A 115343-nucleotide genomic window follows, 5' to 3' on the forward strand; every position below is an offset into this window, starting at 1 on the left:
CAGGGGCAGATTGTACAAAAGAATGATTACTCGCTTTGCGCATTCATTTCTGCAAAAAGTGCTTCTGATGGTTCTCCGCCTATAGCGGGTTTTATGCTCATCCGATCATCAATTGTTTCTTCCCTTCTTAGTTCAGTGATTCTCACCTTGTTATCTTCGCTGATGGTCAACACATATCGGCCATCGGCACTGAAGACGGCTGAGGTGACTTCACTCTTGTGTTGAATGGTGGTTTTTTCTACCCATGATCCATCAATCCAAAGACCATAAATTTTTGCCGTGTGATCTCTGCTGGCGGTTACCACAAGGCTACCATCGGGACTGAAGGTAGCTGATATGAGCTGATCCTGATGGGCGATGGTGGCCTTTTTTACCCATGATCCATCGCCCTTCCTGGTATAGATAATCGCCGTTTTATCATAACTGGCGCTCACCAAATGGCGGCCATCGGCGCTGAACTTGGCTGAGATGACCGCCCCATCGTGTTGAATGATGGCTTCTCTTACCCATGATCCACCGTCCTCCAGGCCATAGATTTTCGCCGTGTTATCTCGACTGGCGGTCACCAAACGGCGGCCATCGGCACTGAATTTGGCTGAGTAGACGAAATCATCATGGGAAATGGTGACCATTTCTTGCCATGATCCATCGTCCTGCAGGTCACATATTTTCACTGTATTATCAGCACTCATGGTTACCAGATGTCGGCAATCGGGGCTGAAGGTGGCTGATCTGACATGATTATCATGGGTAATAGTGCCTTTCACTGCCCATGACCCATCGTCCTCCTGACCACAGAATTTCACAGAGTTATTTCCTCCGGTGATCACCACATGACGGCCATCGAAGCTGAAGTTGGCCCAAATGACCGCACTCTCGTGGGTAATGGCGGCTTCTACTCCCCATGGTCCATTGTCCCTCTGACCATAGATTTTTGTGGTGTTATCAACATCGGCGACTAACACTCGACGGCCATGGGGGCTGAGCCTGGCGAACCAGATCTGCCCATTGTGCTTAATAGTGGTTTTTTCTTCCCATGATCCATGGGTCAGCAGGCCATAGATTTTCACACTGTTATCGAAACTGGCGGTCATCACAGTACGACCATCAGCATTGAAGGTGGCTGATTTAACCAAACTAGCATGGATAATGGTGGTTTTTTCTTTCCACGACCCATCGTCCTCCTGACCATAGATTTTTGCTGTATTGCTGCTATCTCCACCGACGATCAAGAAATGACGGCCATCGAAGCTGAGGTCGGTCGAACCGATGAGACCATGATGTTTAATAGTGGTTTTTACTTGCCATGATCCATCGGTCCTCTCGCCACAGATTTTCACCGTATTATCGAAACTGAGGGTCATCAGGTGCCGGCTATCGGTGCTTAAAATGGTGCTCCCGATGATTTCAGGATGGGGAATTTCGACTTTTGTCTCTAACTTAAATCTTTCACATTGAGACATCAGTTTACTTTTGGTGAAAAAGGACAGAGCAGGAAAAAAAGCATTATTTCGTTTTTTTACCAGTGACTTGGCAGTGTCCGCATTGGCAAACGACCTCAACCAATCACTGAGTTGTTGATCATCTTTTGCCGTAAAAATGGTCTTTAGTTGATATTGGTGTGGTGAAGGAAACCGGCGATACCATGCTCTTTCCAGCGTTTTATCTTTTTTTACAAGCTCGTGCAGATGTTTGCACACCTTTGCTAAAGCGGTAATCTCCCGAAAGCTCAGACAGCGAATAATCATGGACTGTGTTAAGTCGGGCAAATGGAGGAATGAAGGTTTATTTTTTTTATGTACAGTAACCTCCCTGCCAGCAATGACACTCGTTGATGTCTCATCATCCAATCGAGGTCGCTTAGGTGTTGGCGGGAGTGAAGTGTCAATGCTGCCATTGCTGTTACAAGAGTTCATGTCTGTTCCTTCAAAACTCAATAGTCAGTATTTATGCCTGTTAGAAAGAGCATTTAAAATGGATTGAAGCTTAGAACCGATTTCAGAATAAAAGTTCATAAATTTGCGGTCAGTCAAACAAAGAAAAAAAGTCCTGATCCGAAAAAATAACAGGAAGAAACTTTTTCATTGACAGCCCACTGCAAAAGTTGCCATCAGGTTCTCAATATAAGGTTGTTTTTAAATCGGTTATCATCAAAAACACGCTTAATTACAGGTCGTTTCAGGGACAGATTGTACAAAAGAATGATTACTCGCTTTGCGCATTCATTTCTGCAAAAAGTGCTTCTGATGGTTCTCCGCCTGTAGCGGGTTTTATGCTCATCCGATCATCAATCGTTTCTTCCCTTCTTAATTCAGTGATTCTCGCTTTGTTATCTGCGCTGATGGTCAACACATATCGGCCATCAGCGCTGAAAACGGCTGAGATGAGTTTACTCTCGTGTTGAATGGTGGCTTTTTCTACCCATGACCCATCGTCCCACAGACCATAAATTTTCGCCGTTTTGTCTACACTTGCGGTCACCACAAGGCAACTATCGGGACTGAAGGTGGCTGATTGGATGGAATCCTGGTGGGTGATGGTGGCCTTTGTTACCCATGCTCCATCGCCCTTCCGGGTATAGATAGTCGCCTTTTTATCACGACTGACGGTCAAGAAATGGCGGCCATCGGCACTGAAGTTGGCTGAGATGACCGCTCCATCGTGTTGAAGGCTGGCTTTTCTTACCCATGATCCACCGTCCTCCAGACCATAGATTTTCATCGTGCAATCTTTACTGGTGGTCACCAAACGGCGGCCATCGGCACTGAATTTGGCTGACTGGACGAAATCATCATGGGAAATGGTGACCATTTCTTGCCATGATCCATCGTCCTGCAGGTCACATATTTTCACTGTATTATCAACACTCATGGTTACCAGATGGTGGCAATCGCCGCTGAAGGTGGCTGATCTGACATAATTATCATGGGTGATAGTGCCTTTTACTGCCCATGACCCATCGTCCTCCTGACCACAGAATTTCACAGAGTTATTTCCTCCGGTGATCACCACATGACGGCCATCGAAGCTGAAGTTGGCCCAAATGACCGAACTCTCATGGATAATGGCGGCTTCTACTTCCCATGATCCATTGTCCCTCTGAACGAAGATATTTATGGTGTTAGCAACATCGGCGATCACCACACGACGGCCACTGGGGCTTAGGCTGGCCAAGCAGATCTTCGCATTGTGGTTAATAGTGACTTTTTCTTCCCATGATCCATTGGTCTGCAGGCCATAGATTTTCACACTGTTATCGTAACTGGCGGTCATCACAGTGCGGCCATCAGCATTGAAAGTGGCTGATTTAACGAATTTAGCATGGATAATGGTGGTTTTTTCTTTCCATGATCCATCGTCCTCCTGACCATAGATTCTTGTAGTCTTACCGTCACTTCCACCGGCGATCAAGCAATGACGGCCATCGAAGCTGAGGTTGACCGACCAGACGCGACCACCCTGTTCGATAGTGGCTTTTTCTTTCCATGATCCATCGATCTCCTCGTCACAGATTTTCACCGTATTATCGCAACTGACGGTCATCAGGTGCCGACCATCGGAGCTTAAAATGGTTTTCCAGATGGTTTCAGGATGGGTAATTTCAACTTTTGTCTCTAACTTAAATCTTTCACATTGAGACATCAGTTTACTTTTGGTGAAAAAGGACAGAGCAGGAAAAAAAACGTTATTTCGTTTTTTTACCAGTGACCTGGCAGTGTCCGCATTGGCGAACGACCTCAACCAATCACTGAGTTGTTGATTATCTTTTGCCGTAAAGATGGTCTTTAGTTGATATTGGTGTGGTGAAGGAAACCGGCGATACCATGCTTTTTCCAGCGTTTTATCATTTTTTACAAGCTCGTGTAGATGTTTGCATACCTTTGCTAAAGCGGTAATCTCTCGAAAACTCAAACAGCGAATAACCATGGACTGTGCTACGTAGGGCAAATTGAGGAATGAAGGTTTATTTTTTTCATGTACAGCAACCTCCCTGCCTGCACTAACACCCGTCGGTGCCTCTTCCAATTGAGGTCGCTTAGGTGTTGGCAAGGGTGAAGCGTTAATGTCGCCAGTGCTGCCAATGCTTTTTGTAGAGTGCATACCTGTTTCTCCATGGCTCCGAGTCAGAATTTATCCTTGTTTTGAGGGGGCATTTAAAATGCGTTGAAAGGTTAGAGCCGGATTTAGTATGAAAGTTCAAAATTCAGGTCAGGCTCCCGGGCAACAGGGCCCTGCATCAATCTTTCCTCCGTAGTTCAGTGATTTTCAGCTCGTTAAATTGATCGACGGTCAACACCTGTCGGCCATCGGCGCTGATGGTGGCTAATTCGATGTCATGCTCGCGCCGAATAACGGCTTTTTTTACCCATGACCCATCGGGCCCAAGGCCATAAATTTTCACCGTTTTGTCGAGACCGACGGTCAACACGTGGCAACCATCGACACTGAAGGTGGCTGAACGGACCCAACCTTTGTGGGTAATGGTGGCTTTTTTTACCCATAGTCCGGGGGCCTTCTGGCCATAGATTTTCGCCTTGTTATCTCTGCTGGCGGTCACCACATGGCGACCATCGGCGCTAAAGTGGGCTGAGTTGACTATCTCCTTGTGTGCAATGGTGGCTTCTTTTACCCATGATCCAGGGGCCTTCTGTCCATAGATTTTTGCCATGTTACTGCTACTGGCGGTCACCACACGGAGGCTATCGGCGCTGAATTCGGCTGAGTTGACCGGATCACCATGAGAAATCGTGGCTATTTCTTTCCATGATTCATCGTCCTGCAGATCGCAGATTTTTACCGTACCATCTTTACTGGCGGTGACCAGATGGCGGCCATCGTTGCTGAAAGTGGCAGAGGTGATAGTATCCCCATGGGTAAAGGTGTCTTTTACTGTCCATGATCCATCGTCCTCCTGAACGTAGATGGTCGCAGTGTCATTTCGATCGATGACCAACAGATGACGACCGCCGGAGCTTAAGCTGGCCGAGTAGACCGAACAATCATGGTGAACAGTGGCTTTTTCTTCCCATGATCCACCGGTCTCATGGCCATAGATTTTCACCCCATCGTCACTGGCGGTCACAACATGGTCGCCATCAGCACTGAAATTAGCCGACCTGAGCAAATAACGATGGGAAATGGCGGTTTTTACTTCCCATGATCCATCGTCCCCCAGCTCACAAATTTTCGCTTTGCCAGCATAACAGGCCGTCAATACATGACGGTTATCGGGACTGAAGGTGGCTGATGAGATGTATTTGTCATGGGAAATAGTGGTTTTTTCTTCCCATGATCCACCGGTCTTCTGGCCATAGATTTTCACTTCTCGACCCATATTGCGGGTCAGTACGTGGCAGCTATCGGTGCTGAAGGTGGCTTTGGTGATGTGGCGCTTTTGAGACATTCTGGCTTTTTTCACTAACTTGAATGTTTCACATTGAGACATCAGCTTACTGTTGGTGAAAAGGAGCAGGGCTGGAAAATAATTACATTTTCGTTGTTCCAGGAGTGACTCGACAGTATCCCTACTCGCAAACGGCTTCAACCAACCACGGAGTTGTTGCCTGTTTTTTGTCATAGCGATGGTCTTTAGTTGATATTGGCATGGTGAAGGAAACCGGCGATACCATGCTCTTTCCCGAGCGTTATTGTTTTTGACAAGATCGCGAAGATATTTGCAGACCCTGGCTAAACGGGTAACCTCTCGAAAATCCAGATTGCGAATAATTTTGGCATGTATTTCTTCGGGCAAATGTAAGAATGCAGGTTTAATTTTGTTCTGTATAGTAACGTCCATGCCCACACTGACACCTGTTGAAGCTTCCTCCAATCGTGGTTTCTTACGTGTACCCGTGAGTGGACCGTCAATTCTGGAATTGCTGTTTGTAGTTTGCATGTCTGTTCCCTCAGAGCTGCAAAGTCAGTATTTACCTTCAGTCAGAAAGCACGTTCGAAATTTAGAACTGGTTTAAAAATGAAAGTTCATAACAATAAGGTCAGTAAAACTAAGCAAAAACAGGGCTGATCCGGGGAAATAACAGAAAGAACTTTTTCATTGAGAGCTCGCTGCAAAAGTTGTAGTCAGGTTCTCAACATAAGGCTGTTTTTAAATCGGCTATCATCAAAACACGCTTAATTGCAGGTTGTTTTAGTCGGTTATACGCTCATCTGATCATCAATCTTACTTCCATAGTTCAGTGATTCTTGCCGTCTTATCCTCACTGCCGGTCATCACGAATCGGCTATCGGCGCTGAAAGTGGCTGCTCGGACTGCTTTCTTGTGTCGAATGGTGGCTTTTTCCAGCCATGATCCATTGGCCCCCAGACCATAAATTTTTGCCGTTTTGTCGCGACTGGCGGTCACCACAAGGCAACCATCGGTGCTGAAGGTGGCTGATCGGATCAAATCTTTGTGAGCAATAGTGGCTTTTTCTACCCATGATCCATCGGTCAGCAGGCCGTAGATTTTCGCCGTTTTGTCAACGCTGACGGTCACCACATGGCGGCCATCGTCGCTGAAGGTGGCTGATAGAACCCAGCCCTCATGGTTAATGGTGGCTTTTTCTTCCCATGACCCATTGGTCTCCTCATGGATCTTTGCCGTGTTATCTTCACTGGCGGTCACCAGATGACGGCCATCGGCACTGAAGTTGGCTGAGTAGACCACATCATCATGGGAAATCGTCGCTATTTCTCTCCATGATTCATCAGCCTGCAGGTCATAGATTTTCGCCGTGCTGTCTTCACTGGCGGTTACCACGAATCGGCTATCGGCGCTGAAGGTGGCTGATAAGACCCTACCCTCATGGTTAATGGTGGCTTTTTCTTCCCATGAACCATCGCTCATAAGGCTATAGATTTTTGCCGTCTTATCATCACTGGCAGTCACCACATGACGGCTATCGGCGCTAAAGATGGCTGACCTGACCCCATTACTGTGTTGAATAGTGGCCTTTACCTCCCATAATCCATTGTCCCCCTGACTACAGATTTTCGCTGTGTAGTCATGGCTGGCGGTCGCCACATGGCGGTCATCGGCGCTGAAGATGGCTGAGTTGACAAAACAAGTATGAAAAATGGTGGCTTTTTCTTCCCATGTTCCATCGTCCTGCAGACTACAGATTTTCGCTGTGTGATCACGGCTGGCTGTCACCAGCTGGCGGCTATCGGCACTAAAGGTGGCCGATCTGAGCCAGCCAGCATGGGTGATGATGCCTTTTGTTTCCCACGATCCATTGGCTTTCTGACCACAGATTTTCACCGTATTACCCAGACTGGTAGTCACCACATGGCGGCTATCGGCGCTAAAGGTGGCTGTATTGACTTCTTCACGATGGGTGATTTTGGCTTTTGTCTCCAGTTTAAATAGTTCACACTGAGACATCATTTTGCTTTTGGTGAAAAGGATCAGAGCAGGAAAATATGCATTATCACGTTTTTTTATGAGTGACTCGACAGTGTCCGTATTGGCAAACGGTGTCAACCAATCACGGAGTTGTTGATCATCTTTTGAAGTAATGATGGTCTTTAGTTGATATTGGTGTGGTGAAGGAAACCGACGAAACCATGCTCTTTCCAGAGCTTTATCATTTTTAACAAGATCGTGAAGATATTTGCAGACCTTTGCTAAACGGGTAACCTCTCGAAAATCCAAAAGGTGAATAATCCTGGCATGTATCTCTTCGGGCAAATGGAAGAATGCAGGTTCAATATTGTCCTGTACACTCACCTCCCTGCCTGCACTGACACCCGATGCGGTTTCATTCAATCGAGGCTGCTTGAGTGTTGGTGAGAGTGAACCATCATTGTTGTAATTGATGTTCGGAGGGTTCATGCCTGGTTCCTGCAGTGGGCGAAAGTCACTATTAATCCTCGGTCAGAAAGGACATTCGAAATTGATTCGGTCTGTTAGAGTCGTTTTTTTAATGAAAGTTCAAAACATTGAGTTCGGTGACACTATGAAAAAGAAGAGTTCTGTTCGACCCTCAATCGCCGCTCCATAGTTCAGTGATTCTCGCCGTTTCATCCTCACTGGTGGTCACCACGAATTGGCCATCGGCGCTGAAGTTGGCTGACCGGACTGCTTTCTTGTGTTGAATGGTGGCTTTTTCCAGCCATGATCCATCGGCCCCCAGACCATAAATTTTTGCCATACTGTCGTAACTGGCGGTCACCACAAGGCAACCATCGGCGCTGAAGGTGACTGACTCGATCAAATCTTTGTGAGAAATGGTGGCTTTTTCTACCCATGATCCATCGGCCAGCAGGCCATAGATTTTCGCAGTGTTGTCATGGCTGGCGGTCACCACATGGCGGCTATCGGCACAGAAGGTGGCTGATCTGACCGCCCCATCGTGTTGAATGGTGGTTTTGTGTTGCCATGACCCATTGGTCTGCTGGTCATGGATTTTTGCTGTCTTATCTTCACTGGCGGTCACCAGATGACGGCCATCGGCGCTGAAGATGGTTGATTTGACTCAACAGCTACTTCCTGCCGTACGCTGTGCAGGTACAGCTTCCTGATATCGTCCTGTGAGTTTTTGACACTGACCTCTATGCGGCTGATGGCATTCCAGGTATCGTCTTTGTCTTTATCGTGGTTCATGCGTTCACCCTATGATTATTTCTTGTGCGTTAATCCAGACAGTGACGGCACAGAGACACCTAACCCTTTAAGTCAGTGGTTGCCGACAGGCAATCCACTGGATTTTATTATTAGGTGGCGTGTTAGTTGTTGGGGAGGCGTTGACGGATGAGTAATTCTAGCTGGTCTATTTTTTCGTCGCTACGTTTAAAGCCTGCATGGGTGGCTTCAGTAAGCGCAGCAATCGTAGCTTTAATTTCTGAGAGTTCACGGTCACGCTGTGCAAAGCGCAACCGATTTTCCTTCTGGTACTCTCGCATTTCCCGTCTTGTTGCCAGTATCTCTTGGTGTGTATCACCAGTGATTTTAACAAGACTACGCACTGCGCTATCCAGTGAGTCAAAATGTGACTCAAGTTGCTCTACCCTAACCTCTAACGACATCGGGACTACTCACGTTATGTATGGAGTAACCAGCATAGCAGAGAATGGTACAGAGACACCTAACACCATATTTAATCGCCACCATAGGGTGGCCATCGAGGCTAAAGGCGGCTGAGACGAACTGGCTACTATGGTTGACAGTGTATTTTACTTTCCATGACTCATCATTGGGCTCATTGAAACCAAGAAAAAGAAGAGTTCTGTTCGATCATCAATCGCCCCTCCATAATTCTGTGATTCTCACCGCAGCATCTACACCGACGGTCATCACATTTCGGCCATCGGGACTGAAGTCGGCTGAGATGACTCCTCCCTCGTGTTCAATGGTGGCTTTTTCCAGCCATGACCCATTGGCCTCCAGACCCCATATTCTCGCAGTACCATCTCTACTGGCGGTTACCATATGACAACCATCGACACTGAAGGTGGCTGAAAGGACTTCGTCTTCATGGGTAATGTTGGCTTCTTCTTGCCATGAGCCATCGGCCTGCAGGCCATTGATTTTTGCCGTGTTATCCAAACTGGCGGTCACCACATGACGGCAATCGCCACTGAAGCTGGCTGAGGTGACCTTCCAATTGTGGGAAATGCAGGCTGTTTCTTGCCATGATGCAGCGGCGCTATAGATTCTCACTGTGTTATCATGATGGGCGAACATCAGATGACGGCAATCAGCGCTGAAGTCGGCTGAAGTGACCACACCACGATGATGAAGCGTGGTTATTTCTTTACATGATCCATCAGCTTGCAGGTCACAGATTTTCGACGTGCCATCTAAACTGGCGGATAACAGAAGGCAGCCATCGGCGCTAAAGTTGGCTAAGGTGATTAGTTTCTCATGCTGAATGGTGGCTTTTTCTACCCACCCTCCAGCGGCTCCCTGACCGTAGATTGTTACCGTGTCATCTATACCGAAGATTGCCAAATGAAGACCATTGGGGCTAAACCTGGCCGAAACGACCGGACTGATATGGTAGATGGTATCTTCTAATTCCCATGATCCATCGTCCCCCCGACCAAAGATTTTCACCGTTTGATCCTGACTGGCAGTCAGCACACGTCGACCATCATTACTGAAGGTGGCTGAATTGACAGAATCAGTATGGGTAATAATAGTTTTTACTGTCCATGATCCATCGTCTTCCTGACCACAGATTTTCACTTTATGGCCATAACTGGCGGTCAACACATGACGGCCATCGGCGCTGAAGCTGGCCGACCTGACTGAGGCATTGTGGTTGAAAGTGGTTTTTTCTTCCCATGTTCCTCCAGTCTCCTGCCCATAGATTTTCACCGTCATATCCAAACTGGCAGTCACCACATGGCGGCTATCGGCGCTGAAGGTGGCTGTGCTGACAGTGTGAAAATGTGGGATTTCGACTTTTTCCACTAACTTGAATGTTTTGCATTGAGACATCAGTTTGCTGTTGGTGAAAAGGAGCTGGACAGGAAAATAAATACTTTTTTGTTGTTCTGGAAGTGACTCGACAGTGTCTTCATTAACAAACGGCTTCAACCAATCACGGAGTTGTTGCTGATCTTTTGTCGTAACGATAGTCTTTAATTGGTATTGGTGTGGTGAAGGAAACCGGCGATACCATGCTCTCTCCAAAGCATGATCTTTTTTAACAAGATCGCGAAGATATCTGCACACCTTTGCTAAACAGGCAACATCTCGAAAACCCAAATAGCGAATAATCATGGATTCTGTTTCATCGGGCAAATCGAGTAATAAACATGGATTGTTGTTGCAGACACTCACGTCTCTACCTGCAATGACACCCGTCGGTGCTTCCTCCATTTGAGCTGGCTCAGGTGTTGGCAGGAGTATACCGTCACTGCCGCAATTGCTTTTCACAGGTTGCATGCCAGATGCCTCCCTATCTCCAAAGTCATTATTTATCTTCGCTTGGAAAGGACATTAAAAGTGAGTCCGGTCTGTTAGAGTGGTTTTTACAATAGAAGTTCAAAACATTGAGTTCTTTGGAACCAGAGAAAAGAAGTCATCTATCGCCCCTCCACAGTTCAGTGATTCTCACCGTGTGATCTGCACATTCGGTCAACACATTTCGGCCATCGGGGCTGAATTTGGCAAAGGAGATCATCAGCCCGTGAGAAATGATGGCTTTTTTTATCCATGATCCATTGGTTCTGAGGCCATAAATTCTCGCCGTTCCGTCTCCACCGGCGGTCACCACGTGGCAGCTATCGGGACTGAAGCTGGCTGAGAGGACTTTGCCCTTATGGGTAATGTTGGCTGTTTCTTTCCATGATCCATCCGCTTGCAGGCTGTAGATTTTTGCCGTGTGACCTTGACTGGTGGTCACTATATGGTGACCATCGGCGCTGAACCTGGCCGAAAAGACCGGAGCATTTTGGCAAAAGGTGTATTTTTTTTCCCATGATCCATTGGTTTGCCGTTCGTGGATTTTCACCGTTCTGTCTTCGCTGGCGGTCACTACAAGGCGGTCATTGGGACTGAAGGAAGCTGATTCGACAGGACCATCGTGGGTAATGGTGGTTATTTCTCCCCATGATCCGGCCTGCAGGCCGTAGATTTTCGCCGTCTTATCTCTACTGGCGGTGATCACAAAGCTGCCATCGGCGCTGAAGGTGGCTGATTCGACAACATCGCTATGGGTAATGGTGGTTTTTACTTCCCATGTGTCATCGTCTTCCTGACCATAGATTGTCGAAGTCTTACCATAACTTAAGATCATCAAATGATTGCCATCGGCGCTAAAGCTGGCCGAATAGACAGCAGAATTATGGTGAGTAGTGTATTTTGCTTGCCATGATCCATCGGTCTCCTGACCATAGATTTTCAATACCCCATACCCAGAGCTGGTCAACAGGTGACGGTCATTAGTACTAAAGATGGCTAATTGGATCGGAAGCTCCTGATAAATGTTGGCTTTTACTCTCCATGATCCATCGTCCTCCTGACCACAGATTTTCAACGTGTTGTCGCAACAGGCGGTCACCATTTGACGGCCATCGGTAGTGAAGGTGGCAGATAAGACAATACTGACGTGGCCAATGTTGGCTTTTGTTACCCATGACCCATCGGTTTTCTGGCCTGTAATTATCGCTGTTCCATCAAAACTGGTGGTCACCACATGGAGGCTATCAGCGCTGAAGTGGGTTCTAAAGATTGCACCTGAATGGGTAATTTCTGCTTTTGGCACTAACTTGAATGTTTCACAGTCAGACATCAGTTTACTGTAGGTGAAAAGCAGCTGAGCGGGAAAATGAGTGGTTGCTCTTTGTTTTATGAGTGACTCAATGGTGCCTGTACTCGCAAACGGCTTCAACCAATCACGGATTTGTTGCTCATCTTTTGTCTTAATGCTGGTCTTTAATTGATATTTCTGTGGTGAAGGAAACCGGCGAATCCATGCTCTTTCCAGAGCTTTATCTTCTTTAATAAAATCGCGAAGATATCTGCATACCTTGGCTAAACGGGTAATCTCTCGAAAACCCAAATAGCGAATAAGCATAGATTCTACTTCGACGGGCAAATCGAGTAATAAACATTGATTGTTGTTGTAGACACTCACGTATCTACCTGCAATGACACCCGTTGATGCTTCCTCCATTTGAGGTGGCTCAGGTGTTGGAAGGAGTATACCATCACTGCCGCAATTGCTTTTCACAGGCTCCATGCCAGATGCCTCCCTATCTCCAAAGTTATTATTTATCCTCGCTAAGAAAGGACATTCAAAATTGATTCGGCCTTTTAGACTCGTTTTTAAAATGGAAGTTCAATACATCAAGCTCAGTGAAACAAGAGAAAAGAAGTCATCAATCGCCCCTCCACAGTTCAGTGATTCTCGCCGTGTAATCTTTACAGACGGCCACGACATTTCGCCCATCGGGGCTGAATTTGGCATATCTGATCACCGGCCCGTGATAAATGATGGCTTTTTTTATCCACGACCCATCGGGCCTAAGGCCATAAATTTTCGCCGTTTTGTCTTCACCGGCGGTCACCACGAGGCAGCTATCGGGACCGAAGTTGGCTGAGAGTACTCTGCCCTTATGGGTAATGCTGCCTGCCTCTTCCCATGATCGATCCGCTTGCAGGCTGTAGATTTTTGCCGTGTTATCGTCACTGGTGGTCACTATGTGGCGGCCATCGGCGCTGAACCTGGCCGACCTGGCCGGAGCATTTTGGTAAAAGGTGTATTTTGTTTCCCATGATCCATTGGTTTGCCGTTCGTGGATTTTCACCGTTTTGTCCAGACTGACGGTCACCACAAGGCGGTCATCGGGACTGAAGGAGGCTGATCTGACAGCATCATCGTGGGTAATGACGGTCATTTCTCCCCATGATCCATCGGCCTGCAGGCCATAGATTTTCGCGGTCATATCTCTACTGGCGGTGACCAAAGAGCGGCTATCGGCGCTGAAGGTGGCTGAGTCAACAAAATGGTTATGGGTAATAGTGGTTTTTACTTCCCATGTGCCATCGTGTTCCTGACCATAGATTGTCAAAGTCTTATCGGGATTTTTGATAAACAAATGACTGCTATCGGAGTTAATTCTGAACGACATGATCAGACAATGATGGTTAATAGTGTATTTTGCTTCCCATGATCCATCGGTCTCCCGACCATAGATTTTCAATGTCCTATCATTGGCGGTCAATAGTTGGTTGCCATCAGCACTGAAGGTGGCTAAGGTGCCCTCCATTTTTTGGTGAATAATGGCTTTTACTTTCCATGATCCATCGTCCTCCTGACCACAGATTTGCACCATGAAATCGGTACCGGAGGTCACCAATTGACGGCCATCGATATTGAAGACGGCTGAAAAGAGAAGACTGTCATGGCGAATGGTGGCTTTTAATTCCCATGATCCATCGGTCTTCTGGCCAGTGATTTTTGCTGTTTCATCGAAGCCGGCGGTCACCACATGGAGGCTATCGGCGGTGAAGTCGGCTATGCCGATTCGGTCTAAATGGGTAATTTTTGCTTTTGGCACTAACTTGAATGTTTCACATTCAGACATCAGTTTACTGCAGGTGAAAAGGAGCTGAGCAGGAAAATGAGTGGTTGCTCTTTGTTTAATGAGTGACTCAATGGTGCCTGTACTCGCAAACGGCTTCAGCCAATCACGGATTTGTTGCTCATCTTTTGTCTTAATGCTGGTCTTTAATTGATATTTCTGTGGTGAAGGAAACCGGCGAATCCATGCTCTTTCCAGAGCTTTATCTTCTTTAATAAAATCGCGAAGATATCTGCATACCTTGGCTAAACGGGTAATCTCTCGAAAACCCAAATAGCGAATAAGCACAGATTCTACTTCGACGGGCAAATCGAGTAATAAACATTGATTGTTGTTGTAGACACTCACGTATCTACCTGCAATGACACCCGTTGATGCTTCCTCCATTTGAGGTGGCTCAGGTGTTGGCAGGAGTAAACCGTCACTGCCGCAATTGCTTTTCACAGGTTGCATGCCAGATGCCTCCCTGTCTCTAAAGTCATTATTTATCCTCGCTTGGAAAGGACATTAAAAGTAAGTCAGGTCTGTTAGAGTGGTTTTTACAATAGAAGTTCAAAACATTGAGTTCATGGAACCAGAGAAAAGAAGTCATCTATCGCCCCTCCACAGTTCAGTGATTCTCGCCGTGTGATCTGCACAGACGGCCAAGACATTTCGCCCATCGGGGCTGAATTTGGCCGATCTGATCACCGGCCCGTGATAAATGATGGCTTTTTTTATCCACGACCCATCGGGCCTAAGGCCATAAATTTTCGCCGTTTTGTCTTCACCGGCGGCCACCACGAGGCAGCTATCGGGACTGAAGTTGGCTGAGAGTACTCTGCCATTATGAGTAATGCTGCCCGCCTCTTCCCATGATCGATCCACTTGCAGGCTGTAGATTTTTGCCGTGTTATCGTCACTGGTGGTCAATATATGGTGGCCATCCGCGCTGAACCTGGCCGACCTGACCGGAGCATTATGGCAAAAGGTGTAATTTGTTTCCCATGATCCATTGGTCTGCCGTTTGTGGATTTTCACTGTTTTGTCCTCACTGGTGGTCACCACAAGGCGGTCATCAGGACTGAACAAGGCTGATCTGACCCGATGTTTATGGGTAATGATGGTCATTTCTTCCCATAATCCATCGTGCAGGGCATAGATTTTCGCTGTTTTATCGTGACTGGCGGTTAATAGATGGCGGCCATCGTCGCTGAAGGTGGCTGATACGACAAAATCATTATGGATAATAGTGGTTTTCACTTTCCATGAGCCATCGCGCTCCTGACCATAGATTGTCACAGTTCTATCAAGACGCGCGACCACCAGATGACTGCCATCGGCACTAAAGTTGGCCGATAGGATCCGAGAATGATGGTAAACAGTATATTTTGCCTCCCATGATCCATCGGTCTCCCGACCATAGATTTTCAATGTCCTGAAAATAGCGCTCAATAGTTGGTGGCCATCAGCGCTGAAGGAGGCTGAGCTGTTGATCCATTCATGGTAAATAGTAGCTTTTACTTTCCATGATCCATCGTCCTCATGACCATAGATTTCTGCTACATTGTCGATACCGGCGGTCATCATTTGACGGCCATCGGTACTGAAGATGGCTGATGCGACACTACCTGCATGCCAAATGGTGGCTTTTGTTTCCCATGATCCATCGGTCTTCTGGCCTGTGATTATCGCTGTTTCATCAAAGCTGGCGGTCATCACATGGAGGCTATCAGCGCTGAAGTGGGTTCTAAAGATTGCACCTGAATGGGTAATTTTTGCTTTTGGCACTAACTTGAATGTTTCACATTCAGACATCAGTTTACTGCAGGTGAAAAGGAGCTGAGGAGGAAAATGAGTGGTTGCTCTTTGTTTTATGAGTGACTCAATGGTGCCTGTACTCGCAAACGGCTGCAACCAATCACGGATTTGTTGCTCATCTTTTGTCTTAATGCTGGTCTTTAATTGATATTTCTGTGGTGAAGGAAACCGGCGAATCCATGCTCTTTCCAGAGCTTTATCTTCTTTAATAAAATCGCGAAGATATCTGCATACCTTGGCTAAACGGGTAATCTCTCGAAAACCCAAATAGCGAATAAGCGTAGATTCCAGTTCAACGGGCAAATCGATTAATAAACATGGATTGTTGTTATATACAGTAACGTCTCTGCCTGCACTGACACCCGTTGGTGCTTCCTCCAATCGAGGCTGCTCCGGTGTTGGCAAGGGTAAGCTGTCAATGCTGGAATTGTTTTTCAAAGGGCCCATACCTGCTTCTCTCAAGGCTCCAAAGTCATTATTTATCCACGGTTTGAAAGGACATTTAAAATTGATTCAAACGGTTAGAACCGGTTTTAGAGTAAAAGTTCATAAAAATAACACTGTTTTTTAATCACTCCTCCATAGTTCGGTGATTCTCACCGTTTTATCTTCACTGACGGTCATTACATTTTGGCTATCGGTGCTGAAGTTGGCTGAGGTGACTGCTTTCTTGTGTTGAATGGTGGCTTTTTCCAGCCATGACTCATTGGCCTGCAAACCATAGATTTTCGCAGTGTTATCTTGACTGGCAGTCACCAGATTTTGGCTATCGGTGCTGAAGTTGGCTGAGGTGACCGCCCCCTTGTGGCAAATGCAGGCTTTTTCTTCCCATAATGCAGTGCCCTTCTGGCTGTAGATTTTCACTGTGTTATCTTCACTGGCGCTCACCACATGGCGGCAATCGGCGCTGAAGTTGGCTGAGTAAACTCGATTATCATGCCGAATAGTGGTCATTTCTTTCCATGATCCATCGTCTTGCAGGTCAGAGATTTTCGCCGTGTGATCCTTACTGGCGGTGACCAGATGGCGGCTATCGGCGCTGAAGTGAATTGAGGTAAGTGTGCGCTGGTGTTTGATGGTGTCTTTTTCTACCCATGGTCCAGCAGCCTCCTGCCCATAGATTTTTACTGCGTAATCTGCACCACATAGCGCCAGATGTCGGTTATCGGGGCTGAGCCTGGCCGAAACGATAAAACCTGCATGAATAGTGTGCTCTTCTCGCCATGATCCATCATCCTCCTGACTACGAATTTTCACTATGCTATCCCCACTGATGGTCACCACATGGCGACCATCGGGACTGAAAGTGGCGGCAGTGACGAATCTGTCATGGGAAATGGTGGCTTTTACTTCCCACGATCCATCGTCCTCCTGACCATAGATTCTCACTCTTTTATCGTGACTGGCGGTGACCAGATGACGGCCATCGGCGCTGAAGGTGGCTGAAATGACCCAGTTATTATGGGTAATGGTGGTTACTGATTCCCATGATCCATCGTCCTTCTGACCGTAGATGCTCGCTGTTTTATCGTGGCTGGCGGTGACCAGATGGCGGCCATCGGCGCTGAAGGTGGCTGATCTGATCCAATCATTATGGGTGATCGTGGCTTTTGATTGCCATGATCCATCTTCCTCCTGACCATAGATTCTCACTTTTTTATCGTGACTGACGGTGGCCAGATCACGGCTACCGGCACTGAAGGTGGCAACACTGATAGTTTGACTATGGATAATTTCGGCTTTTTCCACTAGCTTGAATTTTTGACATTGAAACATCAGTTTTCTGTGGTTGAAGAGCAGCAGAGCAGGAAAATAAGCACAATTTTGATCTTTTATGAGTGACTCGACAGTGTCCTTATTTGCAAATGGCCTCAACCAATAGCGGAGTTGTTGTTTATCTTTTGCCGTAACGATGGTCTTTAGTTGATATTGGTATGGTGATGGAAACTGGCGATACCACGCTCTTTCCAGCGCTTTATCGCTTTTAACAAGATCACGAAGATATATGCATACCTCTGCCAGCCGGGTAATCTCTCGAAAACCCAAGCAGCGAATAATCATAGATTTTGGTACATAGGGCAAATCGAGTAATAAAGATTTATTGTTCTCATTGACAGTAACCTCCCTGCCAACACTGACCCCCGTCAGTGCTTCCTCCGGTCGAGGCCGCTCAGATGTTGGCAAGTGTGAGTCGACAATGCTGTCATTGTTTTTCAAAGGGTTCATGCCTGATTTCTTCAAAGCTTCAAAGTCACTATTTATCCTCGGTTTGAAAGGACATTTAGCATTAATTCAACGTTTAGAACCGGTTTTGGACTGAAAGTTCAGAAAATTGAGATCAATGGAACTAAGCAACAGCAACACCCTGATCCGGGAAAATAATGATAGAAGGAAACTTTTTCACTGAAAGCTCACTGCAAACATTGCCATCGGGCTTTCGATATAACGCTGTTTTTCAACGGGTTTTTAGCAAAAATACGCTCATTCGATCATCAATAACCCCTCCACAGTTCAGTGATTCTCACCGTGTAATCTGTACAAACGGTCAAGACATTTCGGCCATCGGGGCTGAATTTGGCCGAGGTGATCACAAGCCCGTGAGAAATGATGGCTTTTTTTATCCATGACCCATTGGACCTGAGGCCATAAATTTTCGCCGTTTCATCTTCACCGGCGGTCACCACGTGGCAGCTATCGGGACTGAAGTCGGCTGAGAGGACTTTGCCCTTATGGGTAATGTTGGCTGTTTCTTTCCATGATCCATCACTTTGCAGGCTATAGATTTTTATCGCGTTACCGTCACTGGTGGTGACTATATGGTGGCCATCGGCGCTGAAGCTGGCCGACAAGACCGGAGCATTTTGGCAAAAGGTGTATTTTGTTTCCCATGATCCATTGGTTTGCCGTTCGTGGATTTTCACCGTTCTGTCATCACTGGCGGTCACCACAAGGCGGTCATCGGGACTGAACGAGGCTGATCTGACCCAATGTTTATGGGTAATGGTGATCATTTCTCCCCATAATCCATCGTGTAGGCCATAGATTTTCGCTGTTTTATCGTGACTGGCGGTTAATAGATGACGGCCATCGGCACTGAAGGCGGCTGATATGACAAAACAATTATGGGTAATGGTGGTTTTCACTTCCCATGAGCCATGGTGTTCCTGATGATAGATGGTCGCAGTCTTATCATAACTTGTGATCACCAAATGACTACCATCGGCGCTGACACTGGCCGATATGATTGGAGCATGATGGTTAATAGTGTATTTTGCTTCCCATGACCCATCGGTCTCCTGACCGTAGATTTTCAATGTCCCATCATAAGGTTTGGTCAATAGGTGGCGGTCATTAGCACTGAAGGTGGCTAATTGGATCGGAAGTTCTTTGTCAATGATGGCTTTTACTTTCCATGATCCATCGTCCTCCTGACCACAGATTGTCGCCGTGATATCGGAACAGGCGGTCAGCATTTGACGGCCATCGGTATTGAAGGTAATTGCTGAGACAAGACTTTTATGGCGAATAGTGGCTATTTCTACCCATGATCCATCGGTCTTCTGGCCAGTGATTTTCGCTGTTTTATCAGAGCTGGTGGTCGCTACATGGAGGCTATCAGCGCTGAAGGCGGTATTATCAATTCGACCTGAATGGGTAATTTCTGCTTTTGGCACTAACTTGATGTTTCACATTCAGACATCAGTTTACTGTTGGTGAAAAGGAGCTGAGCAGGAAAATGAGTGGTTGCTCGTTGTTTTATGAGTGACTCAATGGTGTCCGTGTTAGCAAACGGCTGTAACCAATCACGGATTTGTTGCTCATCTTTTGTCTTAATGGTGGTCCTTAATTGATATTTGTGTGGTGAAGGAAACCGACGAATCCATGCTCTTTCCAGAGCTTTATCTTCTTTAATAAAGTCGCGAAGATATCTGCATACCTTGGCTAAACAGACAACCTCTCGAAAACCCAAATAGCGAATAAGCGTAGATTCTAATTCAACGGGAAAATCGAGTAATAAACATGGATTGTTGTATACACTCACCTCTCTACCTGCAATGACACCTGTTGGTGCCTCCTCCATTTGAAGTTGCTCAGGTGTTGATGAAAGTAATCCATCACTGCTGGAATTGTTTTTCACAGACTCCATGCCAGATGCCTTTCTATCTCCAAAGTCATTATTTATCCTCGCTTGAAAGGACATTCAAAATTGATTCGATCTGTTAGAGTCGTTTTTACAATGGAAGTTCAAAACATTGAGGTCAGTGGAAACAGGGAAAAGAAGAGTTCTGAACCGTGAAGATGATAGAAAGAAGCTTTTTAATAGAGACCACTGTAAAAAATATCATCGGACTTTCGATATATATCCTTTAAATTCGTTGGTGTACTGGAGAGTTTTTTCCCGGTTTTATAAGCAGGCACATGGCCACCGTTTCAGTTGGATTTGTGTGTCCACTAAAACGGGTGAGGTTCACAATCCACTCATTTTTTTGTTGGGTGGTGTTTTAGTTGCTGGGGAGACGTTGACGGATGAGTAGCTCTAGTTGTCTTACTTGTTCCCGGGTTTCTGCATGTTGTTCGTCAGAACGCTTGAAACCTGCAAGCATGGCTTCCGCCAGGGCAGAGACATCGGCTTTAACGCCTGCAATTTTTTGATCCTGCTCAGCGAATTGTGTACGCATTTTTTGATCCTGCTCAGCGAATTGTGTACGCATTTTTTGATCCTGCTGAGTGAATCGTGTACGCATTTCCTGCCGTGTTGCCAATATTTCCTGGTGTGTATCACCGGTGATTTTGATGAGGCTACGCACTGCGCTATCCAGAGAATCAAAATGTGATTCCAATCGCTCTACTCTTGCTTCTAATAACATTGGGACTACTCACGTTGTATTTATGGAGTAACCAGCATAGCAGAGACTGACACAAAGACACCAAACACTGTTTTTTTAATGGGTTCTTGGCAAAACCAGGCTCATTCGATCATCAATCGCCCCTCCACAGTTCAGTGATTCTCGCCGTGTAATCTGCACAGACGGCCACGACATTTCGCCCATCGGGGCTGAATTTGGCTGAGGTGATCACCGGCCCGTGAGAAATGATGGCTTTTTTTATCCACGACCCATCGGGCCCAAGGCCATAAATTTTCGCCGCTTTGTCATCACCGGCGGTCACCACGAGGCAGCTATCGGGACTGAAGTTGGCTGAGAGGACATAACGCTCATGGGTAATGCTGGCTGTTTCTTCCCATGATCCATCCGCCTGCAGGCTGTAGATTTTTATCGTGTCAAGGCAATCGGTGGTGACTATATGGTGGCCATCGGCGCTGAAGGTGGCTGACAAGACCCAAGCATTTTGGCAAAAGGTGTATTTTGTTTCCCATAATCCATTGGTTTGCCGTTCGTGGATTTTCACAGTTTTGTCCAGACTGGCAGTCACCACAAGGCGGTCATCGGGACTGAAAGAGGCTGATTTGACCGCATTTTTATGGGTAATGGTGGTCATTTCTCCCCATGATCCATCGGCCTGCGGGCCATAGATTTTCGCCGTGCCATCCAAACTTGCGGTCACCAAAGAGCGGCCATCGGCGCTGAAGGTGGCTGAGCTGACAGAATCATTATGGTAAATAGTGGTTTTTACTCCCCATGTGCCATCGTGTTCCAGACCATAAATTGTTGCATTCTTATCATGCTTATCATCAGTTAAGACAAACAAATGATTGGCATCGGCGCTGAAGCCGACCGACGTGACCAGAGCATTGTGGTGAATAGTGTATTTTGCTTCCCATGATCCATCAGTCTCCTGTTCATAGATTTTCAATGTTCCATATACACAGGCGGTCAATAGTTGCTGGTCATTTGCACTGAAGGTGGCTGAGATGACCGGCGATTTATGGTAAATAATGGCTTTTACTTTCCATGATCCATCGTCGTCCTGACCACAGATTTTCACCATGGGATCGGAACAGACGGTCGCCATTTGACGGCCATCGGTAGTGAAGGTGGCTGATAAGAAACAAGTTTTATGGTCAATGGTAGCTTTTGTTTCCCATGATCCATCGGTCTTCTGGCCTGTGATGATCGCTCTTTTATCAAAGCTGGTAGTCACCACATGGAGGTTATCAGCACTGAAGTCGGCATCATAGATTTGGCATGAATGGGTAATTTTTGCTTTTGGCACTAATTTGAATGTTTCACATTCAGACATCAGTTTACTGTAGGTGAAAAGCAGCTGAGCAGGAAAATGAGTGGTTTCTCGTTGCTTTATGAGTGACTCAATGGTGTCCGTGTTAGCAAACGGCTGTAACCAATCACGGATTTGTTGCTCATCTTTTGTCTTAATGGTGGTCCTTAATTGATATTTCTGTGGAGAAGGAAACCGGCGAATCCAGGCTCTTTCCAGAGCTTTATCTTCTTTAATAAAATCGCGAAGATATCTGCACACCTTGGCTAAACGGGTAATCTCTCGAAAACCCAAATAGCGAATAAGCACAGATTCTAGTTCAACGGGCAAATCGAGTAATAAACATTGATTGTTGTTATAGACACTCACTTCTCTACCTGCATTGATACCCGTTGGCGCTTGCTCTATTTGAAGCGACTCAGGTGTTGACGGGAGTAGCCCGTCAACGCTGGGATGGTTGTCCATAACATTCATGCCTTATTTCTCCATAGCTAGTAGTTATCCTCTCTAAGAAAGGACATTCAAAATGAATTCGATAGGTTGGATTCGGTTTTTTGATGAAAGTTCACACGATTGAGGTCAGTGAAAGCAGGAAAAAAACAGAGCCCTGATCCGGAAAAATTCTTCAAGCTCATGGATCACAATAGGATGCACCAAACCTGAGACGGAGGGTAGATTACACCCCTTCGATCAACATCGTCCTTCCGTAGTTCAGTGATTCTCGCACTGAAATCATTACTGATGGTCACTACATATCGGTCATCGGGACTGAAGTGGGCTGAGTTGATGGGTTCCTCGTGTTGGATGGTGGCTTTTCCCAGCCATGACCCATCGGCCCGTTGACCACAAATTTTCGCCGTGCCATCCAAACTGGCGGTTACCACATGACAACCATCGGCACTGAAGGTGGCTGTGAAGACTCTGTGCCCATGGGTAATGCAGGCTTCTTCCAGCCATGACCCGTCGGTCTGGAGACCACTGATTTTTGCCGTCTTATCATAACTGGCGGTCACCACATGCTGACAATCGGCACTGAAGGTAGCTGAGGTGACCTCTCCGTTGTGGGAAATGCAGGCTTTTTCTTGCCATGATGAAGCACCCTTCAGGCTATAGATTTTCACCTTGCCATCCCAGCTGGCGGTCACCACATGGCAGCTATCAGCACTGAAGGTGGCTGCGGTGAGAGAATCATCATGATCAATCGTGGCTGCTTTTCTCCATGATCCATCGGCCTGCTGGTCATAGATACTTGCCGCGCGAGGTGAATTGAAGGTTAACAGGTGGCAGCTGTCGGCGCTGAAATGGACGATTTTGCTCTGGTTTCGAATGGTGGCTTTTTCCATCCATGATCCATTGACTCTCTTGTCATAGATTTTAACAGTGCAACGTTCATCCCGGATCGCCAGAAGACTCTCATCGACACTGAGCTTGGCATTAGCGACCGGACAGGTATGGTAAATAGTGCCCTCTAATTCCCATGATCCATTGTCCCCCTCAGCAAAGATTTTCACCGTGTGATCTGGATTGGCAGTCACCAGACGGCTGCCGTCAATACTGAAGGTAACTGAATTGACTTTGGGAACATGGGGAACGGTGGCTTTTACTCCCCATGTTCCATTGTCTGACTGACTATAGATATTGAATGTCTTATCATAAAAGGTGGCTAACACATAACAGCCATCAGAGCTAAAGCTGGCCGACCTGACTGAACGACTATGGATAATAGTGTCTTTTTCTGCCCAGTTTCCACCACTCTCCTGTTCATAGATTTTCAACGCCCTATCTAAACTGGCGGTCACTACACGACGGCTGTCGGCACTGAAGCTGGCTGTGTTGACACCGAAATTATGGATGATTTCGGCTTTTTTTGTCAGCTTGAATGTTTTACATTGAGACATCAGTTTACTGTTGGTGAACAGGAGCTGAGGATGAAAAAAAGTACTTTGTTGTTGTTTTAAAAGTGACTCGATAGTGTCCTTATTTGCAAACGGCTTCAACCAATCACAGAGTTGTTGTGTATCTTTAGTCGTAATCATCGCCTGTAGTTGATATTGGTGTGGTGAAGGAAACCGGCGATACCATGCTCTTTCCATCGCTTTATCATTTTTAACAAAATCGCGAAGATACCTGCATACCTTTGCTAAACGGGTAATCTCGCGAAAACCCAAATAGCGAATAATTATTGATTTTGTTTCGTCGGGCAAACAGAGGAATGGAGATTGATTTTGGTGATATACAATAACGTCCCTGCCTGCACAGACACCCGTTGCTGCTTCCTCCATTCGAGGTTGCTTCGTTGGCAGGGGTGAACCGTCATCGCTGGAATGGTTGTTCAGAGGGTTCATGCCTGGCTCCTCCAGAGCTTCAAAGTCAGTGTTTATCCTCGCTCAGAGAGGACATTCAAAATTGATTCGAGTGATTAGACTGGGTTTTATGATGAAAGTTCATAAAATTGAGGTCAGCTTCCCAGGCAACAAAAGAGCCCCGATCCATACGCTCATTCAACCATCAACTCCTCTTGCGTAGTTCAGTGATTCTCACCTTGTTATCTTGACTGACGGTCACCACATTTCGGCTATCGGCGCTGAAGCTGGCTGCGGTGAATCCTGTCTTTTGTTGAATGGCGGCTTTTTGCAGCCATGAGCCATTGGCCTCCAGGCCATAAATGTTTACGACACCATCAACACTGGCGGTCACCACATGGCAAGCATCGGCACTGAAGCTGGCCGAGATAACCTTATCCTGGTGGACAATGTTGGCTTTTAGTTTCCATGAGCCATCGGTCTGCAGGCTACTGATTTTCGCTGTGCCGTCATCACTGGCGGTCACCACATGCTGGCAATCGGCACTGAAGTTTGCTGAGGTGACCATTTTATCGTGTTCAATGCAGGCTTTTTCTTCCCATGATCCAGCATTCTGGCTATGGATTTTCGCCTTATGATCTTCGCTGGCGGTCACCACATGGAGGCAGTCGGCGCTGAAATTGGCTGATTTGATCAAGGCATCATGTTTAATTACGCCCATTTTTTTCCATGATCCATCAGCCTGCAGATCACAGATTATCGCTCTGTGAGCAAAAGTGGTGATGACCAGATGGCAGCTATCGGCACTGAAGTGAGACGGGCCGACTCCGGACCCTGTTTGAATGGAAGATGTTACTGCCCATAATCCAGCTGCTGACTGGCCAAGGATTTCAATAAAGAACTTCGCACCATAGATAATTATCATGTGATGGCCATCAGGGCTAAGCCGGCTCGACCAGATCGTATTATTATGAAAAGCGTCCTTTGGTTCCCATGATCCATTGTTCCCCCGACCAGTGATTTTCACCGAATCACCAAAACCGACAGTCACCACGCGGCGACCATCACCAATGAAAGTGGCTGAAACGACGTAATTATTATGGGTAATGATGGCTTTTTCTTCCCATGAGCCATCGTCCTCCAGACCATAGATTTTCGCTGTACCATCAAGACTGGCGGTTATCAGATAGCGGCCATCGGGACTAAAAACGGCTAATCTGACCCAATTATAATGGATAATGATGGCTTTTTGTTTCCACGAGCCATCGTCCTCCAGACCATAGATTTTCGCTGTATTATCGCGACTGGCGGTTACCAGATGTTGGCCATCGGGGCTGAAATTGGCTTCATAGACTCTATCACCATGGGTAATTTCGAGTTTTTCTACTAACTCAAATTCTTTACACAGAGACATCAACTTACTGTTGGTGAAAAGTAACTGAACAGGGAAATGAATATTCTTTTGTTGTTTTATGAGTGACTCGATAGTGCCCGCATCAGCAAACGGCTTCAACCAAGCACGGAGTTGGTGCTCGTTTTTAGTCTTAATGGTGTTCTTTAGTTGATATTGGTGTGGTGAAGGAAACGGAGGAAACCGGCGACTCCATGCTCTTTCCAAAGCTTTTTCTGCTTTAACAAAATCGCGAAGATATTTGCATACCTTGGCTAAACAAATAATCTCCCGAAAACCCAAATAGCGGATGATCCTGAGTTTTGGTACGTCGGTCAAACAGAGGAATAAAGATTCATTGTTGTTATGTAAAGTAACGTCCCTGCCTGCACTGACACCCGTTGGTGCTTGCTCCAGTTGAGGTTGCGCAGGTCTTGTCGAGACGGGTTCGTCAATGCTCGAACCGCTTTTCATAGAGTCCATACTCGATTCCTTTATAGCTCCAAATTCAGTATTCACCCTCACTTAGAAAGGACATTAAAAATTAATTAGATCTGTTGGAGTCGGTTTTATAACAGAAGTTCAAAAAATATTGAGGTCAGTGAAACTAAGCAACCGCAGAGCCCTGATCCATTCGCTCATTCAACCATCAATTCTTCTTGCGTAGTTCAGTGATTCTCACCTTGTTATCTTGACTGACGATCACCACATTTCGGCTATCGGCGCTGAAGCTGGCTGAGGTGAATCCGGTCTTTTTTTGAATGGCTGCTTTTTGCAGCCATGAGCCATTGGCCTCCAGGCCATAAATGTTTACGACACCATCAACACTGGCGGTCACCAGATGGCAAGCATCAGCACTGAAGCTGGCCGAGAGAACCTTATCCTGGTGGACAATGTTGGCTTTTAGTTTCCATGAGCCATCGGTCTGCAGGCTACTGATTTTCGCCGTGTTATCATCGCTGGCGGTCACCACATGCTGGCAATCGGCACTGAAGTTTGCTGAGGTGACCACTTTATCGTGTTCAACGCAGGCTTTTTCTTCCCATGATCCAGCATTCTGGCTATGGATTTTCGCCTTATGATCTTCACTGGCGGTCACCACATGGAGGCAGTCGGCGCTAAAATTGGCTGATTTGATCCAGAAACCATGTTTAATTGTGCCCATTTTTTTCCACGATCCATCAGCCAGCAGGTCACAGATTATCGCTGTACTAGCAAAAGTGATGATGACCAGATGGCAGCTATCGGCACTGAACCGGGCCGAGCGGGCTCCGGACTCGGTTTGAATGGTAGATGTTACTGCCCATAATCCAGCAGCTGACTGACCATGGATTTCAATAACGAAATTTACAGCATAGAAAATTATCATGTGATGGCCATCAGGGCTAAGCCGGGTCGAGCAGATCGTATTTTTATGAAAAGCGTCCTCTAGTTCCCATGATTCATTGTTCCCCCGACCAGTGATTTTCACCGAATCACCAAAACTGGCAGTCACCACGCGGCGACCATCACCAATGAAGGTGGCTGAAACGAGGTAATTATTATGGGTAATGATGGTTTTTTCTTCCCATGAGCCATCGTCCTCCAGACCATATATTTTCGCTGTAGCATCGTGACCGGCGGTTATCAGATAGCGGCCATCGGGGCTAAAAATGGCTGTTCTGACCCATTCATCATGGGTAATGATGGCTTTTCGTTTCCACGAGCCATCATCCTCCAGACCATAGATTTTCGCTGTTTTATCGCGACTGGCGGTTACCAGATGTTGGCCATCGGGGCTGAAATTGGCTTCGTAGACTCTATCACCATGGGTAATTTCGAGTTTTTCCACTAACTCGAATTTTTTACATAGAGTCATCAGTTTACTGTTGGTGAAAAGTAACTGCGCAGGAAAATGAATATTCTCTTGTTGTTTTATGAGCAACTCAATAGTCTCCTTATTTGCAAACGGCTTCAACCAAGCACGGAGTTGGTGCTCATCTTTTGTATTAATGGTGGTCTTCAGTTGATATTGGTGTGGTGAAGGAAACGAAGGAAAACGGCGATTCCATGCTCTTTCCAGAGCTATATTTTGTTTAACAAGATCGCGAAAATATTTGCATACCTTTGCTAACCGGGTAACCTCTCGCAAACCCAGACAGCGAATAATTTTTGAATGTATTAATTCGGGCAACTCTAAGAATGGGGAGTTATTGTTGTGATACAGAGTAACGTCCCTGCTTTCACTGACACCCGTTGCTGCTTCGTCCAGCTGAGTTTGTTCAAATGTTCGCGAGAGCGGTTCGTGTATGCTGAAATTGCTCTTAATAGGGTTCATCCCTGATTTCTCCGTAGCTCCAAATTCAGTATTTATGCTCGCTTGGAAAGGACATTTAAAATGGATTCGATCTGTTGGAGTCGGTTTTATAGTATAAGTTCAAAAATATTGAGGTCAGTGGAACTCAGTTAAAGAAGAGCACTGATACGGGAAAATAACAGAGAGAAACTTTTTTATTGAGAGCCCGCTGCAAAAGTTGTAGTCAGGTACTCAACATAATGCTGTTTTTAAATCGGTTATCATCAAAAAGACGCTTAATTGCAGGTTGTTTTAGTGGCTTAAACGTCCATCGGATCATCAATCTTTCCTTTGAGTTCAGTGATTCTCGCCTTGTTATCGTGAGTGACGGTGACCACATTTCGGCTATCGGCACTGAAGTTGGCTGAGGTGACTGAACTCTCGTGTCGAATGACGGCTTTTTCTACCCATGTGCCATCAGCCCACAGGCCATAAATTTTCGCCGTGGAATCTAAACTGGCGGTCGCCACAAGGCAACTATCGGGACTGAAGGTGGCTCCATGGATGCAATCTTCGTGGATGATGGCGGCTTTTTTTACCCAGGATCCATCGGCCTGCAGGCCATAGATTTCTGCAGTTCCGCCAACAAAACCGGTGATCAGCAGATGTCGGCTATCGGCGCTGAAGTTGGCTGAGTACAGCCCATAATCATGATCAATTCTGGTTATTTCTTTCCATGATCCATCGTCATGCAGCTTACAGATTTTCGCTGTGCAATCTAAGCTGGTACTTACAAGGTGGCGGCTGTTGGCGCTGAAGTTGATGGAGCTGATGGTGAGCTGGTGTTGAAGGGTTATTTTTTTTACCCATGATCCATCGTCCCCCTGACCATAGATTTTCAGAGCTAAACCTGCACTACAGATCGCCAGATGACGGCCATCGGAGCTGAGCTTGGCCTCGTTGATAACTGTTTCATGAATAATGTCCTCTGCTCTCCATGATCCATCGTCCCCCTGACTACGGATTTTTACCTCATTTTGATTGACGGTCACCACACGGCGGCCATCATCACTAAAGGTGGGTCGAAGGACCAATACATCATGGGAAATGGTGGCTTTTTCTTCCAATGATCCATCATCTTCCTTCAGACCATAGATTTTCACTGTGTCATTGGCGCTGGTGACTACCAGATGGCGACCATCGTTGCTGAAGGTGGCTGAGCTGAACCAAAGTCCAAAAATAATGTTAATGGTGGCTTTTACTCCCAATGAGCCAACGTCCTGAAGATCATGGATTTTAGCTGTGTTATCGCGACTGACGGTCACCAGATAGCGGCCATCGGGGCTGAAGTTGGCAAAGTCGACGCTTTCCTCGTGGGAAATGATGTCTTTTAGTTCCCATAATCCATCGGTCCCCCGGCCGCAGATTTTCGCTGTGTTATCGTGACTGGCGGTTGCCAGATAGCGGCCATCGGGACTGAGTGTGGCAGCGATGATTTTTGCATCATGGGTAATGACAGTTTTTTCCACTAACTTAAATTTTTCACATAGAGACATCAGTTTACTGTTGGTGAAAAGTAATTGAGCAGGAAAATGAACATTCTTTCGTTGTTCTATGAGCGACTTGATGGCGTCCTCATTCGCAAACGGCTTCAACCAAGCACGGAGTTGGTGATCATCTTTTGTCTTAAAGAGGGTCTTTAGTTGATATTGCTGTGGTGAAGGAAACCGGCGACTCCATGCTCTTTCCAGAGCTTTATCATTTTTAACAAGATCGTGAAAATATCTGCATACTTTTGCAAATTGGGTAATCTCTCGAAAACTCAAACAGCGAATAATCTTTAAATGTATTAATTCGGGCAAGCCGGGCAATAAAGGTCCATTTTTGTCATGTACAGTAACGTCTCTGCCTGCAATGACACCCGTTGGTGCTTCCTCCACTTGAGGTGGCTCAGGTGTTGGCGAGAGTAAATTACCAATGCTGGAATTGTTGTTCATTGGGCCCATGTCTGATTCCTTTATGGCTGCAAAGTCAGTATTTATCCTCGCTTAGAAAGGACATTAAAAATTGATCAGGTCTGTTAGACTCGGCTTTAAAGCGGAAGTTCAAAATATTGAGGTCAGTGGAACCCGGGAAAAGAAGAGTTCTGATCCGTGAAAATGATAGAAAAAAGCTTTCTCATTGAGAGACCACTGTAAAATCGTCATCGGGTTCTCGACATAACCCTTGGTTCACAGTCCTTTGGAACCGTTTGTACATGCGGCGGTTAGCTGGGAAGTCTGGACAGAATGAGCTTTAAGGCTCCTTTGATTTCCACATTGTCAGCTTTCAACTCTACGATGTCTGCTTTCAACTCTGCGTTATCTGCTTTCAGTGCAGCAATCGCTTTGTCTTGATGATCAAAACGCTTATCTCGCTCATCAAAACGTTTTTCTTGCTGATCGAACCTTCGGTGCATTTCACCACGGGTTTTACTGGCGTAGCTGACAATACCCGTTAAGGTGTCCCGAATATGGTCAAGCTCTGTTTCGGGCGGTTGTTCAGCGTTTAAGCTCATGCTTTACTCCTGACAAGTGAGTGAGAGCAACAGTCAAATAAAATTGCAACAATCGCAAAGTCAATTACGCTAGACACAAGATAAATCATTAGAAGGTGAATTTATCTTGTGGGTTTCAGCTACAAAGCTCGCCAAGATTGAAGGCGTAACCAGCCAAACTATAAGGCGCAAGATTGAAAGCGGTCACTACGAAAAAGTGAAGCAAACCAGTGGTGGTCACTTCCGCGTATTCATTAACCAGCAAAGGAATATATGCTATGCAAGAGTTAGTTCTGGAAAGCAAAAATCCAGCATTAACACGCAAAAGCGTATCCTGCTCCAAAAGCACCCTGATGCAGAATTTATCAACGACATTGCCAGCGCTTTCAACTTTAAGCGAAAAGGACTGCAAACCATTCTGGAATCAGCGGTGTGCGGAAATCCAACCCATATTGTGGTTACCAAAGATCACCTTGCCCGATCAGGATTTGAACTTATCAAGTGTTTTGTTGAATTATCGGGAGGACACATCGAAGTTTTGGATGACCCGGATAACGCCAGTGAGTCAATCGACACCCAAGAGCTTATCGGTTTCATTACCTCATTCTGCAATAGCCACTACGGGAAGCGATCTGCTAAAAGACGCAAAGATAGTCGCGTCAAAAAAGATCAGGTTTTACCCAGAGAATGAGCAAGCCTATCACGATGCCCTGATGCTCTATCGCAGGTCGTACAACCTTGCTGTTGAGCGTTTCCGGAACGATGACTATAAAGATGCCAGCGGAAAATTCATCAACATGCGACCTGCCATTAAAGCTCAAGTGGAGCAAGAGCAAAAAGAAAGTGGCAGGGCTTATAACTCGCTTGTTTCTGATAATGGAACACTGGCGGCAGCGACTACATTCAAAGCGGTCTGCAAGCACAACAAGAAGCTCAGGGGAGCTAAAGAGGGCTTTGCAGAAATCAGTTTCAAAAGCCGCAAAGGTAGCAGGCACTCATTCTCTATTGACCGTTTGCCAGAGGGATTAAATCCCTGCGTACAGGCTCTTGGCAAGATTCACCTGACAGAAAATGTGCCAGCAGAAGCGATTGGTAAATCTTGTGTCGTAACCTACGACAAAGGTCGCTGGTTCATTCAGGTTCAACAACATATTGAGCTAAATCCCGAAATCCAAGGGAAGGTTAGATGCGTTGGAGTTGACCCCGGAGTTCGCACCTTTGCCACTTGCTACAGCGAAAAAGAGGCGTTGATAGCGGGTGGCAAGAGATCGGATTATTCATTTCAACAGGGAAATTGACCGTCTGAAATGCAAAAAGGATGACATTGTTCTTGATCTGCATAACCGGCTGGCGTTCGAGCTGGTGTCGAACTACGACGTTGTATTTTTGCCAACCTTTGAGACAAGAGGTATGGTCACACGCAAAGATAAGAAGGTTCGCACCATTCGCCGTAACACCTGCCGCCAGATGCTTGACCTCAATCACTACCCATTCAAAAAGCGGCTTAAGTGGTACGCAAAAAAGTATGGAAAGCATGTCGTTGATTGCAACGAAGCCTATACATCCAAGACTCAATCATGGAACGGGACCATTGACGAAAAATTAGGTTCTTCCAAAATGATTAAGGGTGAGGGCTTCACCGTGGATCGTGACATCAACGGTGCCAGAAATATCTTTCTTAAGTGTTTGACAAGGTAGCTTGAACCTTAGCCATAACAGCGAGTTTTGCGCTCGTTGCGGATTTAATCAAGAGCAGATCTCTGAATTACTGCTATTCTCAACCCTTCAGTTTTGCACAGGCATTCCATTTCGGTCTGCCGCAACAATAAAAACAAAAGTACAGAAAGAAGGGAGTGTTTATGCTGCGGTTAGCTGTTGTTCAAACCCGCGCCAAAACCGGGCTGGATGCACCTGCCGTATCGGTTGAAGTTCATTTGTCGGCAGGTCTGCCAGCCCTGAATATGGTGGGTCTGCCGGAAGCCGCTGTTCGCGAGAGCAAAGACAGGGTAAGGAGCGCAATCCTCAACAGTGGTTTTGAGTTTCCTGTTTCCCGTATTACTGTCAATCTGGCACCTGCGGACCTTCCTAAAGAAGGCGGTCGTTTTGATCTGCCCATCGCCCTGGGCATCCTTGCGGCATCAGGTCAACTCAAGCCTGAGTCGCTGGCAGGTTATGAGTTTCTTGGTGAACTGGCCCTGTCTGGCGAACTGAGACCGATCACAGGCTCATTGCCAGCATCTATAGCCTGCAGTCAATCGTCTCACACACTGATGCTTCCCCAGCTGAATGCACAGGCGGCAGCCCTTTGCCCTGATGCAAAAGTGTTGGGTGCAGACAACCTGCTCAGAGTCTACGCTCATCTCACCGGTAATGAACATCTGTCAGAAGCCACCTGCAACAGGAATGAATGCCCTGTTGATTACCCCGACCTGCTGGATGTAAAAGGCCAGCAACAGGCTAAACGAGGGTTAATGACAGCAGCCGCTGGTGCTCACCATCTGATTTTCTACGGTCCTCCGGGTACCGGTAAAACCATGTTGGCCAGTCGCTTGCCGGGGATTCTTCCCGAGATGAATGATCATGAGGCTCTGGAAGTAGCCGCCATACATACTTTGTCTTCCTACAACCAGCCGCCGTCATGGAAACAGCGCCCCTTTCGCAACCCTCACCATACGGCCTCTGCCGTCGCTCTGGTGGGTGGCGGCAGCCAACCCCGACCGGGAGAGATTTCCTTTGCACACAACGGTGTCCTGTTTCTGGATGAACTGCCGGAATTTCAAAAAGTGGCCCTGGAAGTGCTGAGAGAACCCCTGGAAACAAGGGAAGTGGTTATTTCCCGCGCCAAAGGTCAGGCCAGTTTCCCGGCAGGCTTTCAGTTAATTGCCGCCATGAACCCCTGCCCCTGCGGATACCTTGGAGACCCACAGAAAGCCTGCCAATGTTCTGCTGAGCAAGTCAGACGCTATAAACGAAAACTGTCAGGCCCATTACTGGATCGCATAGACTTGCAAATAGAGGTCTCCAGTCAGAAAACGGAGCGACTTTTTGAAAGCCGGTCCGAAGATGAAAACCTCTCAACTGAAAAAATCCGTCAGCAGGTGATTGAGGCAAGATCTATCCAGCAATGCAGGCAGGGGAAACCCAACGCACGGCTGTCTGCCAGTGAGATGAATGAATACTGTTCGCTGAATAAAAAAGAACAGAATTTCATGACCCGACTTTGTGACAAATTGGGTTACTCGGCCAGAGCCGTACACCGAATATTGAGAGTGGCCAGAACTCTGGCCGATATCGATAAGGAAAAAGATATTCAACAAAAACATCTTGCTGAAGCAGTGCATTACAGAAAGCTGGATCGTGAGTCAGGTTAGCCTCCCGGTTTTAGAGCAGGTCCATCATCTTCAAGAAACTTGATGGTGTCGAGCTATGTAAAAAGTGGCCCTGAAGGTCAGTACGGCCTGATTTTCCAGGTCGTACTGCTTCAGCATTTTACCCTCTGGTTCAGAGAACTTGTTGACACCTCAGCGACATCAATGCCCCTGCCAGTACATGCTTTCTGAAACCGCTTTAATTAATTGACTGATGTCTTCTGGATAGACTTCCCCGATGTTGCCGATTCTAAAACAGTCGGCATCAGACACTTTACCGGGATAAATGACAAAACCTTTCCCTTTCAGCTGCTCATAAAAGCGGAGGAATTCATAATCGGGATGCTCTGGAGAGTAAAAAGAAGTAATAAACGGAGAGTGTAGCTTATTGTCTAACAGGCATCTGAAGCCCAGTTCATTCATACCCTGGACGAGCAAACGCTGATTGGTGGAGTAACGCTTGTGACGGGCAGCAATCCCGCCCTCTTCATTCAGCTCAGCCAGAGCTTGATGAAAAGCCCTCACGGTGTGAGTGGGAGAAGTAAAGCGCCACTTGCCATGATTTTTTTCCATGCACTGCCACTGATCATAGAGATCCAGAGACAGGGAGCGGGCCAGCCCTTTGCATTGGGATAAAAGAGTGCGACGGGCTATGACAAAGCCAAAACCGGGAACACCCTGAATACACTTGTTGGCAGAGCTGATCAGAAAATCAATGCCCAGCCCGGCAAGATCAATCGGGACACCGCCAAAACTGCTCATGGCATCCACAATCAGAATGCATTCATGTTTCTTCACCACAGGTGCTATGACTTCAATAGGATTCAACATGCCTGTTGTGGTTTCACAATGAACAATGGCGACATGGGTGATGGCTTTATCTTCAAACAGTATCTGTTCGATTTTTTCAGGTGTCGGAGGACTGATCTCGCCACAATTCAGAACGCTATGAGGAATCTTGAGATACTCGGCAATCTCGGCGATGCGGGCACCGTAAGCCCCGTTATTAATAACCAGTAGCTTGCCTTCATCAGAGATCACTGACCCGATCGTTGCTTCTACCGAAGCAGTGCCACTGCCCTGCATGAGGACGGCAGTATAATCCTCAGTACCCGAGGCCAGCTTTATCAGTTGACTGCGGATCTCTTCCACCACGCCAAGGTTGTAATCATCATCCCAGGTGCACCAGTCTCGCAGCATCGCTTCACGAACACTGGCCGAGGTAGAGAGAGGCCCGGGAGTCAGCAGAAGATAGGGGTTTTCCAGACTCTTTTCTTTCACAGTTGACACTTCTTTTGTAGGCATGGCTTTCATGAGACACCTGTAGAAACATAAACTTCAATCTTCTGGTATATACCAATTTGCATAAAATCATGACGGGGTCACTTTTTTCTGTAAATAGCCAATGGACATTCTTCACAAAAACTTCACATTCCAGTCTGAAAACCCCGGATAAAGAAGACCCAGACCTCAGTGAAACGAATATTTAATTGTCATAACAGCGATCATTTAATTGTCATAAATACGGCTTAGTATGGTATATACCAGTTGAGAATCCATTGACCCTGAGAGAACAGTATTTATGGGACAGGGAAAAAATCAGTATCAAATCATCCGTACAGCCCTGCATGAGCAGATTGAAAGTGGTGCATTGAAACCTGGAAGCAAGCTGCCCTCGGAGCGACTGCTGAGTGAAAAATTCAGCACCACCCGCATTACACTCAGAGAGTCATTGTCATCACTTGAAGCCGACGGACTGGTCTATCGCGAAGATCGCAGAGGCTGGTTTGTTTCACCAGAAAGAGTGACCTACGACCCCACAGTGAATGCTAACTTTCACACCATCGTCACACATCAGGGCAGAGTGCCTGGTACCCGGATGCTCCATGCCGATTTGGTGCCAGCCCCCACCAGAGTTCAGAAGCTGCTTCAGATTCCAGCTCTGACCCCGGTGTATCGACTGCAACGCCTTCGTTCAGTGGATGGGCGGAATGTCCTGTATGTAGAAAATTACATGAACCCTGCCTACTTCCCGGATCTGCTTCAGCACGACCTGTCCCGATCACTGTCTGATATCTATCAGGAACATTACAACCGACGTTATGCCCGTGTCAGCTTCAGGTTGTATCCTGTCGGTCTGAATGCCGAGGCTTCTTCTCATCTCAAGGTCACCACTGGCAGTTCTGGCTTACTGGTTGAGCGTACAAACTACGATCAGTCGAATCTATTGATTGACTGTGACTTCGAGTATTGGCGACAGGATGCAGTGGTTATTGCAGCCAACACCACTATAAACCCTATGGCTTGAGAGCTACAAATACCATCTGGTGTCCACGGCACGAGCAATCTATTAATGAGCGTTCATAAACTTTTAATTTCCAGATCTAACCACTGAAAAGAGGTCACAATGAGCAAAATTCAACTCGCCGTTTTTGATATGGCCGGTACCACGGTCAATGAGGACAACGTCGTTTACAAAACGGTTCATAAGAGTCTTGTCGACGCTGGCTACGACTTCACCCTGGATGAAGTCCTTGAGCACGGTGCAGGCAAAGAAAAACATCAGGCCATAAAAGATACTCTGTCGTCCAAAGGCTTCGACCACTCGGACTCGGAAAAAATCTTCCAGTCCTTTAAAAAACAACTGACACAAGCTTATGCGGAACTGGCAGTGACCTCATTCGACGGCGTGCCCGAGCTTTTGAAGGAGCTGCGGGCAAGAGGCATCAGGGTTGCACTTAATACCGGCTATAGCCATCAGGTAGCAACAGGCCTGCTGAAAAAGATGAACTGGATGCCCGGAGTCGAATTCGATGCTCTGGTTACAGCGGATGATGTTACAAACGGCAGACCTGCACCCGACATGATTGAACTGGCCATGGAGAAAACCGGCGTTCACGACAGTTCACAAGTGCTTAAAGCGGGTGATTCTGCCATTGATATTGAGGAAGGAAAAAATGCCCACTGTGGTATCACCGTTGGTGTGACCACCGGAGCCCAGAGCCGGGAGCAACTGGCAAGAGCCGCGCCAACGCTAGTGCTCGATAGCTTAACCGAGATTCTCAAACACATTTAAACGCTCGTCACCCACCTGCTATCCCCGGCTGGGTGACTCCATAGTCTCGCCTCTCCAATTAAAAATGTCACAGAGACGCAAAAGATCTGTAATATTTTAGTCACCTCCTTCTCGTAGAATTCTGTCATCCCTTCTGGTATTGACCAGAATAAAATGATTGTCTGACTGGAGAGACCCATGAAAAAGCATCTGACAGCCCTGACCCTTGCAGTCACTTCGATTTTCAGCGCCTCATCTTTTGCCGCATCTCCTGTGGAGTTGACGGTTTATACTGCTTTTGAGACTGACCTTCTGAATCGCTACAAAAAAGCCTTTGAGCAGGAAAACCCGGATGTCAGCATCAAATGGGTACGGGACTCTACCGGCATCATGACGGCTAAACTGCTGGCAGAAAAAAATAACAGCAGGGCAGACGTCGTATGGGGTCTGGCCGGTTCCAGCATGGCACTGCTGAAGGATGCAGGCGTGCTGGACACATACACGCCTAAAGGTCTGGATGAAATCAAGGCACAGCTGGTTGATCCTGAAGCCGCCAAAGCCTGGTTTGGCAATCAGGCTTACTTCAACGTGATTTGCTACAACGAAGCAGTAGCCAAAGCCAAAAATCTGCCCAAACCTCAATCCTGGCAAGACCTGCTTGATCCGGTCTATCAGGGTCAGATTGCCATGCCTAATCCGGCCTCTTCCGGTACTGGCTATATGCAGGTTTCCGCCTGGCTACAAAGCATGGGCCAAGACAAGGGCTGGGCCTATATGGATAAGCTCAACAACAACATGGCCCAATACACTCACTCAGGCTCCAAGCCCTGCGTTCAGGCTGCCATGGGTGAAGTGGCTATTGGTATTTCCATGGCCGTTCGTGGCGCCCAACTGAAAAGTCAGGGCGCACCACTGGACCTGATTCTTCCCAAAGGCGGCATTGGCTGGGATGTGGAGTCAGTTGGTTTGGTGGCAGGCACCGACCAGGCTGCAGCTGCGAAAAAACTGATCGACTGGTCTCTCAGCCAGCAGGCCAATGAACAATATGTTGAGGCTTACCCCGTTGTGGGCCACAAAGACGTCAGTAAAAAAGTGCCCAACTATCCAGATGTTGAAAGCGCCATGGTGGATATGGACTTTGGTGAAATGGCCAGTGAGCGTGAGACTGTGCTCGCTGAGTGGTCCAAGCGTTTCGACCATATGTCTGAACCCAAATCTTGATGTCTCACCGGCAATAATGCAGAAAGCGCCGTTTATTCCCCAATGGGAATAAGCGGCTTTTCAGGTTTAGAGCTTTAGGAAGTTAACGCTATGCAACCCTTTCTCACCATCGAAAGCCTGGGGAAAAGCTTTGGCGATTTCACCGCCCTCAAAGAAATTTCCCTGTCCGTAAACAAAGGTGAATTCATCTGTTTTCTCGGCCCTTCTGGCTGCGGAAAGACGACACTACTGAGAATGATTGCCGGACTGGAAGCCTGTCACCAGGGAGAGATCTGGCAGGATGGCACCCGCATAACATCACTTCCACCTGAACAAAGAGACTTTGGCATTGTCTTTCAATCCTATGCCCTGTTCCCCAACCTGAGTGTCGCAGAGAATATTGGTTTCGGTTTGAAAAACCAGGGTCAATCCAAACGAGAAGTCGAAAAGCGTGTTAACGAATGGCTAGACATTATCGGTCTGCCGGATTCCGGCCCCAAATTTCCTTCTCAGCTATCTGGCGGCCAACAACAGCGTGTAGCACTGGCCAGAGCTCTGGCACTCTCCCCGGGACTGTTACTGCTTGATGAGCCTCTCTCTGCCCTGGATGCCAAAGTCAGAATCAGATTGCGGGAAACAATCTGTAAGCTGCAAAGAAAACTGGGCATTACCACCATCATGGTGACTCATGACCAGGAAGAAGCCATGGCCATGGCTGATCGCATTGTGGTGATGAATCACGGACACATTGAACAGACAGGCACGCCTGAAGATATTTATAAACACCCGGCTTCTCGCTTCGTTGCTGAATTTGTCGGTGCCATGAACTTTCTGGAAGGTGATACCAACAGCAACAACCAGATCCAGCTGGCCAATCAAACGCTCTCTTTGCCAGTGGCTGAATCAACAGCGAGAAAAGTCATTCTTGGAATACGTCCGGAAGACCTGAGCTTCAGTGAAGGCCAGTCTGCACTGCCAGTCAGTGTCGAAAATCTGGAGTTTCAGGGTTCCTTCGTTCGTGCAGAATGCAGTCCTGTGGGCTGGGGCACTGAGCGGCTGATTAAAGTCGATGTACCTATCCACCAGCTGGCCGCTCTGGAGCTTGAACCGGGGAGCCTGAACCAATTGTCCCTGAGTGAAAAACATATCCATGTCTTCCCCGCAGTATGATGAGTCCGCTTTGACTATGAGTATCTCTACACACACCCCGGCGGACGCAGACTCTCCAGCACTGAGCCGGAAATCTCTGCTGCCAGCCATCGGCAAGGATCAATGGGTTCTTGGATTGGTCATCGCAGCGGTTGTTCTATATCTGATCATTACACTGTTACTGCCACTTCTGTCGATGCTGGCAAGAAGTGTTCAGGACAGCGATGGGGCTTTTATTGGTCTGAATTACTTTGCTGAGTATCTTGGCAACCCGGCTCTCAGCCAGTCCATTGGCAATACGCTGAAAGCGGGTGCCATTGTTACGACAATAGTTGTTAGCTTGTCATTCCTGTTTGCCTACGGACTGACACGGACGCAGATGCCTCTCAAACCACTTTTCAAGGTATTGGGCATGTTACCCATACTGGCGCCCTCCCTGCTGCCTGCCATTAGTATGATTTATCTGTTTGGCAATCAGGGGGTAGCTGTAGACCTGCTATTCGGTCATTCTATTTACGGCCTGCCCGGTATTGTTATGGGTCTGGCTTTCTGGACCTTTCCCCATGCCCTGTTGATTCTTACGACCGCGCTTTCGACCTCCGACGCCAGACTCTATGAAGCAGCACGTTCCATGGGGACTTCTCCGTTCAGAACCTTCACAACGATCACTCTTCCAGCGGCCAAATTTGGTTTGATCAGCACAGTCACTGTCGTTTTCACTCTGGTCGTCACCGACTTTGGTGTCCCGAAAGTGATTGGCGGCCAATATAACGTACTGGCCACCGATATCTACAAACAGGTCGCCGGTCAGCAGAACTTTGCCATGGGTGCCGTCATCAGTGTGCTTTTGCTGATACCGGCGCTATTAGCGTTTGTCATTGATCACAGAGTTCAGAAAAAACAGAAAGAATTGTTTGGCGCTCGTTCTGTCAATTTTGAGCCTGAGCGAAACCCTGTGAAGGATGGCCTTTTTTTCCTGCTTTGCAGCCTGATCTCTCTGGCCATTCTGGCCGTGGTGGGCATGGCGATTTATGGCTCACTGGTCACTTTCTGGCCCTGGAACATGGCGCTGTCCTGGAACAATTATCACTTTGAAAAGTTCAGTGCCAATGGCTGGGAGCCCTACCTCAACTCTCTGGAAATGGCGTTCTACACGGCTATTGCCGGAACCCTGATTATTTTCATTACGGCTTACAATGTGGAAAAAAGTAAGTTGCCACCCATTCTGAAACACTTTATCCACATTATGGCCATGTTACCGATGGCAGTACCCGGTATGGTGCTGGGTCTGGGTTATATTTTCTTCTTTAACCAAGCCGGTAATCCATTGGGAATACTCTACGGAACCATGGCGATTCTGGTCATCAATACCACAGCCCACTACTTCACCGTGGGGCACCTGACGGCATTGACCGCCCTGAAGAAGTTACCCGCTGAGATCGAACAGGTAGCCGCATCGCTCAAAATTCCTCAGTACAAAGCCTTCCTTAAAGTATCCCTGCCGGTCTGCACACCTGCTCTGCTGGATATAGCGATCTACCTTTTCGTCAATGCCCTGACCACCACATCGGCTGTCGTTTTCCTATATTCCACCGATACGATGTTGGCTTCCGTTTCTGTAATGAATATGGAAGATGCCGGACAAACAGGCCCGGCCGCAGCCATGGCCGTTTTGATTTTGGCGACCGCAGCCTGCGTTAAAATAGGTCATATGACTTTGGGTAAGCTGCTATTGAACAGAACCCAGAAATGGAAACGCTCCTGAAGCAATGTCAAGTAAGCTTAAGCCCCTTCAAGTCCGGCCAGATTTCTGGTCGGCTATTTATCCCGGAACATTCATCAAGCCGCTTTGGTTACTCCAAAACCGGTGATTCAGTTTGCAACGCTTCCTGCATCATACCTATATCCTCAGCAACATCATTATCAGGTTCGGAAAAAAAAGCGATATGAAACACAGCCTCACCTTCCTGAACAAGAGGAATGTTCTGTTTACCAATAATGATGCCTGCCTGTGCGGCTTTGACCAGAGCAATGATTTCACCAAACGGGCTTCCAATAGTAGCTAACGGGGTTCCTTTATCAACTTGATCGCCCAGTTTTTTAAGTGAGTTGAAAATACCGCTGGCATTAGCTCTGACCCATGAACTTTTGTTAGCTATATAAGGTGTGAAGGATTTTACCTTGCGCCTCAATCTGACCATCCCCAGCTTAGCCAGAACATTGATAACGCCGTTAACTCCCGCACGTATACTGACTTCATCAAACCTTAAGGCTTCTCCAGCTTCATATAGCAGTATACGTGTATTATGCTCTTCAGCTGACTGCCGAAGGGACTGGTCGCGAATATTGGCATTCAATAAAACGGGTACCCCGAACGCTTTTGCCAGGCTCAGAGTTTCTGTGTCCATTAAATTGGCACGAATCTGAGGCAGATTTGAGCGATGTATAGCCCCTGTGTGAAGGTCTATACCGCATTCACAAAGGCTGACTATTTCTGTCAGGAACATGTGCGCTAACCGGCTCGCAAGTGAGCCTTTCGGGGAACCGGGAAAGCTTCTGTTTAAGTCTCGACGATCCGGGAGATACCGGCTTTGATAAAGCACCCCATAAACATTAACCATGGGCACAAGAATTAACGTACCCGCAGTCACTTTAAATGTCTTCAAATTGATGAGCCGGCGAATAATCTCAATACCGTTCAGCTCATCGCCGTGAATGGCTGCGGACACAAAGACCTTTGGACCAGGTTTTCTAGTGTGTATGACATGTACAGGCACCGAAAAATCCGTATCGGTATATAGCTTTGCAACCTCCAGACGAACTTGCCTGGTCTGCCCGGCCTTAATCACACAACCACCAATACTGATATCTGGTACTAACATCGTTGCTACCTTTAGCCTTTTCCACGAGTTCGGGTTGATTTCGTTGTTTTGCTTTCAATAAATTCGTAGATCATGCCAGCAACATTTTTTCCAGTTGCTTTTTCAATACCTTCCAAACCCGGAGAGGAGTTAACTTCCATAACCACTGGGCCATTGTCAGATTGTAAAAGGTCGACACCGCAGACGTTCAGTCCCATGACTTTTGCGGCATTAGCTGCAGTTGCTCTCTCCTCTTTTGACAAACGGACGAGTGTGGCTGTTCCGCCGCGATGCAGGTTTGAGCGAAACTCTCCATCTGCTGCTTGTCGCTTTATAGCTGCTACAACTTTGCTACCAATCACAAAACAACGGAGATCTGCACCGCCTGCTTCTTTAATAAACTCCTGTACTAATATATTCGCTTTTAACCCCATAAAAGCTTCAATGATTGCTTCTGCCTCTCTCTGAGTAGATGCCAGAACTACACCGATACCATGAGTACCCTCCAGTAATTTTACTACGACTGGTGCTCCGCCTACGTTCTTGATGAGATCCTTTACATTTTCGGGCTTACTGGCAAAACCTGTTCTTGGTAATCCAATATCTTTTCGTGACAACAGTTGTAAAGAACGTAATTTATCGCGTGAGCGGGTAATGGCAACAGATTCATTCACACAGAAAGTGCCCATCATTTCAAACTGCCTGACGATGGCCGTGCCATAAAATGTAATGGAAGCTCCAATTCTTGGTATGACAGCATCGTAGTAAGGAAGCGACTCACCGCCACAACGAACAGTGGGGCGACTGCGTGTTACATCCATATAGCAATGGAGTGTGTCAATAACATCAACTTCATGACCTCGTTCTTCACCCGCTTCTTTCAGGCGACGAGTTGAGTACAATTTGGGGTTACGAGACAGTACTGCAATTTTCATATTGACTCCAGTCCACTTCAAGAGAGAAGCCCGAAGGAATAAGAACCCTTAATCTAGTCCAAATATGCATGAGCACTTACGTATGGTTTTTACCTTAATCGCTGAGTGTTTCAAAGATGCCGGACAAACAGGCCGGGGCAGCAGCCATGACCGTTTTGATTCTGGCAACAGTGCTGCATCAAGACAGATCCTATGACTTTGGGTAATCTGAGACTCAGCAAAACCCGGAAATAAAAATACTCCTGAAGCACACTTAAACCCTCCAAATCCGGTCGAATTTCTGGCCGGCCATTCAGACACTTACGGAGTCATAATATACGCAGACTTGGACAACTGAAAACTTCATGTCTATAAATGACGCAGGTTTTTTGAAAATTGTATTTGAGAGCTTTAATGACCATTAAGCTTTTGTGGGTAGCTTTCTTCATTTTAATTTCAAATATATGTCTTGCCGGTGTTGAGCAAGATCTTGAAGAAATCAAGAAAAACATGAAAATAGCTAATGAAAAAATAGAAGAGACTAAACATAAGTTAAGAAGGCCAGACCTTGTAGTGTCTGACCCTATAGCAGCTTCAGGAGGCTTTGAGTTCAGAATGTGTGGTTTCTCAAGAAATGCTCCGGAAGCAAGAGACGCTTTGCTTACAGCTCTAACCCATTTAACGGAAGTTTTAAGCCAAATAAAATTTTTTGCAGAAAGCTATCCTGAGCTTGAACAAGCTGAAACACTATTAAATCTTCACTCCGCTGCGCAGCATCCACTAGAACATGCTTTATCAGTGAGTCATGTGCTAATTGGATTACCTTACGCTCCTGAAATAACGAATCAGCTTCAGGAAGTTGAAAATTTAGCAGAAAAAATCAACTCGGAACTGAGCAGAATTTAGCTTCAGAGGCTCTGTGGGGGACAATTTCGAGACAAAGCTTGATATGAAAGGGTGAATCAGCCTTTCACCACCCCTGTCAGGAATACATAGACTCGTAAAAAATGCCCATCTCGCCGTTGGGTTCTGGCGGGAATTTTTTCTGGTCTGGAAATAAACGACTCTGCTTTTTCAGTTCCTGCCTGATTCTGTGCCGGATAGCAGCATAGACCATCAGACGTTGATGTACCTGAATGTCTGTTTATTTCTTTGACAACAGATTTCAGGTAAATATCAACCGGGGTGGTGAAAGGCAGATAAAGGCTCTGCCTTAAACCGCAATCACTCCACCGTCACAGACTTGGCCAGGTTACGAGGCTGATCAACATCCGTTCCCTTGATAATGGCCACGTAGTAGGACAACAGTTGCAGAGGGATGGTGTAGAGAATGGGGGCGACGACTTCCGGCGCTGTTTCTACAGGTAATACCTTAATGCCGTCGCCGGCCACCAGACGGGCGTATCGGTCTGCAAAGACAAACAGCTGTCCGCCTCTGGCGCGAACTTCTTCCATATTGGATTTCAGCTTTTCTAAAAGATCGTTGTTGGGTGCCACCACAATCACGGGCATATCGCTATCAATCAGAGCCAATGGACCGTGTTTCAATTCACCTGCCGCGTAGGCTTCGGCGTGAATGTAGGAGATTTCCTTCAGCTTTAGCGCACCTTCCATGGCAATTGGGTATTGGGTACCGCGACCTAAGAAAAGGCTATGATGCTTGTCAGCAAAATCTTCAGCGACTGCTTCAATCTCATTGCTCATTTCCAGCGTACTGCTGATGATATGGGGCAGCTCTCTCAGGGCTTTTACTACTTCGGATTCCTGCTCTTCGGTCATTCCGGTGTGGCGACCAATGGCTGTTACCAGCATCAACAACGCAGTCAGTTGAGTCGTGAAGGCTTTGGTTGACGCGACACCGATCTCGGCTCCAGCCCGGGTCATCAAAGCAATATCAGACTCTCTAACCATGGAAGATCCCGGAACATTACAAATGCTCAGGGAAGCCATGTAACCCATTTCTTTAGCCAGCTTCAGAGCTGCCAGAGTGTCTGCTGTTTCGCCTGACTGGGAAATAGTGACGAACAGGCAGTCCTCAGGCACAAAGAATTTGCGATAGCGAAACTCTGAGGCAATTTCTATACGACACGGGATTCCGGCCAGCTCCTCAAACCAGTAGCGGGCCACCATACCGGCATGATAACTGGTCCCACAGGCAACAATCTGGATGGCTTTGGTTTTATTGAGAAGCTCGATACCGTTTTTACCCAGAATATCCAGGTTCAGCTTTGTCTCACCCAAACGGCCTTCCAGCGTGTTGGCAATGGCATCGGGTTGTTCATGAATTTCTTTGAGCATGAAGTGACGGTATGGCCCCTTGTCTCCGGCATCGTGCTCAACGTCACTTTCTCTGGCGGCACGGGTCACACTTTTACCATCGACATCAAAGACAGACACCGTTGTCCGGGTCACTTCAGCCACATCACCTTCTTCCATGAACATGAACCGACGGGTCACCGGAAACAGCGCCAACTGATCGGAGGCAATGAAGTTTTCACCCAGTCCCAGACCTATGACCAGTGGACTGCCAGAACGCGCAACCACCAGCCGCTCGGGATCTTTGCGATCCATAACGACCATACCATAGGCGCCTTCCAGCCGGGGCACAGCCGCCTGAACAGCAGCGATCAGACTGTCAGCACTTTTCAATTCGTGGCTGACCAGGTGGGCAATAACTTCTGTGTCTGTGTCAGAAGCAAAGGCGTAGCCCTCCTGCTCCAGATAGTTTCTCAGCAACTCGTGGTTCTCAATAATACCGTTATGAACCACGGCGATATCTTCACCGGAGACGTGGGGGTGAGCGTTGCGTTCGTTGGGCTCACCATGGGTCGCCCAGCGAGTATGGGCAATACCGGTTCCACCAGGCACCTGAGACTTGTTGATCGCTTCACTCAATTCGGAGACTTTTCCGGTTCTGCGAAGTCGCTGAAGTTCACCATTGGTAGTAACAATGGCGACACCTGCAGAGTCATAGCCGCGATACTCCAGACGACGTAAACCTTCTAACAGAATGGGCGCCACATCCCTCTGCGCTACAGCACCGACAATGCCACACATAATTTTCTACCTTTGATTTGTGTTCTGCCTGATATTCAGTTCTTTTTGGTGGGACGCTGCCAGCCGTCAATGTTTCTCTGACGACTCCGGGCTACCCCCAGCTGGTCTTCGTCCAGGCTCCGGGTAATCACTGAGCCCGCTGCAGTGGTGGCCCCTTTTCCTACAGTCACCGGTGCAACCAGTGAACTGTTGGTGCCTATGAAGGCATTATTTTCAATCACGGTTTTGTGCTTGTTAACTCCATCATAGTTACAGGTCACAGTACCCGCCCCGACATTGACACCCGTGCCTATTTCAGCGTCGCCTATATAGGTCAGATGATTAACCTTGCTTCCCTCACCGATGGACGCCTTCTTGATTTCAACAAAGTTGCCCACCTTGGCATTTTCTGCCATCTGAGTACCCGGACGCAGTCGTGCGAATGGGCCCACTTCACAGTGAGCGGAGACTTCTGCATCTTCAAGAATCGAGTGCGCCTTGATGACAGCCCCCTCGCCAATTCTGGAATTGCGAATGATACAACCGGCCTCAATGACCACGTTATCGGCAATCTCGACATCGCCTTCCAGAATCACGTTGACATCCAGCAGGATATCTCTGCCGGTTTTGATATCACCGCGAATATCCAGGCGGGCCGGATCAATAATGGTGACACCGCTGGTCATCATCGCAGTTGCCAGCTGTTGCTGGAAGGCCCGCTCCAGTTCTGTGAGCTGAACCCGACTGTTTACCCCTTCAACCTCGGTAGCCTTTTGCGGTTGAACGTGAACTACGGGTGTCTCTTCAGACACGGCTTTAGACACGACATCCGTCAGATAATATTCCTGCTGGGCATTATTGTTATCCAGTCCCATGACCCATTCACTCAGCTTGCTGCCGGGAATGGCCATGATACCGGTGTTCACTTCATTGATAGCCAGTTGTTCAGGCGTCGCGTCTTTATCTTCAACAATAGCCTGAACGCTGCCAATATCATCCCTGACAATACGACCATAGCCTGATGGGTTAGCCAGATTGATAGTCAACAGACCCAGACGCTCACCGTTACTGGCTGCCAGCAGAGATTGCAGGGTTGAGGAATGTATTAAGGGTACATCGCCGTAGAGCACCAGCACGACATCGGCATCTTTACAGCCGGGAATCACCTGCTGAACAGCATGGCCTGTCCCGAGCTGCTCAGTCTGCTCAACCCAGTTCAGGTGGTAGTGCCCCAGGGCATTTTTTACCTTGTCTGCACCGTGGCCAATTACGACATGGATTTCACCCTTGCCAATCACTTGCTGGGTTTGCAGGGCACTGAGAATGACATGCTCCAGCATCGGCTTGCCGGCAATGGGGTGAAGAACTTTGGGAAGGTTGGATTTCATACGGCTGCCCTGACCAGCAGCAAGAATGACGATATCAGCTCTCATGGTTAGCTCTTGAAAATGGTCTCTTGATCATTCAGATTTCTCTGTGTTGCCTGCCAGGAAAAAACAAAAGCAAGGAACCATGGCAAAACGACACGGTTTACCGCCCCCGGAAAAATCTTTGAACCTCTTGGTCTGAGCTCATTGGTTTTCAATGACCTCATGAAGGCAGCAGACAGGGCATTTAACAGCAGGAAACACCAGAAACAAGCGCCGCTTTCCTTACAACCCATGTCATAAGAAAAGATGACACTTTTCTACAGTATTGAATTTAGCTTATCCTATACAGATTGAAACACAACTGTGTTTGTCATTGGAAAATTGACAATATGAACCTGGATACTTTGAAACAGCTTGGGCTCGACCAGAAGGAAATCAAGCTTTATCTGGCCCTGTTAAAGCAGGGAACCGCCTCTATTCGTGATATTGCGGCTGAAGCCGATATTAATCGCGGAACCACTTATGAGACTCTGAAAGGCCTCGCGGGTAAAGGTATTGTCAGTTACTTTCCGAAAGGAAAAAGACGGGTTTTCTGTGCAGAGCCTCCTGAAAAGCTTTTGGATCTGGCAGAAGAGAAAAAACAGTCTCTGGAACAGAGTATTGAGGAGATGAAACAAAAGCTGATCCCGCAACTGAATCAATTAAAACCTGACTTCAATACCGGCAACGTCCGCTTTTATGAGGGAGACAGCGGCATCGAGTTCGTTCTTAAGGATATTCTGAGCACTGTCGCCAAAAAGGATGACAAAAACTACTCCATTTTCTCATCCAAACCGATCCGGCAGCATCTGTATCGGCCCTTTCCGAACTATACCCAGCAGCGCATCCGCAAGGGTATTAATGTCCGGGTTATCGCTATTGGTGAAGGCGGTGAGGATGCTGAACTTTCTGAGCGCAAATGGATCAATGCCACGGGTAGAATTGATGCCAGCTATATCGCAATTTATCCGCCAAAAGTCGCCATGATCTCGCTGGCATCCATGGATTACCCCGTTGCTGTTGTGATCGATTCCATTGAAATCGCCCGCACTCAGCAAATCATCTTTGATACGCTTTGGAACACTTTGTAAAGGCATGGCAAGTCATGAATACATGACATCTCTGGATCATTTTCTCATCAGCAATTGAGCTCTAATGCGGTAGTTTCACAAGTGGTTAGTCCGCCTGACAGTCATGTCAGTGAACTCCATCACCCCATCTGAAATAATCCTTCCGACACTAACGAAACCCTGCTCAGAGAGTGGGGCCGATCTATCTCAAGGAGGAATCAATATGGCATCAATAGGATTAAGAGATTGTATGACGGTGGCTTTTAAGGCGGCATGCATTACTGCATCCAGGCTCGTAGCTGTGCCCGGAGGAGTCGCTGGCTATGTTGGGGGACGTACTGTTGGCGCCGTGGGTGGTGCTGTTATTGTTGGTGGTGCGAAGCTCTCCAATAAGTTGTTCAATACAGACTATAAGCCCAGGTCCATCAATGAATACTCTATTAGTGCCGCTGGCAGCGCTGCTAACTGGGGTGCTTTGACTTCTTCGATCATGATCCCTGCTTACACGGCCCCACTACTGGGCGTACCGATTATTTTGGGTAAGGTTTTCGAGTTTGAGTATACGATTAGTGTAATGATGGAGAATTATGACAAAGAGGCTGACAAAGAGAATCTTTTACAGATTTCACCAGACAGCTTTAATAAATTAGAGCCTTCGACGATGGAGTCAAACCCTGGTTGACATTTAATAACCCATCAGCAGCCGCCCGGTTATTGATGGGTTTTTATAGACGTCTCAGGACTGCCTTTTAGATACAATCGGACGCGTCAGTTTATTGTAATGTGTCTTACACTCTACGGATGCGTGCAGTATCTTGAGCCGACGGGTTCTTTGCCAAGTCTCCGATACAGGCACAACAACATACAGGCTCTTGGAGAAGCACTGTTTTGACGAAACTATCCCATCTCTGGACTGATTTCAGAACGGATCCCCTCGGGGCTATCCGTGACTGGCAGAATGCCAGAACCACCTGGCTAATCATGCTGCTGAGCGCTGTTTTTCTGGAGTCAGTGGCCTTTTATTTTCAGTACGTTATGTATCTGGACCCCTGTGAACTCTGTGTTTATCAGCGTCTGGCGGTGTTGCTGATTGGTGTTGCGGCTCTTATTATGCTGGTGGCACCGCGAAACAAATTGGTAAGAGGTCTTGGATACGTCATCTGGATTGCCGGTGCTGCCTATGGGTTGGATGCTGCGATCAAAATGCTGGATTACTACTCTTCCGAAGATCTGTTCATGTCCTGCAAGGCTCTGCCTACCTTCCCGCTTGATCTGCCGCTGTACGAGTGGTGGCCTCAAATGTTCCTGCCTTCCGGTTTCTGCGGGCAGGACGGCTGGCATTTCCTTGGCATGAATATGGCGCATTGGATGACGCTTATATTTGGTGTTTACATAGTGGCTTATATGCTCTGCCTGATCAGTCTGTTCAGGAAATCAAAGTAATCGAGCAAGCACACCGTCGGGCGCCCGGGAGTATGTGTTCCAGGCGCCCAATCCTTGCCATTCCCTCATAGAGTTCTTCAGACAATTCTAATTCTGACCGGCAGATGTCAAAAGCCTCCCGGCTACGGACTGATTGCTCAAGCTGATTGAACATTGAGCTTTTCAGTCAACCAGCAGAGATAATCATCAATGGTTTCGTCCAGCTCATTAGGTAAATGGTGCCGGGCATCTTCGAGATAATAAACACTGGGTCGGGTATAAAGCTTCTCAAGTACAGGAATGTTGTGTTTGGCATCGACTGTTCGGTCGAATGTACCCTGAAGAATGAGTGGGCTGACCGGTGATTTTATCTTGCTGGACTCAATACGCTTGATCCAGCGATCCATCGCCAGCACCCATTGTATGGGCAGAATGTCGGAAGACAAAGGATCGTTATGAGACAACTCCAGAAACGATTTTTTTCTGGAATTCCGGGTGTAATTTCTGGGCAACCGTGAAATGAACAGTTTCGCCAATTGCAGCTGCAATCGTCCCAGTGTCCACTTCCAGGGCCTGACCAGTGGAGCGGATAAAATGACCTGTTGGAATGGGCTGGCCTTGTGATGAGCTTCCCGGTTATTCAGACAATCTGTCAGGATCGCACACCCTGTGCTCTGGCCAAAAGCATGCCAGGGCCTCGGCAGGTTACCTCCACAGAGGCTCAATATGTCTTCAAGAATCAGCGTGTAGACAGAAAAATCCGGGATGGTGGCGGGCTTACCGCTGGAGAGCCCGTGTCCGGGCAGGTCATAGGCCAGAACATTGAAGCCCTGTTCCAGGAGAAATCGGATGATTCGGGCGAAAAGCCCAACATGGTCGTAGTAACCGTGAAGAAGAAAAAAAGTGCCTCTGGAATCGGACTTCTCGAACAGATGACAGGCTACCTTGTAGTTGCAGCTGTCGATTGACCCCATAAAGTGGCGAACATCAGCTAACTTGGTTCCAAAATTGATACCATAGAAATCAAAGTATTCTTTGAAGTCCGGGTTCTGGTCGGCGTGTGAGCCCCGGGTTTCCAGGGGAAACACCAGAGGCTTGATCTGTTCCTTGAGGTTTTCAGGATTCAGCATAGGGGACTCTGTTCGTGAGTTGGGCTCAAGGCTCTCTTTTATCCTGAACGGCTTAGGGCCCTTCATCAGGCTTTTTCCAGATCCTCAAGCCTGACTTCCATTTCTTTCTCGGAAACGACTTCACAGACCGTCTCGCCTTGGGTATTTCTCTGCTTTCTGATGTATTGCACCAGAATCAGACCCCGTCTGGAACCGAGGTCAGCCATAAACGTCATCTCCAGTTGCTGATAGAGAGGATGGTTCATGATCACCTTGTCGCCTTTGTTGAAGCCAACAGCTTTGTTTGAGCCGGTGCCTTTACCTTCTGCATGGCTACTGAGTGTTTCGACAATTAACCGGATATCCTTGATCACTTCGTGACCGTTGGGGATAGGTTTTGGCAGTAGAGCCTGCACGTCCTGCTCCTTACTTTTGCCCAGGCGGCCATCCTTATGGAGCTGGCGGTTGATCCGGTTGAAGTAGACGATCTCGCTGACGCCACGGGTAGAACGGATCTTGTGATAGCGATCCAGATCCTTGAAATCCAGATAAAGAAACACATAGCCGGGAAAGAGCATCTCTTCCTTCAACAGGCCTTTGGTTCGAACCTTTACAACCGGGCAGTACGCATCAAAACCCTGGATTTCCAGGTTTTCCCAGGCTCTCTGCTCTTGGCGAGGTCTGGTTTTAAGCAGGTACCATCCCTCTTGCAAGCACTCTTGACTCTGCATACATATTCCCTGAATGCTTTTCTGCTGTGTAGAACAAAAGTACAAATAACCAGATGTCAGACTTTTCAAGGTTTACATCAGTAACGGCTATTGAACTGAATGGTCTACGATCTGAGCAGCTTTATCGCAATTTCTATTCAAAGTGCCTCATTATAATTCTCATGGTCGAACTATGCACCGCTTAAAATCCAGAGTCCCATATTTAACCAGACGATAACCAGAGCGGCTTTGGGGTAGCGTGACTCGCATTTGTGGAGAGACACTGCGGGACTGGGGACAAGGCTTGAATCCTCTTTTTTGGCAGGTGCTCTTTGATAACCATTGAACCCAATGAATCTCTGCGTTTCATCGGAGAGAAGGTATTCGACCAGAGTTTTGGCGGCGGCCTCATGCTCGGTAGCCTTGAGGATGACCAGCTCCTGAAGCAGTGGTGTGTAAAGTGACTGCGGGACTAGAGTTACACTCACTGGGAAAAGAATGCTATTGAAGTCGACTTCTTTCACCTGGGAAAAAGGCGCAAAACCAGCATCGGAAGAATTTTTTATATCGCTCCATGTTTCCCTGACATGCTCATTGTAAGAGAGCCTATCCTGATCTCTGATTATTCGGTAAAGATAATATTTTTGAAGGACGGACTTAGCGGCGTGCCGGTAGGGTGCACCTTCCCGGTCTGCAATGTGAATTGTTGGAGGGTTGTTATCTATAAGGTAGGTTTTTATGTCGTTGGGTTTTAACGGGCTCCGCTGACCGTGCCAGAATGCCAGCAAACCCTGGGCATAGATCTTCCTGGAATTTGCTAAAATCTTATCCATTTGTTCCAGTTTTGCCGTCTTTAAATTGTCAGCAGATAGAAACAGATCAAACTTCTGAGTGTTGTCACTAACCCGGTACCTCAGGTCTTGAGAACTGCCATAGTACAGTTCCAGGGTGTGACCATACCGTGACTGGAACTGCCCTTTCAGGCTTTCCAGAACATGTTGAAAGCTCGCTGCCACAGCAACCTTGATAGTGTCAGCGTCTGATAGGGGAGTAATGGTGAGTAGGCATCCAAAAATGAAAGTCAGAATCGGCAGGTCAGGAATGGCTTTCAATTTAGAGAAAGATTTTGGGTATCTTACAAAACGTGGGTGTCTAACAAAACGTAAGTGAAACAAGATTTTTCTCCACAACCCATTGAGCGAATTACAGAGCTTAGTTTAGGTTCCAGGAGGCTGACTGAGAATAGACTGCCCCACGCGGCAATTGCTCCAGCATTGCTCTAGCTCCTGCGCCCATGCAGCGGCAGCAAACTGGTCTGAAAATCCGCCTTTGTTCGTCAAATAGCTCGCTATTTTCCTCACAAAACCGAATTTTCGTCCTCAATTTTCTGCCGTCCTCGCTACGGGGTCGCCAAGACGGGGTCGCCTGGATGGGCGCTATTCTCTATTTTATTGACAGGCTTCTTCCAGCATCGCCACAGCCGGGAGCTTCTTGCCTTCTACAAACTCCAGGAAGGCACCGCCGCCCGTAGAAATGTAAGATACTCGGTCTTTAATTCCGTACTTGTCGATTGCGGCCAGAGTATCACCTCCACCGGCGATAGAGAAAGCGTCAGACTCGGCAATAGCCAGAGACATGGAGCGAGTGCCTTCACCAAATTGGTCAAATTCAAAGACACCCACAGGGCCATTCCAAAGAATGGTTTTAGAGGACTTCAGAACTTCATTGAACAGTTTCCGGGTTTGGGGGCCTACGTCTAAGATCATGTCGTCGTCTTCTACTTCTGATACCCGTTTAACGACAGCGGTTTCATTTTCATCAAATTTCTTACCGCAGATTACATCTACAGGCATAGGTACGTTAACCTTTTCCATCAGTGCCCTGGCATTGGGGATCAGATCTTCTTCGTAAAGGGATTTACCGACATTGTGACCGGCAGCAGCGAGAAAGGTGTTGGCGATACCGCCGCCCACGATCAACTGATCGCAGACGTCAGACAGGGATTCCAACACCGTCAGTTTGGTGGAAACTTTGGAACCACCGACGATGGCACACATAGGACGCTCAGGATTTCCCAGCGCTTTACCCAGTGCCTCCAGCTCACCCGCCAGCAACGGGCCTGCACAGGCAATTTCAGCAAATTTACCCACGCCGTGAGTCGATGCCTGAGCACGGTGAGCGGTACCGAATGCATCCATTACATAGACATCGCACAGGGCTGCCATTTTTTTAGACAGTGCTTCGTCGTCCTTCTTTTCACCCTTATTGAAACGTACGTTCTCAAGAATGACCAGTTCACCGTCGGCAACGTCAAAACCACCGTCAACCCAGTCTTTGATCAGGCGTACTTCTCTGCCCAACAACTCGCCAATGTAGTCCGCAACGGGTCTTAGGGAGAACTGCTCGTCGTACTCACCTTCAGTCGGGCGACCCAGATGTGAGGTTGCCATGACTTTGGCACCGGATTCCAGAGCGCGCTTAATGGTGGGCAGAGAAGCGAGGATTCGTGCATCGCTGGTGACTTTGCCGTCTTTGACTGGAACGTTGAGGTCTTCACGGATCAGGACCCGTTTGCCAGTCAGATTCAGGTCGGTCATTTTCAATACGTTCATCAGGGTCTCTCCCTACGCACGGGTTCAATAAAGTTCGACTGCTGTCAGGAAGAGACAGCAGTGCCAAGGGGTAGAATTGGCATGGACAATAGCACAAAAAAATCACACCCGGTACGTACTCTTGGCCAGATATGACGTCAACCAACAGGGTTTTCAGGCGTTGACGCAGGGCAAAAAAAACTCCATTGAAATATCATTGATCAACAGAGTTGGAAGGAAGGTATAACAGAATTGAACAGGTCTCACGAGGGCTGCTTAAAGCAGCCCCTCAGCAGAGTTTTACTGATTACAGACCCGCCGCGGCTCTCAGGATGTCAGCCTTATCGGTGCGTTCCCAGGAAAATGCTTCCTCTTCACGACCGAAGTGACCGTATGCTGCAGTAGCCTGATAAATTGGACGCTTCAGATCCAGCATGTCGATCAGACCTTTCGGACGCAGATCGAAATACTCATGAACCAGCTCTTCAATTCTGGCATCAGCAATCTTGCCAGTGCCGAAAGTATCAATAGCGATAGACGTTGGCTCCGCGACACCAATCGCATAAGACACCTGAATCTCGCACTTGTCAGCCAGACCGGCAGCCACGACGTTTTTGGCCACGTAGCGACCTGCGTAAGCAGCGGAACGGTCAACCTTTGAAGGATCCTTGCCGGAGAAGGCTCCGCCACCGTGACGAGCCATACCACCGTAAGTATCTACAATGATTTTGCGCCCCGTTAGACCACAGTCACCCACTGGGCCACCAATCACGAAAATACCGGTTGGGTTGATGTGGTAACGGGTGTCTTCATGAAGCCATTGTGCAGGCAGAACCGGCTTGATGACTTTTTCCAGAATTTCTTTTTGCAGCTCTTCCTGAGAGATGTCAGGATGGTGCTGTGTTGAGAGAACCACGGCATCCACACTCTGCACTTTGCCTTCGCTGTCGTAACGCATCGTGACCTGGCTTTTGGCATCCGGACGCAACCAGGGCAGAGTACCATTTTTACGCAGCTCGGCCTGACGCTTAACCAGCTCGTGAGAATAGTAGACAGGAGCAGGCATCAGTACCGGTGTTTCATTGGTAGCGTAACCAAACATCAGGCCCTGGTCACCCGCGCCCTGTTCATGCTCGTCTGTTTCATCAACTCCGACAGCGATATCCGGAGACTGCTTGCCAATAGCATTCATAACGGCCACGCAATCACCATCAAATCCCAGGTCACCATGGTTATAACCAATGTCAGTGACCACTTTGCGAACCAGTTCTTCGATATCAACATAAGTGTCTGTACGCACTTCACCCGCTACGATCACCATGCCGGTTTTTACCATGGTTTCAACCGCGACACGGGCTTCCGGGTCATCCTTGAGGATGGCATCCAGAATAGCGTCGGAAATCTGGTCGGCAATCTTGTCCGGATGACCTTCGGAAACCGACTCGGAAGTGAATAGCGTGTAATCTGCCATCGTCGTTTTTCGCCTCTTAAAACTATTCAGTCCAGGGGTCTGAAAAACCGCCTGACCTGAATCTGAAAACCATTACGCAGCCCCAGATACTGGGACTCACCTATTTCCAGACTTGCATCCTGTGCCCAGCCATCAAGGTCTTCGACACTGAATCCAAGCCACAAATCGCCACAGGATTCCCGTACCCAATCCTGATTGTGACTGCTGAGTTCACTGACCAGCATACTGCCACCCGGCTTCAACAGTCTTGAAACCCAGGTGAAGATACCGGAAGGGGTGGCTACATGGTGTAACACCATATTAGCCACTATGCAGTCAAACTGACCCTCCAGAGCACTAAGGGCTTCTATTTCTCCATGAATAAACTGGATGTTATTCAGGTTTCGCTCTTTTACCCTTTGTTGACTGATGGCCAGCATTTCTCCGGAATTGTCCACAGCATAGACTCGCTGAAAACGCTCACTCAGCGTTGCCAGGAAATCGCCCTCTCCCGGCCCCAGCTCCATCACTTGCTGATGGTCGGGCAATTCCGTTTTTTCCAGAACGTCAGCCACACATCGGGCATAGAGGTCATGATCAGCAATGAGTTCCTGATGCTGTCGAAACTGATTCACATTGCGGGCAAAAAATGCCATGGATTGTTCAGCTCTCTGACCTCTGACCTTCAACAGGCGTCGGGTCAGGGAAGACGACAACGACAGAGTGTCGACCGCTGAAAAAAGGGAGCGCATGACATCACTGCTGATCCTTTCCTGTGGGGGCAGAGCCCGACGGTAAAAAACGGTATTACCTTCCTTGCGGGTACTCACAAGTCCAGCCTGAGAGAGAACCTTGAGATGGTGACTCATGGCAGGCTGACGCATATCGAAGAGGCTGCTGAGTTCAAGCACCCCGAAAGAGTCTGTGCTTAGTACTCTCAGGATCTCTAGCCTCAGTACATCGCCATACGCTTTTCCCAGTGCGGCAAGCTGTTCGACTGATCCTGATTCTGACACGCAAAACTCCTTACCGCTGCACCGTTGACTTCTGGCAGACGACCAGAAGAATTCTACTCCGTCTATCTAAGGCGCAAGTCTAGCAAGCAGCACAATGTATATCAAAACTTTTTGATATAGATGCTCAACATTCGGCGTGTAAACCATTGCTTTGTTTGTGTTGACCTGTTGTGTCGACTTATTACCGCCACACAGCAAATGAGTGCAAGGAATAACCCGGGATGACTTCGCTGAATTTGTTTTGATTTCCTGTTGACCCTGACTTTGCTAAACAGTATTGGCCCTCAGTGCGCCAAGCCTACTGGATGGAACATAAACGGATTGGTCGCTATCTCCGTGCTGGTGTCATGATTGATGGGCAATGCTACCCGACACGGGTGGAGGGCTGGAGAAAGACCAGTCCTTACCCGATTTTTATCGTTTTTCTCGCCATTGAGTGTTTCCCGGTCCGCCGCTTTCTGAATTTGGATTAAATCAAAAGAACCTGTCGGTCTGTGTGGAAGTTCCTTCGCGGGAATGACGACCTCCTGATTAGCAACCATCATGATGTTGATTTTGAACTTCCAGGCGAAGAAGCGCTTGAGACGTTTACGCCCGGAGTCGATCCCGTTACCGTGCCCCATAGTTTGGGCAATACGGGACAGGTTGACTGAACCCATCCGGATGAGGCCAAAAATAACCAGCGCAATAATACAGGATTGATGCCAGCCAGGAGAGGCTTTAAGATGCTTTGCCAGTAAATGGGTGCGTTGCACGAAAGGTGACTGCTTGAGGTAATGGGCTTGCAGAATACCTGCTATCGGACACCTATTTACCCTTTCATATCAAGCTTTGTCTCGAAATTGTCCCCTACAGAGAGAAATAACAGTTGTACTGACTTTTATCGCAGGAATCATGCTTATGAATGAAAAAGTAATGACTCATCAACAAAAAATTCAATTTTTCAGTGATGCTCTACACAATGTTTTAGCAAAGCATGACGCTTCTAAAGTCGCCGATTATTTTACGGATGATGCCGTCATAATGATTAATGAAAGACGCATGGAGGGCTGCCAACAAATTTGCGAGCGATTACAGTGGATTAAAGAGCATACCCATGGCGTGGATATTTCTGTGCATCGGGTTTTTTTCAACGGTGACCGGGGGTTCGATCACCACACATCCAGAGTGACATCCAATGAGGGTACTACGGCCCTGTTCAAAATATTTGGCTATATAGAAATGCGAGATAATAAAATATCGCGGTATGAAGATGTGACCGTTCAAATTGAAGGTGAAGAAGCCATGCATTTAGCGACATCTGTTCAACAATAAATCAAACTAATAGAAGGGAAATGACTCAGCCTCCTGTGATCAGGAGGCTGATAATGAAGTGATCAGGCCGGGGTGACATGGGCGATCTTAATCGCGCTTTTCAGGCTGCGGCTCATACGCTTTATAACGGATTGTCTGATGCCTCCGGCATCGAGTCCACACTCGGCCAGTTGTTGTTTGTGACTGGCGGCCTCAACGTATTCATCCGGAATACCTAGCTGCATGACCGGCACATGGATGCCCTGCTCATTGAGGAACTCGGCAACGGCTGAGCCCGCTCCACCGGCAATACAGCCTTCTTCCAGTGTGACCAGAAGTTCATGTTCTTTGGCCAGTTGTCGAATGAGCTCTTTATCCAGCGGTTTAACGAAGCGCATGTTTGCGACAGTGGCGTTAAGTTCGTCAGCAGCTTCCAAGGCGTTCTCTAGCAGAGTGCCGAAAGAAAGAATGGCCACTTGTTGCCCCCGGCGGCGAACCTCGCCTTTACCAATGGTCATGGATTCGAGACTTTCACTGATCGCTACACCGGGGCCGGTCCCTCTCGGGTAACGGACAGAAGCCGGCCCCTGATACTGATAACCTGTAGAGAGCATACGACGAGTTTCGTCTTCGTCGGAAGGCGTCATTACCAGCATTTCAGGCACGCAGCGCAAGTAAGCAATATCGTAGCAGCCACCATGAGTTGGGCCGTCTTCTCCAACCATACCTGCCCGGTCGATGGCAAAAAGGACGTTCAGCCTCTGAACTGCAACGTCATGAATTAGCTGGTCGTAAGCTCTTTGCAGGAAAGTAGAGTATATCGCGACGACAGGTTTCATCCCCTCACAAGCCATACCGGCAGCCAGAGTTACCGCGTGCTGTTCGGCAATAGCAACATCAAAGTAGCGATCCGGATAGCGATCGGCAAAGCGAATCAGGTCCGAGCCTTCGCACATGGCTGGGGTAATACCTACCAGTTTGTCGTCTTTTGCTGCCATATCGCACAGCCATTGACCAAAGATATTACAATACTTGGGCTTTTTAGGGAGCCCGGGTTTTTCTCCACTGACTCTAGTGCTTGGTTCCAGCTTGGTGATGGCGTGATAACCAATAGGGTCTTTTTCTGCAGGTGTGAAGCCTTTACCCTTGCGGGTTACCACGTGCAGAAATTGAGGGCCGTCCAGATCTTTAAGGTTGTCAAGAGTGTGTAGCAGCATGGGTAGGTCATGGCCGTCAATAGGGCCAAAATAATTAAAGCCCATTTCTTCGAACAGGGTACCGGGAATGATCATTCCCTTCATGTGCTCCTCAGTTCTGCGAGCCAGTTCCCAGGCATGGGGAATGCCATTAAGCACTTTCTTGCTGCCTTCCCGAATATGGTGGTAGGTCCTGCTGGATAAGATTTTGGTCAAATAGTTTGACAAACCGCCTACGCTTTTTGAAATGGACATGTCGTTGTCGTTCAAAATAACCAGCATGTTGGCCTTGAGGTCTGCAGCATGGTTCATGGCTTCATAAGCCATCCCGGCCGTCATGGAACCATCGCCAATCACTGCAACCGTGCGTCGTTTTTCTCTCTTCAGCCGGGCGCTGGTAGCCATGCCCAGTGCGGCACTGATAGAAGTGCTGGAGTGACCCACGCCAAAGGTATCAAACTCACTTTCTTCTCTTTTTGGAAATGCAGCCAGACCGTCTTTCTGGCGTAGGGTGTCCATTTTGTTTTTGCGGCCAGTGAGTATCTTATGGGGGTAGGTCTGGTGGCCCACATCCCATATCAGACGATCATGGGGAGTATCGAAGAGGTAGTGCAGGGCGACAGTCAGCTCAACAACACCCAGCCCGGCACCAAAATGTCCACCCACCTGACCGACCGAGTAAAGCAGAAATTCTCTGAGTTCCCGGGCCAGCCGGGGCAGATCTGATCTATCAAGTTGGCGCAGCTGGTCAGGAGTATCGACCTGATCTAACAAGGGAGTATCAGGCTTTGTCTTGGGTATTTCGTGAAACATGTTTGCTCGCGGTCCAGGCCTCTCAGCCATAAAAAGCGACCCTTTCATGGGAATCGATCATAAAAGCCAGTTTCCTGGTCCCGGGTCGCTTTTCGAAAATTCGACGTCGTCCCTCATTCACCACAACTTGCACGGGACGGAAAGGGGAAACCTTGATGTTTCCGGCAGTTTGCCAGGTTTGAGGGTATCGAAGCCTGACAGCGTCGTAACACAGTCATGAGAGACTGATACCACTCTTGGCTCTTCTCAATAGGCGAAGAATGATAACAGTAAATGTCATCAGTGAATTATAGGATTGTACCTGAACAGTAGGTTTTTTCTATGGCAATGCTGAAGATAAGCTACGTAATGATATTACATCGAATCAATGAGATCTCTGGATGACGTACTTTGCCATTTGCCTGAGGATAATGGCCTGATCCCCGAAGCTTTCGAGGGAGCAAATCGCCTGGTGACAGAGCGAGCTGGCGAGTTCTCTGGCACCCTGCAATCCCATAAGGGATACATAGGTGGGCTTATCCAGAGCCAGATCTGCCCCTTGTTGCTTACCCAGTACTTCGGTGTCGGCGGTGACGTCAAGAATGTCATCCTGAACCTGAAAAGCCAGACCAATGGCGTCTGCATAGCGAATAAGTTGGTTCAGTTGTTCTGTTTCGACTTTGCCACTTGAAAGTGCGCCCATGACAACACTGGCGCGAATCAGTGCCCCGGTTTTGTGGCTGTGCATTAATTGCAGTTGTTCCTGATTCAATGGACTGCCTACAGAGTTCAGGTCCATGGATTGGCCACCGCACATACCCCCATGGCCAGAAGCACGGGCCAGTTCCCTGATCAGTTGCAGGCAGACAGGAGCGGGTAATTCGTGATGGCTTGAAGCCAGTACTTCAAATGCCAGAGTTTGCAGAGCATCACCTGCAAGAGTGGCAGTGGCCTCATCAAAAGCTTTGTGGCAGGTGGGTTTGCCTCTTCGAAGATCATCATCATCCATCGCTGGAAGATCATCATGCACCAGGGAGTACGCGTGGACGAGCTCTACAGCGCAGGCAGCAGGGTCCGCCTGAGTCTGATCGCCACCTACGGCTTCAGAGGCAGCATAAACCAGAATCGGTCGAATACGTTTGCCACCGTTAAAAACAGAATAGGACATCGCCTCAACCAGCCTTTCACTGACGTGACTGATGTCGGGAAGATGATTTTTGAGCTGCTCATCAACGCGGTTTTGACAACCCTTGATGTATTCCAGCAGAGTCATGGATTATTCGCCTTCTGTCGGATCGAAAGGGCGGGTTTCCAAATGGCCCTGATTTTCCAGAAGCTGCTGGACTCTCTGTTCTGCTTCAGTCAGCGCTTTCTGACATTCACGTGTCAGCTTTACCCCTTTTTCAAAGGCTTTCAGAGACGCTTCCAGTGTCATATCACCGGACTCCATTTGCTGAACCAGTGCATCCAATTCTGTGAGCGACTGCTCAAAGGCAAAGCCCTGCTTTTTTTCCGGCATGCTTAGAAACCTTTTCCATTGACTTGGTGAGGGAATACCTGCCTTCAGGATGACCTTTGTCAGCCAGAGTGCTTCAGTGCATGGCAAAAAAGGACGGTACTCACCCGGATAAATTAAAACGGGCTCAAGCATACCACAAATTCAGGTTGGGGCGGGTTCTGGCAACACGGGAGGGTGACATGTGCGGGGGCAGAGAGATTGTAAATAGTGTTTTCAAAGGAAAAACAGGCCGAGCGGATGGCTCGGCCTCATTGGGTGTTATTCAGTGGCCGGTCGAACGTCGGCTTCCGGGATAGGGCAAGATTGAGCTTCGCCAGCATTATGTTCCTGCCACACGTCCTTATCCATGGTCTTGTCCAGGAATGGGAACTTCTTGCGGTTAAATACCGGTACAACGCCGTCAGCAATTTGATCGTCAAAGTCTTTCAGAACTTTTACGACGATACCTGACAGTAGCAGAATAGCCGTAATGTTGATCAGCGCCATAGTACCCATAGACAGATCAGCGAAAGCCCATACGGTAGGCAGGTTGCCAACAGAACCCCAGAACACCATGACCAGGACGGCCAGACGATAAATCATCAGCAGAGTCTTGCTGTTTTTAATGAACAGCAGGTTAGATTCACCATAATAGTAGTTGGCGATGATGGAGGTGAAAGCAAACAGCAGGATGGCTAATGCAACCAGATGTCCACCCCATGGTCCTATCTCACTGGACAGGGCTGCCTGAGTCAATGCAACGCCGGTCAGGCCACTGCCCGGTTCCAGCATACCAGACACCAGTATAATGGCAGCCGTGGCTGTGCACACGACAATGGTGTCCATAAACACCCCCAGCATGCCCATCATGCCCTGACTAACCGGGTGAGTGGAGTGTGCAGTCGCTGCAGCATTAGGTGCGCTGCCCATACCGGCTTCGTTGGAGAACAGGCCACGCTTGATACCTTGCATCATAGCCTGGGAAACCATGTAGCCGACACCGCCACCCATGGCGGTTTCAAGACCAAAAGCACTCTTGAAAATCAGGGTGAATACAGCCGGTAGTTCAGGGATATTCATGGCCACTATAACAACCGCCACAGCCAGATAGCCCACAGCCATAAATGGCACAATCATTTCAGCGACTTTGGCGATGGAACGAATGCCACCAAAGATGATGATGCCGCTGGCCATTACCAGTCCGATGCCAATGTATTCAGGAGCAATGTTATAACCCGTGAAAGCGGCTGCAATAGAATTGGACTGAACGCTGTTGAAAGCAAATCCGAACGCAATAATCAGAGAGATAGAGAAAGCAATGCCCATCCAGCGCTGACCCAGTGCTTTCTGCATGTAGTACGCAGGACCTCCGCGATAAGTGCCATCACCATTGTTTGTTTTGTAGATTTGGGCGAGGGTGTTTTCGGCAAAACTGGTAGCCATACCCAATAGGGCAATAAGCCACATCCAGAAGATGGCACCGGGTCCACCCAAATAAATAGCAACGGCAACACCGGCGATGTTACCGGTACCAATTCGGGCCGCAAGACTGGTGCAGAATGCCTGGAATGGAGAAATATGAAGGTCGGAATGAGTTCTGCGGCTACCCATCATGGTTCTGGCAGCCAGACCGAAGCGACGGATTTGTACGAAACGTGTACGAATGGTGAATAAAATACCGGCTCCAAGCAGCAGGTAAATCAGGATACTCCCCCAAAGAAGATTGTTTGATGCAGAGATAAAATCGTTCATAGTACTTCCTGATTATTAATATGATATTTAGTTTGTTTGTTTTTATTTCCATATAAAATAGATGAATAAACGATGACGAATAAGTACAAACACTGCCTGCCCGAGTCATAGCAAATTAAGAAATAACAATCGTTTAGGACGCGGTTGCAAACGTAGCGAAAAAGCGCAGTTTACAGCGAGTAAATGAGCATTTTGAGCCACTTTTTAACGCCGTATCGGCGAAGCGTTGCACTTTTGCGACAGGCTCCCGGAGGTTCGGGTGAAACTGCGGCCATGAGTCAGCAGCAGGATAAACCTCACCATTGCAAGACTGCCTGTTCAAAAGACCTGCTGAATGCATCAGCCGGGCTTGTTATAACGCCCATCCTCATAAACTGTGGGTCGACAAAGATTGCATCGACCGCACTGTCCCTGGTATCAATCATTCCCGTACCGGCTTCTTCTCCTTCCATCATCGCAACAAGAAAATTCTGCTCAACGCTATCCATAAAATTCTCAGAGTTAGAGCCTTCAGTCCAGAGAGTCAAAGCTTCATCACTGTAATGACCGGCATTGAGAAAGTATCGCCAGATTACGAAGTTCAAAAGCTCTCTGAGCATCACTGCGTTGTGCTTTTCTTATTTCCATTCTTGTCAGGGGCCTCCCGCTTTTTTTCTGGAGGAACGGCTTTCAGAATTTACCGGCTCTCACCCTATTCTGATAGCCGCCTCACTGCTCAAAGCTCCCGACTTGTATTTGTCAATAGTAATCCATGATCTTACAGTTCTGATTTGCTTTTGGGCTTATCAGAATAATTAAGACGATAGGCATCGTTTATACCTCCATCTGTATCTCCATAGTCAATCTCATTGCCTGTCTGGTAGTGCCCGGTTTTATCAACGCTGCAAAATTGGTGGCCTCGAATCATGGCCTGAAGCAGGCAATATTCTGTGGAATCAGGGATACCATAAACCGTGTGCGTGGCAAACGGCTGACCATCGCGCACAGCCCAACCTTCGCCTACCCAAGTGATATCAGGCCGATCTTTACGTAAAGTCTGCAGTTCAGACAAGGGCATCAGTTCTTTGCCAACACCTGCATCAAACACCTTGCATTTAGTCGTATGGGTAAACTTTCCAAAAGCGATACCATTGTTTGGCAGAGGTTTTACACACAGGTCGAGATCACTGAACCCGACATCTTTTGGTCTTTCAGCAGAGCAGAACCTGAAAAGACCTACCAGAGAGCCAGAGTTCATCACCCACTTATCAGACTGATCAGGACTGAGCGGATCATTCTTGTGCATAGGCAGTTTGTAGAAACTGGACAGAACCTCTCTTTCTGTAGCATTCAGCCAGAAGTAGTTGCGGCTTCGTTTGATATCATGGCCGTCACTATTCTTTACTTCATAGACACAAAAGTTCTTTTTGTTGTCTGCCGCCTGAACGGGTTCTGTCAGATCCAGCGCCGCTCTGCCGAAGTACCATTGTGGTTTGCCAGGCTTGACTTCATCATCAATGACTATACACAGGCTGCCATCAGCTGGTAGAACCGACTGGGATTGCCAGCACGGTTCTGCATTAACACCCGGAGAAAGCAACAGGGCAAAAGGAAGACCAAATTTGAGAAATCTCTTCATTACACTATCCTCCTGTTTCAAGAACACTACGCATTAGTCAAGAAGTGTAGTGAATTAATTAGAATGAGTTGATGTTTAAAATTGCTTAAACCGTACACTTTTTGACACATTGAACCCGGTATAAGTTCCCTGGCAGCCTGTCGGACTTAAGGCTGTCCTATTGCGGTTGCAATAAATTGGTCTGAAAATTCCTGCTTCTTCGTCAAATAGCTCGCTATTCTCCTCAGAAGCAGAAATTTTTATCCTCAATTTCTTGCAATCCTCGCTACGGACGCTTAAGTCCGACAGGCTGCTAGAAAACGTAGCCGATGAACGCTACATGGTTAAAAATCCGAAAACGAAGGGAAGTGGCTGTCTTTTATTGGGTTTTGCGCACCTGTCAGCGAACTCAGTCAGCTCTGTCCGGTGGCAAGTTGTTTGCAGGCGTGGTTTCTTTGATTTCGTGGAAAAATTTCATTACTCCATCGGTGGTCTCCTCCTTATACCTTTCCATCTGGATTGGGATGCCCGGTGGCAACTACTTCTGTGACGACGCAGACTTTCGTTAGTCGCGAAGATCTGCCCGCATAGTTGCTGCGATGTTCCCCGTACGCCTCTCTCGTAATCGTGAGCCGGCAAGTATACGATCACGTCACAGAATACTGACCCAAGAACCTGGTAGCTTCTATCGGGGCTCGACCATCTGATATTTACTTCACCTTCGTGGTATCTCCTGTTGTGACGCTGCTGCTCTGGCATTTTGAAGACTTCCCCGCATACTCGCTGTTCACCATTACCCCCAACCACTATCACATCACAGAATCGTAGCGGAGTGTGGTATTTCTCTTGGTGATATGTCAGCATCTCTCTATGCTTGAAGCGCACCCCGCACGGCAGCCGTTCGCCACTCTCCAATTTCAGCAGCACTTCACAGACAAAGGGCCTGGTGGGATCAGTAACTTCACATTTACAAGTTTTACTGGCTGTCCCACGTTGCGCGAATGGGACTGCTGAGGGAGGGCGTTTGCTCTGTGTGAATGTTGCCATTGTGACGAGGCTTGCTGAACTGGCTACGGAATTCACCGGCCCTCTGGCGGACTCTCCACCAACGGATGGTGATCGGAGTTTGCAAACGCCATGACAGGAACCAAAGTGACAATTGTTATCGAAAGTATGCCGGTGTGGTCCGGGGTTTTTGTCATCGTCGCCAGAGCCAGAAGACTGGGAGCCGCTGGCAAAGACTGTAGTCCGGGTGCTGGTTGCCCCTCCTGTGGCTTGCTGACCGGATGATGTTGAAGGCTGGTTTTGTTGGTTATTTTTTTGTTGGCTGTTTCCGGGGAGCATCATGGTGGTGATTGTAAACGGTTCATCCTGACTGGCCTCCTGTTGATCCATCGGGATAAACAGTGACGAATCGGAGTTCCAATCGTTTTTCAAAAGCCAGCCAATAACAACAAACGCTTCTACAGGTGGCCACGAAAAAGGTTTGGCGCTCAGAGAGGTTTCGTGGCTGCTCAGCATCAGTTCGTAAGCCACCAGCAGATGAGAGGCGTAAATCAATGGCCACGAAATTGACTCAATAAGGGTGGTTTTTAATCCGTAACCGTTAAGTCCATAAGGTTTATCATCAGGCGAAAAATCTAACCCCACATAACCGCTTGTGTCGGCAATGTCTGAAGGGTTGTACGACAGAGTATCGAGGTTACTTTTTATAGAAACGCTCTGGATCGAAGAACCTGCATCATCCTGATGAAAATCGACAACAAAACACCTTTTCGAGGAGTCAGCCTGACAGACGATAGTTAACAACACCGGCAGTATAAACAATGCCGCAAAGAGTGAGTTGTTCATCATTCTATCCGCGCATTCTGATTTGTAGGGAACAAGGGTAGATTGAGATGATGATAGATCAAGAAAATAAGTGTTTTCTGCGCTTGATTGGAAGCTGAATCACCTATATATCTCGTTCCCGCGCAAAGCGAGGCTGACGCTCAGGGTGGCCGGTTAATGAGAACACTCATGTAAGTTCCCCAAAATTCATAGTTATCGAATGAGCCGAAAATCATTTTTGACCAATCTCCGGCCTCCCCCTGAAGAAAAACTGTCTGACCAAATGTGAAAAAGCCCTGTAAATAAAGAATCTACAGGGCTTTTGTTTGGTGGTGTTGTGGGACGATGGTTTGGTTCCCACAATAGGAACTGAATTAGTCTATCAGTTGCTTTATTGACATCCTTTCGCTCCTTGAGGGGCGAGAGGATGTCAAATCAGCTGGCACGCTCCAATCGGCGGCTAACGCATGTCGATACCAGGCGAGCGTTGGCTCTCTAGCATCCTAAGGATGAGCTCTGGTATGCAATTACCCGTATCAGCTCTAATTTCTTGATAATAAAGTTGCGGGCTAATAAAAAGCCCTAATGGCTGGTGAGGGCTCATTAGGGCTATTTACAAGATGGTGGAGGCGGCGGGAATTGAACCCGCGTCCGCCGATTCTCAGCCTTCGGCTCTACATGCTTAGATCCGCCTTTGGATTTAACTCGATAACGACCCAGCGGTCGGGGTTCTACCGAGCGATCCTGTTACGTTTTAGCTGGCCAGCCACAGGCATACCGGGCCTCGCGAGTCTACTTACGATGACAGTCCGAAAACCGGCCAGTAGACGAGCCGGACAGACTGGGAGACTCGTAGGGTTTAGCTACGATCAAGCTGCAAATGCAAACTCTTCTTCGAAGAGTTCGTTTTGAGCGTCTCCAAGAGCTACCAGGTTGGCAACTATAAGGTTTGTAGTGTTTTGATTAACGAGAACCACTACGTCCTCGGCATGCACCTAAGGTTTCGATACCGTCGTCGAATCCAGATCGCCCCCGGATCAAAACTCCATTGGATCATTTAGTTATAGGCTATCCATAGAATTAAGACAATTTTTTATATGAAAGCTTCACAGGTTTGAAGTTTGGTCTATCCCACCAGATTAACATATCTGGCTCAAAGCATTTCTATATGCGCAAAGAAGTTGGCCGCAGGCAACAGTGAACATGACCCTCAGCGATTAAGTCTTGATAAGTATCCGCCATTTCACGCTTGCTTCAGTTTATGTTATTTTCCCTCAACCCTGGCGCAACCCATCAGTGGTGAACTCTCAGCGTCTGATGATGTTCCCACGCACTATTTTCAGGGTGGACGGTACACAGGGGTTCAAACAGTTCACCTGAGTCTGACAGGTGCTGTGGTTCATCTGGACGTTTAAAGCATAAATCCAGACTGTACCCTGTTCAGATCTGACAGAAAGGACTCACCCGCATAAATGCTTCGGGTAGAAAATGGTGGCCTTTGTCCCGTCACATTCAGCAACCAATGCTGTTTCTAGTCATAATCCAGTCTGGTGACAGGTTATTTAATGACCATACAAGAAAAACGACCCAACACACTGACGACAGCCAGCTCCCTGTCGTCCGAGGTGTCCGAACAACCTGCCGGATCACTTAAAATCTGTTTGCTGTGTTATCGCAGCCATCCCTTCGTAGGTGGTCAGGGCATTTACCTCAAGTACCTGAGCAAGGCTCTGGTCGAAGCAGGCCATAGGGTAGATGTTATTTCCGGCCCTCCCTATCCGGATCTTGACCCCCGGGTGGGCCTGATTGAAATCCCCAGCCTGGATCTGTTCAGTCTTGAAAGTCATGTAACAGCCCTGAGACCCAGACACCTGAAATCCTGGTCTGACTTTTTTGAATGGTGGGCCATGCTGACCGGAGGGTTTGCTGAGCCCTATACATTCACCCGTCGTGCTGTGAAATATTTGCGTAAAAACGGTCATGACTACGACATTATTCATGACAACCAGAGTCTGGGCTATGGCCTTTTGGACCTGCAGAATCAGGGTGTTCCCGTGGTAGCCACTGTCCATCACCCCATAACCCGGGACAGAGAGCTGGCTTTGGGTGCCGCATCTGACTGGAAGCACCGTCTGTTGATCCGTCGCTGGTATTCCTTTCTGACCATGCAAGGCAGGGTGGTTCGTGAATTGAAGCATATTGTTACCGTTTCGGAACAATCCCGGGGCGATATTGCTGAAGCCTTTGACCGTCCGGCTAACGATATCAGTCTTATTTATAACGGGATTGATACTGATACCTTCAGTCCTCAACCCCATATTGAACGCAAGCCGTTCAGAATTATGACTACGGCTTCTGCGGACCAGCCTTTGAAAGGCTTAAAATACCTTTTGGAAGCCGTGGCATCGTTAAAACCCGACTATCCTGAGCTGGAACTTCTGGTGGTAGGCAAACTGAATAAAGAGGGTCGGACAGCGCAGCAGCTGAAACAACTGAATCTTGGCTCAGCGGTAACCTTTGTATCCGGCATTTCCACTGAACAAATGGTGGAGTACTATTCTGAGGCCGCCATTGCCGTATCCCCTTCACTCTATGAAGGCTTTGGGCTGCCAGCCGGAGAAGCCATGTCCTGCGGGTGTGCTGTGATTTCTTCAGATGGCGGAGCCCTGCCCGAAGTCCTGGGAGATGCAGGCTTGATTGTCCGGGCTGGCAACAGCAAAGCCCTGGCACAAGCCTTGCGGACGCTGTTGGAACACCCTGATAAGCGGATTGAATACGGTCAGCTTGGTCGGCAGCGAATTCTGGACACTTTCTGCTGGAAAGTAGCCGCCAGACAGTTCAGCCAGTATTACCTGAACCTGCTGAACACTGAACAAGAACCCGAAGAATTGAAAGACACAGTGGCTGCCGATGCTGGTCTTGGCCAGCGGACCGCTGTCAGCGGGTGATGCCCGAGGATAACTGAAACAAGATGCAAACCATTGATTTTAATCGTCTTAAGTTACGCAATGGCGATAAAGTACTGGACGTGGGTTGCGGTGAGGGCCGTCATTCCATTGCAGCCTGGCTGGAGGCCAGGGTGGATGTAACAGGGATTGATCTGTGCGAAAAAGATTTGCAAACAGCCCGTGGCAGACAGCAGGAATCTGTTCAATTCCTTCAGGGGGCAGAAGACGGTCGCAGTATTCGCTTTATTCAAGGCAATGCTCTGGAGCTGCCTTTTGAAGACAGCACGTTTGACAAGATTATTTGTTCCGAAGTGCTGGAACACATCCCTGATTACCATGGGGTGCTGGCCGAAATCAAACGGGTACTGAAGCCTGATGGTTTGCTGGCAGTCAGTGTGCCCAGAGCCTGGCCGGAAGAAATCTGCTGGCGACTGAGCAAGGCTTATCACGAGGTTGAAGGCGGTCATATACGCATCTTTAACGCCACACACCTTCGACATGATATTGAATCGCTGGGCTGGCGTCGTTATTCACGGCACTGGGCTCACGCCCTGCATGTTCCCTACTGGTGGCTTAAGTGCTGGAAATGGGAGCAGCCTTCGAAACTGGTCGATCACTATCACAAGCTGCTGGTATGGGATCTTATGGAAAAGCCGAAGGTAACCCGAATGACCGAAAAGCTGCTGGATCCGGTCATGGGAAAAAGTGTAGTGATGTACTTCGAGTGGGAGCCGGGCAGAGGTAAATCCAGCGATACCAACAAGGAGGTCTTTTATGGATAGCTTGCTGCTGACCAAAGGACTATTCCCGAGAGATTTTCTCAACAAGACAGCAGACTACATTCTCTCCATACAGCAGAAAGACGGCAGCATTCCCTGGTTTGCCGGTGGCAAGCTGGACCCCTGGGATCATACTGAAGCTGCCATGGGGCTGAGTATCATTGGTCATTATCCTGAAGCTGAAAGCGCCTATGACTGGCTGCGAAAAGAACAGCTGGAAGATGGCAGCTGGTATGCCAACTATCAGGACGGCAAGCCTTCATACAGTGACAAGAGAGAAACTAACTTTGTCGCCTATGTGGCGACCGGTGTCTGGCATCACTACCTGATTAGTCAAAATACCGGGTTTTTAGAACTGAACTGGCCAATGATCGAGGCTGCTATCCAGTTCGTACTACGACATCAGGCGCCTACAGGAGAGATCTACTGGGCCGTCATGGAAGAGGGGCAGCCAGACAGGGATGCATTGATTACAGGTTGCTCTTCGGTTCTGAAAAGTCTGGAATGCGCCATTCAGATCGCTGAAACCCTGAACAAGAAGGTTGAGCTATGGTACGACGCCTGGCAACAGTTGGGACAGGCTCTGAAGTATCATCCTGAGAACTTTGACCGCACCTGGGAAAGTAAAGAGCGCTTTTCCATGGACTGGTTTTACCCGATTCTGGCCGGTGTCTTCCGTGGTCAGGAAGCTCGTGACCGAATCCAGACATTCTGGGACAAGTTTGTCCGCAAGGACATGGGCTGTGTCTGTGTCAGCGATCAACCTTGGGTCACCATTGCCGAATCCTGCGAGCTGACCATGGCGCTCCTGGCCGCGGGTGAAAAGCAGAAAGCCACTCAGCTCTATAGCTGGTTGCACAACTGGCGTGACAGTGATGGCGGCTATTGGACGGGCTATCAGTACGTCGAAGACGTGATCTGGCCGCTAGAGAAAACGACCTGGACAGCCGGTGCTATTTTGTTGGCAGCAGATGCTCTAACCGAGTACACAGCCGCTTCCCGTTTATTTCTGGAATCAAGTCTGGAAATAAAACCGGAACTGCCAGAAACCGAAGAGGCCCTGGCAGCCGTTAACAGTTAACGGCGGCGGAATAACCCCAGCGTGTTGACCATGGGTAGTTCTTCAAACAATCCGGAGGCTTTCGCCAGCTTCCAGATGTTGTAAGGAGCCTGCCCACCGTCTTGGGGATTAGGGAAGATGTCGTGTATTGCCAGAATGCCACCGGGCTTGATAAAGCTGACCCAGCTGCGAAAATCCGTCTGGGCCGCTTCTTCACTGTGTCCGCCGTCAATAAACACCATGCCCAGAGGGGTGGCCCAGTGACGGGCTGCCACAGCAGAAGGAGCAACAATAGGGACAACCGTATCGCCCAGTCTGGCTTCACGCATGGTGGTTCGGAACGTTTTAAAACTGTCCATCAGTTGAATGCTGGCATCGTAGAGATCACTGTCGTGATACTCTTCCCCCAGCTGGTGCTCTTCTGACCCACGGTGGTGATCCACGGCATAGAGCACACTGTTATTTTGCTGGCAGGCAACACCCAGGTAGACCGTAGACTTGCCACAGTAACTGCCAACTTCCAGACAGGGGCCCAGCTGACTGGCTTCCAGAGCGAACTGGTGAAGTGCTTCGCCTTCGTCCGGAGCCAGAAAGCCTTTAACAGAATCGATATTGAGTGGCAGTTGTACAGGCATAGTTCTTAATGAATCAGTTTGTATTGAATCAGTTTGTAAAGATGTAGTTCGTTTTTTCATTTTATACGTCGGAAGTAGTTCAGTCAGGCGACTGGCTTCAAAGGCATAATAACAAATCAGGCTCGAGCAGTGCGTAAAAATCATAAACCTTTCTGGATCAAGAAGCTCTCAGACCGTTGGCAGCAGTTTTATATCCGGCACTTTTTCAGCAAACATTTTGAACACTTGGGTGAGCACCCGATGGTGGTCCATCCTTCTACCGTCAATGTTCATGGCGCCGGTATTTCCATCGGTCGTTTTGTCCACTTGATCAGTATCCGTCATAACCCGGTCAGTCTTTCCACCTGGAGCGGTCGGGGCATTCAGGGCGATATCAAAATTGGTGATCATTGTCTGATATCTCCGGGAACAACTATCTCTTCAGCAGCCAGTATTACCATTGGTAACAACTGTATGTTAGCCGCCGATTGCTACCTGTCCGACAGTGACTGGCACGGTCTCTATAACCGACTGCGACCATTCCGCTGCAGCAAACCCATTGTTCTGGAAGATAATGTCTGGCTGGGGCATGGTGCCAAAGTCGGCAAAGGCATCACAATCGGCGAGAACAGTGTCGTGGCAGCAGGCGCTGTGGTTGTGAAAGACGTTCCTCCCAATACGGTAGTGGGAGGCAACCCGGCTAAAGTCATCAAAAAGCTGAACCCCCATCGCCGGATGCTGAAAAGAGAATTTATGTTTCGCGATAGCGATCATTTCCTTCACATGCAGGAAGAACTGGATCGCTACGTTTTAGGGGCGAATACCCTGAGAGGCTGGGCTCGTCACAAGCTGTTTCCCAAAAAGGGGGATTAACTGAGACGCCCTGCCAGGGTTGTTGTGGACAATTAGCCCGGAATCAAGTTGTTTTACTGGTCAGCCATTCTCCAGATACCCAGCAGATCCGGCACTTCATCCTTGCCTCTCATGAAGTCATCAATGGCTGCAGCCATTGTTGAATAATCGACTCTGCTTGCGGGCATTGAAGTAATGATGACCGGAACCGGTCTGTTATCATCAGCCGCAAAGGTAATGTTGATGAACCCTCTGGAGATACTGACCGTGAAATATTGGTATTTGGACTGTCCGTAGAATGCCAGCAGATAGACAATGTCTTCATGCTTTGCAGCATGCTCTGTGACGGCAGCAATGATCACATCTGCCTGACTCTTGCCACTGTAATGGCTGACGACTTTTCCAGGATCTACTTTACTCAGTTGCAAACCAGCTCCACCGGCTACGGCATTGAACCCCTTACTCATGCCTTCGGCATTCCCGGCGTTACTCCTTATGAGTCGTGAATCTTTGCTATTCATGGCAAAGCCGACGATGTCTTTAACCTGATCATTACGAGCCTTCGAACCGATGCCCAGTATATTGGCAAGGTCTTTATTGATATTGAAAATCATGGTTCTGGCATGGCTGTGCTCAATCAGCTTTCTGAAACTCCTTGAATGGGAGGGCAGGAGTGCCTTGATACCTTTTTTAATGAAGGAAGGTGTTTTGTGAAGCACGAAACCATCGTCTCTGTTTCTGGATGCTTCAATGCCCGCATTGAAGTGTCTGCCAAACTCCAGAGCTTTCATGGCATTCAGTACGTCTTCTGCAGAGGGTTTATTCTCAGAGGCTGACAGTTTGTACGCTTCACACAGTTGAGAAAAGTTTTCATTTGCTTTCTTACTTCCAAGCGCTGTATAGGCTTCAGAAAAAGCCCGGTCCACCGTGTGGTCGTCACCGATGACTCCCGCAGCGAGCATTTGTTCGTGGATGGCAGAAGCTCTGTTCTCTTCAGCAGTTGAAGGATACTGGCCTGAAATATCGAGGCCGTAGGCTGTGGCGGCTGAATGAATCATTTCCTGGTTCATTTCTTCTGCCGAAGCCTGAAGGGGCAGAGCCAGAATCAATAGACACATCTTTAGATACTTCATAATGGTACTCCTCTTGTTTTTAAATCCGTTTATTAATAATTAAGACCTGGTTAAGGGTGAAATAGTTCCCCTTGCCTAACGGGGCATTAAAGGCAAGGATCAGAGTAGACCGATGTTAGCGAGGGCTTTATGAAATCCTATTCGACGCTGAGACTAATCCTTGGAGATCAGCTATACGCTGGCCATAGCTGGTTCCGAAACAAAGATCCGGATACCCTCTATCTGATAGCAGAGCTCTATCAGGAAGCCTCCTACGTCAAGCATCATGTGCAGAAGATTTGTGCGTTCTTTGCAGCTATGGAGGCTTTTGCCGCGGCGCTGGCAAAATCCGGCCATGAGGTTTTGCATTTAACGCTCGATGAGACGGCTCAATACAAGGATTTGCCATCTCTTCTGCATTCGCTGGTCAAAACCTACAAGATTCAGCAGTTCGAATACCAGAGAGCCGATGAATACCGGCTTTTAAGGCAGTTGCAGGGCATGGATATCGGTGCTGGTGTTCAAGAAGTCGATAGCGAACACTTTTTTCTGCCCTTTGATGAGATTTCGAGCTATTTCAGCCAGGGGAAGGCCACAAGAATGGAGCATTTTTATCGCAAGATGCGAAAGCGATTCGACATTCTGATGGACGGAGACCAGCCAGAGGGCAGTCAGTGGAATTATGACCATGAGAATCGCAAGTCTTTTAAAGTCAGTGATCTCCAGGCAATCCCTGAACCCCTGATATTCAGCAATCCAGTGACAACGATTCTGGAAAGGTTGGATAGACACAATATTCAATACTTTGGTAAGGCCACTCCAGACCTGATCTGGCCGATTACGAGGCAGCAGTCACTCAAACAGCTGCGCTACTTCTGTCAGCATGGGCTTCCACGGTTCGGACAGTTTCAGGACGCTATGACTCACCAGAGTGACAAAAAATGGAGCCTATACCACTCCCGTCTGTCCTTTGCCCTGAACAGTAAAATGCTGACCCCTGTGCAGGTTATTCAAGCTGCAGTCAAAGCCTGGCAGGCAGACCCGGAGTCCATCTCCATTGCTCAGGTTGAAGGATTTATCCGACAGATTCTTGGCTGGCGAGAGTACGTCCGGGGCATTTACTGGGTCAACATGCCGCAGTATTCCTCTCTCAACTATTTCAAAGCTAAGCGGGCATTGCCGGACTTTTTCTGGACCGGCGAAACCCGAATGACCTGTCTTCAGGAGGCTATTGGTCAGTCTCTGGATTATTCCTATGCCCACCATATCCAGAGACTGATGATCACAGGCACATTCTGTTTGTTGGCTGGCGTCGACCCCAGTCAGGTTGACGAGTGGTACCTGGGCATTTATGTGGATGCTATCGAGTGGGTGGAGCTCCCAAATACCCGTGGTATGAGTCAGTTTGCAGATGGTGGTTTGCTGGCTTCAAAACCCTACGCCGCCAGCGGTCATTACATCAATAAAATGAGTGATTACTGCAAAAGCTGTTACTACAATGTGAAGCAAAAAACCGGCGAGCGAGCCTGCCCATTCAACGGCCTTTACTGGCACTTTATGGTGAAACACAGAGCGCAACTCAGCAAGAACCCCAGGCTCGGCATGATCTACAAGAACTGGGACAAGCAGTCCGTCGATGATCAGGCTGTCATCACCCGTCAGGCGAAGGCGTACCTGAAGAAAATAAACAGGCTGTAGTTCGATACAGCCTCAGAGTTTAGGGCTCTGTCATGGCTGAAGAGTGGATCACTCGCTGCCTGACCAGTAACGATTGATTTAAATAACGGTACTCGTGTGATCGATAAGTGTCCAATTCAAAGTCCCCGGTCAGTTCGTAGACTGCCCAGCCGGAAGAAGGTTCATCCTGCTCACTTTGATTATTTTGCATAAAAGCTATGGCTTCTTCGACAGATTTAAATGCCAACCCACCCGGATATAAACCCCAGAACATTGGTCCAAATTTGATGACATTTTTACCTTCTGAAAGGGCGCTGTGATAGCGGGTATCACCGATTGTAAATATCGGCTTGGTAATATCCTCTCTCACCAGAGGGGTGAACGAGCCCTTTACCTCAAGCCAAACCGTGACAGCTAAAACAATAATCAGGGAGATAAGATACTTCGCAAGCTTCATAAGGAATAGGGTCTCTTAATGAGTTTTGGCCGACCTCCCGTGTCTACGAAACAGAGTGCCGCTGAGCCGGTGCTGGCACAACCTGAAGAGACCCTCATTGTTGCAGGCGACGGGTCACACCAAAATAGGCCTTATAGGGCAGGACTCTGAGCGTCCCCATAATCATGCCAAACACTTTTGGAAATCGAATTTCAAAACGCTTGCCATTCAAACCGTGCACAATAGCATCCACTGCCGACTCAACATCCATTAAAAAAGGCATTTTAAACGTGTTTTTATCCGTCAGGGGGGTTTTTACAAACCCCGGGTTGATCAGTTTAATATCCACACCCTGAGGTTTCAGGTCAGTGTACAACGACTCGGCCATATTGATCAGTGCCGCCTTGCTGGCACCATAAGCCGCGGCAGCAGGTAAACCACGATACCCGGCCAGTGATGCGTTGATAGCAAGGGTTCCTGACTGCCGATTCACCATCATCGGGATTAATGCGTCCAGACAATGGCAAACGCCCATCACATTTAATTCGAAGTGTTGACGCATATGGTTGGATCTGAAGTCCACGCCTGCCGTCTTGATGAATGTACCTGCATTCAATATGGCAATATCTACCTGACCAAAGCGGGTCGTAATCACCTCAGCCGCCCGCATTACTTCATCATGACGGGTCACGTCAGCGGGCAAAGGGATGATAATACCGTCCAGATCAAGCGCTTCATTCTGCAGCCGATCCAGATTGCCGAAACTACGGGCCGTCGCTATAACAGTACCACCTTGTCGGGCCATCGTTAACGCCAGCTGGCGACCGATTCCCTGACTGGCACCGGTAATCCAGATCACCTTGTTTTTCAGAGACCGGCGTTTTTTCATTGTGCGTCCTCTGAAGGGCTGGAAGATTCTGCATCCGGAATCTGCAGCTTTTCCAATGATGATGCGCTGATCAGCGAACAGTCTTTACTGAAATAAAAGTTGAGAGTGCCCAGGGTGAATCCCCATTTGCTGACATCAGCAATATTGAGAATCTGGCCATTTTCCTGCAGGAACAGCCAGTCATCAAACTTAACCCGCCAGTTAATACCCTTGATGGGTAAATTCATTTCATAGGTCCAGTTAAAGGTATTGCCCTGACTTCTTCCTGTGGCCAGGCCGATCAAATCACTCGCCCGGCCTTCATAATGTCTGTCAGCCAGTATTTTTATTTTCCACAGCCGGTTGGATGTCGAGCCATCTTCATAAATAAAGTCTTCATCCAGTATTAATTCATCGCCTTCTGTCGAACCTTTCATAATGACTTCAAAGTGGTTCCGAATGTTCCCGAAACGATCGACAAACTCACCCCTGGCATAGGTCATGCCCTGAAAATACTGCTCAATGGTCAGAACGGGTTGATCCTGCGTGTATCGTTTCTGAAGTGCTTCCCGCATAAATAAGACCTCCCTGCCTGCTTCATGAATCCGGCTTACTGATCCGATAAAGTCTCACGTCAATGCTGTCCTGCTTGAAGCCGGCTTCACAATAAGCCAGGTAGAACAACCACATACGTTTAAAATGTTCGTCAAAGCCCAGAGTCATAATCTCCGGCCAGCGTTGTCTGAATGACTCAGCCCAGATTGATAGTGTTTTAGCGTAGTCACGGCCAAAGGCATAAGTATTCTCAATAGCCAGACCTGCCTGATGACATTGATCACGGATTACCTGATCCGTCGGCAGCATACCTCCAGGGAAGATATAACGCTGAATAAAGTCGGCTTCTGCCCGATAATCTCTGAAGCGCTCTTCATCAATGGTAATCACCTGAATCACCGCCACTCCGCCAGGCTTGAGAGCATCACATACTTTCTGGAAATAGATGGGCCAGTGTTTCTCTCCCACCGCCTCTAACATTTCTATGGAGACAATGCGGTCATGCTGTCCCTTAATATCCCGGTAATCCTTCAAGTAAAAGTTGAAACCAGCTTCCTGCTGAACTGAATCACGGGCAAAGTGCAACTGTTCTGCGGACAAAGTCACCCCAGAGTAATTTTGTCCCCCCTGTTGCTGTAATGACCGGGCAAAGCCTCCCCAGCCACAACCAATTTCCAGAACGGAATGCTCTGGCATTATATCCAACCAGCTCAGTACCTTATTATATTTATTGGCCTGAGCCTGCTCGAGCGTTTCATCGTTGTTGCTGAATATAGCGCTGGAATAAGTCATGGAGTGATCCAGCCACAACTGATAAAAGTCATTGCCCAGATCATAATGAGCGGCAATGTTTCGACGACTTCCTGAACGACTGTTGTTGTTTAAAAGATGACTGGCTCGATTCAGTTTCCGAGACAGCCAGTTTGTGGAAAACTGTTTGTCTATTTGCTTTTCATTGAACATTCCCCAGTCCAGCAGAGCTTGCAGGTCTGGTGTATCCCAGTCCCCTTTCATGTAAGACTCTGCCAGCCCGATAACGCCCCGGTTGGCTGCCAGGAGCATACTAAAAGGACGATAAATCCTGATTCTGGCAATCGGTACGTCCCTAAGAGGCGCACCCACTTTTAACAGACTGTCTTTTTGCTGTAACTCAATACGACTCAGCGAAGCCTTTTCCAGCCTTTTCACCAGCCACGTAAGGGCTTTGGAAGGTGCTTTGTTGAGAAAGAGTTCTCTTTCGTCATGGGCATTTGACGCACTCTGTCGGGGAGACAATCCATTCTGCGACAGGGTTTTTCCTGAAATGTCCAACATTTATACCCCCTGTTTCTGGTACTTTTTTTGTTCGTTCATGCTTGTCTGTTTCCCTGTGCGTTTCAGGTTGCTATGCCAACGGTTTGTGATGCCAGGACTCCAACTGAAGAAGCGATCTTTCGGTACATGGCGAATCACCCGAATCCCTTTAATGAACAGCCGAAAAGCTTCCCAATGAATGGCCAGAGTCACTTTGAAAGCCTGCAATGGCAGAACAAACAACTGCCTGAGGATGTTCAGATCACTAAGCACCTGTCGTTCGCCTTTAAGTACTGCTGCAAATATCCGGCCATTAGTATTGTGCAGATGAATACTCAGTTTCAGGATTTGATCGGGTAACTGTGCCTTAAAATGGTATTCACAATCGGTTTCAAAAAAGGGAGAAACATGAAGTTGCTTTTTGGCGGACTGGTGAAAGCTGACTTTATTGCTCTCACTCTTTTCTATCGGGATAACGTAACTGTGTCGTTCCCCAAAGGTGTTGGTCACTTCATAAATAAGGGCAGACAGTTTCTCCTCTGAGTCCAGACAGTAGTAGACCGTCAGGGGATTAAAGATGTAGCCAAGAACCCTGGGGTAACAGAGCATGAAGATTCGCTCAGGTATCGCTATGTCATGCGCCAACAGAAGCCCGGTTACCTGAGTTTTGAGACAGCTTCCGGAACCGTCACCAAAGTCCTTTGGATGCAAGGAGAACACATTAAATCGCTCCACCGAAAACAGCTTCAGCTGACCATCAAGGTGGTCCAGCTCATCCAGATCAATGAACCAGGAGGCAACCCGGTATGAGAAGCGATGCTTCCGGGGCCGAATACGGTTGTGCATTAACTGTCCCCAATAGACCGCTGACTTCATGACCGCCTCCTGATGCTGACACTACTCTCTGTAGCAAGAGTGAACGGCCTTTTGCCGATACCATGTTCGGGCCAGATCAGTCTGTCATTCTGGTTTTCAACAGACCAGGGTCTTCGTTTTCCACCCAGTGCTTCTGCAACAGCCAAACCAGATTGAAGACCGTCCTCATGAAAGCCATAACCAAACCAGGCACCACAGAACCATGTGCGATTGCGGCCCTGTAACTCCCACAACCTTGATTGTGCCTCCAGGGCATTTCTATCAAACACGGGGTGGTCGTAGAGGTAGCAACCATGAATAGACTCCGGCTCTATAGCAGGATTCAGAGTGACAAATAGAGGGAGGCCTTCCAGATGCTGAAGACGATTCATCCAGTATGTGACCGAAGGTCCTTCATTGGTTTGGGTACCAAAATAGTTCCAACTCGCCCAGGCTCTTTTTCTGGTAGGCATCAGTCGTTCATCACTGTGCAAAATAGCCCGGTTTCGCTGGAAACTGAACGATCCCAATAGCAGTTGTTCCAACTCACTGGGTTCGCTCAACATGGACAGAGAAGTATCTGCATGACAGGCCATGACGACATGATCAAACTCATGTATGTCGCCCTGCAAATCTGTGACGGTAACCCTGTCAATATGGCGTCTGACCTTTCGAACACAGCGATTCTTAATGGCCAGTCCATCCATGTCATCCAAAATGCGGCGAACATATTCTCTGCTACCGCCACTGACTGTTTGCCATTGAGGACGGTTTGTCAGCTGGAGTAAGCCATGATTCTGGCAAAACCGCATAAAAGCCAGGGCTGGATAATCCAGCATACGGTCAGAAGGCGTTGACCAGATAGCTGCCCCCATAGGGACCAAATGATCATCAATAAAACGTTGGCTGTAGCCGCGGCCCGTGAGCAGTTCGCGGAGAGTGACCGATGGATCCAGCTGATTCATCAACTCCGTACTGGACTGATAAAACCTGAAAATATCCACCAACATTCTCAGAAAACCGGGCTTTACGGCGTTTAACCTCTGGGCAAACAGACCATTCAGGTCTGTTCCGGAATATTCAGTCTGCCCTTGATTCATGGAAACCGCAAAAGACATGTCCGTGTTGATAACGGGTACGTCCAAATGGTCAAAAAAAGCCGTTAGATTAGGGTAAGTTTTATTATTAAAGACGATAAAACCTGTATCCACTGGTACAGACTGATCACCATCCTGAACCATCACGGTATTACTGTGACCTCCAAAACGATCATCTTTTTCGAACAGGGTGACACTGTGCTGTTTAGACAGCAGCCAGGCGCTGGACAGCCCGCTGATGCCTGATCCAATTACAGCAATGCTGAGTCCTTTAGCTGTCATAGGGCGGCCTGTAAACAAAATTTTCAATCATTTCTACGCCTTAGTGGTTTATTTGGATCACTACCTTTAGATGCTTCGCGTTCATGTGATCCAAAACACACTCATCGACGTAGACAGAGACAAATGAGCCGGACACACGATATTCTGATGATAAGTCCATCTTTGAACAGAAGCACAATGGATTCAGAAAACAGTCACTCTGACACGCCAGACAAGCTCAAGCAGTCATTAGTTGATCTGGGCCGTTACCGGGACAAACAGACGTTTGCGATTCTCTACGACTTTTTTGCCCCCAGATTAAAAAGACACTTGATGACCAAAGGCGCTCACGGAGAAATGGCTGAAGAGCTGGTTCAGGAAACTATGCTCTCTGTCTGGCGACATTGCAAAAGTTACGACCCCCGTAAATCTACGGCGTCCACCTGGATATTCAGGATAGCGCGTAACCTCTGGATTGATCGACTAAGAAAGGAAAAAGCGGACTTGATGACACCGTTGGATAATTATCCGGAAAGCCATTTTGAACCGGCCATGGCAGAGTTTGATTCAGAAAAAATCAAATCGGCCCTCAAGAGCCTGCCTCAACAACAGGCTCAGCTGGTATACAAGGTGTACTACGAAGGAAAAAGCCACCGTGAAATTTCTGAAGACATGGACATGCCACTGGGCAGTGTAAAGTCAGGCTTGAGGCTGGCTTTCAACAAACTTCGTAGTCAGGCGGGAGAATTAAAATGACTACACATCATCCTGACCTCAGCACCCTGATGAGTTACTCCGCAGGTAGCCTGCCCGATGCCATTGCTACTGTGGTTGCTGCTCATCTGAGTGTTTGCAGCCATTGCCGACAACAGGTTCAGGAAGCTGAACAGGTCGGTATCAGTTTGCTGGAAGAGTTGGTACCAGCGACAATGTCTGATCATGCAAAAGACGACATTCTTGCTCTACTTGATGAGACAGAGCAGGTACCCATCATCAGCAGGGAAGAACAGTATGTACCAAACGATGCTGATATACCGGCGCCTTTCAGACCCTTACTCGGATATTATCTTGACGAGCTGCACTGGCGGTATATGGCTCCGGGACTAAAGCAATTCGTCCTGCCAGCGTCCGGTAGTAACCTGAGATTATTAAAGATCGCTCCGGGTACCTGCATGCCTTCCCATGGGCATACCGGCTCTGAGCTCACTATGGTACTGAGGGGTTCCTATTCCGATGAGCTGGGTCGATTTTGCGCTGGGGATGTCGCTGATCTGGACCCGGACGTCCAGCATCAGCCAGTAGCAGACACCGGCGAACACTGCATTTGTCTGATTGCCACAGATGCACCTTTACGATTCAATGGTCTCGTTCCCAGGCTTCTGCAACCTTTCTTCCAGCTTTGAGTGATGCACACTAGCAGCCTGTCGGACTTAAGCGTCCGTAGCGAGGATTGCAAGAAATTGAGGATAAAAATTTCTGCTTCTGAGGAGAATAGCGAGCTATTTGACGAAGAAGCAGGAATTTTTAGACCAATTTATTGCAACCGCAGTAGGACAGCCTTAAGTCCGACAGGCTGCTAGCTCAAGGGTGCCCTGGTTATCCACAACCTTGATGCATTTTTGTCAGGTAAATCTATACGACAGCCTTTAAACATTTGCAGAATTAACTGGTTATTTTTTGAGCAGTTAATGAAAAACCCCTATTTAATGGGGGTTCCATATGTATCCAAAAACAAGTCACAAGGTTATCCACAATATCTGTGGATAGTGAAATATAACTGTCATTATCGTGCTGAAATGACGTGATATTCCAGCAATCCCCGATGTTGCATCCAGCGGATAAACCAGACCAGTAACCTCAAACGAATCCAGACTTTTGGACGGGTAACAGGCGACAATTGTCGATAGTGTTGTGAGAACCAGAAGCAGAAGCCAGAAAGTACATCCTGACTGATGTCTGCACACTCAACTTTTTCAAAGCCTGCTTCTTTCAGATGGGATTCATACTTTTGCCGAACCATCAAGCCTGCCGCAGAGATACCACAGGGTCTTGCCAGCAGGTTGACCATTCTCCGTTCCATACGATCCTTGAAAGGACGGCTGAGTACCATATCGGTTAAGGTAAGGCTGCCTCCTTCCTTAATCACTTTTCTGGCGTTGTTGAAAAAGCGTGCTTTATTATCAAACTGGTAAGCGCAATCAAGCGCCAGCAGTTTGTCAAAAGAGTCTGCCTCCAGCTTGGCCAGCTCCAGCTCATGGCCTCTTACCAGCTTTAGCTGATCATAGTGATCACACTGATCCTGAGCGCCTGCCAGCAGCTGTTCCGTTTCGGCCAATGCGGTGAGTGACTCAACCTGATAATAATCAAGCCAGACCAGAAGTTGATCGTAACTGGAAAAACCAACATCCAGTACTTTGTCCTGATTGGAGAGACAGGCTTTATCGGCAAGAAGACCGGCCAGCTCGGAGCAGGCATGACCATAATCTGAAGTTTCGCGCCAATAACCGATTAACCTCCAGCCTGAAGAGGTAGATACCCCACTGTTAAGAAGCCACTGATCAGCCAGCATGCCCCGCTCTCCGTTAGAAGGCGGCCACCAGATACTGATGATAAGACTGATCAATTGGGATAGCAGTCCCGACATGACCAGCCAGGTTAACAGGATGCCGGATAGAAATGCGAAAATGGTCATAAGATATAAATCACTGATTCCTTTGGATAAGCCTGTATGTGCGTGCAGTGCTCGTGCGGCTACCTGATATTAGAGGGATACTTCTTCTATTACTAGCAGCCTTAAGTCCGACAGGCTGCTAGGAGCCTGACCGAGAATAGCTGCCCTACTGCGGCGGCAGCAAATTGGTCTGAAAATCCGCTTTTGTTCGTCAAATAGCTCGCTATTCTCCTCACAAAACCGAATTTTCATCCTCAATTTTCTGCCGTCCTCGCTACGGGCGCTATTCTCGGTCAGGCTCCTAGTGACACCCTTTAAACTCAGGGGCAGCAGTCGTTTGCTGGCGAGCAGTAATAAGTATCAACCATAACAAGCATGGAGCACCTCTAATAACTAAAAAGGTGCGTTTGTGTGATAATTGGCGGTTTACCTATTCAATGATCCAAAGGGTGTGTCTGGTCGGCAGATCGCCAAGGGAGAAAACACAGTTATGCTGATAACGTCTAACGTGACCATGCAATTCGGGGATAAACCCCTGTTTGAAGACATCTCCGTCAAGTTTGGTGATGGCAACCGCTACGGTCTGATCGGTGCCAATGGTTGTGGTAAGTCCACCCTGATGAAAATCATCAGTGGCGAACTGGAGCCCTCTGCCGGTAATGTCAGCTATGATCCCAACGAGCGCATTGCCAAGCTAAATCAGGATCAGTTTGCCTATGAAGAAAACACGGTCATTGATACCGTAATTATGGGGCATTCTGAACTCTGGAAGGTTAAGGAAGAGCGTGACCGCATTTACGCCAAGGGAGACATGACGGAAGAAGAAGGTATGCGTGTTGCAGACCTGGAAGTTCTGTTTGGTGAAATGGACGGTTATTCCGCTGAAGCCCGCGCCGGTGAACTGCTGCTGGGTCTGGATATTCCACTGGAACAACACTACGGCCCAATGAGTGCTGTTGCCCCGGGCTGGAAGCTGCGTGTTCTGTTGGCGCAGGTATTGTTTGCCGATCCCGACATCATGCTGCTGGACGAACCCACCAACAACCTGGACATTAATGCGATCCGCTGGCTGGAAGGGATACTCAAGCAGCGCGACTGTACCATGATCATCATTTCCCACGACCGTCACTTCCTGAACAGTGTTTGCACTCACATGGCCGATCTGGACTATGGCGAGCTGCGAATGTTCCCCGGTAATTACGACGAGTACATGATAGCGGCTACCCAGGCTCGTGAGCGAATGCAGGCTGATAATGCCAGGAAGAAAGCCCAGATTGCCGAGCTTCAGAGCTTTGTCAGTCGCTTTTCTGCCAATGCGTCCAAAGCCAGACAGGCGACCTCGAGGGCCAAGCTGATCGACAAGATCAAGCTAGAAGAGGTTAAACCTTCCAGCCGACAGAACCCGTTCATCCGTTTTGAACAGGAAAAGAAACTGTTCCGTAATGCGCTGGTGATGGAAAAAATGTCTCAGGGCTATGAGGACAAGCCGCTGTTCAATGACGTTAACCTGATGGTTGAAGTGGGTGAGCGCATCGCCATCATTGGTCAGAACGGTATTGGCAAGTCCACACTGCTGCACACTCTGGCCGGCAAGATGGCACCCAAGGGCGGTACTATCCAGTGGTCCGAGAATGCTGACATCGGTTACTACGCCCAGAATCATAGCGACGAGTTTGATAAGGACATGAACCTGTTCGACTGGATGGGGCAATGGATGAACGAAGGCGACGATGAGCAGGTGATCCGTGGTGTACTGGGTCGTATGCTGTTCTCTCAGAGCGACATCAAAAAGTCAGTCCGTGTTATTTCCGGTGGTGAGCAGGGCCGTATGTTGTTCGGTAAACTGATTCAGCAAAAGCCCAATGTATTACTGATGGATGAACCTACCAACCACATGGACATGGAATCCATTGAATCCCTTAACCTGGCGTTGGAAAACTACCCGGGCACACTGATCTTTGTCAGCCATGACCGTCAGTTTGTATCGTCTCTGGCGACCCGCATCATTGAAATCACGGAAGATGGTGTCGTCGATTTCCACGGAACTTACGACGATTACCTACGCAAACAGGGTGTTGTTGAAGAGTAATTTTGTTGAAGAGCAAATAGCTAATGGGGCAGAGATTTCTCCGCCCTGTTCGAGACTCAACGGTTTATTCGATACCGAGTAATTCCACATCAAAGATCAGTACAGAGTTGCCGGGGATTTTACCGGCACCACCGCTACCGTAAGCCAGATTGGCAGGAATAAACAGTCGAAACTTGTCGCCTACCGACATCAGCTTCAGACCTTCGGTCCAGCCGGGAATCACCTGATTCAGTCCAAAGGAAATCGGATTTCCACGGTCTACAGAACTGTCAAACACCTGACCATTAATCAGCGTACCGTGATAGTGCACTCTTACTTTGCTGGTGGCCGCAGGGTGATCTGAATGTTCACCCTTTTCCAGAACCTTATACTGCAATCCGGACTCTGTGGTCATTACGTCTTCTTCATTCTGGTTCTTTTCCAGAAAAGCCTGACCCTGAACCAGGGCTTCCTGAGCCTGTTGCTTTTTCTGATCAATGCGGCGTTTGCCAAAGAACAACACGACAGCGATAAAAACAATAAAGATAACAGTAGACACAAAGATCACCCGGACTGTGGATAAGTCGATGAAAAATACCCTATCCTGACCGACAACTCAAAAATCTAAGCCCATAAACCTTTCCATTATTGATGCTTTTTCTGGTCTTTCTCCTCTTCCTTGACAGTTTCTGCGGGCTCTGGCTCCGGATTAACCAGTTTTTCCTCTCCGGGCCATTGTCCACTCTGCTTGCGGATACCCATAAACAGAACGGCAACCATACCCACCAGAATCAGCCCCATCTGTACCGTAAAGATCAGCATGATCAGTGGCAGCATCACTACAAACAGGCTCGTTAGAATGACGGTGCCCAGAATCGCTTTAAACGGGCTGATGGCAGCGCCATCCCGCTGCTCAAAGAAAGCAGCCTTAACTTGATTGAAACCATTTTTTAATTGCTTGAGCCATTTTTCCATGATTTACCTCGATAAGGGAGGGGGTTAGTCATGACTCCAATATAGAGGGCTGTGGATAAACAGATTGTGTTCAGTGGATTAAAGTTTGTTAATGGAAAATGGTTGTGCTGATAGGCGACGCTGTTCGATGCCACTGGCCGGTCAAGGACTGCTTTGACGAAGACTAAGGGAGCTAGTAGTCCCTTTCTACATCACCTCTGCTCCATTTATAAACACTAACGCCAATTACGGGTGAATATACACATGCTGATATGCCTCCATGGATTAAAGCACCTCTCAACGCCCTAACGTGGGGTGATCCAGAGTAAATACAATATCCTGTAACAGCGCCTATACATGCATGTGGAGTCACCCAAAAAACAACAAGTCCCGTACTGAATAATGCCACCACAGTCTTCATCAGGCTTTCCCCATCGTATAAACCCCACAGTATGGGTTCTCGACTGTAGTCGATATGATCATAGCTGCCATTATGATTGCCGACATTGGAGTAAACAGTGTTTGAGAAAACACTCATATATCCAAGCATCATTACAAACAGGTAATTCTTCATGTTCTCAGACCAATTCGCTGCTGCTGCATGGATGCAGGAACCAGAGTAACGCAGGAGCAGTTGCCGCATAGGGCAGTCTAGCAGCCTGTCGGACTTAAGGCTGTCCTACTGCGGTTGGGGATTTTCAGCAAGCCAATGGAAGTGTGCTTCAATGCTTTTCAAATAAAGGTTTCGCTGATTTTTGCCCCACGTTCGTAACGTGTAGCTGCCGATATTTTGTAGATCGTCCCGGGCCCGTGGGGTGACTCTGACTTTTCTGTTGATCTTTTGCGTCATCAGGACTCAGCGTCCAGGTCGTTGATGAGTGAGTCCATTCCGTTAAAACCTTTGTTTTTGAGGTATTTAACAGGAGGTCTGGGGCAAAAAGTCCTGGACAGAAAAGCGCTCTTATTTTCTTGATCTATCCTTCCTCTTTGTAAATCAGGATGCAAGGTAAGTATTATTCAATATCCACTTCTTACGGCACCGCTGTGGTTGCTACTGTTGCTGTCTGTTATCTGTCAGGCCGAACCGTTGACAAAACGTTTTATCGTCGGGTTTGTACAGAAAACAGGTTCTCCAAACCAGAGCTTTTTTATGAAGCGTGACCAGCGCATATTGCCTGGCAGCCCGCTAATCATTGCCGACACAAACTGCTCTGCCGGAGCGTATTTTCAGCCAGATGACAAACCACACAGATCGGGTGTCTATGGGGAGAAAACGGCCCTCATTGAATCGATGTCGTGGCAATCGCTTCATGCTAAGAATCTGCTGATGGCTTGTGAACTGATTCTGACCACCAAAGACACCTTTTTGAGCACCAATCCTTATTCATGGATACCTTTAGAAGCGGTTGTTGCTGTCGGTTGGCTTTTAAAAAGCTTTTGGAATCCCCGTTCACCGTCGTTTAACCCGATTGAACTCCGGGAGAAGAGTCAGAATCACCCGCTTGTAGCCATCACTATGGCGCTTGGCTCTGGAGGAGACCAACAACAGGAGCAATCATCAGAATCATGCGGGCAGGAAGTCTCCGAAGCTCTCCCCCAATCTACAGGCTTTTTCACTCGCTTTCTGTACTCTGAATCTGGTGAGAATAACCGGGGCCCTGAACAGCATCAACATACTTTGGGTTTAAATTGTTTCATCCATCCCTGTCATGGTGTTTGTCAATTCCGACCATCAGGGGCAACACCTGGACAAAACTCATGCCCCCATTTGTATAATGGATACTACTTTGGCTGCTCAAGTCGTTATGATCCTGTAAACGCTGCATGTTCCCAACAAGAGTCACTGTTAGAAATATTGGATGATTTTGCTGAAATTGAACACCCATTCGATCCCGGACAACTATTGGATCCAGAGGCGTATGATATTGATAGCAATCCAACCCATTGCTTTAACTTTATAAACTTAACGAATGCAGGGGCACCCTATACTACTGACACGACCAGGCCACTCAATCATGAAGTGGCAATGCCCTCAAATTTGTCTGTCTCCGCTGATGAAACCACAGAATTATCCCAGTCGAGTCAGAGCCAGGCTCATCTTACCCAGACAGATACAGTAAAAGCTCTGTCGAATCACAAAATTGGATACCACTGCGAACAGATAAACTGTAATGTGATCGTGGCCGGTGAGGATGGTAAACAACAGCCATGCGGGAAGGTCTTCAAGAATGCTAAATCTCTATTGACTCACAAAAACGCATACCATTCTGGACAAAAAACCTGTGAATGGATAGTGATTGGGGAGGATGGTCAGCAACGGCCATGCGGAATGGTCTGCAAGAATGCTCAAGCCGTGTGGAATCACAAGATCGGATACCATTCTGAACAACAAACCTGTGACGTAACCGTGGTCGGGGAGGATGGTCAGCAACGGTCATGCGGAAAGGTCTGCAAGAATGCTTCCGCCCTGAGGGGGCACAAAAGAAGAGTCCACACCGGGCAACAAATCTGTCGAGTGATCGTGGTCGCGGATGATGGCCAGCAGCGGCCGTGCGCGAAGGTCTACAAGTGTGCTAAAGCCCTGGCGGATCACAAAGCCAAATTTCACGGCAAGCAAAAAACCTGTAACCTGGCAATAGTCGGGAAGGATGGCCAGTCGCGGCCATGCGGGAAAGCCTTCAAGAATGATCAGGCTATGTCATCTCACAAAAGGAAATTTCACACCGGGCAAAAAACCTGTGACGTTGAGGTAGACGGGGAGGGTGGCAAGAAGCAGCCATGCGGGAGGGTCTGCCAGAATGTCGGCGCCCTGACGAGTCACAAAAGAATCGCTCACACCGGGGAAAAAACCTGTCACCTGTCATTAGTCGGGAAGAATGGCCAGTTGCGACCATGCGGGAGAGTCTTCAAGAATGATCTGTCTCTGTCAAGTCACAGAAGCGTAATTCACTCCGGGCAAAAAACCTGTGACGCTAACCTGGTCAGGGAGGATGGCAAGAATCAGCCATGCGGGAGGGTCTGCCAGAATGCTCGCGCCCTGTCGAATCATAAAAGAATCGCCCACACCAGAGAACAACTCTGTGACATGACAGTGGTCGGGGAAGATGGTCAGGAGCGACGATGCCGGAAGATCTGCAAGAATGCTAAAGCTCTGGTGGATCACAAAAGAAGACATCGAAAACGCATGTCTGTTCGTGTGGATCAGGATAATGAACCCAGCCCTGAAGAGGGTAAATTGAAAAGGGAGAAAGTGAAATAAGTGTGATTACCGAGGTAATTTAGACGACAACTCTTAGGTAGAGATCTCTGACCGGTGCCCGCTTATTTTCATGACGAAGATTTTACATGTTGAGACCAGACAGGTTGCAATGACTGGCGGTATAAAACGTAATTATTTTCTTGATCTATCCTTCCTCTCTGTAAACCAGAATGCAAGGATAGAATTATTCAGTATTCACTCCTTACGGCAACATTGTGGTTGCTACTGTCATTGTCTGTTATCTGTCAGGCCGAACCACTGACAAAACGTTTTATTGTCGAGTTTGCACAGAAAACAGCTTCTCCAAACCAGAGCTTTTCTATGAAGCGTGAGCGGCGCAGATTGTCCGACAGTCCGTCAATCATTGCCGACACAAACCGCTATGTCAGATCAGATTTGCAGCCTGATGATGAGCTACAAAGGGCTCGCGGCTGCGGGGTGAAAACGACCCTCATTGAATCGATGGCGTGGCAATCGCTTCATGCTATGAATCTGCTGATGGCTTATGAACTGATCCTGACCACCAAAGACACCTCTCTGAGCACCAATCCTTATTCATGGATACCTTTAGAAGCGGTTGTTGCTGTCGGTTGGCTTTTAAAAAGCTTTTGGAACCCCGGTTCACTGGCGTTTAACCCGATTGAACTCCAGAAGACGAGTCAGGATCTCCTGCAAGCGGCCATCACTATGGCGCTTGGCTCCGGAGGAGACCAACAACAGGGGCAGCCATCAGAATCATCCGGGCAGGAAGCCTCCGAAGCCCTCCCCGAATCTATAGGCTTTTTCACTCGCTTTCTGGATTCTGACTCTGGCGGGAATAACGGAGGCCCTGAACAGCATCAACATACTTTGGGTTTAAATTGTTTCGTCCATCCTTGTTATGGTGTTTGTCAATTCCGACCATCGGGAGCAGCACCCGGAGAAAGCTCATGCCCCCATTTGTATCATGGATACTGCTATAGCTGCTCAAGTCGTTATGATTTTGTAAACGCTGCATGTTCCCAACAAGAGTCACTTTTAGAAATATTGGATGATTTTGCTGACATTCAACACCCATTCGATCCCGGACAACTATTGGATCCAGAGGCGTATGACATTGATAGCAATCCAACCCATTACTTTAATTTTTTAGACTTAACGAATGCAGGAGCACCCTGTACCACTGACACAACCAGGCCTCTCAATCATGAAGTGGTAATACCCTCAAGTTTGGCTGTCTCCGCTGATGAAACCACAGAATTATCCCAGTTGAGTCAGAGCCAAACTGATCTTTTCCAGACAGATACAGTAAAAGCCCTGTCGAGTCACAACATTGGATACCACTGCGAAAAGGTAACCTGTAATGTGATCGTGGTCGGGCAGGATGGTAAGCAACAGCCGTGCAGGAAGGTCTTCAAGAATGCTCAATCTCTGGCAACTCACAAAAACGCATACCACTCTGGACAAAAAACCTGTGTCTGGACAGTGATTGGAAAAGATGGTCAGCAAAGGCCATGTGGAATGGTCTGCAAGAATGCCCATGCCCTGTCGAATCACAAAAACGGGTACCATTCTGAACAACAAACCTGTGACATAACCGTGGTCGGAGAGGATGGTCAGCGACGGCCATGCGGAACGATCTGCAAGAATGCTCCCGCTCTGAGGAGTCACAAAAAAAGAATCCACTCTGGGCAACAAATTTGTCAACTGATCATGGTCGGCGAGGATGGCCAGCAGCGGCCATGCGGGAACCTCTGCAAGAGTGCTAAAGCCCTGGCGGATCACAAAGGCAAATTTCACAGAGAGCAACTAACCTGTAACCTGACAATAGTCGGGAAGGATGGTCAGTCGCAGTCATGCGGGAAAGTCTTCAAGAATGATCTGGCTCTGTTATCCCACAAAGGCAAACTTCACACTGGGCAAAAAACCTGTGACGTTAACGTGGTCCGGGAGGACGGCCAGTCGCAGCCATGCGGGAGGGTCTGCGAGAATGCTCGCGACCTGTCGAATCACAAAAGAATCGTTCACACCGGGGGACAAACCTGTAACCTCTCAGTAGTCGGGAAGGATGGCCAGTCGCGGCCATGCGGGAAAGTCTTCAAGAATGATCAATCTCTTTCAACTCACAGAAGTGTATGTCACACCGGGCAGAGAACCTGTGATGTGGTCAGGGAGGATGGCAAGAATCAGCCATGCGGGAAGGTCTGTCGTAATGCTCGTGCCCTGTCGAATCATAAAAGAATCGCCCACACCAGAGAACAAGTCTGTGACATGGTATTGGTCGGGGAGGATGGTCAGGAGCGACCATGCTGGAAGATCTGCAAGAATGCTCAAGCTCTGGCGGATCACAAAAGAAGACATCGAAAACGTATGGCTGTTCTTGTGGCTCAGGGTAATGAACTCCGCCCTAAAGAGGGTAAAGTGAAAAAGGGTAAAGTGAAATAAGTGTGGTTACCGGGGGCTCCAGACAACAGGATCCTAATAATACCAGTAGGCTGCAAGTCCCGGTCGAAAAAAGTGAACCCTCTCTGTAAATCAGGATGCAAGGCAAGCATTATTCAATACCCACTTCTTACGGCACCGCTGTGGTTGCTACTGTTGCTGTCTGTTATCTGTCAGGCCGAACCGTTGACAAAACGTTTTATTGTCGGGTTTGTACAGAAAACAGGTTCTCCAAACCAGAGCTTTTTTATGAAGCGTGATCAGCGCATGTTACCCGGCAACCCGCTAATCACTGCCGACGCAAACTGCTCTGCCGGAGCAGATTTGCAGCCCGATGACAAACCACACAGATCGGGCGTCTATGGGGAGAAAACGACCCTCATTGAATCGATGTCGTGGCAATCGCTTCATGCTACGAATCTGCTGATGGCTTATGAAGTGATCCTGACCACCAAAGACACCTCTCTGAGCACCAATCCTTATTCATGGATACCTTTAGAAGAGGTTGTTGCTGTCGGTTGGCTTTTAAAAAGCTTTTGGAACCCCGGTTTACCGTCGTTTAACCCGATTGAACTCCGGGAGACGAGTCAGGATCTCCCGCTAGTGGCCATCACTATGGCACTTGGCTCTGGAGGAGACCAACAACAGGGGCAATCATCAGAATCATGCGGGCAGGAAGCCTTCGAAGCTCTTCCCCAATCTACAGGCTTTTTCACTCGCTTTCTGTACTCTGAATCTGGTGGGAATAACCGGGGCCCTGAACAGCATCAACATACTTTGGGTTTAAATTGTTTCATCCATCCCTGTCATGATGTTTGTCAATTCCGACCATCAGGGGCAACACCCGGACAAAACGCATGCCCCCATTTTTATAATGGATACTGCTTTGGCTGCTCAAGTCGTTATGATCCTGTAAACGCTGCCTTTTCCCGACAAGAGTCGCTGTTAGAAATATTGGATGATTTTGCTGACATTGAACACCCATTCGATCCAGGACAACTATTGGATCCAGAGGCGTATGACATTGATAGCAATCCAACCCATTGCTTCAACTTTATAGACTTAACGAATGCAGGGGCACCCTATACCACTGACACGACCAGACCACTCAATCATGAAGTGGCAATGCCCTCAAATTTGTCTGTCTCCGCTGATGAAACCACAGAATTATCCCAGTTGGGTCAGAGCCAGGCTCATCTTACCCAGACAGATACAGTAAAAGCTCAGTCGAATCACAAAATTGGATACCACTGCGAACAGATAAACTGTAATGTGATCGTGACCGGTGAGGATGGTAAGCAACAGCCATGCGGGAAGGTCTTCAAGAATGCTAAATCTCTATTGACTCACAAAAACGCATACCATTCTGGACAAAAAATCTGTAACTGGATAGTGATTGGGAAGGATGGTCAGCAACAGCCATGCGGAATGGTCTGCAAGAATACTTATGCCCTGGCGAATCACAAATACAGATACCACTCCGAACAACAAATCTGTGACGTAAGCGAGTTCGGGGAGGATGGTCTGCAACGGCCTTGCGGGAAAGTCTTCAAGAATGATCTGGCTCTGTTTTCTCACAAAAGCAAAGTTCACACCGGGCAAAAAATCTGTGACGTTAACGTTTTCAGGGAGGATGGCAGGAAGGAGCCATGCGGGAAGGTCTGTAAGAATAGTCGCGCCCTGTCGAGTCACAAAAGAATCGCTCACACCGGGAAACAAACCTGTGACCTTTCAATAGTCGGGAATTATGGCCAGTTGCGGCCATGCGGGAAAGTCTTCAAGAATGTTCTATCTCTGTCATCTCACAAAGGCAAAATTCACACCGGGCAAAAAACCTGTGACATGACAGTGATCGGGGAGGATGGTCAGGAGCAACCATGCGGGAAGATCTGCAAGCATGCTCAGGCTCTGGCAGATCACAAAATGAGACATCGAAAACGCATGCGCTTTTGTGTGGGCCAGGATAATGAACTCAGTCCTAAAGAGAGTAAATTAAGAAAGGGTAAATTAAGAAAGGGTAAAGTGAAATAAGTGTGATTAACCTGACTGCATAATTTGGGTGTCAGACCTCCAGAAAGGGAGTGATGCTGAATTCAAACAATAAGTGCAGCCTAAGGTTTGTGAGAGAAAAGTATGCTTGTTTTTTTGATTTAGCACCTTTCTGGTCTATTACTTTACTGACCTGTATTTATTCACTATAAAACAAGAATGGATGAATAGAATAATGAGACGATCATTTTTTGTTGTGCTGCTGTCGCTTCTTTTGTCGTCTGTCGTTTGTCGGGCAGAATCGTTGACAAGACATTTTGTTGTCGAGCATAAACAGACCAGTGAGAGCTTTTCTATAAAGCACAACCTGAATTCGTTGTTGGGCAATCCGACACACCTTGCCGACACAAACGACTATGCATGGGCAGTTTTGCCGTCTGATGACAAATCACACAGGCTTGATGGTTACACTTTAAAAACGACCTTTATTGAGTCCATTTCGTGGCAGTTGCTTTACGCCACCAATCTGCTGGTGGCTTATGAACTGTTCCTGACTACACATGACGCCGCTCTGAGCGGCAAAACTTATTCATGGATACCCGAAGAGGCGTTTGTCGCAGTCGGCTGGCTCTTAAAAAGCTATTGGAACCCTGATTCAGTAATGTTTAACCCGAGGGATCAACTGAAGGCAAGTCAGGATGATCCGTTTGCGATCAACACTATGATGCTCCCCGGACAAAGCCAGCAACAAAGTGACCAACAAAACCCACCATCAGAATCATCCGGTCAGCAAACCCCGGGGGCAACTGCCCATGTTAGAGGCTCTGTCAAAAGACGCCTGTCTTCTGGTTCTGGCCGTGATAACGAAGGTTTTGAACAAGAGCAGCATACTTTGGGTTTAGAGTGTTACGTCGATTCCTGTCATGGCGTGTGTAAATTCCGAAAATTATCCAATAGTACAGAGTCAGCTGAAGAGCCGCCGAATTCTATAGAAAATCCCATAGAAAGTTCAACAGACCACACCACTCAGCATGCGATGGCAAAAACACAGCCCTCACGATCGCAGGCTAATGAGGTTGTGTCAGGCGTCATAGAGCACATGATTTATTTACAAGGAATTCTGACTGAAAACGATGTGCATTTTGGCGCGACAACACCTAACCCGGATATTCAGGTATTCGAGAATGCCATTCAATTACTTAAATATCTTCAACCCTGCGATATTTCAGTAGGTGAAGAAGTGAGTGACGGAAGGGACCCCTGTGGATGCTGTGATGGTAGTAGCGATACTTATTATCCTGTTTATTACAAGGGTGATGTGTTATTCACTGTCACTGAAACTAATAGTGAATCAAGGTTTCCAGAAGAATATACATCTGGGCAATGGGCAGATATTGCAACCAATAAGTTATTTGATGAACTCTATTTTGCTCCTGATGCGCCCGGTTACCTATCTGCAAAAAGTGAATTTGAGCAGTTAGCGAAACCAACTGGTCAGGTATATAAAAATTGATAAAGCACCGTTGAAAATCAGTGGTATCCAAAATCGAATAGCGGTTGTCTTTGATTATCTGTCAAGGCTTTGGTCGGTTCTGAAAACACCTCTTAAGAGTTTACATACGGCATTCTCAATATTAAGACGAGTGATGCCGTATATATTGAGCCGATTCATTGCTTTAGACGAAATAATCTATCCCAATTTCAGGTAAATCCAAGTTTTTTGTCTAGAATGATGTTTTTGTATCTATTTGATATCTTTATTTGAGCTTGGTTATTTACTATGAAGAGCATGTGTTGTGTCTTTATTTTGGCTAGCATTTTTTTGTCAGCTGGCAGCCAGGCTGCAATTCCTTACGCTTCATCATTGGTTTCTGGCGGCGGTGCCGATGTGATTCTTTCTTCTTTTTTATCTGACCGCATTCGTTTGCCTCAGTCTAAGGTTGTTCCGTTGTTACTGTTAGAGAAAGGAAAAAAAGGTTTGACAATCAGTTCCCCTGTTTCTGAAGGGGAAGGACTACAGCCAGACAAAGGAACAGTTTTTACTGGCTATTCGTTTGAGTTGAACCTCTATGGTAATGAAAACAAGAAACAGACCAAAACGGGCAGTCAATCTCAGTCATCGAAGCAGGGGCGACAAAGCGAAAAACAGCCTCATAAAAAACAGCCTCATAAAAGGCAAGGTGGTTCTGGCTCTTCAGGTTCCTCTGGCACTGGTGCAGCAACGGCTTCTGGAAACGATGAGAGTCGTGCCAGGCATCTTGAAAAACTGAAAGAAATACTGAAGGCCGCTGAAAAGTCATTGAAAACGATGGATCAGAAAAAAAATATTGATGATTTTAAGGCAGAATTGCGAGAGTTGTATGAGCAGAATCCCGGTATTTTAGAAGAAAAGGGCTCCCTGGAGAACTCGGAATACCGTTGGAAAGGGGTTCTGAAACTACTTGAGCTTTATTTTCCCGAAAAGCTGGAAACAGGTGAAATGACGCATATTTTACTTGAGTATCCCGAGTTTAAGAGAGTGCCAGAAATTTATATCAGATCATTTGCCAAAGCAGTACTTCCTGACCTTGAGTTACCTGAAGGGCTGCCCAAATACGAGCTGCTTGACAGGGTTCTGGATGCTGCCAGCCCGGAGATTATAAGGCTCATGCATGCTTATCTTGGTTTTCCACAGTGTCTTCACCAGTTGGTTTCGTTATTTGTAACCCAGTTGCCATTAATGGCAGCACAAAAACCAAAAAACTATATTTTTCAGGTTAAAACAGGTCACGTTAGTGTTGTTTCTATCAGGAGAAATAGCAGGGGGCATTTTCAGGTTTTTTTTGCTGATAGTTTAACTGTTTTTAAGCAGTACCATGCAGACAAAACTTATTCACCCCTGCCGCATTTTGTCGGTTTGGCGTTAATACTGGCGATAAAGTATCACGGTTTTACTGATTCCCAGTTTTTCTTTCTGCCTCCTCGACAAGCCGGTGGTTTTGGCTGTGAGTCATTTGCGTTGCACGATCTGGAAACATTGTTGGAGTCCCCTGTGTTGTCCGAAAACGGTTATTATGCGGATGAAGAACCTCTTACCAAAGACAATATGTTGAGCTTTTATTCGCAAATAATGTACCTGGAGGGGTCTGAACAACCCGGGCAATTGGTCATCAATGGTGAGCGCACGAACTATGCCGAAACACTGGACAAGTCTGCCTTTGATACGTATGACCTGGACTTCTTAATTCTTATGTCTCTCGGAACCTGGCAGAAATCAGGGCTGGAGTCAGATTTGGTTAAGTTGCATCAGTTGTGCCAGTTTCCTTCGAGGTTTGCACATCTGACTCAAGGACAGCAAAACCTGGAACGGTTGTTGGAAAATTTTCCTGAAGAATGCCAAAAGGAGGTGAATCAGATAATCGACGAGACTCGGGGCCTGTTAACCGTCAATGATGGAACCTGTCGTAACAATGTTAATCTGGCCGCTACTCTGCTGTGGATGAAAATGAATATTGATTTGCTGGATATGAATCGCCCCGGGCAGGAAAAATAGAACAGTGAGGACAGGGCTTGCAGAAAATCGGACCGATACGAAACACTACACAGCTACGCCAAAGTAGAATCCTTCGGGAGTATGGGTTGACTCTGTCTTGCATCGTCAAGATCACTGGTTTGAAGGCAAGTGAGAAAAACCATTGCCATGAAATTCTGCTATTAGAATTGAGGGTTAATAAAAAGCCCTGATGGCTTCTGAGGGCTCATCAGGGCTGTTTGCAAGCTGGTGGAGGCGGCGGGAATTGAACCCGCGTCCGCCGATTCTCCGCCTTCGGCTCTACATGTTTAGATTCCGTTTTTAGGCTAACGCAGAACGACCCAACGGTCAGGGTGACACTGCGCGATCCTGAAAAGTTTAACCTGTCAGCCCCAGGCAGACATCAAGGCGATCCTGTTTTCAATAGCGGTCATTTCCAGCCAACAGGCAAGTCGGAGTGACCGGGAGGAGGCAGGTATTAAGCTGCCATAGCTCCTTGGAAGTTGTCTTCGTTAGCAACTAAAAGGTTGTAGTGTTTTGATTTACGAGAATCACTACATTCTCGACATGCACCTAAGGTTTCGTAACCGTCGTCGAATCCAGATCGCCCCCAGAGAAACCTGAGACTAATTATTCAAAAAGTGGCATAGAAGTCAACCCGTTATTTATACCCGGGATGCTTATAAAAAGACATCTGTCATGTAGTTAGCCTCGGTGCATAACCCGCTGCTTTTCGATATTCCATTCGCGCTCTTTAGTGGCAGCACGCTTGTCGAACTCTTTCTTACCACGGGCAAGGGCTACCTGGCATTTGACCAGATGACCTTTCCAGTACAGCTTGGTAGCGATACAAGTATGACCTTTCTGTTGAGTCTCCGAGAACAGCTTGGCTAACTCTCTTCTGTGCAACAGCAGTTTCCGGTCGCGCAGAGGATCAGCCATCACATGGGTGGATGCTGTATCCAGTGGTGTTATCTGGGCACCAATCAACCAGGCTTCGCCATCTTTGAGTAGAACGTAGCTGTCAACCAGTTGCACTTTACCCATGCGAAGGCTCTTGACTTCCCAGCCTGCCAGTGAAAGCCCTGCTTCAAATGACTCATCAATGTGGTAGTCATGACGGGCTTTTTTGTTGACGACAATGGAAGAGTCGCCTTTACCGCTTTTTTTCGATCTTTTAGCCATGCGCGGATTATAACGTGGATAGCGTATAAAACCAGTCGTTGCTTATGACAGTTACTCATTCAGGCTCCTGACGGTTTTTCGTATTTGTTCAGGGCTTCTTTTCTTTAGGTTAAATGTTCTGGGTTGTAAATTATTTTGGGGGATATTTCTTTTTTTGTGGTGATTGTAGGAAAAAGTGGTTGAGGTGAGAAATGAAACCGATACAATGCTCAGCGTCGCCCTCATGCTCCAGTGAAAGCTTTATGGTAGCTGCTTTATTCGGTGTTGAGTGGGCTGTTATTTGTGCCCCTGGCTGTAATAATGACTCTACTCTCTTCTTCAAGCTGGTTGTCGTTTGAGCTCCTTTTCCTGATTGTCTGATTCGAGACTGAATAGCCCGGGCGGCTTGCAATAAAATGCAGTGTTGTTCGAAGTATCTTTGCAGCACTCTGCATGAAGGTTTCACTCGATAAGAATTTTGCTGTACATCATTGAGGAGTCTCATGTCAGGACAAAACCCGACAACCGCGCGCAAAACCTGGAACAACCGTTGGACATTTATGCTGGCTGCCGCCGGATCTGCCATTGGTCTGGGTAATATCTGGAAATTCCCTTACATTGCTGGCCAATACGGTGGTGGCGCCTTCGTATTGGTTTATCTGCTGTGTATCGCGCTGGTAGGTGTACCGTTGTTGATGGCTGAAACGGCCATTGGTCGTTCGGCTCGCCTTAGCCCACTGAATGCTATCCGTAAATTGACCAGTGATGCAGGAGTGTTCCGTGGCTGGGAAGTGATTGGCTGGATGGGTATGGCCACCGGTTTCATTATTCTGACCTTTTACAGTGTGGTGGCTGGCTGGGCGCTGTCATACGCCTGGGATCTTCTGACAGGTGTTTTCAATGGTATGACGGCTGATCAGATTGGTGGTGAGTTTGAAGCTCTGACTGCCTCTGCACCAAGACAAATTTTATGGCACACCCTGTTTATGGTGGTCACAGTACTGATCACCGCTCGTGGTGTTCATAAAGGTCTGGAAAAAGGTCTGCAGGTTATGATGCCAACCCTGTTCCTGCTGCTGTTTGCCATGCTGGGTTACAGTGTTTTGGTTACCGGTGAATTCATGCGTGGTTTCCACTTCATGTTCGATGTGGATTTCAGCAAGATTACCGGCGAAGCAGTTGTAGCGGCTATGGGTCAGGCCTTCTTTACCTTGAGTCTGGGGATGTGTGCCCTGATGGCATACGGTGCCTACATGCCCGCCAACAACTCTATTCCACGTACCGCAGTGAATGTTGCATTCCTCGATACTCTGATGGCCATCATCTCTGGCCTGATCGTGTTCCCGATTGTTTACGCTCATGGTCTTGAACCTTCTGCCGGGCCCGGTCTGCTGTTTGTTTCCCTGACCTCTGCTTTCGCCAATATCACCGGCGGATCGATTCTGGGCTTCATATTCTTCATGCTGGTCAGTATCGCTGCCCTGAGTTCAGCCATCTCCCTTATTGAACCTTCTCTGGCCTGGGTGACTGAGCGCTTCGGCATCAATCGTGTACTGGCGACCTGGCTGATCGGTGGTGCTATCTGGCTGGTAGGTCTGGGCTCTGTGTTCTCCTTTAACATCTGGGCTGACGTCAAGTTCTTCGACAAGACCATCTTTGATCTGGCCGATTACATGACCAGCGTCTTGCTGTTGCCTCTGGGTGGTGCTCTGACAGCGATCTTTGCTGGCTGGGTTCTGAAGCGTTCTGTTATGTCCAACGAAATGGCTATGAGTGTAGGTCTGATCAATCTGTGGCGCTTTGCGATCCGTTTTATTGTGCCTGTAGCGGTAGCTTTGATTCTGTACACAGCGCTGAAATGATTTGAGCTCATTTAAATCATAATCGGTATAGGGCGTAGCCTTTAAGCTACGCTCCTCCTCCGCGGCATTGCGAGCCCCGAGTATTTTCCCTGTACGGCTCTGAAGGCAATAGCTTTCACAATATGTTATGCTCGCTGGCCCTTGTCTTATAAATTTGCACTGCGTCATGCCAAGAGTTTCCCGTTCAGCCCTGATCATGCAGCCAGTAGAAAAAATGTATCCACTGGTGGCTGATGTTGAAGGTTATCCTCAGTTTTTGCCCTGGTGTTCAGGAGCCAAAATACTCAGGCAGGAAGGAGAGGTATTGGAAGCCGCTCTTGAGCTGTCCAAAGGAAACCTGGGCTATGAGTTTTCCACAAGGAACCGAATGGTGGAAAACCAGTCTATTGAAATGTCATTGCTGAAGGGGCCCTTTTCAAAGCTGAATGGGGTCTGGACATTCAAGCCGCTGGGTCATGGAGGCTGCAAGGTGTCACTGGAGCTGGATTTCGAAATATCCAACCCATTGCTGAGAGCTACAGTCGGTGCAGTGTTCAACAAGGCAATGAATAAAATGGTTGACGCCTTCTGTCAGAGAGCGGAGCAGCTTTATGGCTGAAAACAATAGCCGGTCCGAGCCGGAAGAACACTCCAGAGTCAGTATTGAAGTGGCTTACGCCCTGCCGGATGATTACCGGATTCTGACCCTTGAGGTTAAAGAAGGTACATCAGTACTTGATGCCGCCAGACAATCTGGCATGAAGTCGATCTTTTCTGAGATTGATTGGGACTCTGTTAAACTGGGCATTTTTGGCAAGGCAGTTATCAGGCCGACCGATCAGGCTGTGAGAGAGGGTGACCGGATAGAAATCTATCGCCCGCTGATTGCTGATCCGAAAGAAGTACGCAAGATGCGTGCAGAGAAAGCAAAACTCAAGAAAGAAGCAGTTGCATCCTGAGGGTGAACTGCTTTGCAGTCAGCAGAGCTGTTTAAGGTGTTACCCCTGTACCGGGACGAAAGTCTCCTTCAATAGAGGAAAGCCTGTCGTCTTTGAAGAAGATGGTGAGGGTTTGTTGGGTGCGCTGTTCGCCACCGGGCTGAAGGCTGGAAATATAGTCCCAGCGATCCCGATTGAAGGTGTCCTCCATAAGGGGGGTGCCCATAACATACTGGACTTGGTTACGGGTCATTCCCGGACGGAGCTGGTCTACCATTTCCTGAGTAATGACATTACCCTGCTGGATGTCGACCTTGTAAACACCGGGGAAGCTGATGAGTTTGGAGCCACCGTCTGTTGAACTGGCACACCCAGCCAGGAGAGCAGCGGCAGCGAGAAAAATTGTGGTCAGGGCTGGACGTTTTTGCATCGGTTTCAGACTTCCACTATCTTCTTCGAAAATGAATGTTCGGCTTAAAAATGTGATAATAGCAGGGATTACCTGCTAAATGCTAAGGGTTAGGTAAACGTGTTGGAAAATCAAGAGTTGCGCAAAGCGGGTCTGAAGGTCACGCTGCCTCGTGTCAAAATTCTTCAGATTCTTGAAAGCTCTCAGGGCCTTCATATGAGTGCCGAGGATGTCTACAAGGCTCTCCTTGATGCAGAAGAAGATGTCGGTCTGGCCACCGTCTACCGGGTGCTGACCCAGTTTGAAGGGGCCGGTCTGGTCATCAGGCACAACTTTGACAGTGGGCACTCCGTGTTCGAGCTGGCAAGGGGTGAACATCACGATCATATGGTTTGTATGGAAAGCGGTGAGATCATTGAGTTTATCGATGAAGATATTGAGCGTCGTCAAAAGGAGATTGCCGACAAGCACGGTTACGAGATTGTTGACCACAATCTGGTGTTATACGTGAAACCAAAAGAAAAGTCCTGACTTTTTCTGAAATACGTCTTCCCAAAAAGCCGGTCACAGTGTATCGGCTTTTTTTCTCTTTCATTCTGCGGAATACTTCACTGCCTGCCAATACTGATGCGTTTTATGGGTGTTTGAGAGGTAATAAGACGACAAGTACTGAATGATAGTAAGTCTCCCCAAGCTGCCGCTGCCACGTAAGCCCGTTGCTGTTAAAGCAACGGTGGGGATTGCTGTGATGAATCGGGCTTTCCACTGCAAGGTGGACCTGCGCTCCAGCATCAACGAGGAATCCCCGGTATGGTATTATCAGCCCGGGTCTTTAATGACTGGCAAACAGGCCAGGGAGACTTGACCGGGATTATATCGGTTCTGAGGTACAAGTCTGTAGGTTTTTTTTGCTATTGATCTTTTGACCGATAGCTCCATTGGTTTTTTACCAACGATGGCTCTTCAGGCCAGGGGGGGGCAGTGGATTTAGCTTTCGATTAGCATTAGCGCCTGATCCAGCTTGCCAAGCATCTGTTTGATCTGTTTCTGAGCATCTGAATTGTCGGTCAGGCTTTGCTGCCTGCTCTGAAGCAGTTCATAGCTGATGTTCAATGCTGCCATGACTGCGATACGCTCTGTACCAATTACGCCACCCGCACGGATTTGTCTCATTTGCTCGTTTAAATGCTGAGCTGCCTGATGAAGATTAGCTTCTTCCTGTTTGGGGCAGCTGACCAGGTATTCCTTGTCCAGAATACTGACGGTGGTGGTGGATGGACTGTCCATTAGGATTCATGCTCCAGAGTGCGCAGGCGGTTGATCATGGCTTCGACCTTGCTGCGTGCGACATCATTCTTCTCCATCAGTTTCGCGCGCTCTGCCAGCCAGGTGTGCTCCTTGGCGCGCAGTAAGCGGTTTTCTTTTTTCAGTTTCAGGCTGATGGCTACCAGATCGTCAATTTTCTGGTTCAGGGTTGCGAGTTCGTGGTCGTTCATAGGTTCCGGAACCGTGCTATTGGATCTACTATAGCGGCTGTAAGTACACAGAACAATGCCTTTGCGATTTGCCCAAACGATAAATCTGATACACTCACACACCATCGGGTTTTCACAGAGCCTCTGGGATCTGGTTTTCAATCCACCCTGTTATTGATTGGTTGTTCCATGATCAATGGGTTCTTTCCAGTAAGGCTTTCAAGGTAATTGTAATGACAAATAGTGATGCGGCCTCAGACGTTGTCGCCTTTAATGAGTTGGCTGATCGTCTGGTTGAGCTGGGCGGTGACAGTCATCCTTCTGAACTTCATGGTATTCTCTGTGGCACGTTTGCTGCGGGCAGTCAGCCCGGCGTAGAAACCTGGTTCCGTCAAGTATCTGCTATGTTGGATGATCAGGAGTTGGACAGCCGTTTCCAGGATCTCCTGCTGCGCATGTATCAGGGAACATTGCAGAAGCTGGATCAATCAGACTTTTCTATTGCTCTGCTTCTGCCTGATGACGACGAAGCCCTGGAGCAAAGAACTGAAGCGTTGGGTTATTGGTGTCAGGGATTTCTGTTCGGATTCGGCGAAGTCATTGGAAGCAAGCCACTGAGTCAGGAAGTAGAAGGGGTTCTGGGAGATTTCTCGGAAATTGCCCAGATCCAGCCTGAAGCGGATGACAGTGATGAGTCTGAACGTTTGTTTATAGAAGTCAGTGAGTACGTTCGAATGAATCTTTTAACCATTTTTTCAGCGGTGGCCGTCCCGGAAAAATCGAAAAAGCGCAACACAAAAACCATTCATTGACATCGCAAAGACTACCGTTGTTCTGTTTAGCGATGAGTGTTTTCACCGTAGAAAGGAGAGAGAGATGACCGGGAAGTATGATGTCCTGATCATTGGTGGTGGGCTGGTGGGTGCCAGTCTGCTGTGTGCTCTGGAGTCTGCGATCAATCAACATGGGCTGAAAGTAGCGATGGTTGAGACGCACGCAATCGATGAAGCAGGGGATACACCGACCAACGCTCCACCCAACTCTCCACCCAGCTATGATGCCAGAGCCTCGGCACTCTCTTATGGTACCCGGCTGATCTACGATGAACTCGGACTCTGGCCTGATCTGGATCCGTTTGCCACAGCTATTCTGGATATTCAGGTCTCTGATCGAGGGCATTTTGGTGCCACCCGTCTTAATCATCAGCAAGAAAGCGTACCTGCCCTGGGGTATGTGGTTGAAAATTATCGACTGGGTGAAGTGCTGCTCAAAAGACTGAAAAGTTATCGTGATCGGGGGAGGGTTGAAGTCTTGAGTCCGGCACAGGTTCAATCTTTACAGCCTTTGCCTGACTCAGAAATGAAAGTGGTTATCAGGCAGAGGGAAGAATTTGTTGAGAAAGTGGCATCTCTGGTGGTCCTTGCCGATGGAGGTCGTTCCCGGTTGATGGAAAAACTGGGTATTTCACGTAAACACTATGACTACGAACAACATGCACTGGTTGCCAATGTTTCCCTTGATAAGCCGCACAACGGAGTAGCCTATGAACGATTTGCCGGAAGAGGGCCCATGGCTTTGCTTCCTCTCTGTGCTGATCGTTCAGCACTGGTCTGGACTGTGCCTACTGATGAAATAGACGACAGAATGTCTATGGATGATGAAACTTTCCTGTCCACTTTGCAGGAAAAATTTGGTTATCGTGCTGGCGGGTTTACCAAAGTCGGGATGCGTGAAAGTTATCCTCTGACTCTCAGCGTTGCCCGTGAGCAAGTCAGGCCTGGTCTGGTCGTTCTGGGTAATGCAGCTCACTCTATGCACCCTGTCGCAGGTCAGGGATATAATCTGGCCATCAGGGATACAATGGCTCTGGCCGGGAATATTACTGAGTCGCTCAGACAGGCTATTGCCCCGGGCAGTCTGTCCCGTTTGCTTCAATATGTCGAAGAACAGAAGAGCGATCAGAAGATGACTTTGGACTTCTGTGACGGTCTGGTGAAATTGTTTTCCCGACAGGAGCTGCCGGTGATTCTGGCCAGAAACCTTGGCTTAAGCTGTCTGGATATGAGCCGGGAATTAAAAGGTCGGTTTGCCAGAAAGGCGATGGGTTTCTAATCCTCAAAAGCCATGAACACGAAAAAAACAGTATCAGGAGGAGATCTCGGTTGAAGTCATTTGATCTGGTGATTGCCGGTGGTGGCATGGTTGGGGTGTCTCTGGCTCTGTCGCTGTCAAAAGCAGACTTGAAAATAGCGTTGGTTGATCAACAGTCGCTTTCGACTCCGGCGTTTTCTCCTGACAGTCCCTACGCACCCAGGGTCAGTGCCCTGACTGAAGCCTCCTCCCGATTATTTCGGCGACTGGGCGCATGGGATATTATGACCTCTCAGCGTGTTATGCCCTATCAGCACATGTATGTCTGGGACAGCGAAGGAACGGGTGAGATCGCGTTTGATGCCAGGTCGGTGGGTTTCAAGACGCTCGGAAGCATCGTTGAGAACGATGTGATTCGTCATGCGCTTCTGAAGCAGTTGGCGCAAACAGATATTGAGTGCTTTCCCAGTCAGTCAACCATTATCTACGAGTTGGGTGACCCCTGTCAGGTTCAGCTCGATAATGAAAAGATAGCAGCTCGTCTGCTGGTGGCTGCCGATGGTGCCGAGTCCACTCTGAGGAAGCGGTCGGGTATTCCTTCCAATCAGAAGGACTATCTCCATCATGCAGTGGTCACCACAGTCGAAACAGAGCAATATCATCGGGACACTGCCTGGCAGGTCTTCCTGAACACCGGGCCTTTAGCGTTTCTGCCTCTGCCCAGCCGGGGAGATAAGCACTACTGCTCTATTGTTTGGTCATTAGTTCCAGATAAGGCCGATGAAGTTCTGTCTCTGGATGATGAGGCTTTTTGTCAGGCTATAGAACTTGCTTTTGAATCCAGACTAGGGAAAGTGCTTTCAGCCGACCCCCGGTTTCGCTTTCCTCTCAAGCAGCGTTATGCCCGCCAATATCATCGAAATCGAATTGTGCTGGCAGGCGATGCGGCCCATACCATTCATCCTCTGGCCGGTCAGGGTGTGAACCTTGGATTGCAGGATGTGGAGGTTCTCTCTGAAGAAATCTTGCGAGCGGTTGAGCGTGGCGATGATTTTTCTGCCAGTCATATTCTGAATCGGTATGAGCGCAAAAGGATGGGTAGTAATCTGTTGATGATGAAGTCCATGGAGGGCTTGCAAAACCTCTTTGCCGCTGACGATATCGGTATTCGCTGGCTAAGGAATACAGGACTGAAGTGGACAAATAGTCTGCCTCTTGTCAAAGACATGTTGATCAAACATGCCATGGGTGTCTGATAATTACCTCAATCCATTCATATTTTCTAAACAGATGTCACTTTTCTTTCTATTCTCAGTAGTTTGATTCTTTAATTAATCAATCGGGAATATAGAATGAAAAAGTGGTTTCTCGTTTGGGGCGTATTGTGTTTTTCAATGACGCCCCTGGTTCAGGCTCAGCCAGAGTCTGGGGACTATCAAGATTATGTTGTCACACTGGTTCGTCATGGGGATCGCAGTCCAAGTAGTCCATTAAATCCCAAACTCTGGCCTATCGGGCCCGGTGAGATGACAGACACTGGTTTAAAACAGTGTTATGAAGCGGGTAAACATTTCAGGCGCACTCAACTCCCTGCCGGTTTTCCTTCCCGATGGAACCCAGAGCTCAGTTATCATCAGGCCCGGGGCCTGGACAGAACCATCCAGTGTGCCACCACCATGCTTCAGGCTATCTATCCTGACAGTCTGAAAACAGGCTCAGGCGATGAGTTTGCAATTGTCCCACCGGTTTATGCTTCTTTACCGCAAGACGATTATCTACTCGGATTCACTCAATCCTGCACTGGATTCAGAGCGCTGATCGCTGATATGCAAAAGAGCCCTTTGTGGCAAAAGAAGTTAGAAGAATTGGGGCTCGACAAGATCAGGCTCTGGGCAAAAGAGTCCGGGCAACAGCGAGCACCATCGCTTCACGCCATTATAGGCCTTGCCGATGCATTGAATGTCAGAAAGCTTCACAACATTCCTCTGCCAGAGTTCCTGAGTCCTCAGGATGAGCAGCAGCTTCTGGATCTGATAGATTGGTTTATGGCTCAAATAGTTAAAGACAGGCGTATGGTTCAGCTGGCCAGCCAGCACCTTATGAAGGCTATTGATCAACGCTATCAGCAGCATCAGACCTGTCTTGAAAACGGCAGAACTTCCTGTGAGTACTTCTATCTTTTAGCGGTCAGTGACACCAATATACTGGCTCTGTTGAGTGCTCTTGGAAGCCCGAGAGAGTTCAATGTTCCCTATACCAGTATGCTGACCCTGCGCTTTTCAGCCTCAAACAAGACTGTTCAAGCCTCATTGAATAACGAACCCCTGACACTTTCCTGTGGGACGACATGCTCTCTTGAACAATGGGGTCAGCTGGTCGCTTCTTTACAACGCTCTGACTGGACGGAATTGTGCCAGCTGAAGGAGCCTGCGGCTCATTCAACAATTTTTCCTGATATATCCACAGGAACTAAAGAAGAAAAATAACGATTTTTCTGAACTATATTTAACCAGCTCCGTCTAATGATATTAAGAACGCAGAATTTTGCCAGGAGCCTCTGGAACTTAAGACATGGCAATCCTGGCAGCTAATAGTTCTGTCATGTTGAACATTAGAAGTGCCCCTTGGGAAGGAGAAATGAATGCGTAGGTCAGTGCATGCAGGTTTCGTACCTGTTTTTTTATTATTTTTACTGCTTCAGGGTTGTGGCAAGCAACAGGAATGTCCGAAGGTAGCCCCATCAACGGGAGAGTCTGCCCGTCCGGTTGCTGAAGAAGAAGCTTATGATTGTACCACTGTTGATACCACTGATGCGCTCAAGCAAACATGGTGTGAGGCACGTGGAGTCTTTGATCAGAGTTCACTGGCTGGTGATGTTGCCAACTTTGGCAATTATCTGAAAGGTTACCGTCAGGGTGTTAACGATGCTCGCCTTGCTGAAACCAGTCAGGTCTCTCGGGAGGCCTTGGAAGGAAGGGCTGAAAAGCCTGATGAAGCGGGCTATCGTGCAGGCTATCAGCGAGTGGTTGATGCTCTGGGTATTATTGAGTACCACTGCAGCGATGGCGAAAAAGCCAGTGAATATAAGGATCGCTGGTGTGAGGCTGACGATGCCTATCGCATTGCCAGCGTTGGCAGCAGCGATAACCCGTTCCTGAGAGGGCGCTTTATTGACGGTTATATGGCCGGCGGTCGTGTCGCTCTGACCGTTCCTACTTCCATGGAAGCTTTCTTTAGTGGCGAAAACCCTGAAGGAAAGCAGTCTGCTATTCACAAGCAGGAAGGCGATGATGTTGAACCTAATGAGCAGGCTTTCTATCGCGGCTTTGATGAAGGCTACAAGGCGATGATTGCCAGTATCAGAGAGTCCATCAACGAGGTGATGCAGCAAATGCAGGTGCCCAACAACATGGAAATGCCAGAAGGTTTAATGCCTCCTCCACCCAATCAATAAGCTGCGAATGACCTTTGTTGAGATGAGAAGCCCGGTTATTTTTAATGACCGGCCATTCTTACTGAATGAGTTGATTTTGCTAAAATGATACACATCTGGTCACTGGCTCTGAGCCAGATGGCCACTCGGCCAATATCACTTGATTGAACATGAGGAATGGAGTCCAGAATGAATAAGGCCACCTTCTCTATCAGTCTGAATTCTCAGCAGGTATTACAGTATTATCAGGGCAAGAAGAACCGTGTCCAGGTCAATACCCGTGAGGGTTTTAGCATGAGCATTCCCTACGACGTCCTTCTCAAATTTGTTAGCCGTGAAGGTGTTCATGGTACTTTTGAAATCTCCTATGGATCGGACGGCAAGCTGGGAGAGCTTCGAAAGATTGGCTGAGGCTCTTTTCTGATTCTTCGTTGTATCCGTTTCGTCAATGTGCTGGCATATCTGTGCCAGCACACACTTCCTTGAGGATATTGGCCAGAGACTTTACGGCTGGCCCCGCATAATCCTGATCAGTGTAAATCAAGTATATCTCGTGGCGTCGGGAGCCATGAGGCTTAAGGTTTAAAGGTTTCAACACACCAGAGTCCATTTCCTGCTCTACGTGAGCGGTTGGCAGCCAGGCAAACCCCAGCCCCTGTGAAATCATTCTTACCGATGTGCTGATATGGCTGACGGTCCAGCGTTCTGTTGCTTCCAGCCATCCGGCATCCACTCTTTTGATGCCCGAGTCCCTGATGACAATCTGGCGGTGCTGTCTGAGGTCATCCAGGCTCAGAGGCCTGTCTAGCTGGTGCAACGGGTGATCCTTGTGAGCAACCGCCTTGAATGTAACTTTCATTAAAGGCTCTCCCATAAAACCCTGTGGCACGAGGCCACTGATCACCAGGTCTGCTTGACCGGTGGCCAACATGTCGGTAGTACCTGAAAGTGCCGTTTCTACCAGCTCAATATGGGTTTGCTGGCACTCTGATGACAGTCTTTTCAGACAGGTCGAGAGCAACTGGGGTGGAAAGATGACATCAACTCCCAGTGTGATGCGGCCTTCCCAGTCTTGGGACAGACTGTCAGCAACCTTTTCGATCGCATCGGACTCTTTCAGCAGGGACCGGGAGCGCCTGATCAGCACTTTTCCAGCTTCCGTTAATTCTGCCTTCCTGCCTTTGATGACCAGTATTTCAACATCAAGCTGCTGCTGCAGCTTATTTACGGCATAGCTGACGGTTGACTGGCTCTTGTGAAGGGCTTCTGCGGCTTGTGCGAAACCGCCATGTTCAACGACGGCATGGAGCATTCGCCATTGTTCAAGGGTGACTTTGGCCATGGATGATGAACTTTTGATCTAATAATTCGATATTTATAAGGGATATTTTGCGCTTTTTATTCGTAAAAATCGATATTAAATTAAGCTTAACCAAAGCAATCTAATAAACCGGAGATCATTATGAGCACCATCCTGCAAATCGATTCCAGTCTGTTTGGCTCAGAAGGACAGTCAGGGCAATTGGCCAGACAGTTTGTTGAAAAATACACCCGGAACCACACTGTGGAAAAGGTAATCTATCGTGATCTGGTGTCAGAACCGATTCCTCACCTGACAGCAGAAAGTTTTCAAGGCTTCAGCCTGTCAGAAGAAGAGCGCAATGAAAACCAGAAGTATATAGCCAGCTTGTCAGATCGTTTGATCAGAGAGTTGAATGAAGCCGATGTACTGGTGCTGGGATTGCCTCTCTACAACTTTACCATGCCATCAACCCTGAAGACTTACTTTGACCATATTGCCCGGGCAGGCATCACTTTCCGCTACACCGAACAGGGACCGCAGGGGCTTTTGAATGGCAAAAAGGCCTATATCCTGGCGGCCAGAGGGGGTGAGTATCAGGGTACACCCATGGATACACAAACCGCACTGATCAAGCATTTCCTTGGTTTTATCGGGATTACGGATGTCGAGTTCATCTATGCAGAAGGGCTCGCCAAAAGTGGCGACGCAAGAGAAGTCGCGCTGGGTAAAGCTGCAGAAAGAATAGATCAACTGGTGGCATAAAGTGATGCAAGCAAGAGGTTTGATCGAACTCGTACCCGCCCGTCCGGCTTCAGACGGAGCCGGAGTGAAACTCAAGAGAGTCATGGGGTCAGGGCAGCATAAGCTCATGGATCCCTTTTTGATGCTGGACGAAATCAGAGCTGACGGCTCTGGCGACCTGGGTGCCGGATTTCCGGCTCATCCTCACCGAGGCATCGAGACGGTGTCGTATATGAAAATGGGAGGATTCAGGCATGAAGATCATCTGGGTAACCAAAGGTCTATAAAGTCAGGTGGTGTTCAGTGGATGAAGTCTGGAAAGGGAATCGTTCATTCAGAGATGCCTGTTCTTGAAAATGATCAGCTGCATGGTTTCCAGATCTGGTTGAATATGCCCGCAGCCCGGAAAATGAGTGATCCTGAGTATCTTGATATCAGTGTGGAGAATTTCCCTGTACTGTCGTTTGAAGGTTGGTCTGCCAGATTGCTGCTGGGTGAAGTAGAGATTGATGGTCGTCAATTATCCGCACCACTGAAAAGAGAGGTAACGGATGCGCTGTTATTGGATGTATCGCTGAAAGCGGGCAGCACTATCAAGCTACCCATAGGTGACAAAAAACTGATGGTCTACGTCTATGAAGGTCAGGTAAAACTTCAGGCATCCACAGGTCAGGTCATCAGTCAATCAGAACTGGCGGTTTTCGCGCAAGGTGACGGACTTGAATTGGGTACTGAAAGTCAAGCTGGCTTTCTGATACTGGCGGGTAAACCATTGAATGAGCCTGTTGTGCAGTATGGACCTTTTGTTATGAACAGTCGCGAAGAAGTGATGCAGGCGGTTCGGGAGTACCAGAGTGGGGCGTTTTTGAGTTAGGAGCCTGCCTGCAGGCAGACTCCTGTAGAGAATCATGAGTAATGAAAAAAGTAATGATCAGGCCGCCGCCGTAATAATCAAATACTTTTCCATCAATTCATCGTGCGACTCTTCATTATCGGGGTCTTTGGGGATGCAATCGACCGGGCAAACCTGTTGGCATTGTGGCTCGTCGTAGTGACCTACACATTCCGTGCACAGGTTGGCGTCGATCTCGTAAATCTCTTCCCCGGGAGAGATCGCACTGTTCGGGCACTCCGGCTCACAGACATCGCAGTTAATGCAGTCATCAGTAATGATCAGGGACATGACGTAATCTCCAGTTCCGCGTGAGCGTTTCAGCTCAGGCGCCAGGCTCAGGGTGCACCATCAGCTACCGGGCTTGTGGGCCAAATTTGTCCTTCAGGGCTTCCTGAACACAGGGGGAGACGAACTTGTCGATATCTCCACCCAGTGAGGCTATCTCCCGTACCAGCGTAGAAGAAATATAGGAGTATTGCTCGGCAGGTGTCAGAAACAAGCTCTCTACTTTTGGTGCCAGAATCCGGTTCATGTTGGCCATCTGGAATTCGTATTCGAAGTCGGATACGGCCCTCAGGCCACGCAGAATCACAGTCGCTTTCTGCTCTTCCAGAAAGTGAGCCAGCAGGGAGCTGAAACCTGTTACCGAAACATTATCAAGGTGAGCTGTGACCTCTTCTGCCAGCTCAACACGTTTGGTCAGATCAAACAGAGGCTTCTTTTTAGGGCTTTCTGCTACCGCAATGACCACGTTGTCAAAAATTCTTGCTGCCCGTTCTACCAGGTCCAGATGGCCTTTGGTGATAGGGTCAAAAGTGCCAGGGTAGATTACTTTGCTCATTGAAGTGCATTTCCTGCTGATGTCCGGCGAAGCCTCTGAGCTCGGTTGACCAAAGTTTGCCAAGGTCATTATTCCGAAAGCTCTATGGCTTCACAGATGCCTGTAGTGAAGGACTGTGCGTCCTGATCTGCCCATTACAGACTGAAAATGGTTAAAACAGAGTTCTTCAATCTATGGATAACGAAGGCAGAATGGTATCGAAATCAATCAAAGGTGACAAACTACCTGAGTCAAAACAGCGTAATTAGGTGATAAATTGTTATTTTCAAGGACTTTGAGCACGAGAAGTATTCCGGACTATCGAATGACAGTCCGGACCAGAATGATCAGGAGCCTGACAGGAATTTTATCATCCTCTTCTTCAGCCAGCTGTTATAGGGAGGGAATACCAGCCGGACACTGTTAAAGCGACCTTTGGTAAAGACCGATTTTGCCTTGGACAGCGCCTGAAAACCCTCGTGTCCGTGATAATGGCCCATGCCGGAAGCGCCCACACCACCAAAAGGCATATCGTCGATGGCAACATGAAAAAGGGTTTCATTCAGGCAGACACCTCCTGAGTGAGTATGGGTCAGAACTTTGTCCTGAGTCTGTTTGTTTTCACCAAAATAATAAAGCGCCAGTGGACGTGGACGGCTATTGATGAACTGAATAGCTTCATCAATGCTGTCTACCCCGATGATGGGCAGCAGTGGACCAAAAATTTCTTCCTGCATGACGCTCATGTCTTCCGTAGCATTCAGAATCAGATGGGGAGGTAAACGACGGGAGCCATCGGTTATTTCCTCATTGTTGCCCACCCGAATCTCTGCCCCTTTGCTTTTGGCATCCTCAATGTGGCTGAGTAATCTTTGATGCTGTCTCTCGTTAATAATCGCAGTGTAATGCTGACTGTCATTCACTGAAGGATGCATGTTGCTGAAGGCCTTCAGGTAAGCTTCTACAAACTCTTCCTTGCGTTGTTGCTTGACCAGAACGTAATCAGGGGCGACGCAAGTCTGCCCCGCATTCATTGATTTTCCGTAGCAGACACGCTCGGCTACTTCCTGCATTGGGAAGTCTTCATCAATGATCACCGGGGATTTTCCCCCGAGTTCAAGGGTTACGGGGGTGAGATTTTTGGCCGCGGCCGTCATTACGTGTTTGCCGACCTGGGTAGAGCCGGTAAAGAGAATGTGGTCAAACGGTAGAGCGGTGAAAGCGGCTCCCACATCCGCTTCACCATTGACAACAGTGACCAGGTCAGCAGGGAAGATATCCGCAATCATCTCGGCAAACAGTCTGGAGGTAGCCGGAGTATACTCAGACATCTTGATCATTGCCCGGTTACCGGCAGCCAGGGCTGTAGCCAGGGGGCCTATGGCCAGAAAGAGAGGGTAGTTCCAGGGAACAACAATGCCGACAACGCCCAGAGGTTGATAAACCACCTTTGCCGCAGCCGGTTGTAGAGTGATTGCTACATGTCGCTTACTGGGCTTCATCCATTTAGCCAGATGCTTGCAACAGTAATCGATGGTTGAGAGGGATGGCATAAACTCGGCTAACAGGGATTCTGTTTCAGCACGGCCCTCAAAGTCCCTGTTTATGGCATCCACCAGGGCTTTCTGGTGTTTCTTCAAACCTTCTTTCAGCGTTTTCAGCCACTTCCTGCGTTGCTGAAGTGATGGGTTGGGTTGATTTTGAAAGGCTTTTTGCTGAGCCTCCAGAGATGTCTTCATCCTTGCGATCTGGCTGGAAGAATGATCGCTGGCGGTCATTTGATCCGATGAGGCAGTCTCTGTAGGCTGGTCAATTTCACTAAGGCTCATGGTGCAGGTCTCCTTCAGCCGATCTGGTTTCATTTTTTCGCAAGAGTCTGGCCGGGTAATGGGTTTTGATCATTTAGAGTAATTGCTCTAAAATTAAATTTAGCGATTTACTGACAGGATTTCAAGGGTATTTATGGCAGTTAAAACTCGTGATCGTATTTTGGACAAAGCTCTGGGGCTTTTTAATGACCGGGGTGAAAGGACGGTAACGACCAACCATATTGCCGCAGAGCTGGGGATTTCTCCCGGAAATCTCTATTACCACTTCAGGAATAAAGATGAGATTAT

At 48.0% G+C, this 115343-nt stretch carries 100 protein-coding genes and 3 other RNA genes (1 of these 103 running past the window's edge); 40 read left to right on the top strand and 63 right to left on the bottom strand.

The window, feature by feature from the left end; genetic code table 11:
• Positions 1–26: 26 nt before the first annotated feature.
• From KBW69_RS11600 to KBW69_RS11700, 21 genes are all read right to left on the bottom strand, one after another.
• On the bottom strand, positions 27–1916 hold the full coding sequence (locus KBW69_RS11600) for an F-box protein (protein WP_257280958.1): 1890 nt from the start codon (positions 1914–1916) through the stop codon (positions 27–29).
• A 289-nt stretch (positions 1917–2205) separates the two neighbouring features.
• Entirely contained in the window at positions 2206–4101 is a 1896-nt protein-coding gene (locus KBW69_RS11605; protein ID WP_257280960.1) for an F-box/WD40 repeat-containing protein, read from the bottom strand.
• Between the two features lie 136 nt (positions 4102–4237).
• A complete protein-coding gene (locus KBW69_RS11610) occupies positions 4238–5896 on the bottom strand; it encodes an F-box/WD40 repeat-containing protein (RefSeq protein ID WP_257280962.1) in 1659 nt (552 codons plus the stop codon).
• A gap of 285 nt (positions 5897–6181) precedes the next feature.
• Entirely contained in the window at positions 6182–7834 is a 1653-nt protein-coding gene (locus KBW69_RS11615) for an F-box/WD40 repeat-containing protein (protein WP_257280963.1), read from the bottom strand.
• 151 nt (positions 7835–7985) lie between these two features.
• Complete coding sequence (locus KBW69_RS11620; protein WP_257276246.1) at positions 7986–8438, bottom strand: WD40 repeat domain-containing protein; 453 nt, start codon at positions 8436–8438, stop codon at positions 7986–7988.
• On the bottom strand, positions 8435–8605 hold the full coding sequence (locus tag KBW69_RS11625; protein WP_257276247.1) for a hypothetical protein: 171 nt from the start codon (positions 8603–8605) through the stop codon (positions 8435–8437). Before KBW69_RS11625 ends, KBW69_RS11620 begins: the two co-directional genes overlap by 4 nt.
• Before the next feature lie 122 nt (positions 8606–8727).
• Positions 8728–9027, bottom strand: coding sequence for a hypothetical protein (locus KBW69_RS11630; RefSeq protein WP_257280964.1), 300 nt, complete (start codon positions 9025–9027; stop codon positions 8728–8730).
• Positions 9028–9238: 211 nt separating this feature from the next.
• Positions 9239–10894, bottom strand: coding sequence for an F-box/WD40 repeat-containing protein (locus tag KBW69_RS11635; protein ID WP_257280965.1), 1656 nt, complete (start codon positions 10892–10894; stop codon positions 9239–9241).
• 136 nt (positions 10895–11030) lie between these two features.
• Positions 11031–12692, bottom strand: a complete 1662-nt coding sequence (locus tag KBW69_RS11640) for an F-box/WD repeat-containing protein (RefSeq protein WP_257280966.1) — start codon at positions 12690–12692, stop codon at positions 11031–11033.
• Positions 12693–12831: 139 nt separating this feature from the next.
• Positions 12832–14490, bottom strand: a complete 1659-nt coding sequence (locus KBW69_RS11645; RefSeq protein ID WP_257280968.1) for an F-box/WD repeat-containing protein — start codon at positions 14488–14490, stop codon at positions 12832–12834.
• Between the two features lie 135 nt (positions 14491–14625).
• Complete coding sequence (locus KBW69_RS11650) at positions 14626–16284, bottom strand: F-box/WD repeat-containing protein (protein ID WP_257280970.1); 1659 nt, start codon at positions 16282–16284, stop codon at positions 14626–14628.
• Positions 16285–16404: 120 nt separating this feature from the next.
• Entirely contained in the window at positions 16405–18063 is a 1659-nt protein-coding gene (locus tag KBW69_RS11655) for a WD40 repeat domain-containing protein (RefSeq protein ID WP_257280971.1), read from the bottom strand.
• 266 nt (positions 18064–18329) lie between these two features.
• Positions 18330–19511 carry a hypothetical protein gene (locus KBW69_RS11660; protein ID WP_257280972.1) on the bottom strand — a complete coding sequence of 394 codons (1182 nt, stop codon included), beginning with the start codon at positions 19509–19511 and terminating at the stop codon, positions 18330–18332.
• Positions 19511–19984, bottom strand: a complete 474-nt coding sequence (locus KBW69_RS11665) for an F-box protein (RefSeq protein ID WP_257280973.1) — start codon at positions 19982–19984, stop codon at positions 19511–19513. Before KBW69_RS11665 ends, KBW69_RS11660 begins: the two co-directional genes overlap by 1 nt.
• Positions 19985–20339: 355 nt before the next feature.
• Positions 20340–20705, bottom strand: a complete 366-nt coding sequence (locus KBW69_RS11670; protein ID WP_257280975.1) for a hypothetical protein — start codon at positions 20703–20705, stop codon at positions 20340–20342.
• Between the two features lie 112 nt (positions 20706–20817).
• Positions 20818–22488: an F-box/WD repeat-containing protein gene (locus tag KBW69_RS11675; protein WP_257280976.1), complete on the bottom strand. Its 1671-nt coding sequence runs from the start codon at positions 22486–22488 to the stop codon at positions 20818–20820.
• A gap of 164 nt (positions 22489–22652) precedes the next feature.
• Complete coding sequence (locus tag KBW69_RS11680; protein WP_257280977.1) at positions 22653–24359, bottom strand: F-box/WD40 repeat-containing protein; 1707 nt, start codon at positions 24357–24359, stop codon at positions 22653–22655.
• A gap of 163 nt (positions 24360–24522) precedes the next feature.
• Positions 24523–26190: a WD40 repeat domain-containing protein gene (locus KBW69_RS11685; protein ID WP_257280978.1), complete on the bottom strand. Its 1668-nt coding sequence runs from the start codon at positions 26188–26190 to the stop codon at positions 24523–24525.
• A gap of 166 nt (positions 26191–26356) precedes the next feature.
• Positions 26357–28024 (bottom strand): F-box/WD40 repeat-containing protein, encoded by a 1668-nt coding sequence (locus KBW69_RS11690; RefSeq protein WP_257280980.1) that lies wholly within the window; start codon positions 28022–28024, stop codon positions 26357–26359.
• Positions 28025–28302: 278 nt separating this feature from the next.
• Positions 28303–29988, bottom strand: coding sequence for an F-box/WD-40 repeat-containing protein (locus KBW69_RS11695; protein WP_257280981.1), 1686 nt, complete (start codon positions 29986–29988; stop codon positions 28303–28305).
• Positions 29989–30248: 260 nt separating this feature from the next.
• Positions 30249–30539 (bottom strand): hypothetical protein, encoded by a 291-nt coding sequence (locus tag KBW69_RS11700; RefSeq protein WP_257255142.1) that lies wholly within the window; start codon positions 30537–30539, stop codon positions 30249–30251.
• A gap of 106 nt (positions 30540–30645) precedes the next feature.
• On the opposite strand from KBW69_RS11700, the gene KBW69_RS11705 reads away from it, so the two are divergent.
• From KBW69_RS11705 to KBW69_RS11720, 4 genes are all read left to right on the top strand, one after another.
• Positions 30646–31209 (top strand): recombinase family protein, encoded by a 564-nt coding sequence (locus KBW69_RS11705; protein ID WP_257280982.1) that lies wholly within the window; start codon positions 30646–30648, stop codon positions 31207–31209.
• 22 nt (positions 31210–31231) lie between these two features.
• Positions 31232–31816, top strand: coding sequence for a hypothetical protein (locus KBW69_RS11710; RefSeq protein WP_257280983.1), 585 nt, complete (start codon positions 31232–31234; stop codon positions 31814–31816).
• On the top strand, positions 31776–32216 hold the full coding sequence (locus KBW69_RS23785) for a transposase (protein ID WP_257252318.1): 441 nt from the start codon (positions 31776–31778) through the stop codon (positions 32214–32216). Before KBW69_RS11710 ends, KBW69_RS23785 begins: the two co-directional genes overlap by 41 nt.
• 161 nt (positions 32217–32377) lie before the next feature.
• Positions 32378–33889 carry a YifB family Mg chelatase-like AAA ATPase gene (locus tag KBW69_RS11720; RefSeq protein WP_257275310.1) on the top strand — a complete coding sequence of 504 codons (1512 nt, stop codon included), beginning with the start codon at positions 32378–32380 and terminating at the stop codon, positions 33887–33889.
• 159 nt (positions 33890–34048) lie between these two features.
• On the opposite strand, the gene phnW is transcribed toward KBW69_RS11720, so the two are convergent.
• On the bottom strand, positions 34049–35200 hold the full coding sequence (gene phnW, locus KBW69_RS11725) for a 2-aminoethylphosphonate--pyruvate transaminase (protein ID WP_257275311.1): 1152 nt from the start codon (positions 35198–35200) through the stop codon (positions 34049–34051).
• 268 nt (positions 35201–35468) lie between these two features.
• Here phnW and phnR point away from each other — a divergent pair, with 268 nt between their 5' ends.
• From phnR to KBW69_RS11750, 5 genes are all read left to right on the top strand, one after another.
• Positions 35469–36194 (top strand): phosphonate utilization transcriptional regulator PhnR, encoded by a 726-nt coding sequence (gene phnR / locus KBW69_RS11730; RefSeq protein WP_257280984.1) that lies wholly within the window; start codon positions 35469–35471, stop codon positions 36192–36194.
• 99 nt (positions 36195–36293) lie between these two features.
• Positions 36294–36962: a phosphonatase-like hydrolase gene (locus tag KBW69_RS11735; RefSeq protein WP_257254280.1), complete on the top strand. Its 669-nt coding sequence runs from the start codon at positions 36294–36296 to the stop codon at positions 36960–36962.
• Positions 36963–37139: 177 nt separating this feature from the next.
• A complete protein-coding gene (locus KBW69_RS11740) occupies positions 37140–38162 on the top strand; it encodes a putative 2-aminoethylphosphonate ABC transporter substrate-binding protein (RefSeq protein WP_257254358.1) in 1023 nt (340 codons plus the stop codon).
• A 90-nt stretch (positions 38163–38252) separates the two neighbouring features.
• Positions 38253–39311, top strand: coding sequence for a putative 2-aminoethylphosphonate ABC transporter ATP-binding protein (locus KBW69_RS11745; protein ID WP_257254359.1), 1059 nt, complete (start codon positions 38253–38255; stop codon positions 39309–39311).
• A gap of 16 nt (positions 39312–39327) precedes the next feature.
• Positions 39328–41055, top strand: a complete 1728-nt coding sequence (locus KBW69_RS11750) for a putative 2-aminoethylphosphonate ABC transporter permease subunit (RefSeq protein ID WP_257275314.1) — start codon at positions 39328–39330, stop codon at positions 41053–41055.
• A gap of 88 nt (positions 41056–41143) precedes the next feature.
• Here KBW69_RS11750 and KBW69_RS11755 read toward each other — a convergent pair whose 3' ends face one another.
• Together KBW69_RS11755 and rimK are read right to left on the bottom strand one after the other, a co-directional pair.
• Positions 41144–42172 (bottom strand): succinylglutamate desuccinylase/aspartoacylase family protein, encoded by a 1029-nt coding sequence (locus KBW69_RS11755; protein WP_257275315.1) that lies wholly within the window; start codon positions 42170–42172, stop codon positions 41144–41146.
• A gap of 11 nt (positions 42173–42183) precedes the next feature.
• Entirely contained in the window at positions 42184–43086 is a 903-nt protein-coding gene (rimK, locus tag KBW69_RS11760) for a 30S ribosomal protein S6--L-glutamate ligase (RefSeq protein ID WP_257275316.1), read from the bottom strand.
• A gap of 393 nt (positions 43087–43479) precedes the next feature.
• Here rimK and KBW69_RS11765 point away from each other — a divergent pair, with 393 nt between their 5' ends.
• Positions 43480–43971, top strand: coding sequence for a hypothetical protein (locus tag KBW69_RS11765; RefSeq protein ID WP_257280986.1), 492 nt, complete (start codon positions 43480–43482; stop codon positions 43969–43971).
• Positions 43972–44289: 318 nt separating this feature from the next.
• Here KBW69_RS11765 and glmS read toward each other — a convergent pair whose 3' ends face one another.
• Both glmS and glmU read right to left on the bottom strand, forming a co-directional pair.
• Positions 44290–46122 carry a glutamine--fructose-6-phosphate transaminase (isomerizing) gene (gene glmS / locus KBW69_RS11770; protein WP_257280987.1) on the bottom strand — a complete coding sequence of 611 codons (1833 nt, stop codon included), beginning with the start codon at positions 46120–46122 and terminating at the stop codon, positions 44290–44292.
• A 35-nt stretch (positions 46123–46157) separates the two neighbouring features.
• Positions 46158–47534 carry a bifunctional UDP-N-acetylglucosamine diphosphorylase/glucosamine-1-phosphate N-acetyltransferase GlmU gene (gene glmU, locus KBW69_RS11775; RefSeq protein ID WP_257280988.1) on the bottom strand — a complete coding sequence of 459 codons (1377 nt, stop codon included), beginning with the start codon at positions 47532–47534 and terminating at the stop codon, positions 46158–46160.
• Between the two features lie 326 nt (positions 47535–47860).
• Here glmU and KBW69_RS11780 point away from each other — a divergent pair, with 326 nt between their 5' ends.
• The 3 genes from KBW69_RS11780 to dsbB all read left to right on the top strand — a co-directional run bounded on the left by KBW69_RS11780 (position 47861) and on the right by dsbB (position 50023).
• Positions 47861–48601 (top strand): TrmB family transcriptional regulator, encoded by a 741-nt coding sequence (locus tag KBW69_RS11780; RefSeq protein WP_257280989.1) that lies wholly within the window; start codon positions 47861–47863, stop codon positions 48599–48601.
• A 202-nt stretch (positions 48602–48803) separates the two neighbouring features.
• Positions 48804–49262 (top strand): hypothetical protein, encoded by a 459-nt coding sequence (locus tag KBW69_RS11785; RefSeq protein WP_257280990.1) that lies wholly within the window; start codon positions 48804–48806, stop codon positions 49260–49262.
• Between the two features lie 206 nt (positions 49263–49468).
• On the top strand, positions 49469–50023 hold the full coding sequence (gene dsbB / locus KBW69_RS11790; RefSeq protein WP_257255580.1) for a disulfide bond formation protein DsbB: 555 nt from the start codon (positions 49469–49471) through the stop codon (positions 50021–50023).
• 137 nt (positions 50024–50160) lie between these two features.
• On the opposite strand, the gene KBW69_RS11795 is transcribed toward dsbB, so the two are convergent.
• The 7 genes from KBW69_RS11795 to KBW69_RS11825 all read right to left on the bottom strand — a co-directional run bounded on the left by KBW69_RS11795 (position 50161) and on the right by KBW69_RS11825 (position 57633).
• Entirely contained in the window at positions 50161–51198 is a 1038-nt protein-coding gene (locus tag KBW69_RS11795; protein WP_257280991.1) for an alpha/beta hydrolase, read from the bottom strand.
• Positions 51198–51842, bottom strand: coding sequence for a transcription termination/antitermination NusG family protein (locus KBW69_RS11800; RefSeq protein ID WP_257254097.1), 645 nt, complete (start codon positions 51840–51842; stop codon positions 51198–51200). The genes KBW69_RS11795 and KBW69_RS11800 overlap by 1 nt, the downstream gene beginning before the upstream one ends.
• 170 nt (positions 51843–52012) lie before the next feature.
• Positions 52013–52996: a molybdate ABC transporter substrate-binding protein gene (gene modA / locus KBW69_RS11805; RefSeq protein ID WP_257254098.1), complete on the bottom strand. Its 984-nt coding sequence runs from the start codon at positions 52994–52996 to the stop codon at positions 52013–52015.
• A gap of 273 nt (positions 52997–53269) precedes the next feature.
• Positions 53270–54433, bottom strand: coding sequence for a phosphoglycerate kinase (locus KBW69_RS11810; protein WP_257253737.1), 1164 nt, complete (start codon positions 54431–54433; stop codon positions 53270–53272).
• Positions 54434–54719: 286 nt separating this feature from the next.
• Positions 54720–55883, bottom strand: a complete 1164-nt coding sequence (gene metK / locus KBW69_RS11815; protein ID WP_257280992.1) for a methionine adenosyltransferase — start codon at positions 55881–55883, stop codon at positions 54720–54722.
• 26 nt (positions 55884–55909) lie between these two features.
• On the bottom strand, positions 55910–56878 hold the full coding sequence (locus tag KBW69_RS11820; RefSeq protein ID WP_257280993.1) for a metalloregulator ArsR/SmtB family transcription factor: 969 nt from the start codon (positions 56876–56878) through the stop codon (positions 55910–55912).
• A gap of 284 nt (positions 56879–57162) precedes the next feature.
• The gene (locus KBW69_RS11825) at positions 57163–57633 is read right to left on the bottom strand and encodes a hypothetical protein (protein ID WP_257280994.1); all 471 of its coding nucleotides are present in this window, start codon (positions 57631–57633) and stop codon (positions 57163–57165) included.
• 145 nt (positions 57634–57778) lie between these two features.
• Between KBW69_RS11825 and KBW69_RS11830 the strand changes: the two genes are divergently transcribed.
• On the top strand, positions 57779–58192 hold the full coding sequence (locus KBW69_RS11830; RefSeq protein WP_257280995.1) for a nuclear transport factor 2 family protein: 414 nt from the start codon (positions 57779–57781) through the stop codon (positions 58190–58192).
• 62 nt (positions 58193–58254) lie between these two features.
• Here KBW69_RS11830 and dxs read toward each other — a convergent pair whose 3' ends face one another.
• From dxs to ssrA (KBW69_RS11870), 8 genes are all read right to left on the bottom strand, one after another.
• A complete protein-coding gene (dxs, locus tag KBW69_RS11835; RefSeq protein WP_257280996.1) occupies positions 58255–60180 on the bottom strand; it encodes a 1-deoxy-D-xylulose-5-phosphate synthase in 1926 nt (641 codons plus the stop codon).
• A 364-nt stretch (positions 60181–60544) separates the two neighbouring features.
• The gene (gene ispA / locus KBW69_RS11840) at positions 60545–61432 is read right to left on the bottom strand and encodes a (2E,6E)-farnesyl diphosphate synthase (protein ID WP_257255376.1); all 888 of its coding nucleotides are present in this window, start codon (positions 61430–61432) and stop codon (positions 60545–60547) included.
• A 3-nt stretch (positions 61433–61435) separates the two neighbouring features.
• The gene (locus tag KBW69_RS23790) at positions 61436–61810 is read right to left on the bottom strand and encodes an exodeoxyribonuclease VII small subunit (protein WP_373690691.1); all 375 of its coding nucleotides are present in this window, start codon (positions 61808–61810) and stop codon (positions 61436–61438) included.
• Between the two features lie 126 nt (positions 61811–61936).
• Positions 61937–63409 (bottom strand): sodium:alanine symporter family protein, encoded by a 1473-nt coding sequence (locus KBW69_RS11850; protein ID WP_257280997.1) that lies wholly within the window; start codon positions 63407–63409, stop codon positions 61937–61939.
• A 296-nt stretch (positions 63410–63705) separates the two neighbouring features.
• A complete protein-coding gene (locus KBW69_RS11855; protein ID WP_257280998.1) occupies positions 63706–63993 on the bottom strand; it encodes a hypothetical protein in 288 nt (95 codons plus the stop codon).
• Positions 63994–64166: 173 nt separating this feature from the next.
• Entirely contained in the window at positions 64167–65027 is an 861-nt protein-coding gene (locus KBW69_RS11860) for a hypothetical protein (RefSeq protein WP_257280999.1), read from the bottom strand.
• A 456-nt stretch (positions 65028–65483) separates the two neighbouring features.
• The gene (locus KBW69_RS11865) at positions 65484–66860 is read right to left on the bottom strand and encodes a hypothetical protein (RefSeq protein ID WP_257281000.1); all 1377 of its coding nucleotides are present in this window, start codon (positions 66858–66860) and stop codon (positions 65484–65486) included.
• 597 nt (positions 66861–67457) lie between these two features.
• Positions 67458–67870: a transfer-messenger RNA gene (ssrA, locus tag KBW69_RS11870) on the bottom strand.
• A gap of 531 nt (positions 67871–68401) precedes the next feature.
• Between ssrA (KBW69_RS11870) and KBW69_RS11875 the strand changes: the two genes are divergently transcribed.
• From KBW69_RS11875 to KBW69_RS11885, 3 genes are read left to right on the top strand one after another with little or no spacing between them, the layout of a single operon-like run.
• The gene (locus tag KBW69_RS11875) at positions 68402–69784 is read left to right on the top strand and encodes a glycosyltransferase family 4 protein (RefSeq protein ID WP_257281001.1); all 1383 of its coding nucleotides are present in this window, start codon (positions 68402–68404) and stop codon (positions 69782–69784) included.
• Between the two features lie 23 nt (positions 69785–69807).
• A complete protein-coding gene (locus tag KBW69_RS11880) occupies positions 69808–70566 on the top strand; it encodes a class I SAM-dependent methyltransferase (RefSeq protein ID WP_257281002.1) in 759 nt (252 codons plus the stop codon).
• Positions 70559–71644: a prenyltransferase/squalene oxidase repeat-containing protein gene (locus tag KBW69_RS11885; RefSeq protein ID WP_257281003.1), complete on the top strand. Its 1086-nt coding sequence runs from the start codon at positions 70559–70561 to the stop codon at positions 71642–71644. Before KBW69_RS11880 ends, KBW69_RS11885 begins: the two co-directional genes overlap by 8 nt.
• On the opposite strand, the gene KBW69_RS11890 is transcribed toward KBW69_RS11885, so the two are convergent.
• Positions 71641–72258, bottom strand: a complete 618-nt coding sequence (locus KBW69_RS11890; RefSeq protein ID WP_257252626.1) for a class I SAM-dependent methyltransferase — start codon at positions 72256–72258, stop codon at positions 71641–71643. The genes KBW69_RS11885 and KBW69_RS11890 overlap by 4 nt on opposite strands.
• A gap of 129 nt (positions 72259–72387) precedes the next feature.
• Here KBW69_RS11890 and KBW69_RS11895 point away from each other — a divergent pair, with 129 nt between their 5' ends.
• On the top strand, positions 72388–73110 hold the full coding sequence (locus tag KBW69_RS11895) for a DapH/DapD/GlmU-related protein (protein ID WP_257281004.1): 723 nt from the start codon (positions 72388–72390) through the stop codon (positions 73108–73110).
• A 53-nt stretch (positions 73111–73163) separates the two neighbouring features.
• Here KBW69_RS11895 and KBW69_RS11900 read toward each other — a convergent pair whose 3' ends face one another.
• Complete coding sequence (locus tag KBW69_RS11900) at positions 73164–74222, bottom strand: hypothetical protein (RefSeq protein ID WP_257281005.1); 1059 nt, start codon at positions 74220–74222, stop codon at positions 73164–73166.
• A gap of 129 nt (positions 74223–74351) precedes the next feature.
• Here KBW69_RS11900 and KBW69_RS11905 point away from each other — a divergent pair, with 129 nt between their 5' ends.
• Complete coding sequence (locus tag KBW69_RS11905; protein WP_257281006.1) at positions 74352–75899, top strand: cryptochrome/photolyase family protein; 1548 nt, start codon at positions 74352–74354, stop codon at positions 75897–75899.
• Between the two features lie 19 nt (positions 75900–75918).
• On the opposite strand, the gene KBW69_RS11910 is transcribed toward KBW69_RS11905, so the two are convergent.
• The 6 genes from KBW69_RS11910 to KBW69_RS11935 all read right to left on the bottom strand — a co-directional run bounded on the left by KBW69_RS11910 (position 75919) and on the right by KBW69_RS11935 (position 81264).
• Positions 75919–76335 carry a hypothetical protein gene (locus tag KBW69_RS11910; protein ID WP_257281007.1) on the bottom strand — a complete coding sequence of 139 codons (417 nt, stop codon included), beginning with the start codon at positions 76333–76335 and terminating at the stop codon, positions 75919–75921.
• A gap of 94 nt (positions 76336–76429) precedes the next feature.
• A complete protein-coding gene (locus tag KBW69_RS11915) occupies positions 76430–77203 on the bottom strand; it encodes an SDR family oxidoreductase (RefSeq protein ID WP_257252372.1) in 774 nt (257 codons plus the stop codon).
• Entirely contained in the window at positions 77200–77757 is a 558-nt protein-coding gene (locus KBW69_RS11920; RefSeq protein WP_257281008.1) for a DUF3833 domain-containing protein, read from the bottom strand. The genes KBW69_RS11915 and KBW69_RS11920 overlap by 4 nt, the downstream gene beginning before the upstream one ends.
• 22 nt (positions 77758–77779) lie before the next feature.
• Positions 77780–79051 carry a cyclopropane-fatty-acyl-phospholipid synthase family protein gene (locus tag KBW69_RS11925; protein WP_257281009.1) on the bottom strand — a complete coding sequence of 424 codons (1272 nt, stop codon included), beginning with the start codon at positions 79049–79051 and terminating at the stop codon, positions 77780–77782.
• Positions 79052–79906, bottom strand: coding sequence for a DUF1365 domain-containing protein (locus KBW69_RS11930; protein ID WP_257281011.1), 855 nt, complete (start codon positions 79904–79906; stop codon positions 79052–79054).
• Entirely contained in the window at positions 79903–81264 is a 1362-nt protein-coding gene (locus tag KBW69_RS11935; RefSeq protein ID WP_257281013.1) for an NAD(P)/FAD-dependent oxidoreductase, read from the bottom strand. Before KBW69_RS11935 ends, KBW69_RS11930 begins: the two co-directional genes overlap by 4 nt.
• A 177-nt stretch (positions 81265–81441) precedes the next feature.
• Between KBW69_RS11935 and KBW69_RS11940 the strand changes: the two genes are divergently transcribed.
• Positions 81442–81999 (top strand): sigma-70 family RNA polymerase sigma factor, encoded by a 558-nt coding sequence (locus KBW69_RS11940; protein ID WP_257281015.1) that lies wholly within the window; start codon positions 81442–81444, stop codon positions 81997–81999.
• Positions 81996–82646, top strand: a complete 651-nt coding sequence (locus KBW69_RS11945; protein ID WP_257281017.1) for a ChrR family anti-sigma-E factor — start codon at positions 81996–81998, stop codon at positions 82644–82646. The genes KBW69_RS11940 and KBW69_RS11945 overlap by 4 nt, the downstream gene beginning before the upstream one ends.
• Positions 82647–83026: 380 nt before the next feature.
• Here the strand turns inward: KBW69_RS11945 and KBW69_RS11950 are convergent, their stop codons facing one another.
• Positions 83027–83935 (bottom strand): methyltransferase domain-containing protein, encoded by a 909-nt coding sequence (locus KBW69_RS11950; RefSeq protein WP_257281018.1) that lies wholly within the window; start codon positions 83933–83935, stop codon positions 83027–83029.
• Between the two features lie 469 nt (positions 83936–84404).
• Here KBW69_RS11950 and KBW69_RS11955 point away from each other — a divergent pair, with 469 nt between their 5' ends.
• The gene (locus KBW69_RS11955; RefSeq protein WP_257281019.1) at positions 84405–86003 is read left to right on the top strand and encodes an ABC-F family ATPase; all 1599 of its coding nucleotides are present in this window, start codon (positions 84405–84407) and stop codon (positions 86001–86003) included.
• Positions 86004–86067: 64 nt separating this feature from the next.
• Here the strand turns inward: KBW69_RS11955 and KBW69_RS11960 are convergent, their stop codons facing one another.
• The 3 genes from KBW69_RS11960 to KBW69_RS11970 all read right to left on the bottom strand — a co-directional run bounded on the left by KBW69_RS11960 (position 86068) and on the right by KBW69_RS11970 (position 87786).
• On the bottom strand, positions 86068–86541 hold the full coding sequence (locus KBW69_RS11960; RefSeq protein ID WP_257281021.1) for an FKBP-type peptidyl-prolyl cis-trans isomerase: 474 nt from the start codon (positions 86539–86541) through the stop codon (positions 86068–86070).
• Between the two features lie 86 nt (positions 86542–86627).
• Positions 86628–86957, bottom strand: coding sequence for a hypothetical protein (locus tag KBW69_RS11965; protein ID WP_257281022.1), 330 nt, complete (start codon positions 86955–86957; stop codon positions 86628–86630).
• Positions 86958–87615: 658 nt separating this feature from the next.
• Complete coding sequence (locus tag KBW69_RS11970) at positions 87616–87786, bottom strand: type II toxin-antitoxin system RelE/ParE family toxin (protein WP_257281023.1); 171 nt, start codon at positions 87784–87786, stop codon at positions 87616–87618.
• A gap of 237 nt (positions 87787–88023) precedes the next feature.
• On the opposite strand from KBW69_RS11970, the gene KBW69_RS11975 reads away from it, so the two are divergent.
• From KBW69_RS11975 to KBW69_RS11995, 5 genes are all read left to right on the top strand, one after another.
• A complete protein-coding gene (locus tag KBW69_RS11975) occupies positions 88024–90195 on the top strand; it encodes a hypothetical protein (protein ID WP_257281024.1) in 2172 nt (723 codons plus the stop codon).
• Between the two features lie 219 nt (positions 90196–90414).
• Positions 90415–92619 carry a hypothetical protein gene (locus KBW69_RS11980; RefSeq protein WP_257281025.1) on the top strand — a complete coding sequence of 735 codons (2205 nt, stop codon included), beginning with the start codon at positions 90415–90417 and terminating at the stop codon, positions 92617–92619.
• A 183-nt stretch (positions 92620–92802) separates the two neighbouring features.
• Positions 92803–94647, top strand: a complete 1845-nt coding sequence (locus KBW69_RS11985; RefSeq protein WP_257281026.1) for a hypothetical protein — start codon at positions 92803–92805, stop codon at positions 94645–94647.
• A gap of 193 nt (positions 94648–94840) precedes the next feature.
• Positions 94841–96118, top strand: coding sequence for a hypothetical protein (locus KBW69_RS11990; RefSeq protein ID WP_257281027.1), 1278 nt, complete (start codon positions 94841–94843; stop codon positions 96116–96118).
• Between the two features lie 465 nt (positions 96119–96583).
• Positions 96584–98137, top strand: a complete 1554-nt coding sequence (locus KBW69_RS11995) for a hypothetical protein (RefSeq protein WP_257281028.1) — start codon at positions 96584–96586, stop codon at positions 98135–98137.
• A 226-nt stretch (positions 98138–98363) separates the two neighbouring features.
• Here the strand turns inward: KBW69_RS11995 and ssrA (KBW69_RS12000) are convergent.
• Positions 98364–98728: a transfer-messenger RNA gene (gene ssrA, locus KBW69_RS12000) on the bottom strand.
• Positions 98729–98821: 93 nt separating this feature from the next.
• On the bottom strand, positions 98822–99301 hold the full coding sequence (gene smpB, locus KBW69_RS12005) for an SsrA-binding protein SmpB (RefSeq protein ID WP_257253827.1): 480 nt from the start codon (positions 99299–99301) through the stop codon (positions 98822–98824).
• 482 nt (positions 99302–99783) lie between these two features.
• Between smpB and KBW69_RS12010 the strand changes: the two genes are divergently transcribed.
• From KBW69_RS12010 to KBW69_RS12020, 3 genes are all read left to right on the top strand, one after another.
• Complete coding sequence (locus KBW69_RS12010) at positions 99784–101142, top strand: sodium-dependent transporter (protein ID WP_257253828.1); 1359 nt, start codon at positions 99784–99786, stop codon at positions 101140–101142.
• 166 nt (positions 101143–101308) lie between these two features.
• Positions 101309–101740, top strand: coding sequence for a type II toxin-antitoxin system RatA family toxin (locus tag KBW69_RS12015; protein WP_257253830.1), 432 nt, complete (start codon positions 101309–101311; stop codon positions 101738–101740).
• Positions 101733–102080 carry an RnfH family protein gene (locus KBW69_RS12020; RefSeq protein WP_257253832.1) on the top strand — a complete coding sequence of 116 codons (348 nt, stop codon included), beginning with the start codon at positions 101733–101735 and terminating at the stop codon, positions 102078–102080. The genes KBW69_RS12015 and KBW69_RS12020 overlap by 8 nt, the downstream gene beginning before the upstream one ends.
• 31 nt (positions 102081–102111) lie before the next feature.
• Here the strand turns inward: KBW69_RS12020 and KBW69_RS12025 are convergent, their stop codons facing one another.
• Positions 102112–102489: an outer membrane protein assembly factor BamE gene (locus KBW69_RS12025; RefSeq protein ID WP_257253834.1), complete on the bottom strand. Its 378-nt coding sequence runs from the start codon at positions 102487–102489 to the stop codon at positions 102112–102114.
• A 102-nt stretch (positions 102490–102591) separates the two neighbouring features.
• Between KBW69_RS12025 and fur the strand changes: the two genes are divergently transcribed.
• On the top strand, positions 102592–102999 hold the full coding sequence (gene fur, locus KBW69_RS12030) for a ferric iron uptake transcriptional regulator (protein WP_257253835.1): 408 nt from the start codon (positions 102592–102594) through the stop codon (positions 102997–102999).
• A gap of 151 nt (positions 103000–103150) precedes the next feature.
• Here fur and ssrS read toward each other — a convergent pair.
• The 3 genes from ssrS to KBW69_RS12045 form a co-directional block, all read right to left on the bottom strand.
• A non-coding RNA gene (gene ssrS, locus KBW69_RS12035) (6S RNA) lies at positions 103151–103329 on the bottom strand.
• 126 nt (positions 103330–103455) lie between these two features.
• Positions 103456–103755: a cell division protein ZapA gene (locus KBW69_RS12040; RefSeq protein ID WP_257253836.1), complete on the bottom strand. Its 300-nt coding sequence runs from the start codon at positions 103753–103755 to the stop codon at positions 103456–103458.
• On the bottom strand, positions 103755–104105 hold the full coding sequence (locus tag KBW69_RS12045) for a TIGR02449 family protein (RefSeq protein ID WP_257281029.1): 351 nt from the start codon (positions 104103–104105) through the stop codon (positions 103755–103757). The genes KBW69_RS12040 and KBW69_RS12045 overlap by 1 nt, the downstream gene beginning before the upstream one ends.
• A 71-nt stretch (positions 104106–104176) precedes the next feature.
• Between KBW69_RS12045 and KBW69_RS12050 the strand changes: the two genes are divergently transcribed.
• From KBW69_RS12050 to KBW69_RS12075, 6 genes are all read left to right on the top strand, one after another.
• Positions 104177–104755 carry a UPF0149 family protein gene (locus KBW69_RS12050; protein ID WP_257253838.1) on the top strand — a complete coding sequence of 193 codons (579 nt, stop codon included), beginning with the start codon at positions 104177–104179 and terminating at the stop codon, positions 104753–104755.
• Between the two features lie 64 nt (positions 104756–104819).
• On the top strand, positions 104820–106055 hold the full coding sequence (gene ubiH / locus KBW69_RS12055; protein ID WP_257281031.1) for a 2-octaprenyl-6-methoxyphenyl hydroxylase: 1236 nt from the start codon (positions 104820–104822) through the stop codon (positions 106053–106055).
• A 50-nt stretch (positions 106056–106105) separates the two neighbouring features.
• Positions 106106–107290 (top strand): FAD-dependent monooxygenase, encoded by a 1185-nt coding sequence (locus tag KBW69_RS12060; protein WP_257281032.1) that lies wholly within the window; start codon positions 106106–106108, stop codon positions 107288–107290.
• Positions 107291–107386: 96 nt separating this feature from the next.
• On the top strand, positions 107387–108520 hold the full coding sequence (locus tag KBW69_RS12065; protein WP_257281033.1) for a histidine phosphatase family protein: 1134 nt from the start codon (positions 107387–107389) through the stop codon (positions 108518–108520).
• Positions 108521–108675: 155 nt separating this feature from the next.
• Positions 108676–109488 carry a hypothetical protein gene (locus tag KBW69_RS12070; RefSeq protein WP_257281035.1) on the top strand — a complete coding sequence of 271 codons (813 nt, stop codon included), beginning with the start codon at positions 108676–108678 and terminating at the stop codon, positions 109486–109488.
• Between the two features lie 168 nt (positions 109489–109656).
• Positions 109657–109878 carry a DUF2835 domain-containing protein gene (locus KBW69_RS12075; protein WP_257253845.1) on the top strand — a complete coding sequence of 74 codons (222 nt, stop codon included), beginning with the start codon at positions 109657–109659 and terminating at the stop codon, positions 109876–109878.
• A gap of 34 nt (positions 109879–109912) precedes the next feature.
• Here KBW69_RS12075 and KBW69_RS12080 read toward each other — a convergent pair whose 3' ends face one another.
• A complete protein-coding gene (locus KBW69_RS12080; RefSeq protein WP_257253848.1) occupies positions 109913–110809 on the bottom strand; it encodes a LysR family transcriptional regulator in 897 nt (298 codons plus the stop codon).
• Between the two features lie 120 nt (positions 110810–110929).
• Between KBW69_RS12080 and KBW69_RS12085 the strand changes: the two genes are divergently transcribed.
• On the top strand, positions 110930–111532 hold the full coding sequence (locus KBW69_RS12085) for an FMN-dependent NADH-azoreductase (RefSeq protein ID WP_257281036.1): 603 nt from the start codon (positions 110930–110932) through the stop codon (positions 111530–111532).
• A gap of 4 nt (positions 111533–111536) precedes the next feature.
• Positions 111537–112385: a pirin family protein gene (locus KBW69_RS12090; RefSeq protein WP_257281037.1), complete on the top strand. Its 849-nt coding sequence runs from the start codon at positions 111537–111539 to the stop codon at positions 112383–112385.
• Positions 112386–112442: 57 nt separating this feature from the next.
• Here the strand turns inward: KBW69_RS12090 and KBW69_RS12095 are convergent, their stop codons facing one another.
• The 3 genes from KBW69_RS12095 to KBW69_RS12105 all read right to left on the bottom strand — a co-directional run bounded on the left by KBW69_RS12095 (position 112443) and on the right by KBW69_RS12105 (position 115055).
• The gene (locus KBW69_RS12095) at positions 112443–112694 is read right to left on the bottom strand and encodes a YfhL family 4Fe-4S dicluster ferredoxin (protein ID WP_257281038.1); all 252 of its coding nucleotides are present in this window, start codon (positions 112692–112694) and stop codon (positions 112443–112445) included.
• 64 nt (positions 112695–112758) lie between these two features.
• Positions 112759–113247 carry a pantetheine-phosphate adenylyltransferase gene (gene coaD / locus KBW69_RS12100; RefSeq protein WP_257281039.1) on the bottom strand — a complete coding sequence of 163 codons (489 nt, stop codon included), beginning with the start codon at positions 113245–113247 and terminating at the stop codon, positions 112759–112761.
• A gap of 326 nt (positions 113248–113573) precedes the next feature.
• A complete protein-coding gene (locus KBW69_RS12105) occupies positions 113574–115055 on the bottom strand; it encodes a coniferyl aldehyde dehydrogenase (RefSeq protein ID WP_257281040.1) in 1482 nt (493 codons plus the stop codon).
• A gap of 133 nt (positions 115056–115188) precedes the next feature.
• Here KBW69_RS12105 and KBW69_RS12110 point away from each other — a divergent pair, with 133 nt between their 5' ends.
• Positions 115189–115343, top strand: the 5' portion of a protein-coding gene (locus KBW69_RS12110) for a TetR/AcrR family transcriptional regulator (RefSeq protein WP_257281041.1). 505 nt of this gene lie beyond the right edge of the window; 155 of the gene's 660 nt are visible here — the first part of the coding sequence; it begins with the start codon at positions 115189–115191; the stop codon falls past the right edge of the window.

Source organism: Endozoicomonas sp. ISHI1 (assembly GCF_024606225.1).
Lineage (GTDB): Bacteria > Pseudomonadota > Gammaproteobacteria > Pseudomonadales > Endozoicomonadaceae > Endozoicomonas_A.

Excerpts from the sequence above, each read along its gene's own strand:
- KBW69_RS11600 (WP_257280958.1), bottom strand. The coding sequence starts at position 1,916 with ATGAACTCTTGTAACAGCAATGGCAGCATTGACACTTCACTCCCGCCA.
- KBW69_RS11605 (WP_257280960.1), bottom strand. The coding sequence starts at position 4,101 with ATGCACTCTACAAAAAGCATTGGCAGCACTGGCGACATTAACGCTTCA.
- KBW69_RS11610 (WP_257280962.1), bottom strand. The coding sequence starts at position 5,896 with ATGCAAACTACAAACAGCAATTCCAGAATTGACGGTCCACTCACGGGT.
- KBW69_RS11615 (WP_257280963.1), bottom strand. The coding sequence starts at position 7,834 with ATGAACCCTCCGAACATCAATTACAACAATGATGGTTCACTCTCACCA.
- KBW69_RS11625 (WP_257276247.1), bottom strand. The coding sequence starts at position 8,605 with ATGAACCACGATAAAGACAAAGACGATACCTGGAATGCCATCAGCCGC.
- KBW69_RS11630 (WP_257280964.1), bottom strand. The coding sequence starts at position 9,027 with ATGTCGTTAGAGGTTAGGGTAGAGCAACTTGAGTCACATTTTGACTCA.
- KBW69_RS11635 (WP_257280965.1), bottom strand. The coding sequence starts at position 10,894 with ATGCAACCTGTGAAAAGCAATTGCGGCAGTGACGGTATACTCCTGCCA.
- KBW69_RS11640 (WP_257280966.1), bottom strand. The coding sequence starts at position 12,692 with ATGGAGCCTGTGAAAAGCAATTGCGGCAGTGATGGTATACTCCTTCCA.
- KBW69_RS11645 (WP_257280968.1), bottom strand. The coding sequence starts at position 14,490 with ATGCAACCTGTGAAAAGCAATTGCGGCAGTGACGGTTTACTCCTGCCA.
- KBW69_RS11650 (WP_257280970.1), bottom strand. The coding sequence starts at position 16,284 with ATGGGCCCTTTGAAAAACAATTCCAGCATTGACAGCTTACCCTTGCCA.
- KBW69_RS11655 (WP_257280971.1), bottom strand. The coding sequence starts at position 18,063 with ATGAACCCTTTGAAAAACAATGACAGCATTGTCGACTCACACTTGCCA.
- KBW69_RS11665 (WP_257280973.1), bottom strand. The coding sequence starts at position 19,984 with ATGGAGTCTGTGAAAAACAATTCCAGCAGTGATGGATTACTTTCATCA.
- KBW69_RS11670 (WP_257280975.1), bottom strand. The coding sequence starts at position 20,705 with ATGTTATTAGAAGCAAGAGTAGAGCGATTGGAATCACATTTTGATTCT.
- KBW69_RS11675 (WP_257280976.1), bottom strand. The coding sequence starts at position 22,488 with ATGAATGTTATGGACAACCATCCCAGCGTTGACGGGCTACTCCCGTCA.
- KBW69_RS11680 (WP_257280977.1), bottom strand. The coding sequence starts at position 24,359 with ATGAACCCTCTGAACAACCATTCCAGCGATGACGGTTCACCCCTGCCA.
- KBW69_RS11685 (WP_257280978.1), bottom strand. The coding sequence starts at position 26,190 with ATGGACTCTATGAAAAGCGGTTCGAGCATTGACGAACCCGTCTCGACA.
- KBW69_RS11690 (WP_257280980.1), bottom strand. The coding sequence starts at position 28,024 with ATGAACCCTATTAAGAGCAATTTCAGCATACACGAACCGCTCTCGCGA.
- KBW69_RS11695 (WP_257280981.1), bottom strand. The coding sequence starts at position 29,988 with ATGGGCCCAATGAACAACAATTCCAGCATTGGTAATTTACTCTCGCCA.
- KBW69_RS11700 (WP_257255142.1), bottom strand. The coding sequence starts at position 30,539 with ATGAGCTTAAACGCTGAACAACCGCCCGAAACAGAGCTTGACCATATT.
- KBW69_RS11710 (WP_257280983.1), top strand. The coding sequence starts at position 31,232 with ATGCTCTATCGCAGGTCGTACAACCTTGCTGTTGAGCGTTTCCGGAAC.
- KBW69_RS11720 (WP_257275310.1), top strand. The coding sequence starts at position 32,378 with ATGCTGCGGTTAGCTGTTGTTCAAACCCGCGCCAAAACCGGGCTGGAT.
- phnW (WP_257275311.1), bottom strand. The coding sequence starts at position 35,200 with ATGAAAGCCATGCCTACAAAAGAAGTGTCAACTGTGAAAGAAAAGAGT.
- phnR (WP_257280984.1), top strand. The coding sequence starts at position 35,469 with ATGGGACAGGGAAAAAATCAGTATCAAATCATCCGTACAGCCCTGCAT.
- KBW69_RS11735 (WP_257254280.1), top strand. The coding sequence starts at position 36,294 with ATGAGCAAAATTCAACTCGCCGTTTTTGATATGGCCGGTACCACGGTC.
- KBW69_RS11740 (WP_257254358.1), top strand. The coding sequence starts at position 37,140 with ATGAAAAAGCATCTGACAGCCCTGACCCTTGCAGTCACTTCGATTTTC.
- KBW69_RS11745 (WP_257254359.1), top strand. The coding sequence starts at position 38,253 with ATGCAACCCTTTCTCACCATCGAAAGCCTGGGGAAAAGCTTTGGCGAT.
- KBW69_RS11750 (WP_257275314.1), top strand. The coding sequence starts at position 39,328 with ATGAGTATCTCTACACACACCCCGGCGGACGCAGACTCTCCAGCACTG.
- KBW69_RS11755 (WP_257275315.1), bottom strand. The coding sequence starts at position 42,172 with ATGTTAGTACCAGATATCAGTATTGGTGGTTGTGTGATTAAGGCCGGG.
- rimK (WP_257275316.1), bottom strand. The coding sequence starts at position 43,086 with ATGAAAATTGCAGTACTGTCTCGTAACCCCAAATTGTACTCAACTCGT.
- KBW69_RS11765 (WP_257280986.1), top strand. The coding sequence starts at position 43,480 with ATGACCATTAAGCTTTTGTGGGTAGCTTTCTTCATTTTAATTTCAAAT.
- glmS (WP_257280987.1), bottom strand. The coding sequence starts at position 46,122 with ATGTGTGGCATTGTCGGTGCTGTAGCGCAGAGGGATGTGGCGCCCATT.
- glmU (WP_257280988.1), bottom strand. The coding sequence starts at position 47,534 with ATGAGAGCTGATATCGTCATTCTTGCTGCTGGTCAGGGCAGCCGTATG.
- KBW69_RS11780 (WP_257280989.1), top strand. The coding sequence starts at position 47,861 with ATGAACCTGGATACTTTGAAACAGCTTGGGCTCGACCAGAAGGAAATC.
- KBW69_RS11785 (WP_257280990.1), top strand. The coding sequence starts at position 48,804 with ATGGCATCAATAGGATTAAGAGATTGTATGACGGTGGCTTTTAAGGCG.
- KBW69_RS11795 (WP_257280991.1), bottom strand. The coding sequence starts at position 51,198 with ATGAAGGGCCCTAAGCCGTTCAGGATAAAAGAGAGCCTTGAGCCCAAC.
- KBW69_RS11800 (WP_257254097.1), bottom strand. The coding sequence starts at position 51,842 with ATGCAGAGTCAAGAGTGCTTGCAAGAGGGATGGTACCTGCTTAAAACC.
- KBW69_RS11810 (WP_257253737.1), bottom strand. The coding sequence starts at position 54,433 with ATGAACGTATTGAAAATGACCGACCTGAATCTGACTGGCAAACGGGTC.
- metK (WP_257280992.1), bottom strand. The coding sequence starts at position 55,883 with ATGGCAGATTACACGCTATTCACTTCCGAGTCGGTTTCCGAAGGTCAT.
- KBW69_RS11830 (WP_257280995.1), top strand. The coding sequence starts at position 57,779 with ATGAATGAAAAAGTAATGACTCATCAACAAAAAATTCAATTTTTCAGT.
- dxs (WP_257280996.1), bottom strand. The coding sequence starts at position 60,180 with ATGTTTCACGAAATACCCAAGACAAAGCCTGATACTCCCTTGTTAGAT.
- ispA (WP_257255376.1), bottom strand. The coding sequence starts at position 61,432 with ATGACTCTGCTGGAATACATCAAGGGTTGTCAAAACCGCGTTGATGAG.
- KBW69_RS23790 (WP_373690691.1), bottom strand. The coding sequence starts at position 61,810 with ATGCTTGAGCCCGTTTTAATTTATCCGGGTGAGTACCGTCCTTTTTTG.
- KBW69_RS11850 (WP_257280997.1), bottom strand. The coding sequence starts at position 63,409 with ATGAACGATTTTATCTCTGCATCAAACAATCTTCTTTGGGGGAGTATC.
- KBW69_RS11860 (WP_257280999.1), bottom strand. The coding sequence starts at position 65,027 with ATGAAGAGATTTCTCAAATTTGGTCTTCCTTTTGCCCTGTTGCTTTCT.
- KBW69_RS11865 (WP_257281000.1), bottom strand. The coding sequence starts at position 66,860 with ATGATGAACAACTCACTCTTTGCGGCATTGTTTATACTGCCGGTGTTG.
- KBW69_RS11875 (WP_257281001.1), top strand. The coding sequence starts at position 68,402 with ATGACCATACAAGAAAAACGACCCAACACACTGACGACAGCCAGCTCC.
- KBW69_RS11880 (WP_257281002.1), top strand. The coding sequence starts at position 69,808 with ATGCAAACCATTGATTTTAATCGTCTTAAGTTACGCAATGGCGATAAA.
- KBW69_RS11885 (WP_257281003.1), top strand. The coding sequence starts at position 70,559 with ATGGATAGCTTGCTGCTGACCAAAGGACTATTCCCGAGAGATTTTCTC.
- KBW69_RS11890 (WP_257252626.1), bottom strand. The coding sequence starts at position 72,258 with ATGCCTGTACAACTGCCACTCAATATCGATTCTGTTAAAGGCTTTCTG.
- KBW69_RS11900 (WP_257281005.1), bottom strand. The coding sequence starts at position 74,222 with ATGAAGTATCTAAAGATGTGTCTATTGATTCTGGCTCTGCCCCTTCAG.
- KBW69_RS11905 (WP_257281006.1), top strand. The coding sequence starts at position 74,352 with ATGAAATCCTATTCGACGCTGAGACTAATCCTTGGAGATCAGCTATAC.
- KBW69_RS11910 (WP_257281007.1), bottom strand. The coding sequence starts at position 76,335 with ATGAAGCTTGCGAAGTATCTTATCTCCCTGATTATTGTTTTAGCTGTC.
- KBW69_RS11915 (WP_257252372.1), bottom strand. The coding sequence starts at position 77,203 with ATGAAAAAACGCCGGTCTCTGAAAAACAAGGTGATCTGGATTACCGGT.
- KBW69_RS11920 (WP_257281008.1), bottom strand. The coding sequence starts at position 77,757 with ATGCGGGAAGCACTTCAGAAACGATACACGCAGGATCAACCCGTTCTG.
- KBW69_RS11925 (WP_257281009.1), bottom strand. The coding sequence starts at position 79,051 with ATGTTGGACATTTCAGGAAAAACCCTGTCGCAGAATGGATTGTCTCCC.
- KBW69_RS11930 (WP_257281011.1), bottom strand. The coding sequence starts at position 79,906 with ATGAAGTCAGCGGTCTATTGGGGACAGTTAATGCACAACCGTATTCGG.
- KBW69_RS11935 (WP_257281013.1), bottom strand. The coding sequence starts at position 81,264 with ATGACAGCTAAAGGACTCAGCATTGCTGTAATTGGATCAGGCATCAGC.
- KBW69_RS11940 (WP_257281015.1), top strand. The coding sequence starts at position 81,442 with ATGGATTCAGAAAACAGTCACTCTGACACGCCAGACAAGCTCAAGCAG.
- KBW69_RS11945 (WP_257281017.1), top strand. The coding sequence starts at position 81,996 with ATGACTACACATCATCCTGACCTCAGCACCCTGATGAGTTACTCCGCA.
- KBW69_RS11950 (WP_257281018.1), bottom strand. The coding sequence starts at position 83,935 with ATGACCATTTTCGCATTTCTATCCGGCATCCTGTTAACCTGGCTGGTC.
- KBW69_RS11955 (WP_257281019.1), top strand. The coding sequence starts at position 84,405 with ATGCTGATAACGTCTAACGTGACCATGCAATTCGGGGATAAACCCCTG.
- KBW69_RS11965 (WP_257281022.1), bottom strand. The coding sequence starts at position 86,957 with ATGGAAAAATGGCTCAAGCAATTAAAAAATGGTTTCAATCAAGTTAAG.
- KBW69_RS11970 (WP_257281023.1), bottom strand. The coding sequence starts at position 87,786 with ATGACGCAAAAGATCAACAGAAAAGTCAGAGTCACCCCACGGGCCCGG.
- KBW69_RS11990 (WP_257281027.1), top strand. The coding sequence starts at position 94,841 with ATGAGACGATCATTTTTTGTTGTGCTGCTGTCGCTTCTTTTGTCGTCT.
- smpB (WP_257253827.1), bottom strand. The coding sequence starts at position 99,301 with ATGGCTAAAAGATCGAAAAAAAGCGGTAAAGGCGACTCTTCCATTGTC.
- KBW69_RS12010 (WP_257253828.1), top strand. The coding sequence starts at position 99,784 with ATGTCAGGACAAAACCCGACAACCGCGCGCAAAACCTGGAACAACCGT.
- KBW69_RS12015 (WP_257253830.1), top strand. The coding sequence starts at position 101,309 with ATGCCAAGAGTTTCCCGTTCAGCCCTGATCATGCAGCCAGTAGAAAAA.
- KBW69_RS12020 (WP_257253832.1), top strand. The coding sequence starts at position 101,733 with ATGGCTGAAAACAATAGCCGGTCCGAGCCGGAAGAACACTCCAGAGTC.
- KBW69_RS12025 (WP_257253834.1), bottom strand. The coding sequence starts at position 102,489 with ATGCAAAAACGTCCAGCCCTGACCACAATTTTTCTCGCTGCCGCTGCT.
- KBW69_RS12040 (WP_257253836.1), bottom strand. The coding sequence starts at position 103,755 with ATGGACAGTCCATCCACCACCACCGTCAGTATTCTGGACAAGGAATAC.
- KBW69_RS12050 (WP_257253838.1), top strand. The coding sequence starts at position 104,177 with ATGACAAATAGTGATGCGGCCTCAGACGTTGTCGCCTTTAATGAGTTG.
- ubiH (WP_257281031.1), top strand. The coding sequence starts at position 104,820 with ATGACCGGGAAGTATGATGTCCTGATCATTGGTGGTGGGCTGGTGGGT.
- KBW69_RS12065 (WP_257281033.1), top strand. The coding sequence starts at position 107,387 with ATGAAAAAGTGGTTTCTCGTTTGGGGCGTATTGTGTTTTTCAATGACG.
- KBW69_RS12070 (WP_257281035.1), top strand. The coding sequence starts at position 108,676 with ATGCGTAGGTCAGTGCATGCAGGTTTCGTACCTGTTTTTTTATTATTT.
- KBW69_RS12075 (WP_257253845.1), top strand. The coding sequence starts at position 109,657 with ATGAATAAGGCCACCTTCTCTATCAGTCTGAATTCTCAGCAGGTATTA.
- KBW69_RS12080 (WP_257253848.1), bottom strand. The coding sequence starts at position 110,809 with ATGGCCAAAGTCACCCTTGAACAATGGCGAATGCTCCATGCCGTCGTT.
- KBW69_RS12085 (WP_257281036.1), top strand. The coding sequence starts at position 110,930 with ATGAGCACCATCCTGCAAATCGATTCCAGTCTGTTTGGCTCAGAAGGA.
- KBW69_RS12090 (WP_257281037.1), top strand. The coding sequence starts at position 111,537 with ATGCAAGCAAGAGGTTTGATCGAACTCGTACCCGCCCGTCCGGCTTCA.
- KBW69_RS12095 (WP_257281038.1), bottom strand. The coding sequence starts at position 112,694 with ATGTCCCTGATCATTACTGATGACTGCATTAACTGCGATGTCTGTGAG.
- coaD (WP_257281039.1), bottom strand. The coding sequence starts at position 113,247 with ATGAGCAAAGTAATCTACCCTGGCACTTTTGACCCTATCACCAAAGGC.
- KBW69_RS12105 (WP_257281040.1), bottom strand. The coding sequence starts at position 115,055 with ATGAGCCTTAGTGAAATTGACCAGCCTACAGAGACTGCCTCATCGGAT.